The sequence below is a fragment of the Archangium sp. genome (assembly GCF_057119385.1).
Genome location: NZ_DBNGVP010000118.1, coordinates 1 through 113,046, shown reverse-complemented (window position 1 = coordinate 113,046; position 113,046 = coordinate 1). Strand labels below are relative to the sequence as shown.

Annotated in this window: 98 protein-coding genes and 2 pseudogenes (1 of these 100 only partly in view); 32 read left to right on the top strand and 68 right to left on the bottom strand. The window is 69.5% G+C overall.

The window, feature by feature from the left end:
* Positions 1 to 1,515 carry the 5' portion of an ABC-F family ATP-binding cassette domain-containing protein gene (locus tag AC16DP_RS28965; RefSeq protein WP_329726455.1) on the bottom strand. It extends 447 nt beyond the left edge of the window, so 1,515 of the gene's 1,962 nt are visible here — the first part of the coding sequence; its start codon is at positions 1,513 to 1,515; its stop codon lies off the left edge, out of view.
* A gap of 212 nt (positions 1,516 to 1,727) precedes the next feature.
* Here AC16DP_RS28965 and AC16DP_RS28960 point away from each other — a divergent pair, with 212 nt between their 5' ends.
* Both AC16DP_RS28960 and AC16DP_RS28955 read left to right on the top strand, forming a co-directional pair.
* Positions 1,728 to 3,407: a serine/threonine protein kinase gene (locus tag AC16DP_RS28960; protein WP_329726454.1), complete on the top strand. Its 1,680-nt coding sequence runs from the start codon at positions 1,728 to 1,730 to the stop codon at positions 3,405 to 3,407.
* A 117-nt stretch (positions 3,408 to 3,524) separates the two neighbouring features.
* Positions 3,525 to 4,016: a GAF domain-containing protein gene (locus AC16DP_RS28955; protein ID WP_329726453.1), complete on the top strand. Its 492-nt coding sequence runs from the start codon at positions 3,525 to 3,527 to the stop codon at positions 4,014 to 4,016.
* Positions 4,017 to 4,064: 48 nt separating this feature from the next.
* Here AC16DP_RS28955 and cmk read toward each other — a convergent pair whose 3' ends face one another.
* The 3 genes from cmk to AC16DP_RS28940 are packed head-to-tail and all read right to left on the bottom strand — an operon-like array spanning position 4,065 to position 6,844.
* Positions 4,065 to 4,754 (bottom strand): (d)CMP kinase, encoded by a 690-nt coding sequence (gene cmk / locus AC16DP_RS28950; protein ID WP_329726452.1) that lies wholly within the window; start codon positions 4,752 to 4,754, stop codon positions 4,065 to 4,067.
* A complete protein-coding gene (gene hisC / locus AC16DP_RS28945) occupies positions 4,751 to 5,845 on the bottom strand; it encodes a histidinol-phosphate transaminase (RefSeq protein WP_329726451.1) in 1,095 nt (364 codons plus the stop codon). Before hisC ends, cmk begins: the two co-directional genes overlap by 4 nt.
* Before the next feature lie 27 nt (positions 5,846 to 5,872).
* Positions 5,873 to 6,844 (bottom strand): acetyl-CoA carboxylase carboxyltransferase subunit alpha, encoded by a 972-nt coding sequence (locus tag AC16DP_RS28940; RefSeq protein ID WP_329726450.1) that lies wholly within the window; start codon positions 6,842 to 6,844, stop codon positions 5,873 to 5,875.
* A 97-nt stretch (positions 6,845 to 6,941) separates the two neighbouring features.
* Here AC16DP_RS28940 and AC16DP_RS28935 point away from each other — a divergent pair, with 97 nt between their 5' ends.
* Both AC16DP_RS28935 and AC16DP_RS28930 read left to right on the top strand, forming a co-directional pair.
* Positions 6,942 to 7,622 carry a tetratricopeptide repeat protein gene (locus AC16DP_RS28935; RefSeq protein ID WP_329726449.1) on the top strand — a complete coding sequence of 227 codons (681 nt, stop codon included), beginning with the start codon at positions 6,942 to 6,944 and terminating at the stop codon, positions 7,620 to 7,622.
* Between the two features lie 82 nt (positions 7,623 to 7,704).
* On the top strand, positions 7,705 to 8,166 hold the full coding sequence (locus tag AC16DP_RS28930; RefSeq protein WP_329726448.1) for a hypothetical protein: 462 nt from the start codon (positions 7,705 to 7,707) through the stop codon (positions 8,164 to 8,166).
* Positions 8,167 to 8,311: 145 nt separating this feature from the next.
* Here the strand turns inward: AC16DP_RS28930 and AC16DP_RS28925 are convergent, their stop codons facing one another.
* The 6 genes from AC16DP_RS28925 to AC16DP_RS28900 form a co-directional block, all read right to left on the bottom strand.
* Positions 8,312 to 10,333, bottom strand: coding sequence for an ArsA family ATPase (locus AC16DP_RS28925; protein ID WP_329726447.1), 2,022 nt, complete (start codon positions 10,331 to 10,333; stop codon positions 8,312 to 8,314).
* A 354-nt stretch (positions 10,334 to 10,687) separates the two neighbouring features.
* Positions 10,688 to 12,121 (bottom strand): enhancer binding protein Nla6, encoded by a 1,434-nt coding sequence (nla6, locus tag AC16DP_RS28920; protein WP_329726446.1) that lies wholly within the window; start codon positions 12,119 to 12,121, stop codon positions 10,688 to 10,690.
* Between the two features lie 66 nt (positions 12,122 to 12,187).
* The gene (locus AC16DP_RS28915; RefSeq protein ID WP_329726445.1) at positions 12,188 to 12,868 is read right to left on the bottom strand and encodes a histidine kinase dimerization/phospho-acceptor domain-containing protein; all 681 of its coding nucleotides are present in this window, start codon (positions 12,866 to 12,868) and stop codon (positions 12,188 to 12,190) included.
* 239 nt (positions 12,869 to 13,107) lie between these two features.
* Positions 13,108 to 13,575: a deoxycytidylate deaminase gene (locus tag AC16DP_RS28910; protein ID WP_329726444.1), complete on the bottom strand. Its 468-nt coding sequence runs from the start codon at positions 13,573 to 13,575 to the stop codon at positions 13,108 to 13,110.
* A gap of 73 nt (positions 13,576 to 13,648) precedes the next feature.
* On the bottom strand, positions 13,649 to 14,533 hold the full coding sequence (locus tag AC16DP_RS28905) for a S1C family serine protease (protein WP_329726443.1): 885 nt from the start codon (positions 14,531 to 14,533) through the stop codon (positions 13,649 to 13,651).
* A gap of 133 nt (positions 14,534 to 14,666) precedes the next feature.
* Positions 14,667 to 16,949, bottom strand: coding sequence for a PrkA family serine protein kinase (locus AC16DP_RS28900; RefSeq protein ID WP_329726442.1), 2,283 nt, complete (start codon positions 16,947 to 16,949; stop codon positions 14,667 to 14,669).
* Positions 16,950 to 17,364: 415 nt separating this feature from the next.
* Here AC16DP_RS28900 and AC16DP_RS28895 point away from each other — a divergent pair, with 415 nt between their 5' ends.
* Positions 17,365 to 19,776, top strand: coding sequence for a hypothetical protein (locus tag AC16DP_RS28895; protein ID WP_329726441.1), 2,412 nt, complete (start codon positions 17,365 to 17,367; stop codon positions 19,774 to 19,776).
* A 61-nt stretch (positions 19,777 to 19,837) separates the two neighbouring features.
* Complete coding sequence (locus AC16DP_RS28890) at positions 19,838 to 21,352, top strand: Hsp70 family protein (protein WP_329726440.1); 1,515 nt, start codon at positions 19,838 to 19,840, stop codon at positions 21,350 to 21,352.
* A 33-nt stretch (positions 21,353 to 21,385) separates the two neighbouring features.
* Here the strand turns inward: AC16DP_RS28890 and AC16DP_RS28885 are convergent, their stop codons facing one another.
* The 4 genes from AC16DP_RS28885 to AC16DP_RS28870 all read right to left on the bottom strand — a co-directional run bounded on the left by AC16DP_RS28885 (position 21,386) and on the right by AC16DP_RS28870 (position 25,064).
* Entirely contained in the window at positions 21,386 to 21,796 is a 411-nt protein-coding gene (locus tag AC16DP_RS28885; RefSeq protein WP_329726439.1) for an endonuclease domain-containing protein, read from the bottom strand.
* Positions 21,797 to 21,916: 120 nt separating this feature from the next.
* The gene (clpX, locus tag AC16DP_RS28880) at positions 21,917 to 23,194 is read right to left on the bottom strand and encodes an ATP-dependent Clp protease ATP-binding subunit ClpX (RefSeq protein ID WP_204219198.1); all 1,278 of its coding nucleotides are present in this window, start codon (positions 23,192 to 23,194) and stop codon (positions 21,917 to 21,919) included.
* A gap of 206 nt (positions 23,195 to 23,400) precedes the next feature.
* Positions 23,401 to 24,033: a hypothetical protein gene (locus tag AC16DP_RS28875; RefSeq protein WP_043395457.1), complete on the bottom strand. Its 633-nt coding sequence runs from the start codon at positions 24,031 to 24,033 to the stop codon at positions 23,401 to 23,403.
* Positions 24,034 to 24,101: 68 nt separating this feature from the next.
* On the bottom strand, positions 24,102 to 25,064 hold the full coding sequence (locus AC16DP_RS28870) for an AgmX/PglI C-terminal domain-containing protein (protein ID WP_329726438.1): 963 nt from the start codon (positions 25,062 to 25,064) through the stop codon (positions 24,102 to 24,104).
* A 79-nt stretch (positions 25,065 to 25,143) separates the two neighbouring features.
* On the opposite strand from AC16DP_RS28870, the gene AC16DP_RS28865 reads away from it, so the two are divergent.
* Positions 25,144 to 26,007: a tRNA pseudouridine synthase A gene (locus tag AC16DP_RS28865; RefSeq protein ID WP_329726437.1), complete on the top strand. Its 864-nt coding sequence runs from the start codon at positions 25,144 to 25,146 to the stop codon at positions 26,005 to 26,007.
* On the opposite strand, the gene AC16DP_RS28860 is transcribed toward AC16DP_RS28865, so the two are convergent.
* The 8 genes from AC16DP_RS28860 to AC16DP_RS28825 form a co-directional block, all read right to left on the bottom strand.
* Complete coding sequence (locus AC16DP_RS28860) at positions 26,004 to 26,168, bottom strand: ribbon-helix-helix domain-containing protein (RefSeq protein ID WP_073562486.1); 165 nt, start codon at positions 26,166 to 26,168, stop codon at positions 26,004 to 26,006. The two genes, AC16DP_RS28865 and AC16DP_RS28860, sit on opposite strands and share 4 nt — an antisense overlap.
* A gap of 333 nt (positions 26,169 to 26,501) precedes the next feature.
* Entirely contained in the window at positions 26,502 to 27,383 is an 882-nt protein-coding gene (gene larE / locus AC16DP_RS28855) for an ATP-dependent sacrificial sulfur transferase LarE (RefSeq protein ID WP_329726436.1), read from the bottom strand.
* Positions 27,384 to 27,493: 110 nt separating this feature from the next.
* Positions 27,494 to 28,270: an adenylyl-sulfate kinase gene (cysC, locus tag AC16DP_RS28850; protein WP_329726435.1), complete on the bottom strand. Its 777-nt coding sequence runs from the start codon at positions 28,268 to 28,270 to the stop codon at positions 27,494 to 27,496.
* Positions 28,271 to 28,433: 163 nt separating this feature from the next.
* Complete coding sequence (locus AC16DP_RS28845; protein WP_329726434.1) at positions 28,434 to 28,922, bottom strand: M67 family metallopeptidase; 489 nt, start codon at positions 28,920 to 28,922, stop codon at positions 28,434 to 28,436.
* A gap of 13 nt (positions 28,923 to 28,935) precedes the next feature.
* The gene (locus AC16DP_RS28840) at positions 28,936 to 29,547 is read right to left on the bottom strand and encodes a ThiF family adenylyltransferase (RefSeq protein WP_329726433.1); all 612 of its coding nucleotides are present in this window, start codon (positions 29,545 to 29,547) and stop codon (positions 28,936 to 28,938) included.
* A 4-nt stretch (positions 29,548 to 29,551) separates the two neighbouring features.
* Complete coding sequence (locus AC16DP_RS28835; RefSeq protein ID WP_329726432.1) at positions 29,552 to 29,824, bottom strand: ubiquitin-like small modifier protein 1; 273 nt, start codon at positions 29,822 to 29,824, stop codon at positions 29,552 to 29,554.
* A 3-nt stretch (positions 29,825 to 29,827) separates the two neighbouring features.
* On the bottom strand, positions 29,828 to 30,070 hold the full coding sequence (locus AC16DP_RS28830; RefSeq protein WP_047858212.1) for a sulfurtransferase TusA family protein: 243 nt from the start codon (positions 30,068 to 30,070) through the stop codon (positions 29,828 to 29,830).
* Positions 30,058 to 30,783 (bottom strand): HesA/MoeB/ThiF family protein, encoded by a 726-nt coding sequence (locus AC16DP_RS28825; protein WP_329726431.1) that lies wholly within the window; start codon positions 30,781 to 30,783, stop codon positions 30,058 to 30,060. Before AC16DP_RS28825 ends, AC16DP_RS28830 begins: the two co-directional genes overlap by 13 nt.
* Positions 30,784 to 30,921: 138 nt before the next feature.
* On the opposite strand from AC16DP_RS28825, the gene AC16DP_RS28820 reads away from it, so the two are divergent.
* From AC16DP_RS28820 to AC16DP_RS28810, 3 genes are all read left to right on the top strand, one after another.
* Complete coding sequence (locus AC16DP_RS28820; RefSeq protein WP_329726430.1) at positions 30,922 to 31,302, top strand: hypothetical protein; 381 nt, start codon at positions 30,922 to 30,924, stop codon at positions 31,300 to 31,302.
* A gap of 91 nt (positions 31,303 to 31,393) precedes the next feature.
* Positions 31,394 to 32,674, top strand: a complete 1,281-nt coding sequence (locus tag AC16DP_RS28815) for a sensor histidine kinase (protein WP_329726429.1) — start codon at positions 31,394 to 31,396, stop codon at positions 32,672 to 32,674.
* Complete coding sequence (locus tag AC16DP_RS28810) at positions 32,671 to 33,426, top strand: response regulator transcription factor (RefSeq protein ID WP_329726428.1); 756 nt, start codon at positions 32,671 to 32,673, stop codon at positions 33,424 to 33,426. The genes AC16DP_RS28815 and AC16DP_RS28810 overlap by 4 nt, the downstream gene beginning before the upstream one ends.
* 24 nt (positions 33,427 to 33,450) lie before the next feature.
* On the opposite strand, the gene AC16DP_RS28805 is transcribed toward AC16DP_RS28810, so the two are convergent.
* Positions 33,451 to 35,094 (bottom strand): hypothetical protein, encoded by a 1,644-nt coding sequence (locus AC16DP_RS28805; RefSeq protein WP_329726427.1) that lies wholly within the window; start codon positions 35,092 to 35,094, stop codon positions 33,451 to 33,453.
* A gap of 60 nt (positions 35,095 to 35,154) precedes the next feature.
* Positions 35,155 to 36,321 (bottom strand): AI-2E family transporter, encoded by a 1,167-nt coding sequence (locus AC16DP_RS28800; RefSeq protein ID WP_329726426.1) that lies wholly within the window; start codon positions 36,319 to 36,321, stop codon positions 35,155 to 35,157.
* A 113-nt stretch (positions 36,322 to 36,434) separates the two neighbouring features.
* Here AC16DP_RS28800 and AC16DP_RS28795 point away from each other — a divergent pair, with 113 nt between their 5' ends.
* The gene (locus tag AC16DP_RS28795) at positions 36,435 to 36,929 is read left to right on the top strand and encodes a hypothetical protein (RefSeq protein ID WP_329726425.1); all 495 of its coding nucleotides are present in this window, start codon (positions 36,435 to 36,437) and stop codon (positions 36,927 to 36,929) included.
* A gap of 48 nt (positions 36,930 to 36,977) precedes the next feature.
* Here the strand turns inward: AC16DP_RS28795 and AC16DP_RS28790 are convergent, their stop codons facing one another.
* Genes AC16DP_RS28790 through AC16DP_RS28775 form a run of 4 tightly spaced genes read right to left on the bottom strand, consistent with a single transcriptional unit; the run spans position 36,978 to position 40,331 of the window.
* A complete protein-coding gene (locus tag AC16DP_RS28790; RefSeq protein ID WP_047858218.1) occupies positions 36,978 to 37,088 on the bottom strand; it encodes a hypothetical protein in 111 nt (36 codons plus the stop codon).
* Positions 37,089 to 37,128: 40 nt separating this feature from the next.
* Positions 37,129 to 38,463, bottom strand: a complete 1,335-nt coding sequence (locus AC16DP_RS28785) for a DmpA family aminopeptidase (protein WP_329726424.1) — start codon at positions 38,461 to 38,463, stop codon at positions 37,129 to 37,131.
* A gap of 32 nt (positions 38,464 to 38,495) precedes the next feature.
* Positions 38,496 to 39,143 (bottom strand): TetR/AcrR family transcriptional regulator, encoded by a 648-nt coding sequence (locus AC16DP_RS28780; RefSeq protein ID WP_329726423.1) that lies wholly within the window; start codon positions 39,141 to 39,143, stop codon positions 38,496 to 38,498.
* A 57-nt stretch (positions 39,144 to 39,200) separates the two neighbouring features.
* Positions 39,201 to 40,331, bottom strand: coding sequence for a LamG domain-containing protein (locus AC16DP_RS28775; RefSeq protein ID WP_329726422.1), 1,131 nt, complete (start codon positions 40,329 to 40,331; stop codon positions 39,201 to 39,203).
* A gap of 162 nt (positions 40,332 to 40,493) precedes the next feature.
* On the opposite strand from AC16DP_RS28775, the gene AC16DP_RS28770 reads away from it, so the two are divergent.
* From AC16DP_RS28770 to AC16DP_RS28760, 3 genes are read left to right on the top strand one after another with little or no spacing between them, the layout of a single operon-like run.
* Complete coding sequence (locus AC16DP_RS28770; RefSeq protein WP_329726421.1) at positions 40,494 to 41,933, top strand: carotenoid oxygenase family protein; 1,440 nt, start codon at positions 40,494 to 40,496, stop codon at positions 41,931 to 41,933.
* A gap of 55 nt (positions 41,934 to 41,988) precedes the next feature.
* Positions 41,989 to 43,170 (top strand): acyl-CoA dehydrogenase family protein, encoded by a 1,182-nt coding sequence (locus AC16DP_RS28765; protein ID WP_329726420.1) that lies wholly within the window; start codon positions 41,989 to 41,991, stop codon positions 43,168 to 43,170.
* Between the two features lie 11 nt (positions 43,171 to 43,181).
* Positions 43,182 to 43,364 (top strand): GNAT family N-acetyltransferase, encoded by a 183-nt coding sequence (locus tag AC16DP_RS28760; RefSeq protein ID WP_329726419.1) that lies wholly within the window; start codon positions 43,182 to 43,184, stop codon positions 43,362 to 43,364.
* 24 nt (positions 43,365 to 43,388) lie between these two features.
* Here the strand turns inward: AC16DP_RS28760 and AC16DP_RS28755 are convergent, their stop codons facing one another.
* From AC16DP_RS28755 to AC16DP_RS28735, 5 genes are read right to left on the bottom strand one after another with little or no spacing between them, the layout of a single operon-like run.
* The gene (locus AC16DP_RS28755; RefSeq protein WP_329726418.1) at positions 43,389 to 45,584 is read right to left on the bottom strand and encodes a D-alanine--D-alanine ligase family protein; all 2,196 of its coding nucleotides are present in this window, start codon (positions 45,582 to 45,584) and stop codon (positions 43,389 to 43,391) included.
* Positions 45,569 to 46,159 carry an RDD family protein gene (locus AC16DP_RS28750; RefSeq protein ID WP_414640673.1) on the bottom strand — a complete coding sequence of 197 codons (591 nt, stop codon included), beginning with the start codon at positions 46,157 to 46,159 and terminating at the stop codon, positions 45,569 to 45,571. The genes AC16DP_RS28755 and AC16DP_RS28750 overlap by 16 nt, the downstream gene beginning before the upstream one ends.
* A 41-nt stretch (positions 46,160 to 46,200) precedes the next feature.
* Complete coding sequence (locus AC16DP_RS28745) at positions 46,201 to 46,746, bottom strand: hypothetical protein (RefSeq protein ID WP_329726416.1); 546 nt, start codon at positions 46,744 to 46,746, stop codon at positions 46,201 to 46,203.
* A gap of 33 nt (positions 46,747 to 46,779) precedes the next feature.
* Complete coding sequence (gene hemB / locus AC16DP_RS28740) at positions 46,780 to 47,751, bottom strand: porphobilinogen synthase (RefSeq protein WP_329726415.1); 972 nt, start codon at positions 47,749 to 47,751, stop codon at positions 46,780 to 46,782.
* A gap of 58 nt (positions 47,752 to 47,809) precedes the next feature.
* Positions 47,810 to 48,019 carry a hypothetical protein gene (locus AC16DP_RS28735; protein ID WP_329726414.1) on the bottom strand — a complete coding sequence of 70 codons (210 nt, stop codon included), beginning with the start codon at positions 48,017 to 48,019 and terminating at the stop codon, positions 47,810 to 47,812.
* A 242-nt stretch (positions 48,020 to 48,261) separates the two neighbouring features.
* Between AC16DP_RS28735 and AC16DP_RS28730 the strand changes: the two genes are divergently transcribed.
* Genes AC16DP_RS28730 through AC16DP_RS28720 form a run of 3 tightly spaced genes read left to right on the top strand, consistent with a single transcriptional unit; the run spans position 48,262 to position 51,139 of the window.
* Positions 48,262 to 49,170 carry an ABC transporter ATP-binding protein gene (locus tag AC16DP_RS28730; protein WP_329726413.1) on the top strand — a complete coding sequence of 303 codons (909 nt, stop codon included), beginning with the start codon at positions 48,262 to 48,264 and terminating at the stop codon, positions 49,168 to 49,170.
* Positions 49,167 to 50,003, top strand: a complete 837-nt coding sequence (locus AC16DP_RS28725) for a hypothetical protein (protein ID WP_329726412.1) — start codon at positions 49,167 to 49,169, stop codon at positions 50,001 to 50,003. Before AC16DP_RS28730 ends, AC16DP_RS28725 begins: the two co-directional genes overlap by 4 nt.
* Positions 50,003 to 51,139, top strand: coding sequence for a hypothetical protein (locus tag AC16DP_RS28720; protein ID WP_329726411.1), 1,137 nt, complete (start codon positions 50,003 to 50,005; stop codon positions 51,137 to 51,139). The genes AC16DP_RS28725 and AC16DP_RS28720 overlap by 1 nt, the downstream gene beginning before the upstream one ends.
* Before the next feature lie 28 nt (positions 51,140 to 51,167).
* Here AC16DP_RS28720 and AC16DP_RS28715 read toward each other — a convergent pair whose 3' ends face one another.
* The 7 genes from AC16DP_RS28715 to AC16DP_RS28685 form a co-directional block, all read right to left on the bottom strand.
* Entirely contained in the window at positions 51,168 to 52,055 is an 888-nt protein-coding gene (locus AC16DP_RS28715; protein WP_329726410.1) for a DUF4123 domain-containing protein, read from the bottom strand.
* A gap of 36 nt (positions 52,056 to 52,091) precedes the next feature.
* On the bottom strand, positions 52,092 to 52,973 hold the full coding sequence (locus AC16DP_RS28710) for a hypothetical protein (protein ID WP_329726409.1): 882 nt from the start codon (positions 52,971 to 52,973) through the stop codon (positions 52,092 to 52,094).
* Between the two features lie 20 nt (positions 52,974 to 52,993).
* The gene (locus AC16DP_RS28705; RefSeq protein WP_329726408.1) at positions 52,994 to 55,957 is read right to left on the bottom strand and encodes an RHS repeat-associated core domain-containing protein; all 2,964 of its coding nucleotides are present in this window, start codon (positions 55,955 to 55,957) and stop codon (positions 52,994 to 52,996) included.
* 21 nt (positions 55,958 to 55,978) lie between these two features.
* Positions 55,979 to 56,311 (bottom strand): PAAR domain-containing protein, encoded by a 333-nt coding sequence (locus AC16DP_RS28700; RefSeq protein ID WP_329726407.1) that lies wholly within the window; start codon positions 56,309 to 56,311, stop codon positions 55,979 to 55,981.
* A gap of 261 nt (positions 56,312 to 56,572) precedes the next feature.
* The gene (locus AC16DP_RS28695) at positions 56,573 to 57,325 is read right to left on the bottom strand and encodes a tRNA1(Val) (adenine(37)-N6)-methyltransferase (protein ID WP_329726406.1); all 753 of its coding nucleotides are present in this window, start codon (positions 57,323 to 57,325) and stop codon (positions 56,573 to 56,575) included.
* A gap of 49 nt (positions 57,326 to 57,374) precedes the next feature.
* Positions 57,375 to 58,520: a DUF1015 family protein gene (locus AC16DP_RS28690; protein ID WP_329726405.1), complete on the bottom strand. Its 1,146-nt coding sequence runs from the start codon at positions 58,518 to 58,520 to the stop codon at positions 57,375 to 57,377.
* A 66-nt stretch (positions 58,521 to 58,586) separates the two neighbouring features.
* The gene (locus AC16DP_RS28685) at positions 58,587 to 59,618 is read right to left on the bottom strand and encodes a hypothetical protein (protein WP_329726404.1); all 1,032 of its coding nucleotides are present in this window, start codon (positions 59,616 to 59,618) and stop codon (positions 58,587 to 58,589) included.
* A gap of 207 nt (positions 59,619 to 59,825) precedes the next feature.
* Between AC16DP_RS28685 and AC16DP_RS28680 the strand changes: the two genes are divergently transcribed.
* Positions 59,826 to 60,146, top strand: coding sequence for a polyhydroxyalkanoic acid system family protein (locus tag AC16DP_RS28680; RefSeq protein WP_329726403.1), 321 nt, complete (start codon positions 59,826 to 59,828; stop codon positions 60,144 to 60,146).
* Positions 60,147 to 60,150: 4 nt separating this feature from the next.
* Here the strand turns inward: AC16DP_RS28680 and AC16DP_RS28675 are convergent, their stop codons facing one another.
* Genes AC16DP_RS28675 through AC16DP_RS28650 form a run of 6 tightly spaced genes read right to left on the bottom strand, consistent with a single transcriptional unit; the run spans position 60,151 to position 67,255 of the window.
* Positions 60,151 to 61,776, bottom strand: coding sequence for a CheR family methyltransferase (locus tag AC16DP_RS28675; protein WP_329726402.1), 1,626 nt, complete (start codon positions 61,774 to 61,776; stop codon positions 60,151 to 60,153).
* Positions 61,770 to 62,777, bottom strand: coding sequence for a chemotaxis protein CheB (locus tag AC16DP_RS28670; RefSeq protein WP_329726401.1), 1,008 nt, complete (start codon positions 62,775 to 62,777; stop codon positions 61,770 to 61,772). Before AC16DP_RS28670 ends, AC16DP_RS28675 begins: the two co-directional genes overlap by 7 nt.
* A 19-nt stretch (positions 62,778 to 62,796) precedes the next feature.
* Positions 62,797 to 65,073, bottom strand: coding sequence for a hybrid sensor histidine kinase/response regulator (locus AC16DP_RS28665; RefSeq protein ID WP_329726400.1), 2,277 nt, complete (start codon positions 65,071 to 65,073; stop codon positions 62,797 to 62,799).
* Positions 65,074 to 65,127: 54 nt separating this feature from the next.
* A complete protein-coding gene (locus tag AC16DP_RS28660; protein WP_329726399.1) occupies positions 65,128 to 66,354 on the bottom strand; it encodes a methyl-accepting chemotaxis protein in 1,227 nt (408 codons plus the stop codon).
* Positions 66,355 to 66,359: 5 nt separating this feature from the next.
* Positions 66,360 to 66,743 carry a Frizzy aggregation protein FrzB gene (locus AC16DP_RS28655; RefSeq protein WP_329726398.1) on the bottom strand — a complete coding sequence of 128 codons (384 nt, stop codon included), beginning with the start codon at positions 66,741 to 66,743 and terminating at the stop codon, positions 66,360 to 66,362.
* Complete coding sequence (locus tag AC16DP_RS28650; protein WP_329726397.1) at positions 66,740 to 67,255, bottom strand: chemotaxis protein CheW; 516 nt, start codon at positions 67,253 to 67,255, stop codon at positions 66,740 to 66,742. Before AC16DP_RS28650 ends, AC16DP_RS28655 begins: the two co-directional genes overlap by 4 nt.
* 109 nt (positions 67,256 to 67,364) lie before the next feature.
* Between AC16DP_RS28650 and AC16DP_RS28645 the strand changes: the two are divergent.
* Positions 67,365 to 67,877, top strand: a pseudogene (locus AC16DP_RS28645) (response regulator); the annotation flags it as partial.
* A 609-nt stretch (positions 67,878 to 68,486) separates the two neighbouring features.
* A pseudogene (locus AC16DP_RS28640) lies at positions 68,487 to 68,987 on the top strand (response regulator); the annotation flags it as partial.
* Between the two features lie 19 nt (positions 68,988 to 69,006).
* Here AC16DP_RS28640 and AC16DP_RS28635 read toward each other — a convergent pair.
* On the bottom strand, positions 69,007 to 70,311 hold the full coding sequence (locus tag AC16DP_RS28635; RefSeq protein WP_329726396.1) for a radical SAM family protein: 1,305 nt from the start codon (positions 70,309 to 70,311) through the stop codon (positions 69,007 to 69,009).
* A gap of 172 nt (positions 70,312 to 70,483) precedes the next feature.
* Here AC16DP_RS28635 and ald point away from each other — a divergent pair, with 172 nt between their 5' ends.
* The 4 genes from ald (at position 70,484) to AC16DP_RS28615 (ending at position 75,295) form a co-directional block, all read left to right on the top strand.
* Positions 70,484 to 71,614: an alanine dehydrogenase gene (gene ald, locus AC16DP_RS28630; protein ID WP_329726395.1), complete on the top strand. Its 1,131-nt coding sequence runs from the start codon at positions 70,484 to 70,486 to the stop codon at positions 71,612 to 71,614.
* A 216-nt stretch (positions 71,615 to 71,830) separates the two neighbouring features.
* A complete protein-coding gene (locus tag AC16DP_RS28625) occupies positions 71,831 to 72,502 on the top strand; it encodes a sigma-70 family RNA polymerase sigma factor (protein WP_329726394.1) in 672 nt (223 codons plus the stop codon).
* 79 nt (positions 72,503 to 72,581) lie between these two features.
* Positions 72,582 to 73,409: an anti-sigma factor family protein gene (locus AC16DP_RS28620; RefSeq protein ID WP_329726393.1), complete on the top strand. Its 828-nt coding sequence runs from the start codon at positions 72,582 to 72,584 to the stop codon at positions 73,407 to 73,409.
* Between the two features lie 182 nt (positions 73,410 to 73,591).
* On the top strand, positions 73,592 to 75,295 hold the full coding sequence (locus AC16DP_RS28615) for a response regulator (RefSeq protein ID WP_329726392.1): 1,704 nt from the start codon (positions 73,592 to 73,594) through the stop codon (positions 75,293 to 75,295).
* Between the two features lie 168 nt (positions 75,296 to 75,463).
* Here AC16DP_RS28615 and AC16DP_RS28610 read toward each other — a convergent pair whose 3' ends face one another.
* From AC16DP_RS28610 to AC16DP_RS28580, 7 genes are all read right to left on the bottom strand, one after another.
* The gene (locus AC16DP_RS28610; RefSeq protein ID WP_329726391.1) at positions 75,464 to 76,630 is read right to left on the bottom strand and encodes a hypothetical protein; all 1,167 of its coding nucleotides are present in this window, start codon (positions 76,628 to 76,630) and stop codon (positions 75,464 to 75,466) included.
* Positions 76,627 to 77,397, bottom strand: a complete 771-nt coding sequence (locus AC16DP_RS28605) for a type III pantothenate kinase (protein ID WP_329726390.1) — start codon at positions 77,395 to 77,397, stop codon at positions 76,627 to 76,629. Before AC16DP_RS28605 ends, AC16DP_RS28610 begins: the two co-directional genes overlap by 4 nt.
* Positions 77,398 to 77,412: 15 nt before the next feature.
* A complete protein-coding gene (locus tag AC16DP_RS28600; RefSeq protein WP_329726389.1) occupies positions 77,413 to 78,417 on the bottom strand; it encodes a biotin--[acetyl-CoA-carboxylase] ligase in 1,005 nt (334 codons plus the stop codon).
* Positions 78,418 to 78,524: 107 nt separating this feature from the next.
* Positions 78,525 to 79,850 (bottom strand): homoserine dehydrogenase, encoded by a 1,326-nt coding sequence (locus tag AC16DP_RS28595; protein ID WP_329726388.1) that lies wholly within the window; start codon positions 79,848 to 79,850, stop codon positions 78,525 to 78,527.
* Between the two features lie 22 nt (positions 79,851 to 79,872).
* On the bottom strand, positions 79,873 to 80,478 hold the full coding sequence (locus AC16DP_RS28590) for a hypothetical protein (protein ID WP_329726387.1): 606 nt from the start codon (positions 80,476 to 80,478) through the stop codon (positions 79,873 to 79,875).
* A gap of 5 nt (positions 80,479 to 80,483) precedes the next feature.
* Positions 80,484 to 81,416 carry a HEAT repeat domain-containing protein gene (locus AC16DP_RS28585; protein WP_329726386.1) on the bottom strand — a complete coding sequence of 311 codons (933 nt, stop codon included), beginning with the start codon at positions 81,414 to 81,416 and terminating at the stop codon, positions 80,484 to 80,486.
* A gap of 54 nt (positions 81,417 to 81,470) precedes the next feature.
* A complete protein-coding gene (locus AC16DP_RS28580) occupies positions 81,471 to 83,672 on the bottom strand; it encodes an HTH domain-containing protein (RefSeq protein WP_329726385.1) in 2,202 nt (733 codons plus the stop codon).
* A gap of 103 nt (positions 83,673 to 83,775) precedes the next feature.
* Between AC16DP_RS28580 and AC16DP_RS28575 the strand changes: the two genes are divergently transcribed.
* Positions 83,776 to 85,962, top strand: a complete 2,187-nt coding sequence (locus AC16DP_RS28575) for an outer membrane protein assembly factor BamB family protein (protein WP_329726384.1) — start codon at positions 83,776 to 83,778, stop codon at positions 85,960 to 85,962.
* Between the two features lie 17 nt (positions 85,963 to 85,979).
* Complete coding sequence (locus AC16DP_RS28570; RefSeq protein ID WP_329726383.1) at positions 85,980 to 87,038, top strand: NAD(P)H-dependent flavin oxidoreductase; 1,059 nt, start codon at positions 85,980 to 85,982, stop codon at positions 87,036 to 87,038.
* 21 nt (positions 87,039 to 87,059) lie between these two features.
* Here AC16DP_RS28570 and AC16DP_RS28565 read toward each other — a convergent pair whose 3' ends face one another.
* The 3 genes from AC16DP_RS28565 to AC16DP_RS28555 form a co-directional block, all read right to left on the bottom strand.
* Entirely contained in the window at positions 87,060 to 87,641 is a 582-nt protein-coding gene (locus AC16DP_RS28565) for an HNH endonuclease family protein (protein ID WP_329726382.1), read from the bottom strand.
* Positions 87,638 to 88,882 carry an AAA family ATPase gene (locus tag AC16DP_RS28560; protein ID WP_483956893.1) on the bottom strand — a complete coding sequence of 415 codons (1,245 nt, stop codon included), beginning with the start codon at positions 88,880 to 88,882 and terminating at the stop codon, positions 87,638 to 87,640. Before AC16DP_RS28560 ends, AC16DP_RS28565 begins: the two co-directional genes overlap by 4 nt.
* A gap of 114 nt (positions 88,883 to 88,996) precedes the next feature.
* On the bottom strand, positions 88,997 to 89,902 hold the full coding sequence (locus AC16DP_RS28555; RefSeq protein ID WP_329726380.1) for a hypothetical protein: 906 nt from the start codon (positions 89,900 to 89,902) through the stop codon (positions 88,997 to 88,999).
* Positions 89,903 to 89,959: 57 nt separating this feature from the next.
* Here AC16DP_RS28555 and AC16DP_RS28550 point away from each other — a divergent pair, with 57 nt between their 5' ends.
* Positions 89,960 to 90,961, top strand: a complete 1,002-nt coding sequence (locus tag AC16DP_RS28550; RefSeq protein WP_329726379.1) for an alpha/beta fold hydrolase — start codon at positions 89,960 to 89,962, stop codon at positions 90,959 to 90,961.
* 3 nt (positions 90,962 to 90,964) lie between these two features.
* On the opposite strand, the gene udk is transcribed toward AC16DP_RS28550, so the two are convergent.
* Positions 90,965 to 91,600: a uridine kinase gene (udk, locus tag AC16DP_RS28545; protein WP_329726378.1), complete on the bottom strand. Its 636-nt coding sequence runs from the start codon at positions 91,598 to 91,600 to the stop codon at positions 90,965 to 90,967.
* Between the two features lie 237 nt (positions 91,601 to 91,837).
* Between udk and AC16DP_RS28540 the strand changes: the two genes are divergently transcribed.
* On the top strand, positions 91,838 to 92,779 hold the full coding sequence (locus AC16DP_RS28540) for a hypothetical protein (RefSeq protein WP_329726377.1): 942 nt from the start codon (positions 91,838 to 91,840) through the stop codon (positions 92,777 to 92,779).
* A gap of 15 nt (positions 92,780 to 92,794) precedes the next feature.
* Here the strand turns inward: AC16DP_RS28540 and AC16DP_RS28535 are convergent, their stop codons facing one another.
* Positions 92,795 to 94,441, bottom strand: a complete 1,647-nt coding sequence (locus tag AC16DP_RS28535) for an MbnB/TglH/ChrH family RiPP precursor modification enzyme (RefSeq protein WP_329726376.1) — start codon at positions 94,439 to 94,441, stop codon at positions 92,795 to 92,797.
* Positions 94,442 to 94,708: 267 nt separating this feature from the next.
* On the opposite strand from AC16DP_RS28535, the gene AC16DP_RS28530 reads away from it, so the two are divergent.
* Together AC16DP_RS28530 and AC16DP_RS28525 are read left to right on the top strand one after the other, a co-directional pair.
* The gene (locus tag AC16DP_RS28530) at positions 94,709 to 95,185 is read left to right on the top strand and encodes a hypothetical protein (protein WP_329726375.1); all 477 of its coding nucleotides are present in this window, start codon (positions 94,709 to 94,711) and stop codon (positions 95,183 to 95,185) included.
* A 10-nt stretch (positions 95,186 to 95,195) separates the two neighbouring features.
* Complete coding sequence (locus AC16DP_RS28525) at positions 95,196 to 95,849, top strand: HAD hydrolase-like protein (RefSeq protein WP_329726374.1); 654 nt, start codon at positions 95,196 to 95,198, stop codon at positions 95,847 to 95,849.
* Here AC16DP_RS28525 and AC16DP_RS28520 read toward each other — a convergent pair.
* A complete protein-coding gene (locus tag AC16DP_RS28520; protein ID WP_329726373.1) occupies positions 95,837 to 95,965 on the bottom strand; it encodes a hypothetical protein in 129 nt (42 codons plus the stop codon). The genes AC16DP_RS28525 and AC16DP_RS28520 overlap by 13 nt on opposite strands.
* Before the next feature lie 56 nt (positions 95,966 to 96,021).
* Here AC16DP_RS28520 and AC16DP_RS28515 point away from each other — a divergent pair, with 56 nt between their 5' ends.
* Together AC16DP_RS28515 and AC16DP_RS28510 are read left to right on the top strand one after the other, a co-directional pair.
* Positions 96,022 to 96,249 (top strand): hypothetical protein, encoded by a 228-nt coding sequence (locus tag AC16DP_RS28515; RefSeq protein WP_329726372.1) that lies wholly within the window; start codon positions 96,022 to 96,024, stop codon positions 96,247 to 96,249.
* Positions 96,239 to 97,711: a hypothetical protein gene (locus AC16DP_RS28510; RefSeq protein WP_329726371.1), complete on the top strand. Its 1,473-nt coding sequence runs from the start codon at positions 96,239 to 96,241 to the stop codon at positions 97,709 to 97,711. Before AC16DP_RS28515 ends, AC16DP_RS28510 begins: the two co-directional genes overlap by 11 nt.
* Positions 97,712 to 98,219: 508 nt before the next feature.
* Here the strand turns inward: AC16DP_RS28510 and AC16DP_RS28505 are convergent.
* From AC16DP_RS28505 to AC16DP_RS28470, 8 genes are all read right to left on the bottom strand, one after another.
* A complete protein-coding gene (locus tag AC16DP_RS28505) occupies positions 98,220 to 100,433 on the bottom strand; it encodes a SpoIID/LytB domain-containing protein (protein WP_329726370.1) in 2,214 nt (737 codons plus the stop codon).
* Positions 100,434 to 100,440: 7 nt separating this feature from the next.
* Positions 100,441 to 105,159 (bottom strand): MG2 domain-containing protein, encoded by a 4,719-nt coding sequence (locus AC16DP_RS28500; protein WP_329726369.1) that lies wholly within the window; start codon positions 105,157 to 105,159, stop codon positions 100,441 to 100,443.
* Positions 105,156 to 106,766 carry a hypothetical protein gene (locus tag AC16DP_RS28495; RefSeq protein WP_329726368.1) on the bottom strand — a complete coding sequence of 537 codons (1,611 nt, stop codon included), beginning with the start codon at positions 106,764 to 106,766 and terminating at the stop codon, positions 105,156 to 105,158. Before AC16DP_RS28495 ends, AC16DP_RS28500 begins: the two co-directional genes overlap by 4 nt.
* A complete protein-coding gene (locus tag AC16DP_RS28490) occupies positions 106,763 to 107,341 on the bottom strand; it encodes a DUF1175 family protein (RefSeq protein ID WP_329726367.1) in 579 nt (192 codons plus the stop codon). The genes AC16DP_RS28495 and AC16DP_RS28490 overlap by 4 nt, the downstream gene beginning before the upstream one ends.
* A gap of 15 nt (positions 107,342 to 107,356) precedes the next feature.
* Entirely contained in the window at positions 107,357 to 108,262 is a 906-nt protein-coding gene (locus AC16DP_RS28485) for a DUF2135 domain-containing protein (RefSeq protein WP_329726366.1), read from the bottom strand.
* Between the two features lie 130 nt (positions 108,263 to 108,392).
* Complete coding sequence (locus AC16DP_RS28480) at positions 108,393 to 109,184, bottom strand: hypothetical protein (RefSeq protein WP_329726365.1); 792 nt, start codon at positions 109,182 to 109,184, stop codon at positions 108,393 to 108,395.
* A 137-nt stretch (positions 109,185 to 109,321) separates the two neighbouring features.
* The gene (locus tag AC16DP_RS28475) at positions 109,322 to 111,934 is read right to left on the bottom strand and encodes a N,N-dimethylformamidase beta subunit family domain-containing protein (protein ID WP_329726364.1); all 2,613 of its coding nucleotides are present in this window, start codon (positions 111,932 to 111,934) and stop codon (positions 109,322 to 109,324) included.
* A gap of 185 nt (positions 111,935 to 112,119) precedes the next feature.
* Positions 112,120 to 113,046, bottom strand: a 927-nt coding sequence (locus AC16DP_RS28470) for a right-handed parallel beta-helix repeat-containing protein (protein WP_483956892.1), incomplete at its 5' end; no start/stop codon positions are given.

Genomic DNA, 113,046 nt, shown 5'->3' with positions numbered 1-113,046 from the left:
GTTCACGAAGCTCCGGTTGTGCGACACGAACACCAGCGTCCCCCCGTACCCCTTCAGCGCCTCGATCAGCATCTCCGTCGAGTCCAGGTCCAGGTGGTTCGTCGGCTCGTCCATCAGCAGCAGGTTGGAGGGCACCAGCAGCAGCTTCGCCAGCGCCACACGCGCGCGCTCGCCACCGCTCAGCACGCCCACCGGCTTGTCCACGTCGTCCCCCGAGAACATGAACGCGCCGAGCACCCCGCGCACGAAGCTCTCCGGCTTGTCCGCCGCCAGCGGCCGCACCTCTTCGATGATGCTGTTGTGCTTGTTCAGCTTGTCGCCGTGGTGCTGCGCGTAATACCCCATCACCACGTTGTGCCCGAGCTTCACCGTGCCCCCATCCGGCACCAGCTCGCCCGCGATGATCTTCAGGAGCGTCGTCTTGCCCGCGCCGTTCGCGCCCACCACGGCGATGCGCTGCCCGCGCTCCACCCGCGCGTCCAGCCCCGAGTACACCACCGCCTCCCCGTAGCGCTTCTGGATGCCCTCCAGCGTCATCACGTCCCGCCCCGAGCGCTCCACCTCCGGGAAGCGGAAGCGCATGGTGGCCCGCTCCTCGAGCACCTGCACGTCTTCCATCTTCTCGAGCTGCTTCTCCTTGCTCTTCGCCTGCCGGGCCTTCGTGGCCTTCGCGCCGAAGCGGTCGATGAAGGCCTGCAGCTCCGCCTTGCGCGCCTCGACGCGCTCGGCCTGCGCCTTGAGCTGCTCCATCTCCTCGGCGCGCTGCCGCTTGTACGTGTCGTAGTTGCCCACGTACGAGCGCAGGCCCTCCAGCTCCAGCGAGAGGATGCGGTCCACCTGCCGGTTGAGGAAGTCGCGGTCGTGCGAGATGAGCACCACCGCCTTGTTCGAGCGCTTCAGGAAGCCGTCGAACCACGCCAGCGTCGGCACGTCCAGGTGGTTGGTGGGCTCGTCCATCAACAGCAGGTCCGGGTCCTGGAGCAGCAGTCCCGCCAGGGCCGCGCGCATGCGCCAGCCACCGCTCAGCGCCCCCGTGGGCTTGGCCAGGTCCGCCTCGCGGAAGCCCAGGCCCTTGAGGATGCGCTCGGCATGGTGCCGGCCGTAGTGCTCCTCGAAGTGGTCCAGCTCCGTGTGCAGGTCCGCCAGCGTCTGGGCCAGCTCGAGCTGCTCCTCCTCGTTGGCCGCCTTGCCGAGCGCCTCCTCGGTCTCCCGCAGGCGCGCCTCCAGGGCGTCGCGGCCCGGCACCGTGCTCATCACCGCGTCCACCACCGAGCCCTCGGGCAGGCCCGCCAGCTCCTGGGGCAGGTAACCAATTCGTGACTTGCGCCGGTAGGTGAGTGTCCCCGAGTCAGGGTTCTGGACCCCGGCGAGGATCTTCATCAGCGAGCTCTTCCCCGTTCCGTTGGCCCCGACCAGGCCGATGCGGTCCTTGGGGCTGAGGGCGAAGCTTTCGTTGTCGAAGAGAACCTTCTTCCCGTAGGAGAGGCAGATGTCCTGGGCGATGACGAGGCTCATGGCGGATTCGGGGGTGTAACAGCCTGGCCGCCTTCCGGGAACGGCCGAGATGCCCGTCCGCTCCCTCCCCCGCCCCCGGCCCGGGGCGGCCCCCCGTCAGGACCCCTGCCCGGAGCTCCCCGGGTCTGTCTATACTCGGCCTCCTGATGGCTTCTCCCTGCCCGCACTGCGGTAGCACCGACGGCTCCGACCACCTGTGCAGCGCCTCCCAGATGGCCCTCATCGGCCAGGTGCTCGATGGCCGTTACAAGATCGAAGACGTGCTCGGCCAGGGAGGCATGGGCATGGTCTTCAGCGCCACCCAGACGTCCGTCCACCGTCCGGTGGCCGTCAAGACGCTCAACCCCTCGCTGGCGGCCGCGCCCCAGTTCTTCGAGCGTTTCCGGCGCGAGGCGGAGATCGCCAGCCGCCTGCGCCACCCCAACGTCATCACCATCTACGACTTCGGCCGCGCCCCGGACGGCACCTGCTACTACGTCATGGAGCTGCTCGAGGGCGAGAGCCTGCGCGAGCTCGTCAAGCGCGACGGCCCCATGTCCCTGCGCCGCGCCGTGGACGTCATCGAGCAGGCCTGCCGCGGCCTCGCCCACGCCCACGAGCAGGGCGCCGTCCACCGCGACATCAAGCCGCACAACATCATGGTGCAGCAGCTGGACAAGCGGGACTTCGTCAAGGTGCTGGACTTCGGCCTGGTGAAGGCGCTCGAGGCCGAGGACGAGCATCAGCTCACCTCCACCGGCCAGGTGCTCGGCACGCCCCAGTACATGCCCCCCGAGCAGGCCGGCGGCGAGCACGTGGATCACCGCTCCGACCTCTACTCGATGGGCGGCGTCTTCTACTACTGCCTCACGGGCACCTCGCCGTATGGCGCCAACACGGTGCGCAAGGCGCTCACCGCCGCCCTGACGCAGCCCGTGCCCACCGTGGCCGCCAAGCGCCAGGGCGCCCCCGTGCCCCAGTCCCTCGAGGAGTTCTTCGCGAAGGCGCTCGCCCGCGAGAAGGAAGACCGCTTCCAGAACGCCCAGGAGTTCATCGACGCCATGCTGGACGCGGTGGCGGACCTGTCTCCCGAGGAGCTGGATGCGCTCCCCGCCAACTCGGTCCCCGAGGCGGGCAGCAGCAGCCGGAGCAGCAGGGCCGGCAGCAGCAGCAAGGTGGGCCAGCGCAGCGTGTCGAAGCCGGGCCGCTCGTCTCCGAGTGACTCGCGCTCCCGTCCCGGTGCTCCGGCGGCGCGTCCGGGTTCGCAGCCCTCCGCGGCCCGGGCCGCACAGCCCTCGTCCCGGGGCTCGCAGCCGTCCAGCGCGGCTCCCGCCCGGGCGGGCAGTGGCTCCGCCTCGGCCGCCCGTCCGCGCCCTCCGCGCCCCGAGGCCGCCGCTCCGGCGCCCCACCACACCCACTCGCTCCCCGAGGACACGCAGCGCGGCTCCATGGGGAGGAAGATCGCGTTCGTGGTACTGCCGCTGCTGCTCATCGCCACGGGAGGCGCGGTCGTGGCGCTGCGCCCCTCCACCCCGGCCGAGCCGCCTCCCCCCGTCGCCGAGGTGAAGCCGGCGCCGAAGCCCGCGGCCCCCGCCGTGGACAGCATGATCCTGGTGCGCATCCGCTCCACCCCCGAGGGCGCCACCGTCTTCGCGGGGGATGTGCAGATCGGCACCGCTCCGCTGGAGCGCCGGCTGCGCCGGGACCAGGTGCACGAGCTGACCTTCCAGCTCGCCGGGCACCAGGAGGTGAAGCGCAAGCTGGACTTCAATGGCGTGGTGGCGGACGCGGAGACCGTGAGCGTCACGCTGGAGCCCGTGAAGGCCGAGCCCGTGGCGGAGCCCTCCCGTCCTTCACGCCCCGCGAAACAGAACCGGGACACCAAGGACGACTCCGTCCCCATCTTCGAGTAGTCCCGGGGTTCTCCCGGGGGGCGCGAGGGGTTCTATCGCGGCGCGATCCGGATCAGGTTAAACATGCGCCCCGCGCCGGCGCGACACCCCGCCGGCCCCCGTCTCGAGGACCACACCATGGCTGAAGTCACCCTGGATCTGCGCGGCACGCCCAAGGCCGAGGCCTACGCCGAGCTCAAGAAGCACATCGAGTCCGTCCTGGAGGGCATCAACGACGACGTGGCCGCCATGGCCACCATGAGCTGCCTGCTCCACAACGCCTTCGGCCACCTGTGGACCGGCTTCTACCGCGTCGTGGAGCCCGGCAAGCTGCTGCGCGTCGGACCCTACCAGGGAATCCTCGGCTGCCTGGAGATCCGCTTCGGCAAGGGCGTCTGCGGCACCTCCGCCGCCAAGGGCGAGACCCTCGTCGTCGCCGACGTGCACGCCTTCCCGGGTCACATCACGTGTGATGGGCGCTCGGCCTCGGAGATCGTCGTCCCCGTCTTCGGGCCCAACCGCGAGCTGATCGCCGTGCTCGACATCGACTCCGAGCACAAGGCCACCTTCGACGACGTGGACCGCCGCGCCCTCGAGGAGATCATGGCCTGGTTCTCGCGCCGGAAGTAGGGGCACTCGGGTGGGGGCGGGGGTTGGAACCCGAGGGGAGAGGGGAAATCAACGCTTGGACATCCGGTCCACGATCGTCTGCTCCAGGATCCGCACCACCTCGGACAGCGGCATGCTCGTCGAGTCCAGCCGCACCGCGTCCTCCGCCGGCTTCAACGGCGCCACCGCTCGCGACGCGTCGTCCTGGTCCCGCTTGATCTGATCCGCCAGCACCTCTTCCAGCGAGCGCTCCACGCCCTTCTGGAAGAGCTCCTCGAAACGGCGCCTCGCCCGGGTGCTCGGATCCGCCTCCAGGAAGAACTTCGCGTCCGCGTCCGGGAACACCACCGTCCCGATGTCGCGTCCCTCCAGGATCGCTCCCTTCGGAGCGCCCAGCGCCAGCCGCCGCTGCAAGGACAGCAGCCCCGCGCGCACCACCGGCCGGCTCGACACCTGCGAGGCCGCCATCGAGTTCTCCGGCGTCCGGATCTCCCCCGACACGTCCTCGCCATCCAGGAACACGTGGTTGTCCTCGCCCACCACCTGGAAGGCGATGTGCACCCGGCTCAGCAACTCGCCCAGCTTCGTGTCGTCGTCGAAGGCGAGCCCCTCGCGCCGCGCCTTCAGCGCCACGCAGCGGTAGATGGCTCCCGTGTCCACCAGCGCGAAGCCCAGCCGCCGCGCCAGCACCTTCGACACCGTCGACTTGCCCGCGCCCGCCGGGCCGTCGATCGCCACGATGAAGGGGCGTGCGCTCATGAGGCGAGCACCTCGCGCAGGGCCGTCACGCAGCGCACGTTCTCCTCGCGCGTCCCCACCGAGATGCGCAGCGACGTCGGGTACCCGTTGCCCGCCATGGGCCGCACGATGACGCCCTTGCGCAGCAGCTTCTCGTACACCTCCATCGCCGGCCGCCCGAAGTCCGCCAGCACGAAGTTCGCGTGGCTCTCCGCCAGCTTCGCCCCCAGCTTGGGCAGCTCCGTCTGGTAGTAGCGCAGCCCCTCGCTGTTGAGCTCGCGCGTGCGCCGCACGTGCTCCACGTCCTCCAGCGCCGCCAGCCCGCCCATCTGCGCCGGAATCGTCAGGTTGAAGGGCATCCGCGTGCGCTGCAGGTACGCCACCAGCCGCGCGTCCATCACCCCGTACCCCAGCCGCAGCCCCGCCAGCCCGTAGATCTTGCTGAACGTGCGCAGCGCCACCACGTTCGGGTGCTTGCGGAAGTACTCCACCGCGCTGAAGTACTCCGGCCAGTCCACGAACTCGAAGTAGGCCTCGTCGTGGACCACCAGCACGTGCTCCGGCACCTTCGCCAGGAAGCGCTCCCACTCCTGGCGGCCGAACGTCGTCCCCGTGGGGTTGTCCGGGTTGGCGATGAAGATCATCCGCGTGCGCGGGTTGATCGCCTTCGCCATCGTCTCCAGGTCATACCGGTACCCCTCGCGCATGGGCACTTCCGCGAAGGGCCGGCCATGTGCCTGCACCGAAATCCGGTATGCCGGGAACGAGCCCTTGCACAGCAGGACCTCGTCCTCGGGCGTGGTGAAGGTGCGGATGAGCAGCTCGATGATCTCGTTCGAGCCGCACCCCAGCACCACCTCTTCCGGCTTCACGCCCAGGTGCTCGGCCAGCCGGCGCACCAGCGAGTAGCTGCTCGCGTCCGGGTACAGGTGCACCTTCTGCGACGCCACCCGCATGGCCTCGATGGCCTTGGGCGAGGGCCCCAGCGGGTTCTCGTTGGAGGCCAGCTTGATGACGCCCGTGAGCCCGTACTCGCGCTCCGTCTCCTCGATGGGTTTGCCCGGGACATAGGGCTTGAGCGTCTCGATGTACGGCGGGACGAGCGGTCTCATGGGAGTCTGGATTCCTCGTGGGTACGGCTAGCGCCCCTCGGAGAACACACCGAGCGCGCGGAATTTCTGGTAGCGGTCCTGGATCAGCTCGTCGCCCGACAGCTGCGCCAGCTCGTCCAGGTTCTTGCGGAGCACCTTGGCCAGGTTCTCCGCGGCCTTGGCGTGGTCACGGTGCGCGCCGCCGGCCGGCTCGGGGACGAGCTCGTCGATGACGTTCATCCCCTTGAGGTCCTTGGCCGTCAGCTTCAGCGCGTCCGCCGCCTTGTCCGCCTTGGTGGCGTCACGGAAGAGGATGGAGGCGCAGCCCTCGGGGGAGATCACCGAGTAGACGCTGTTCTCCAGCATCAGCACGCGGTTGCCCACGCCGATGGCCAGCGCGCCGCCGGAGCCGCCCTCGCCGATGACCGTGGCGATGATGGGCACCGTCAGCCGGCTCATCACCTCCAGGTTCACCGCGATGGCCTCGGCCTGGCCGCGCTCCTCGGCGCCGATGCCCGGGTAGGCGCCCGGCGTGTCCACGAAGGTGAGGATGGGCTTGCCGAAGCGCTCGGCCATCTCCATCAGCCGCCGCGCCTTGCGGTAGCCCTCGGGGCGCGGCATGCCGAAGTTGCGCGCCATGTTCTCCTTCGTGTTGCGCCCCTTCTGGTGGCCGATCAGCATCACCGTCCGGCCATCGAAGCGCGCGAAGCCGCCCACGATGGACGGGTCCTCCCCGAAGCGGCGATCCCCCGCCAGCTCGGTGAAGTCCGGGAACAGGTACTGCACGTAGTCGAGGAAGTACGGACGCGAGCTGTGGCGCGACAGTTGCACCACCTGCCAGCGCGAGAGATCACTGAAGATCTCCGTCTGCAGCTTCTTGGCCTTCTTCTCCAGCTTGGAGATTTCCGAGGTGAAATCCACCGAGCCGCTCGCCGAGAGGGCCTTGAGCTCGTCGATCTTCTTCTCCAGCTCGATGAGCGGGCGCTCGAAATCGAGTGGATAGTTGATGCCGTTTGCCATGGCGCCGGACCCCTATCACCTGCCCGTGGGCCTTTACAACGCGCAACCCGTTACGCGGTGCGTAGAATCCCCCCTCCCTTCCGCCCGTCGGAGTGTCATGTACCGCCTGCTGCTCCTGCTCGCCCTCGTCCTCGCCACCCCCTCGGCCGCCCAGTCGGCCCGCGCCCTCAACACCGAGGGTTTCCGCCTCTACCAGGCCGGCAAGTACCCCGAAGCCCTCGAGAAGTTCGAGGCCGCCGCCCAGGCCGATCCCAAGCTCGCCCTCGCCCACTACAACGTCGCCGCCACCCTGGGCGTGCTGCGCAAGCAGGGGCAGATCTGCCCCTACTCCGCCCACCGGCAGACGATCCTCGAGCGGCTCAACACCTCCATCCAGTTGGATCCCCGCCGGCTCGCCCGCGCCAGGCAGGACGCGGACCTGGATCCCATCCGCGACACCCTCGGTTGGCAGAAGCTGCTGGGCCGCTCGCCCTCGCGCCAGGCCGATGTCCCCGAGCTCCTCCGCCGCGTCACCTGGTTCTCCCCCGGTGAGGGCGTCTACGGCTCCACCCGCCGGCTCACCTTCCCCGATGGCAAGCGCGTCGTGCTCTGGCGCCGCATCGTCGAGGACCCCACCCGCACCGAGGAGCAGGCCGGCACGTACACCGTGAAGGGACGCTCCATCACGCTGACCTTCCCGGGACGCAAGCCCCTCAAGGGGCAGATGAGCACGCGTGGAGTGCTGGAGTTCGAGGAGTTGGGAGCGTTCCAGGACTCTCCGTCCGAGTGCGAAGCCTAGGACGGATTGCCCTCGGAGCCACCCCCGGGGACTTGGCGGTCGAGCGCCCCCTGCTCACCCTCCCTCCAGGAGGTGACGGGGAATGGTGCGACTCGCGGGGCATCAGTGGGGATTGGTGGCTGTCGTGGCGAGCACCCCGTTCCTGTTCGCCCTCCTGCTCGCGGCTTCGTCCCCGGGGCTCGTCGAGCCCGTGCTCGGCACGGTGCTCGGTGGCGCCAGCTGGGGGCTGGCCGTGATTCTCGGGCTCCTGGGTGGGGCCGTGTTCGCGGGTTGTCTGGGCGCGCTCTCGCGCTCGCCCGCGATGGCCGCTTCGCCGGTTCGCCGTGTGTTCGGATTGGTGCTCGCGACGTTCGTGCCGCTCGGGCTGTGCATCGTCCCCGCGCTGTGTCTGATGCTCGCGGGGCCCGCCCTCGCCGTGCGCCTCGAGCGCGGCGTGGGGGTGGCTCGTACGGAGCGGTTCGTGCCCGCTCGGGAGCTCGCGGAACGGCTCAGGTATCAGTTGCCTCGGGTGCTTCCGCGTCTGCCACGGTTGGGCGCGTGGTGACCCTCACCCCAACCCTCTCCCAGAGGGAGAGGGAGTAGGCAGGGGTACAACCTGGGGTCCTGATACCCTCACCCCGACCCTCTCCCGGAGGGCGAGGCAGGGGGTGCACAGCGGAGAGGATGGTTCCTCCGTCAGCCTCTTGCTCTCAGGCCGCCTTCGTCTTCGCCGTGGCGCTCAGGGCGTACCAGGCCGTCCGGAAGGCCTTCAGCTCGCGCAGACCCGCCGGATGACGGCCCAGCGCGGGCGCCACCGTCACGGGCAGGCCGATCTTCTTCTCGATCACCTTCGCCGCGTTGAGCTCGTTCTTCCGCCGGTTCTCGCACTTCGGGCAGTCCGCCTTCGGACCCACCCGGTTCACCAGCACGCGCTCCACCTGCAGCTTGCGCTCCTTCAGGTACTCCACCAGCCGCTCGCTGCGCGCCGCCGCCAGCTCCTCACCCCGCGTCACCACCACGAAGCGCGACTCGTTCGGCGAGGCCAGCGCGTCCTCGAAGCGCTTGATGTGCTTGAGGAACGCCGCCATGTCGTCGGCCAGCTCGCCCAGGCCCTTGGACTTGTACTTGGACAGCACCCCGTGCAGCGCCGTGAACCAGGCCTTCGCCGTGTCCGCCAGCTCCACCACGCGCATGGAGCTCACCATGGGCGCCCCGTCCACCACGATCCGCTTGAAGCGCTCCTGCACCAGCGCGTCCGTCAGGCACGACATCGCCGCCAGCTCGTCGATGCCCGGAGGCGCCGCGTCCAGCAGGTTGCGGAACAGCAGCAGATCCGTCGGCACCTCGTTGCCCGTCTTCGGCGCGCCCTCGAAGGCCTTCTCCGCCTTCTCCTTCCAGCGCTTGCGCAGGTTGCCGAACCAACCCGCCATGTCCAGCTCGCGCGCGTACAGGCCCTTGGTGCCCTTGACCTGCGTCTCCACGTCCGTCAGCCGGCTCTGCAGCACGTCCGACAGCGAGTGCGCCGGATCCGTCGAGATGAGGAGCACCGGCCCCTCCTTCTCCGTCAGCGTCACCGCCGCGGCCGCCGCGCACGAGCTCTTCCCCACCCCGCCCTGACCCACGAAGAAGATCAACCGCGTGGGAGGCAGCGGCGGCGCCGCGATCGGCGGCATCGACGGAGCGCGCACCAGGGCCGGAGGACCCTCGGACGCGGCGAACTCCATCGTCTTCGTCTCCTTGCCGCTCGCCCACTCCTTGGCGAAGGGCTTGAGCAGCTCCAGGCCTCGTGGCGCCACCTCGCGCTTGAGCACCAGGTGCACCGGGACGTTCTTGTCCAGCGCCTGGTACTTGCGCACATGAGGCGCTTGTAGCCCGCGGCGGCCCAGGCAGGCCGTACAGCCTTCCTTGTCCTCCACCTGGTTGACCACCACCTCCACCACCGGAATGCCCCGCTCACGCAGCTGCGTGAAGTACATGCGCGTCTGCGCCTCGGGCACCGGCTCGGCCAGCGTCACCAGATGGAAGGCCGAGCGCGCCGGATCCTTCAGATGCGCCAGCAGCTTCTCCGCCTTGGCCGCGAACTCCTCGAGGAACAGCTGCTCCTCGGACGGGGCCGCCGCCTTCTTGCCCTTGCCCGCGGCCCGCTCCGCCCCCGCCTTCACGATGCCCAGGAACTTGCGCAGCCCCACCGGCATGTCGAGCAGACGCAGCGTGTGGCTCGTGGGCGCCGTGTCCACCACCACCCGATCGAACTCGCCGCTCTCGGCCAGCTCCACCACGTGCAGCAGGCCCAGCAGCTCCTCCAGCCCCGGGGTGGCCTGGCCGTACAGCTTGCCCAGATCCTCCTCCGTCAGGTGCTGGCCCTTCACCGCCGCCTTCTGCAGCGCCGGCACGTACTTCGCCAGGAATCCCTTGGCCAGCGCGGCGGGCTCCACCTCCATCGCCCACACGCCCCCGTCCGCCTTGGTGGCCTTCGCCGCCTTGCCCTTGCCCTTGGGCTCCGGCTTCGCTTCCTTCGCGGCCGCGGCCTCGTCCTCCTCCACCTTCACCGGCTTCGCCGACAGCTTCTTCTGCAGCAGATCCGACAGCGACCTCACCGGATCCAACGAGACGAGCAGCACCTTCTCCTTGGGCGCTTCATCCGCGAGCCGCAGCGCGTACGCCGCCGCGAGTGTGGTCTTGCCCACCCCGCCCTTGCCCCCGAAGAAGTGAAGAACTCGCGCGTCGCTCATGAAAACGTGGCCTTCCTTGACGCCCACGGGCGTGGCCGGTCTCCGTCCTATTCTGGACAACCGCGGAGAGGGCACACCGGAGGTGCTCCTGAGTAGGGAGCTGTGGCACCGGTTACCCCGTGGGTGTGTGTACCAGAAGGATCGCCCGCAGTGACCCTGTGAGTCAAGCGAAGACGGGGTATCCCACCCTGTGCTTCGCGCACCGCGTCAGGCCTCGTTCTCATACGGAACATGCGCCCTGGCGCCCGCTCTCCCGGTCTCTGGACGTGGACCGGGAGTGCAGCCCAGGCCAACCGCAAAGGTCGGCTCCGGGCCGGGTTCCGCCGGAGTAGGTAGGCGGCGGTGGGACGGCGATCAGCGGATTTCCGGAGTGCTGCCCAGCGACGGGCCGCCATGGCCGGACAGGGTGTTGCCCTGCTCCTTGCCGCCCTGCTGACGGGCCTCGGCCGCGTACCGGTTGAGCTTGTTGTAGAGCGTCTTCTCGCTCACCCCGAGCACCTCGGCCGTCCGGGCCTTGTTGTTCCCGTTGCGCTGGAGGCTGCCGAGGATGTACTCGCGCTCCACCGCGTCGAGCGACAGGCCGTAGGGCAGGCGGAAGGTGTGGCGCTCCGGGCTCTTGCCCGCCATGTCGGGAGGCAGGTGCTCGCGCATGATGAGCTCGCCGTCGCAGAGGATGACGGCGCGCTCCACGGCGTTGCGCAGCTCGCGGATGTTGCCCGGCCACTCGTGGTTCTTGAGCGTCTCCATGGCGTCCGGGTGCACGCCCGTCACGCGCTTGGCCGAGTCCCCGCGGAACTTCTCCACGAAGTGCTGCACCAGGATGGGCACGTCGTCGCGGCGCTCGCGCAGGGGCGGCAGCTGGATCTGGAAGACGTTGAGGCGGAAGTAGAGATCCTCGCGGAAGCGCTTGGCCTCGATCTCCTTCTTGAGATCGCGGTTGGTGGCGCACAGCACACGCACGTCCACCTCGAGCTCCACCTTGCCGCCCAGCCGCCGCAGCTTCCCTTCCTCGAGCACGCGCAGCAGCTTGGCCTGCAGCTCGATGGGAATCTCACCGAGCTCGTCCAGGAAGAGCGTGCCGCCGTGGGCCAGCTCGAAGACGCCGGGCCGGCGCTGATCCGCGCCCGTGAAGGCGCCCTTCTCGTGGCCGAAGATTTCGGACTCGATCAGGGTGGCGGGGATGGAGGCGCAGTTGATGGCGACGAAGGGCTTGTCGCGGCGCTGGGACAGGTTGTGGATGGAGCGCGCCACCACCTCCTTGCCCGTACCGGACTCGCCGGAGATGGCCACGCTCGCCTTGGAGGGGGCCACCTTTTCGATCAGCTCGAACACCTTGCGCATGTTCGCCGACTGGCCGATGAAGTCCGAGGAGCCGAGCTGCTTGAGGCGCCGGCGCAGGCCCTGCACCTCGCGCATGGTCTCCTTCTTCTCCAGCGCCCGGTCGATGCAGACCTTCAGCCGCGCGGTGTCGAGCGGCTTGACGATGAAGTCATAGGCACCCTCGCGGATGGCCTCCACCGCGGCGGTGATGGTGCCATGGCCGGTGAGGAGCACCACCGGGCAGTCCGGCAGCTCATCGCGCAGGGCGCGCAACAAGCCGAGACCGTCGGTTTCCGGCATGGCCAGGTCGGACAGGACCACGTCCGGGCGGAACTCGCCCGCCTTGCGCAGAGCGTCGTGTGCGTCGAACGCGGTCTCGACCTTGTGGCCCCAGGCGGTCAACATCTCCGCCAGCGCCTCGCACGTATCGCGCTCGTCGTCCACGGCCAGAATTCGCGCGCTGCCCACGTGAGTACCTCCAGACATCAGAACAACTCGTGTAAAGGAAAGGTTGCCGCGACCGCCCGGTCTGGATCAGACGAGCGGGAAGGAAAGCCGGCACGTCCCCGCGCGAAGCTGCAGCTCCACGCCGAGCTGCGCACACCGCAGCTCCAGGGCGGCGGCCGCCTCCGGGGCGGTCTCCGCGGGGGAAGACGTGGCATCCACCACCTCGAGCACGGCCCGGGACTCCTCGGTGCGCACCGCCACCAGGACGTCCGCGCCCTGCTCCGAGCGGCCATAGGCCCTCATCAGCGCCTGCACCACCAGGAAGCCCAGCTCGCCGGTGTCCGACAGCCGCGCCCGCACCCCGGTGGAGATGTTCTGCCGCACCTGGAGGCGCCGCTTGCGGCTCTCGTGCGCCAACACCTCCAGGGCGCGCGTCACCGTCTCCGACAGGTCCGCGTCACCGGGCGCACCCGGGCGGTTCACGATGAACTCGGCGAAGCGCCGGAGAATCCCATCCACGCGCTGGATCTGATCGCGCATGGCCTTGAGGTTCTTCTCCTGCGAGGGCGGGACCTGGCCCGTCTCCCCCTTCAACTTCTCGGACAGCACCTCCAAGTGGATGGAGAGTGCATTCAAGGGGTTGCGCACATCATGCAAGAGGCTGTCCATCAGCGAGGGCACCGCACCGTACCGTGCGGCATCCACCACCGGGTCCGCCCCTTCGCGCACCGAGGGCGCACTGCTGCTCGCAGCCGTGGAGGTAATCACGAAAGCTCCTAGAGATTGACCGGCGCCCTTCATTCCCGCCGCCCTGTCGCTGCGAGGATTTAGGGAGCCGCCCAAGTACCGTCAACCCTGGGGCGGTAATTCTTGCTGGCTGCGAGGAATTCCCACAACGAACCGTCGGCCACTCGGCTGTCTGGATGTCCCGAACAAGACGCTTCACTCGTACTGGAGTTCGAGTCCACGCTCCGTTCGTGTACCGGCCAACAGTGTGCGGGGAATGATCAGCGCCCGCTCGGCTGCTGCTCCGCGGGGCCCGGCCCCACGAGTTCGATGTTCAGCCGGCCCGCGTACTCGAAGATGCGCGGATCACGGTAGAACTCGCCGTAGACGATGCGCTGCACGCCCGCGTTCGCGATCAGCTTGAAGCACGGCCAGCACGGGCTGGCGGTGGTGTAGAGCGTGGTGGGCTTGTCCCGCTCGCTGTCGATGCGAACGCCATTCTTGGCCGCCTGGATGATGGCGTTGGCCTCGGCGTGGACGGTGGCCACACAGTGTCCGTTTTCCATCATATGGCCCACGTCGCTGCAGTGGGGCAGGCCACGGATGGAGCCGTTGTAGCCGGTGGAGAGGATGGTCCTGTCGCGCACCAGGAGCGCCCCCACGTGCTTGCGATCGCAGGTGGCGCGGCTGGCCACCTGACGCGCGATGTCCATGAAGTACTGATCCCACGAGCTCCGGTCGTTGCCCATGCGAGCCTCCCCTCCTCCGGCGGATGTACCGTGGTGGGGCCCGCAGTCGAATTTCCGGCCGGAGGCGCGAGGCTCAGCGGCTGGCCGTCTGCGAGCCGCCTGTACCCGAGCCCGCCGCGTTGTCGGCGAGCAACCGGCCAAAGCCCTTCTGCTGGAGGAAGAGGCGCACCTTGGCGCTGGGGGCGGCGAAGGTCTCGCCGGGCATGGGGACGTCGAAGCTGAAGTTCTGCTCGGCCACGGCGAAGCCCACCTTGGCGGTGCGGTAGCCCTCGACGATGGCGAGCAGCTTGCCGGACTCGAGGCTGAAGATGCCGCCGCCGGAAGCGCCATAGCCGATGGCCGCGTCCGTCTTCACCATGCGCGGCGTCTTGCTCTCCTTGTCCCACTCCACCTGGGACACCATGCCGCCGGAGAGCGACAGGGCCCGGCCGAAGGGCGAGGCGGCCACCACCACGTCATCGCCCAGCTCCAGCTCCGAGTCCGTGGCGAGCCGCGCGGGCCGCAGCGACAGGCCCGGCACCTTGAGCAGCGCCAGGTCCATGTCCGGCACCACGCCCGTGGCCACCACGTGCGCCGTGTACTCGGTGGAGTTGGCGCGATCGTCCACGATGGCGACGAGGTGCGGGTTCTTCAGATCGTCCATCTCCACCGCGTGCGCGTTGGTGATGACGTAGCTGACGAGCCCCTCGGGCGTCTGCTCGTTGCCGATGATCACGCCCGAGGCGGTGCGCCGGGCCTTGCCGTCCTCGAGGATGGAGAGCCGGACGTTGTGGGGGAGGATCCGCTTCACCTGCTCCTTGCGCGTGGGCCGGGGAGTCAAGGCGCCCACCTGATTCATCACCACCGGCGAGCCACCCGCCCCGCCCGTGCCCGCCATCTGGGGGAGCGGGGGAGTCGGGGCGGCGGCGCAGGAGAGCACGGCGAAGAGGGCGGGCAGGCCCAGGGAGAAACGGTTCATCGACGCTCCGAGCAGGGAGGTGGAGGGAACAAAACCCCTCAACCTTTAAAGAGTCCCCATCATCCCCGCTGTCACGCGATTTCTGGAAGCATCGCGGCGGCCGGGCGCCCGCTCCCCCGGCTGCTTCCGAGCATCAGCCGTAGCGCTTCTTCATGAGGAAGAGGATGGCGTCCTTGGCGCAGTGCTCGCAGTAGCCGTAGCGCTCGTGCATTGTCTTGAGGGTGCTCTCCACCTGGGCCTGCTCGCGCGAGGACAGGCTGCCGCGCTCCTCGGAGAGGTACTTGAGGACGTTCTCCTTGTTGCGGCGCAGCACGCGCTTGCGCTCCTCGAAGTAGTGGTCGCGCAGGCGGCGGAACATGTCCGGGAAGATGCGCGGGTAGTCCATCTCCGCCTCCGGATTGTCCAGCTTGTGCGCGCCGATCTGCGAGATGAGCCCGCGGCGGTACTCGCCCGGATCCTCGCCCCTCGGCATGACGATGGCTTCCAGTTCCGCCATGCGCTGCTCGTCCGGACGCTCCATGGAACCGGTGATGCGGTTGCGGACCTTCTCGTTCTTCACCCAGTGGCTCACGTTGTAGACGTAGCGCTCCACCAGCTCGCGGTACTGGCCCTCGGAGACGAGCCCCATGGACTCGCGCACCTCCTCGTCCACCCGGTCGAGGTACTCGGCCTCCACCGCGCGCACGAACTCCTCGTGGTCGTGGTAGCCGTCCACCACCTCCTGCAGGAGGAACTCGTAGACGCTCTTGTCCTTGCAGATGGCCTCGAGCTCCTCGAGCACCGCCAGCGCGTTGAGGCACTTGTAGTCGGGGTTCTGCGCGGCGTTGAAGAGCGCCGTCTTGATCTCCCGGGCGCTGCCGCCGCTGCGGCCCTCGTAGTTGGGGTAGGCGTCGGACTCCTCGTACATGTCCGTGCGCAGCTTGCGCAGCTCCTTGCCGTGCGAGAGGCTGAGCCTGTCCGGCACCACGCCCTCCTCGTACAGGTGCATCTTCTCCACCGGCGTCACCTGATCCACCAGCTCCTTCACCTCGGGCGGGTAGCGATCGGGAATCGGCTTCTTGAGGCGCGTGAGCACGGCCCACATGGCGGCCACCTCGGTGGCGTGCGGGGCCACGTGCTTGCCCACGGTGGTCGGAGTGATTTGAGCGTCGTAGACCTGCTGCTCCTGCTTGAAGCGGCGCAGGTAGGGCACGCGCACCAGCTCGATGCGGCCCTTGAAGGAGGCGAAGTCCGGCAGCTCCTTGAAGGCGCCCAGGTGCTTCTCGTTGGACGAGGCGATGAGCACCTCGTCGAGCTGCAACACGAAGTGCTCCAGGGGCACCTGGGACGTCTCGCTGAAGCCCAGCAGGTACTTGAAGGCCTCCAGCGGGCGCTTGAGCAGATCCGAGTACTCGATGAGGCCCCGGTTGGCGTGCACCAGCGGGCCGTGGGGCTCGAAGAGGGCCACGTTGTGGAGCGCGGGCGGGACGTTGAGCTGCGTGCGGTCCGCCGTCACCTGCTGGTACATGGCGTCCACGCTCATCTGCGGCTCCACCGTCACCGTGCCCACCTGGTAGCGGCGCGAGATGTAGAAGCGCTCGACGCGCACGTGGCGCAGCACCTGGAGGTAGTCGCCCTTGTAGTTGGCCAGCAGCGCCGTGTAGATGCTGCGACACTTGTGGCACAGCTCCCCGTGCACCATGTAGTCGGAAAGCACGAAGTCGCTGTCACCCTGCCCGTCTCCGTTGCCCAGGCCCTTCTTCTTCAGCGCGCCCTCGAGCAGGCGCTGGCGCTCGGAGGGCGGGACGACGAAGAGCGGGTGGTCGCGCAGCTCGCAGGGGATGCGTACGTCGATGGACTCGGCGTCCAGATGCGCGTAGGTGGACAGGTCTCCACCCGCGGCCGCCGCCGCGGCCGTGGCCGCCGCGCGCTGCTCACCGCCGAAGCCGATGGAGCCCTTGACGAGCTTCTCCGAGGGGAAGATCCAGCTGATGCGGTAGAGGGCCCCCTGGGGCTGGCGCGAGTAGTCCTCCATGCCGGCCTTGAGCGCGTTGACGAGCGTGGACTTCGCGCTGCCGTTGGGGCCGTGCAGCATGATCAGCTTGTTGATGCGGCCGGCGCGCGTGAAGTTGCCGAGCAGCCGGTAGATGGCGTTCTGCACCTCCTCCTGGCCTGCGACACCGACCCGGCCATCCCGGTCGCTGGCGGGCACGTCGAAGACCTTGAAGCGGCGGATCTTCCCCGTGGGGTGCGACACCGTCTCCGTGCCGTAATGGTCCATCACGTCGCGCAGGTATTGGGCGGCATTGCGCGACTGTCCCCGTGGGTCGCTCATGAAGAGCGTGACGTACTCCTCGAAGGACAGGATGGAGCGGTTCTTCACGAAGTCGTCGGACACCTGGGCGCCCACTTCCTGCAGGTATCGCTTGGCTTCCACGGGATGACTCCTCTGTGCTGTAGTTCAGGAACCCACTAACCACACCGGACGGTCGCCGCCATGTCGCGCGGAACCCCCGGGAACTTTCCCCTCGGAGAGCGGGATGTCCAGGGCTGTTCTTTCCGTTGTGTTGTTGGCAGTGCTCTCCGCCTGCTCACCTACCTCGACGACGCCGTGCGACACGGACTCGGATTGTCCCGCCGGCCGGTGCCGCCTGGGCGGTTGTGGTCCGATCTGCCTTGACGACACCGAATGTGGCAGCCGGCAGGTCTGCGCGGGGGGCTCGTGCGCTCCCCGTCCCGAGTGCACCCAGGCCACGGACTGCGCCGAGGGCTTCGCCTGCACGGAGGGCCGTTGCCAGTGTGGCTCGGACGCGGCCTGTGCCGCCAACCAGTCCTGCCGGGAGGGCCGGTGTGTGACGGCCGCCGCGTGTACCTCGGCCGCCGACTGCCCGGCCGGACAGCGCTGCGAGGTGGTCCAGGGCGTGTGTCAGGCCCCCTGCGTCCAGGCCACGGATTGTGCTCCCGGGGTGGATCCGCGCGTGGCCTCGCTGCTGTACGTCTGCCGGGCGGGCGACTGTCTGCGCCAGTGCCTGAATGATCAGCTCTGCGGCGCGGGCTTCATCTGCGAGGCCGGGACGTGTGCCCGTGCCGGATGCACCACTCAGGCCGACTGCCCCTCGGGCCAGTACTGCACCAGCGCCACCGCGGGCCGCTGCCTCGAGTACCAGGCCTGTGGCTCCACCGCGGAATGTGGCCCCAACACCGAGTGCCGGGCGTTTACTTCGTCCACCTGTCCCCCGGGCTTCGACTGCGCGACGAAGATCTGCCAGGAGCTGCCGCGCTGCCTGTTGGACACGGACTGCTCCGGCGCCGCGTACTGCCGGGACTCGCACTGCCAGCCGGGCTCCGTGTGCACGGACGGCAGTGAGTGCGCCCCGGGCTTCACCTGTGTGGCGAGCCGGTGCGTTCCGGGCGGCTGCCGGGGACATGCGGACTGTGCCTCGGGCCAGGCCTGCACGGATGGCACCTGCCGCTCCCCGCCCCCGGTGGCCAATATCGTCTCCATCGCCCTGAGCCCCCGCGTGCTCACGCTCGTGGTGGGGGATACCGCACAGCTCTCGCTGGTGGCCTTCACACTGGACGGTGCCAGCTTCCCGCTCTCGACGGGCAGCTTCTCCGCGGTGGACGCGAGCGGCTCGCCGAGCAGCGCGGTGACGGTGTCGTCCTCGGGCCTGGTGACGGCCGTGTCCGCTGGAACGGTGCGCGTGCAGGCCAGGCCCGTGGGCGCGGCGGTGTCTCCCCAGGAGGCCACCCTCACCGTGCTGCCCGTCCTGGAGAGCGGCCGGCGGCTCATCGTGGTGGACGCGGCCTCCCGGCGCCCGCTCGCTGGGGCCGAGGTGCTCGGCTGTGACGCGCCTCCCGCTTCCGGTCCCTGCCCCGCTCCCGTCACGGTGACGACGGATGCGGCCGGCGTGGCCCTCTTCCCTGGTTTCACGGGCGCCACCGCCAGCTTCTCCGCCGCCTCGGGCGAGCTGCGAGCGGACGGGCGCCCCCGGTATGACCGCGTCTCCGTGGTCGCCACGCCCGCGCGCGACGTGCTGTTGCCGCTCGGGGAGAACCCCGTCCATGGCGCCGCCGGCTTCAACGCGGGCATCAGCTTCAACGAGGTGCATTCCTCCGGCGAGCTCTCGCTCGGTGTCTCGGTGCTGTCCGCCGGGGATCCGACGGCGGTGGACCTCTCCAACCTCTTCGGGGAGACCTTCCTCGTTCCCCTCCCCGGCCTCACCCAGCGCGTCCCCGTTCCCGGTAGCGTGGTGGCGTACGCGTCCCTCGGGCTGGCGGGGAACACGGAGCTCAAGGCGCGCTCGTACGGACTGGGACAGGCCGGACGACGCACCGCGGTGGCCTTCGCCGGCAAGCTGCCGCTCTCCCGGGCCACGAACCTCCGCGCCACGGACCTGCTCGCCTACACCGGCGCGATGGACTACGCCCTCCAGGCCTTCACCCCCATCACCCACCTGTCCTACGCGCCGGACGACACGGATCTCGATGGGGATGGTCTGTGCTCGGACACCACGCGCTGCACGGGCAGCGAGGATCTCCCGGCCTACAGCCGCTTCACCGGCCTCACCCACCGCCCCCGCCGCGAGCAGCTCCGCCGCACGGAGGTGGTGATCCCCCACCTGCCCTCCGGGTTCGACACGGCCGTGGTCGCCGCCGTGGAGATGTCCTCCGAGGCGGGGCTCATGCCCGTGGGGCTCGCCTCCCAGACGGCCGGAGCGGCCCAGCCGGATGGGACCCGGCCCGTCCCGCCGGTACTGCTGCGCAGTGGTGCCCCGTACGGCGGGGCGGAGGCGGGCTCACCCGGAGTGTGGGTGTTCGCGACGTCCGCTACCTCGGGGGCCTCCGTCAGCGGGAGCATCGTCCGCGCGGCGTCGCTCCCCACCCGCGTCTCCGTGCCCGCCTTCCTGCCCGTGCCCACCGCCGCCTACACCCCCGCGAGCCGCACCCTCACCCCCTCGGCGACGAGCTGGAATGCCCTGGCCGGAGCGGGCGCGGGGCTCGCCCGGGTGACGCTCACCGGCGCCCAGGGGCGGCACGTGGTGTTCTTCGCGCTGGTCGCGGGCGGAGGAGCCCTCCAGGTGCCGGACTCGCCCGCCGGGGCCGGTGCGGATCCCGCGGCGGAGAGCGGGGTGTCCCTGGAGGTGACGGCACTGCGCCTGGCCGCGGGGGTGTCGGCCGAGGGTCTCCTGGATGCTCCGGGGGCGAATCTGCTCCAGCTTCCCGTCGTGCTGGACGCCTACTCCCGCTCGCGAGCACCGTGAAGTTGCACTAACCTCGCGAGTTGATAAGCCGAGCCCCCCTTTTCTTCGGAGTTCACGCGAGATGCACAAGGATCCCATCATCGGCATCGACCTCGGCACGACCAACTCGTGCGCCGCGATCGTCGAGGACGGTGGGAACGTGAAGCTCATCCCCTACAAGGGCGGCGAGTACACCATCCCCTCCATCTTCGCGATCGACGACAAGGGCAACGAGTTGATCGGCTACGAGGCCAAGCGCCAGTGGCAGCTCAACCCGAAGAACACCATCTACGGCTCCAAGCGCCTCGTCGGCCGCACCTACAAGAGCGACATCGTCGACGCGATGAAGAAGGTCGTGGCGTACTCGGTGCGCCCCGGCAAGAAGAACGACGTCGTCCTGGACGTGGGCAAGAAGGAGTTCTCCCTCCAGGAGATCAGCGCCAAGATCCTCAACAAGATCCGTGACGTCGCCGCCAACTACCTCAAGACGCCCATCAAGCGCGCGGTCGTCACGGTGCCGGCCTACTTCAACGACCGGCAGCGCCAGACGGTGAAGGAGGCGGGCAAGCTCATCGACCTCGAGGTGGTGCGCATCATCAACGAGCCCACCGCCGCGGCCCTGGCCTACGGCGCCGGCAAGGGCGTGAACAAGAAGGTGCTCGTCTACGACCTGGGCGGCGGCACCTTCGACGTGTCGATCATCGAGATCCGCGATCGCGTCTTCGAGGTGAAGGCCACCGGCGGTGATGTGTTCCTCGGCGGCATCGACTTCGACAACGCCATCATCCACCATGTGCTGACGGACTTCGCGTCGAAGACGGGCATTGATCTGGCCACGGATCCGGTGGCCATGCAGCGCATCAAGGACCTCGCCGAGCGCACGAAGATCGATCTGTCGGCGCGCGATGACGTGCAGTTCAACATCCCCTTCATCACGATGACGGCGCAGGGCCAGCCGCTGAACATCGAGATGAAGTTCACGCGCAAGATGCTGGAGAAGCTGACGAACCACCTGGTGGATCGCACGCTCCAGATGGTGGCGCGGGTGCTGGTGGACTCGGGGCTGAGCACCAAGGACATCGACGAGGTGCTGCTGGTGGGTGGGCAGACGCGCATGCCCATCGTGCAGGACCGGCTGACGAAGTTCTTCGGCAAGACGCCGAGCAAGGGCGTCCACCCGGACGAGGCCGTGGCCGTGGGCGCGGCGCTGTACGCCAAGTCGCTGGAGGACAACTCGAGCATGAAGCTGCAGCTGCTCGATGTGATTCCGATGGCGATCGGCCTGGAGCGCGCGGGCGGGGCGTTCCACACGGTGTTCCCACGCAACGCGCCGATTCCGAACGCCAAGCAGGTGGTGGCCACCACGAGCATGGACAACCAGACCGAGCTGGCCATGCGCATCTTCCAGGGCGATCACGAGATGGTCGCGAAGAACGACATGCTGGGAGAGTTCACCTTCTCAGGGATCCGCCCGGCGCGGGCGGGCACGGTGCAGGTGGAGATCACCTTCGACGTGAACGTGGAAGGCATCCTCACCATGCGCGCCAGGGATCCCGCCACCGGCCGCGAGATGAAGACCACGGTGCGGGTGAGCTGATCGGGTTCTGGCGCGCCTGTGTTCCCTCCGCGCCTATTTCCCCTCGCCCTCCGGGAGAGGGACGGGGTGAGGGTGCGTGCTCATCTGGTTCCAGATCCGTGTGAGCACGGCCTCCGTCTCCTGCAGCACCTCCCGATTCGAGAACCGCAGCACCGTCAGCCCGTGAGACGCCAGGAACGCCGTGCGCTCCGCGTCTCGGGCCCGCTGTTCCGGCTGCGCATGGTCATCCCCGTCCAGTTCGAGCACCAGCTTCGCCTCGTGTGAATAGAAGTCGAGGATGTACGGGCCGAACTGGTGCTGACGCCGGAACTTCACTCCCACCAGCCGACGTGCCCGCAGCAGTCGCCACAGCAGGGACTCGGCATCCGTGGTGTCCGCTCGGAGCCGCCGGCACAGCGTGAGCAACCCGAGTCGATCCAGTTCACCGTGGGACGATCTGTACACGCACCCTCACCCCGTCCCTCTCCCGAGGGGAGAGGGGAAATTGGCTCCAGCCCATCCAAATGAAAAACCCCCGTGCCTCGGTGGGCAACGGGGGCTCTTCTCCGCCGGGAGAAGCATCGGCTATGCCGACTTCTTTTCCTTCTCCATCACCAGCTGGGGCGGCTCGTGCTTGGTCACCACCGTCTCGGTGATCTTGCACTCCTTCACCCCATCCCGGTACGGGACGTCGTACATGATGTCCAGCATCGCGTCCTCGAGGATGGCTCGCAGGCCACGCGCTCCGGAGTTGCGCCGCATCGCTTCCTTCGCGATCGCCTTCAGCGCCTCCTTCGTGAAGGTCAGCTTCACCTTCTCCATCTCGAAGAGCTTCTGGTACTGCTTGATCAGCGCGTTCTTCGGCTGCGTGAGGATCGTGATCAGATCCTCTTCCTTCAGGTCGTTCAGCGTCGCCACCACCGGCAGACGGCCGATGAACTCGGGAATCATCCCGAACTTCATCAGATCCTCCGGCTCGACCATCGCCAGCAGCTCGCCCACGCTGCGCTCTTCCCGGTGGGTGATCTTCGCCCCGAACCCCAGGCCCTTCTCGCCCACACGGCGCTTGATCACTCCGTCAATCCCGTGGAACGCGCCGCCGCAGATGAACAGGATGTTCGTCGTATCAACCTGCACGTACTCCTGCTGGTTGTACTTCTTCCCACCCCGCGGCGTCACATTCGCCCGCGTGCCCTCGATGATCTTCAGGAGCGCCTGCTGCACGCCCTCGCCGCCCACGTCGCGCGTGGCGCTCGGCGTGTCACCCTTGCGCGCGATCTTGTCGATCTCGTCGATGTAGACGATGCCCCGCGCCGCCTTCTCCACGTCGTAATCCGCGTTGTGGAGCAGGTTCTGGATGATGTTCTCGACGTCCTCACCCACGTAGCCGGCCTCGGTGAGGCTGGTGGCGTCCGCGATGGTGAAGGGCACGTTGAGGAAGCGCGCCAGCGACTGCGCCAGCAGCGTCTTGCCGCTGCCCGTGGGGCCCACCAGCAGGATGTTGCTCTTGCTGAGCTCCACATCCTCCGAACCCGAGGGCTTCATCCCCGGTCGAGGCCGTGCCGCCGGCTTCTTCTGGTAGATGCGCTTGTAGTGGTTGTAGACGGCAACGGAGAGGACCTTCTTCGCCTGGTCCTGACCGATGACGTAATCGTCGAGGAACGCCTTGATCTCCATCGGCGTCGGCAAGCTGACCTGCGGCTTGCCTTCCTCGCGCTCGTTCTCGTCCGCGATGATGTCGTTACACAGCTTGATGCACTCGTCGCAGATGTAGACCGTCGGGCCCGCGATGAGTTTGCGGACCTCGCGCTGCGACTTGCCGCAGAACGAGCAGGACAGGTTGACGTGGTGCTCCTTCTTCACTGCCGCCTCCGAGTTCACCGACCCCGGTTCCCCGGAGCCTACCTAGCCGACCACCCTCACCACACCCAAGTTGCCTGGCTGCCCACGTCTCGAACAGCCGTCCGACAAAATATAGGCTCCGGTTGAATCCGCAGGAAGCCCATCTCGGATGTGTCGACCGGCGGGCTGTGCACCGCCGGACGAGGTCAGCGTTGAGTAACACTCGTTCAGGCGTCATTCACGCCCGAAGCGAGCTCCTCCAGGTCCTCGGCCAGGGTGCCCGCCCGCTCAGCGATGGCGTGGGGTACCCGGCGACACCCGGACACCTCGGCGGCCAGCTTCCGCGCCATCTGCGCCAGCTTCCTCACCTGCTGGCTCTCCGGGGGCGGCTCCGGGGGCGGCTTCGGGAAGCGCTCCACGAACTCCTTCTTCAGCTCGTTGGCCGGCTTCTCCGCGTTCCAGATACTGTCACGCAGTGAACGATACTCCTGCGGCGAGAGCTGTCCACGCTCCTCCGCGTCCGCCAGGACCTCGATGACCTCGAAGGGGGGCGCCTTCTCGGGGAAGTCCGGCTGGGACACCTCCTCGGGGGCCTCGTGCTTGGCCAGGAAGCTGAACGAGCGCGTGAGCTTGAGCACCGTCTGCTTCTTGATGTGCAGCTCCTTCAGGGCGTACGCCTCGAAGGAGTTGTACCCCCAGGCCTCCCACAGGTTCTCGTCCCGCACCTGCACCAGGAGCTTGCCCAGCTCGGCCCAGGTGGACTTGAAGCGCTTGGCCGCCACCAGCACGGTGTGGCGGAAGGTGCCCGGGGGCACGGAGGCGGCCTTCTTCTCGATGTCGATTTCTGCGGCGGTCACCATGCCCACCTGTATCGGGCAGGAAAACCGGGGGGGCAAAAAACCAGCCTGCTACATCCTACATCCGCCCCTCATTTCTTACCGATGGTGAACGCCAGGTTCACCGTCGCCCGCTCCCCCTTGTAGGGCTTGAAGGGCCACTTCTTCATCTCGGTCAGCAGGCAGTCGAAGAGCGGGCCCTTCTTCAGCTGTGGATGGTCCACCCACAGCTGCGCCACCCGGCCGTCGTTGCCGATGGTGAACTCGAGCGGCACCTTGGCGGCGAAGCCCGGACGGCGCTCGGCCTCCTCCTTGAAGCACCGGTACAGCGTGCTCTGGCTCTGCTTCACCACCTTGTTGATGGCCGCCTGGTCGTAGTTGACCTCCGTGGACATGCCATCCGCGTCCGTGATCACCTTGCCCGCCGGGCGCCCACCCGTCGGAGGACGGCGATCCGGCTTCGACACCGCCGCCGACGCCACCTTCTCCGGCTTGCTGTCCGGTCTGGTGGCCTCCGGCTTCTCCGGCGCCGTCTCGGTGGGCTTGCTGGGAGGCCGCTCCGCCGTCTGCTGCTTCGGCTCGCCGGGGTACTCGAACAGCTCCTCGGGCCTGGAGCGCTTCGCCACGGTGATGACCGGCGTGGACACCTCGATGGAGAGCTCGTCCCGCTCGACGCCCGGCAGGTACACCGACGAGTAGCGGGCGATCTGCCACGCCCCCGCCCCGAGCCCGCCGAGCACCACCGCCGCCACGGCCGCCGCGAACAGCCGCTGGCGCATCCGCCGCGCGCGCAACGCCCGGGCCTCCGCCTCCACGCGCTGCTTCGCCGCCGCCTTGGACACGTGCAGCTTGAAGGCGTCCAACTCCTCGAGCTTGCGGAAGCCGCTCGGGCCGGTGGCGGACACCTCCGTCTTCCCGGTCACCGCGCCCGCGTACAGCTTCTCCACCAGTTGGTGGCCAGTCAGGGGACCGAGGACGAGGTCTCCCTGGCGGTAGAGCCATTGGGAATCGAGCTGTTCACGCTCGAGATCATGGAGGTCTTGTGCGGCCGACATGGGCCGGGAAGTATCCCAGGCCGCACGGGACACCACAACGCCCCTTCCACTCCCTCCCGCTCGCTCCCCCCTACCCTCCGTGAAAAGAACCCCCGCCGCTCTGTGGATCTGGTACCGCGGCACCCACTTCCGTGGCTACCAGCGTCAGCCCGAAGGCCCCACCGTCCAGGAGACCCTCGAGGCCTCGCTCCGCAAGGCCGGGGTCCCCTACCCCGTCATGGGCGCCGGCCGCACCGATCGCGGCGTCCACGCCCGCATGCAGGTCGTCAGTGTCCGGCTGCCTCCCTGCTACACCTCGGAGATGCTGTCCGAGCGGCTCCCGCCCCATGTCCCGCCGGATCTCGGCCTGTGTGTCGCCCGGCGTCCGCCCGACGGCTTCCATGCCCAGTGGAGCGCCGTGGGCAAGGAGTACCGCTACCGCATCCAGCTCGGTGGCACCCCTTCCGAGCCCTGGCGGCCCTTCGTCATGGAGCCCTCCGCCGAGCCCCGCCTCCTGGAGGGCCGTGCGCTGAAGCCCGAGCGCGTCGCGGAGTTGCTCGGCGCCGCCGTGGGCTGCCGCGACTTCCGCGCCTTCCACGAGAACTCCAGCCTGTGCAAGCCCCGCACCCTCGAGTCCGCCACCTTCCACGAGCTCGGCAACGGCCTCTTCGAGGCCCGGCTCCGGGGTGATGGTTTCGGGCGCTACCAGGTGCGCTACCTCGTGGGCTCCACCCTGCTCACCGCAGCCGGCGTCCTCTCCGAGGAGCTCTTCCGCTCCGCACTCGACAGGGGCACCTCCATCCCCGGCCTCAAGGCCCCGGCTCAGGGACTCCTGCTCTGGGAGGTGCTCTACCCGCCCGCCGTGGATCCGTTCCCCGCCGAGGAGCGGGCCCGCGCCCCGGGTCTCCCCCTGGCGCCTCCCTTCTCCCTCTCGGCTGACTCGGACTCCGCGGCCGCCGCCTAGTCCACCAGGCGATCCTCGTACTTCGTCAGCAGATCCGAGATCGCCTCCCGCAGGTACTCGCTCTGGCGGATCCTCGTCGAGCGCGACAGCTCCTTCAGTGCATCGAGCTTCTCGCGGTTGAGACGGAACACCACCGAGGTCAGGCGAGGATTCATGTCCATGTGCGTTGTCTCCTACAGGTGCGCACAAAGTCTCACAGACGCATCGGATCGCAAGAAAATCCCCGTACCCGTTGGATCATGTGGGGATCGCCCGGGATCAGAAGCCGATCACGGGCGCTCCCGCGCACGCCGCGCTCTGCTGTAGATCCGATCCGCGCACGGATCCAAATACCGGCCTGTGATCACAGAGGGGAAGCCGGGGTGCGAGATACCCTCACCCCGTCCCTCTCCCGGGGGGCGAGGGGAGGTTTCCGCGGATCAGGAACGGATCAACAGACGGATCAATGGGGGATCAGGGCCGGATCAGCGCGGGATCACCTGGTGGATCAGGTTTCAGCTCACCACGGGCAGCGGGTGGGCGTCCGCGGGCCTCTGGATGCCCGCCGCCTCGTTCATCCGCCCCGAGCGGAACGGCTCGAGGTCCAACGCCACGAACTTGAACCCCAGCGCCTTCAGCGCCTTGTCCACCTCGCGCCGCAGCTCCGCCGACAGGAAGCGCTCGTACTCCTCCGCCGCCAGCTCGATGCGCGCGATCTCGTCGTGGTAGCGCACCCGGAACTGCCGGAAGCCCCGCTTGCGCAGCTCCGACTCCGCCCCGGCGATCTGGAACAGCCGCTCCCGCGTCACCGACGTGCCATACGGAATCCGCGACGCCAGGCACGCCATCTGCGGCTTGTCCCACGTGGGCAGCCCCAGCGCGTGGCTCCACGCCCGGATCTCCTCCTTCGTCAGCCCCGCCTTCGCCAACGGCGACTGCACCGCGTGCTCCTTCGCCGCCTGGTGCCCCGGCCGGTGATCCTTGAAGTCGTCCGCGTTGAAGCCGTCCAGCACCACCTCCAGCCCCAGCTCCTTCCGCTTCGCCTCGCAGAGATCGTACAGCTCCGTCTTGCAGAAGTAGCAGCGGTTCGTCGGGTTGGCCGCGTAGCTCGGGTTGGCCAGCTCGTCGCTCGACACCACCACGTGCCGCGCCCCCAGCTTCGCCGCCAGCTCCCGCGCCTCCCGCTCCTCCTCCGGTGCCACCGAGGCCGACAGCGCCGTCAGCGCCAGCGCCCGCTCCCCCAGCTCCTCCACCGCGATCCTCAGCACGAACGTGGAGTCCACCCCTCCCGAGAACGCCACCAGCGCCGAACCGTGCGCGCGCAACGCGGCACGCATCGCGTCCAGCTTGGGGCGGGAGGAGTCACACAGGGCCTGGATGCGCTCGGGGGTCAGCATGGGGGCACCTCTATAAACGAAGAACCCCCGGGTTGCCCGCGCAACCTGGGGGTCCTCGATGCTCCCGGGCCCGTGCCCCTCCCTCGCCAGGAGGGAGATGGGCCGCCCGGCTAGCGGGCCTTGCGCTTGGGAGCCGCCGCCTTCTTGGCCGCCGGCTTGGCCACCCGGGCCGCCCGGGCCGCCGGACGCGCCTTGGCGCCCTTGCCCGCCGCCGCCTTCGGCGCGGGAGCCGCCGCCTTGGCCGCCGGCGCCGCCTTGCCCGCCTTCGCCGGAGCCGACGACACGCGCGTCACCTCCGTCTTCGTCGGCGGCTGCGCCTTCATCTTCTTGCCCGTGATGATCTTCAGCTCCTCGACCGTCACGTACCCGAGGTCCAGCAGCGACTGGAAGATCTTCCCCGCGCCGTCCTCCACGCTCTCCACGTCCGAGTGGATCACCACCTCGGCCGAGGCCGGCGGCTCATACGGCTCGGTGATGCCGATGAAGTTGGGGATCTCCCCACTCAGCGCCTTCTTGTACCGGCCCGTGCTGTCGCGCTCGATCAGCTTCTCGGTCGGGCAGTCCACGTACACTTCGATGTAACGGCCGATCGTCCGGCGGTTGTCCTCGCGCCCCGCCTTGTACGGGCTCACGCACGGCACCAGCACCGCCACGTTGTTGCGGGTGAGCAGCCCGGCCACATACCCCAGCCGGCGGACGATGGTGTTGCGCTCGTCCTTGCTGTCTCCCAGTCCCTGCCAGAGATCGTCCCGGAGCTCGTTCTCGTCGAGTATCTCCACGTTGCGATCCACCTGCCTGAGCCGGGCCGCGATGTAGGCAGCCATCGTACTCTTGCCGGTCCCGGACATGCCGGTCAGCCAAACGGTAAAACCAGTCGTCTGCGCCATAACGGGTCCCAAACTCCCTGCGCCTCCAGGAGGTTACATCCGTGCCCCCCAAGAGCGCGGCAGATCAAAAGTCGGGGGCGTTATAGACGAAGATCCGGTGCTTTGACAATTCGCACCCACCTTTCCGCAGGTAGGGGGGGCAGACGGCCAAGTGCCCGCCTTCTCAAGGGATTTCCAAGGGTTGATCCGTCTCGAAGTCAAGTAAAAGCGGACGACCTTGAAAAAATCCGCACTCCCACCAGAAAATTTTCACATCCCTGACGGACGCGGAGTGGAGAGCCATGACGAGGTAGGAAACCCCCGGGAGCAGAGGTGCTCCGTCCGGAGCGGCCTGGCGTCGGTCCTCGTCGGAGAACTCCGCACCTGTGTCCACATGGGAGTGGAACACACAGGCCACGTGCTCGCCCCGGGCCTCCGCTTCCATGAGGACGCCGAGCCACTCGCGGGGCTCGAACGCGTAGGCCGTCCGGGAGGTGCGAGGAAAACGCACAGGATCCTGGGCGTGGAGGTCGTCCTGGGCGTTGCGCAGGGGGCGGACCCGCCAGGGCCCCGACTCCCCGGCCCGTAGCAGCACCCCACAGCCCTCCCGCGGGTAGCAGGACGCCAGGTGTCGGATGACGTCCGACAAGTCTTCCGGCAGCGGGGGGCTCACGCGGGCTCCTGGATCAGCCACACCGGCCACAGCGCCGCACCGGCAGGTCCGTCAGCAGGCCCGGTGCCTCCCATCCGCGGGCGCCCAGCACCGGCTCCATCCCGAGCAGCAGCCGCTGGAGGATCAGCGCGCCCAAGGCACCCAGCCCCACCCCGAGCGCTCCCGAGGGCGGAGCCCCCAGCCCGGCCGTGGTGGCCTCGAAGCATCCGGGACACCCCGAGGCGCCCCGGAAGACGGCCACGCCCCGTGTCCCATCACCGCCCAGCGCCACCCAGGGGCCCTCGCCGTCCCATACCGCGGGCAATTCGGCCAGCCGCCCCGTCCCGCGCGCGGGCAGCGCGTCCGCGTTCACGTCCGGCAGCACCCGCGTGAGGACCTCAGCACCCGGCCGGCCCACCTCGTCCGCCCGCACGAGGAAGCCCTCGGCACCGGGCAGCAGGGGCTCGGGGCCTGGCTCCACCGCCGTGCCCCCGGCCGCCACGTACGCCGCGGCCGTGAGCCCCGCCACATCCGCCGCCTTCAGCCGCACGCCTCCCGCCAGCAGCTTCTCCTGCCCTCGCCCCCCCACCTCGCGCAGGAGGATCTGCCTCGAGTAGCGGAGGATCTGCTCCTCGCGCAGCGCCATCGCCCTACCCTCCCGCGATCGCCGGAATGAGCGTGATGCGGTCCCCGTCCGCCACCGGCGTGGACAGCTCCTGCAGGAAGCGGATGTCCTCGTCGTTGAGGAACACGTTCACGTAGCGCCGCACCGCGCCCTTGTCGTCGAACACCCGCGCGCCAATCCCCGGGTGCGCCTTCTCCAGGTTGTTCAGCACCTCGCCCACCGTGGCGCCCGCGACGCGCACCTCGCCCTTGTTGCCCGTGAGGCTCCGCATCGTGGTGGGAATCCGGATCGTGGCCATCTCTCAGGCTCCTCCCTGCTTGCGCAGCAGCAGGCGGTGGGTTCCATCGCCCCGAGGCTCCAGCACGAGCACCTCGTGGCCCTCCTCGCGCGCGTTGCGCGGGACGTTCTTCAGCGGCTCGTCTCCCCGCAGCACCACCTCCAGCACCGCGCCGTCGTCGAGCGCCTCCAGCGCGAGCTTGGTGCGTACGTAGGTCATCGGGCAGACCTCGCGGGTGATGTCCAGCGTCCGGGTCACCTCGTGCATCGGGCACTCTCCTCGGTGAAGACGGGTGGGCGCGGTCGGGAGCAGCCCTCGCAATCGGGAGCCCGGCGCACGCGCACCTGACGGCCCCGCAGCGTGGCGCCATCGAGCACGTGCAGGGTGGCCGTTCCGTCCGCCACCGGAGCCGATCCCGTCAGCCGCTCCAGCACCAGCATGGCCTGCAGCGCCCCCACCAGCCCCGCCATCGAGCCGAGCACCCCCGCCTGGGCACACGTGGGCACCGCGTCCGGCGAAGGAGGCTCCTCGTAGAGACAGCGCAGGCACGGCCCGCCGGGCTCCACGCGCATCGCCTGCCCCTGCATCCGCAGCACCCCGCCGTAGACGAGCGGCACTCCCGCGGCCACCGCCACATCCGACAGGAAGAGCTTCGTGGACGTGCCATCGGTGGCATCCACCACCGCGTCATGGGCCCGGAACAGAGAGGCGGCGTTGCGATCGTCCACCCGCTCGGCGAGTGCCTCCACCCTCAGGGCCGGGAAGGCCCGCCTCAGTCCCTCCGCCGCCGACTCCACCTTGTGCCGGCCCACGTCCGGTGTGCGGTGCCAGAGCTGCCGGTGGAGGTTCGTCACGTCCACCCGGTCCGGGTCCACCAGCGTCAGGTGCCCCACCCCCGCGCGCGCGAGCGCCAGCGAGGCCGGACAGCCCAATCCGCCCGCGCCCACCACCAGCACCCGTGCCGAAGCCACTCGTTCCACGCGCGCGACCCTCGCCGAGCCCCTGTCCGCCGTCAACCCCGCTGGCGAAAAGCCGCCCCGGCCCGCACCCGAACGAATATCGTCCCGCCCCGCTCCGTCGCCATCCCGAGCACCTCCACCCGCCTTTCCTGAGGACCCATGAGACACGCGCTCGCCCTCCTCGCCGTCGCCCTGCTCGCCACCGGCTGCCCCAAGAAGACCGGGGAGAACCAGCCCGCCGACAACCCCTCCGCCAACGATGCCGGCCCGCAGACCGGCTCCACCGGGGCCACCCTCACCGCCCCCACCAACGCCGGCCCCAAGGGCCAGGGAGACACCCAGGCCACCACCGAGGCCTGCGTGGACCGCTGGCTCCAGGAGCACAAGCTGGATCGCTACGGCAACGCCGAGGGCACCATGTACGCGGGCGGAACCCCGCTCTTCAACGAGGCCACCGGCGAGTCCCGGGACCGGCTCGAGTACGTCTTCGCGCGCCAGCCCGAGGCGCGCAAGGCCTGCGCCACCCCGTCCGCGCAGTAGCCCCCGCCGCCTCCCGGCACCAGGGAGGCAGGCATCCGCTGAAGTGGTGGTATTCCCGAGAACCCGGCAGGTCCCTTAAGCTGCCGGTCCGATGGAACCCGCTCTCGCGCTCGACGACCACAACCCCGACTCGCACCGGCGTGCTCGCGTGCGGGCGGTGCTCGATCGGCGCAAGCTCACCGACAACATCTCCGCCGAGCAGGCCGCCGCTTCCTGGGAGCAGGATCGCTTCGTGGCCCGGGCCCGCGCCCTCTTCTTCGCGCGCCTCTGCTTCCTCACCCTGGGCCTGGCCATCCTCGCCGTGCCCGCGTGGTCCCGCTACTTCAACTTCCAGGGCAACTTCGCCTTCGCCGGCTACTTCGCCATGCTGCTCTACAGCGTCGCGAACTACACGGTCATCGACCACCCCAAGGCCGGCCGCTGGGTGACGTACATCACCCTGTGCTTCGATCTGCTCATCGTCGTGGTGCTCATCAACAAGCCCCAGGTCGGTGGCGGTCTGCAGAGCCCCCTGCTCGGCACGCAGCTGCTCTTCACCACCCTCTTCGCCATCCTCTTCCCCAAGCCCATCGCGATCCTCCCCTCCATGCTGGCGCTGCCCATCACCGCCCGCCTGGATCTGCTCCTCAATCGCGAGGTCACCGCCGTCGAGGTCCTCACCCTCCTGTGGTACTCGGCGCTCAACTTCACCATCGTCTACGTGCTCGTGTACCTCAGCGAGCGCGAGGCCGCCTCCCACCGCGAAGTGGTGGAGCTCCAGGGCGATCTCAAGGAGCTGGCCGTGGTGGAGGAGCGCAGCCGCCTGGCCCGCGAAATCCACGACGGCCTGGGCGCCTCGCTCTCCTCGATGATCATCCAGGCCGAGTTCATCCTCGGCATGGCGAAGGACGACTCGCTGCGCTCCGAGATCCAGGAGCTCAAGAGCACCGCCGAGGAGTCCATCGAGGAGCTGCGCCGCAACCTGCAGATGATGCGCGAGGACTTCGAGCTGACCCAGGGGCTCGAGGACTACGTGAAGACGTTCGGCGATCGCACCCAGGTGGACCTGCGCTTCGAGCGCACCGGCCTGCCGCGCAAGCTGTCCCCGGATGCCCAGCTCGCCCTCTTCCGCATCCTCCAGGAGTGCCTGTCCAACGCCGTCAAGCACGCCCAGCCCAGGCAGGTACAGGTGAAGCTCGACTACGACCTGGACACGGTGCACCTCTCCGTCCGCGACGACGGCAAGGGCTTCGATCCCAAGCAGACGCCTCGCGGCCACTACGGCCTGCTCAACATGCGCGAGCGGGCCATGAAGCTCGGCGGTACCCTCATCGTGGACTCGGCGCCAGGTAACGGCACCCGCGTATCCTTCTCCCTCCCCTCCAGCCCATGACCGACGCCACCGCGCCCTCCCCCATCCGCGTCTTCGTCGTCGAGGATCAGACGAAGATCCTCAAGAACCAGCTCCGCCTGCTCGAGAGCAACCAGGACATCACCATCGTGGGCACCGCCCTGTCCGGCGAGGCCGCGCTCGAGGAGGTGCCCCGCGTCACCCCGGACGTCCTCCTGCTGGACCTGGGCCTGCCCCGCATGAGCGGCATCGACGTCACCCGCGAGGTCAAGGCGCGCTGGCCCCAGGTGGAGATCCTCATCTTCACCATCTTCGACGAGGAGGACAAAGTCCTCGAGGCCGTGAAGGCCGGCGCCTCGGGCTACCTGCTCAAGGGCACGCCCGCGGACAAGATCATCGAGGCCATCAAGGAAGTGCGCGCCGGTGGCACCGTCATCCAGCCGAGCCTGGCGCGCCGGCTGCTGCGCCACTTCCGCGTGGAGCCGGACTCCAGCCCCGTGCCCACCGAGCCCGTGGCCCCGCCCGCTCCCGCCGCGCCCGAGACTCCCGAGCCGCCCGCCGCGGCCGCCGCCTCCGAGGCCAGCGAGCCCCTGCTCAAGCCGCTCTCCAATCGCGAGACGGAGCTGCTCCAGCTCATCGCCAAGGGCGTGTCCAACAGCGAGGCGGCCCGGCTGCTCAACCTCTCCAAGGCCACCATCCGCACCCACCTCGAGCACATCTACCGCAAGCTCGAGGTCACCAACCGCGTGGAGGCCGTCACCGAGGGCATCCGCAAGGGCCTCATCTCCGTGTGACGGGCCCAGGCCTTCCCCGGAGTCTCACCAGGCGGCGGTGATGCCCGCGATGATGCTCGAGTAGGACTCCTCGGCCACGCCGTTGTCCGTCCAGCCGCGCCGGGAGCCCTGCCCCGTGAAGCGATCCTTGTAGGACTCCAGCCGGAAGCGCGCGGAGTAGCCGAACGGGCCCCACAGGTCTCCCGCCACGCCCAGCTCCGCCGCCCAGCCCAGGCTCGACACCGCGTCGCCGTAGTCACGCACCTCGGCCACCCGCGAGCCATCCGTGTCCGCCCAGAGCGACTGCCCGGGGTTGGGCCGCAAGAAGAGCTGGCCCGCGCCCTCGATGCGCACCGCGCGCATCAACGGCACCGACACGTCCAGCCCCACCGCCGGGTAGAAGCGGTGAACCACCGGCAGCGGCGTCTCCAGCCGCTCGCCCACGTCGAACTCCCGGCCGAGCGCCCCCAGCCGCACCCCGGCATGGCCCCACAGCGGCGTCGCCTGCGTCCCCAGGTCGAAGAAGTAGCGGTACGCCAGCATGGCCCCATAAGCCGTGTCCGTCGCGTACACCTCGCGCTCGGGCGTCTCGCCAATGGGCGTCGACACCTGCACCGTCGTCCGCGCGAAGCTGCGCTGGAAGCCCAGCGTGAGCCCCACGCCCCGCAGCAGCGTCGGCCAGTGCGCCAGCGGGAACACCTCCGCCTCCGCGGCGAGCCCCGCGTACGGCGCGTTCGAGGTGAAGTCCGCGATGTCCCCCAACTGCTGCTCCGGAGGCAGGGCGTCGTACTCGCTGCACGCCATCACGCCCGGCCGCGCGCAGTACCGGCGCCACGTCACCGCCGCCCCGAGCAACACCTTCACCCGCGGCGGCAACCGGCCCGCGTCCGATGCGGTGCCCCCCTCCTCGGGGAAGCCTCCGCCACTGCCCTCGAGCTCCGTGAGGTACGTGTGCGACTCCTCGTCCAGCTCCTCCCAGGCGGGCACCGGGGCGGACTTCGCCTCCGGAACGAGCACCGGCTTCGGCGCGGGGGGCGTGGCCTCGGCCCTCGGCGCGGACTCCATCGGACGGGCCGGCTCCACCGCTTCCGGCTCGGCCTGACCCGCCGCATGGGGCTCGGACGCGGGCGGCTCCACCGCGGGCGCCGGCTGGGGCGCGGGCGTGGGGCTCGCCACGGATTCGGACGGCTCGGGTGCCTGGGTCTCGGACGGCTCGGGGGCGGGCGGGTTCGAGACCAGCACCACCTCGAGCACCGCCCGGGTGAACTTCTGGGCCTCGTACTTCGGCAGCAGCCCGCGCTGCAGCACGAACTCCCCGGTCCACACCTCGTGGCCTTCCGCGTCGAGCAGCCGGGCGTTGAAGGTGCTGTAGGTCCGCCCCGCCGAGCCCGTGAGCACGGCGTCCACCTCGAGCTTCGGCGCCAGACGCGCCACCACCCGGGGATCCACCGAGGCGGGGCCTCGCATCTTCAGCTTCGCGGCGGCCATCGCCCAGACCGCGGGCGGCAACACCTTCACCTTGCGCGTCTTGCGCAACAACCCCGTCACCTGGGCGCGCAGCTTGTTGTTCTTGTCTCCTTCGAGCGCGGAGACGGCCACGCGCTCGGCGCGCGCGGCCTGCGAGGTGAGCATCAGGGCCAGGGCCAGCACCACGCCCCAGCGAGACAACCAGCGTCCAGAGGCCATCATGGATGGCCAGCAGACTCACCCACCGTATGGGCCGTTGTCCAGGCTCGTGGCGCCCGGGCGTCAGACCTCGGCGACCGTTGGTCCAGGAGCGATCACTGGCTGCGGCGCCGGAACCGGCTGGGACACCGCCACGGGCACCGCCACCGGCACGGGCACGGGAGCGGACACCGCCGGCAGCACGGGCGGCAGGATGCCCAGGAAGTCACGCCGGTAGATGCGCACCATGGCCATGAAGAGCGAGGCGATGAGCGGCCCCACCAGCAGCCCCATCATCCCGAACACCGCCAGCCCGCCGAACATGGACAGGAAGACCAGCAGCGGGTGGAGCGCCATGCGCGAGCCGCACAGCTTCGGCCGGATGACGTTGTCGATGCTGCCCACCACGAAGGCGCCCCAGGCCAGCAGGAAGACGCCCTCGTTCACCTTGCCCGTCATCAGCAGCACCCCCCCGATGGGGCCCCAGACGAGCGCCGTGCCCCCCACCGGAACCAGCGACACCAGCACCATGGCCGCGCCCCACACCCCCGCGTGCGGCACCTTCACCAGCAACAGCCCCACCAGCCCCATCGCCCCCTGCACGAAGGCGGTGATGGTGTTGCCGTAGACGATGGCGTGCGCCACGTCGGTGAACTCCTGCGCGAACGCCTGGATGTAGCGCTTGTCCAGCGGCACCAGCTGCGTGGACTCGGCCCACAGGCGGCGGCCATCCAGGAAGAAGTAGTACATGGCCACCGTCATCAGGAACAGATCGATGATCAGCTCCGTGCCGGCCCCCAGCAGATCCTTGAGCACCGAGGCCCCGCTGGTCATCGCCCCCATCAGCGCCTCCTCCGTCCGCGAGCCGTGCAGGTTCGCCGGCACGTAGCGCCGCAGACCCCTCGGCAGGCTCGCGGCGAGCTCGCCCTGCTCCATGCGGTCCACGAGCACCTGCGCGTGCTCCATCAGCCCGAGCATCTCGCGCGCCACCAGCCAGCCCACCACCGCCAGCGGCACCAGGATGAGCAGGAAGACGGCCACCGTGGACAGGCCGGCGCACAGCGAGGGGTACGCCCTCAGCCGCGTGCGGAACAGGACATCCTGCAGCGGCCGGAACAGCACCACCAGGAAGCCCCCCAACAGCACCGGCATCAGGAAAGGAATCAGGATTCTCGAGAAGAGAATCAGCGCCAGGGCGAACAGCCCGGCGAAGATAAGATTGGACCACCGCTTCGTGTCGAGCCCAGTCACGCCCACCCCTCCCCCACGACACACCCCACGACATCCCGCCCAGGACGCGACAGAACGTAGGAACGTCGCTTCTCAGCGGGAAGCCGGGGGTCCCTACCCGAGGTAGACGATCCATGACTTCTGGACGCTTCCGCTTCCCCACCTTGACCCTCACGTTCGCCGGAGCGCTCCTGCTCGCCTCCGGGTGTGGGGGCACCTCCCAGGGCTGCATCGACTGCCCGCCCATGGAGGGCCGCTACGGCCTGGCCCTGGACCCGGGGACACTCCCCTCCGCCTGCGAGGGCGTGCCGGTGGATCTGCCCGTGGGTCCCATCGACGTGAGCCGCCAGGGCAGCGACGTCACCGCGAACCTGGATCGCATGACGCTGCGCGGCACGCTCTACGCGACGTACGACTTCAGCCTGGTGGGCAACAGCCTGGGGCAGGACATGGATGGGGGGACCCGGGGGCCCGACTCGGCCATCCTCTCCGGGCGCTACATCCCCGCGATCGGGGATGGCGGCGTGCCCAGACTGGTGGGGGACTGGCAGGGCAACTACTCGAGCACCACGGCCGGCAATACCCGGCGATGCTCGGTGACCCGCTCCTTCACGGCGACCCGCCAGTAGGCAGGCGAGCGTGCTCGCGTGGAGCGGGTCCGAGGCAACCGAGCGAGATTACTTCTTCTCGCCCTCGGCCGCCTTGGCCGCCTTGCGCTTGAACTGGCGCTTCCACTTCTGCTTGATCTTGTTCTGAACGCGGCGGTGCTTGCTCTTGCTGCGGGCCATGTAGGCGTCTCCTGAGAGAGGTAGGACAAACGAGGGGCGCCTAACTACCAGAAGATCCACCGGATGAGGAGTCCTCGATATCGTCCGGTGCCGGACGGGTGGGATACGGGATGCCCTCGGCCCCCCGGACCTCGGTGGGGAGCACCGCTCCGGCCGTCACCTCCCCCTCCTTGTCCACGTCCGCCGGCTTGTCCCGGCCCACGGGGGCGCTCGTCTGCTGGGGGCGCTTCTTCACCGAGGCGAAGATGGGCCGGCAGGCCTGCACGAAGCGGCGCACCTCGTCCAGGGGCAGCGCCGGGACGTAGTTGTCGTTCACCCCCTTCATGGAGGTGGCCATGCACATGGCGTTGAGGATGGCCTCCTCGGTGGCCTCCATGACGGCCTCGTAGAGGGGGTCCAGGCGCTGATCCAGGAGGATCTTCAGCTTGTAGACCATCTTCTGGGTGCGCCGGGGGATGATGTTGGCGGTGGAGAAGCCGACGACGATCTCCCCCGAGCCGTGCGCCGCGTAGCTGCCCACCCGGCCGATGCCCAGCGACACGCGCTTGCACAGGCGGTTGATCTGATGGCTGAGCAGCGGGGCGTCCGTGGCCACCACCGCGATGATGGAGCCGTACGTCTGCCCGCGCCGGGGCGTGTCCTTGAACTTCTCGGCGAGCACCTCGCCCACGGGCAGGCCGCCCACCCGCAGGTTGTGCATCTTGCCGAAGTTGGACATGACGAGGACGCCCAGGGTGTAGCCGCCCAGGGCCTCGGGGAGCTTGCGCGAGGCGGTGCCGATACCGCCCTTGAAGTCGCACGTCACCATGCCGGTGCCACCGCCCACGTTGCCCTCGGGGACGGGGCCTTCCGAGGCATTGCGGATGGCCTCGAAGACGTGCTCGGCCCGGACGTGCCGGCCGGAGATGTCGTTGAGGTAGCTGTCGTCGCACTCGCCGACGATGGGGATGATGACGTCGTGCTCGTCACCGATGCCCGGGTACTGCTCCACCATGTGGCGGGCCAGGGCGTCGGACGCGGCGCCCACGGACATGGTGTTGGTGAGGAGCATGGGCGTCTCCACCAGGCCCCACTCCAGGAGCTGCGTCATGCCGGCCACCTCACCGGCGCCGTTGAGCACGAAGCCGCCCCCGTTCATCCGCTCCATGAAGATGTTGCCGCGGTTGGGGAGGATGGCGGTGACGCCCGTGCGCACGGGGCCATGGCCCGGCCGCAGCGGCCCCTCGCCCCGGATGATGGTGCTGTGCCCGACGAGCACGCCCTCCACGTCGGTGATGGCGTTGTGCCGGCCCGTCTTGAAACGGCCCAACGGGATGCCCAGCTCCCGGGCTCGGACGCGCTTCTCGGTGGGCTCGCTCTCGGGTGGGTTGGCCATGGGGCGCCAACCTAGCCGAGGCGCTCTCCCGGTCAATTGCTCGTTGCGCGCATCAGCCCTCGTAGCAACAGACGCGTCTGCTCCAGGGCCAGTGTCTCGGCCTGCGCGACGGTGATGACCCCCGACATCTCCAGCTTCCGGTCCACCAGCAACGAGCTCAGCCCGTGCACCAGCGACCAGCACGTCAGCGCGAGCGGCAGGGGCTCGCCCTCGCGGAACACGCCGGCCCGCTGACCCTGGGTGATGGAGTCCACCAGCAGACCGAACGAATCCGTGTCCCCGCCGGGCGGGCCCAGCTTGGGAGGCTGCGTGAAGTGCGGCCCGAACATCACCCGGAAGTGCGCGGGGTGCTCCACGGCGAAGAGCACGTAGGCCACGCCGCACTCCGCCAGACGGCCCTCGGGCGACGTCTCCCGGGCCATGCGCTCCTTCATCCGGGCCGTCATGACGCGGAAGCCCTCCTCGGCCACCGCCACCAGCAGCGCTTCCTTGTCCTCGAAATGACGGTAGGGCGCCGCGTGCGTCACCCCCGCCCGCCGGGCCACCTCCCGGAGCGACAGCGCCCCGAAGCCCTCCTCGGAGATGAGCGCCAGCGACGCGTCCAACAGCGCCCGGCGCAGATCTCCATGGTGGTAGTGGGGCTTCTCCGCCGTCTTCTTCCGGGTACCACGCATGGCCATGGCACGAAATGTAACCACCGTTCACGTCCCATGTGAACGGTGGAAACTTCTTCCCCTCTACTCCGAACCCCAGGTGGCATCGCGGATGAGACCATCGATCTTGCTGGGCGAGAGATCCCGGGCCACGACGTCCTGCCCCTCGTTCAACGGCCAGTAGCCGACGAGCCCCTGCTCGTTGCCCGTGAAGGTCCGATCCTTGTCCGCGCGGACCTCCTGCTGGCCACGGGGCAGGTTCCAGATGCGCACGTCGCGGATGTCTCCCTGGAAGAAGCGCTCGCGCCCACCGCCCCGGGCGCCAATGGCCCAGGAGCCATCCACGAAGAAGGCGCCGAGCGGCTGGGGCGCGGACGCCACCAGCTCGCCATCCCGGTAGAGCACCCAGCGGGCACCGTCGTAGACGCCAGCCAGATAGACCCACCGGCCCACGTCCGAGGGGGGAACGTCGGCGCTCGTGGAGAAGTCCTGCCCGTTGAAGGAGCCGACCTGGTACTTCCCGCCGTTGATGCGGAGATAGACCTCGGCGGGAGGCGAGTTGGTGTGGCCGTGGACCACGATGTTGCGGATGCCATTGAGGGACCGCGGACGGATCCACGCCTCGATGGTGATGGGGCCGAAGAAGATCAGCTCCCTCGGGTTGCCCAGCTCGATATAGGACTCCTTTCCATCGAGGGTCAGGAACACCTGCTTCGCCGGGGCCTGTCCCGCCTCGCCCGCGCCGCCCACGCCCTTGTCTTCGTCACCCCGGCCGCGCAGCGCGAGGAAGGTGCCCAGGGCGATGACGAGGATGCCGGCGGCTAGCGCGATCCACGCGAGGGGCCACTTCCTCTTGGGCGCGGGAGCCTGGGGAAGTGGGACCTGGAAGCTCGCCGAGGGCCCGACGGTAAACTCCTCGTCGGGATTGGCCACGTTCACCATGGAGAGATGGAAGGCGTGCTGCCCCTGGGGCGTGCCGGGAGGAACGTTCACCTTCACGGTGTACTGGTGGGTGCCATCGGGAGGGAAATCGCGCTCCGCCTCCCCGTCGAGCGCCAACCAGTCCCGCGAGGTCGTTCCCTCGGGCTCGACGACGGCCCGGCCCCGGACCGGCCGCCCCAGCGCATTGGAGACCGTGAAGGTGAGCTCTCCCCGGCCCGAGCCGTCCAACCGGATCGAGGAAGTGGACGTGGTAATGGCGAATCCGCGGACCATGCGCGCCTCCCTTGAAGACGAGTGCCTGTCTTCCACTTCAAGGGTGGAGATGGGCCGGAAAGGACGTGATGCCCTGGAGGGCAGGATGCGGCTCCCTCCACGGACGAGGAGACGGGCCCTCGGCTCCTTGTCGAACCCGGGGTGGGAAGCCATCATCCGCCCATGATGCCGATTGCCGCCGCCGCGCCCCCGCCCTCCCCTGGAAAGCCGTCCTGGCTCAACGCCTACCGCGACTTCACGAGGGACCATGGCTTCCAGCCGATGAGGCTCGAGGGCCGGCTCCCCGAGGACTTGAAGGGCACGCTGGTGCGCGTGGGCCCGGTGAGCTTCGGCGTGGGCGAGCAGCGCTATGGCCACTGGTTCGACGGGGATGGCGGCGCGCTGGCGGTGCGCTTCGCGGAGGGTGGTGCCTGGGGAGCGGCCCGGGCGATCGACACCCCGAGCATCCGGGCCGAGCGCACGGCGGGCAAGGTGCTCTACAGCAACTATGGGACGGCGGCGCCCTCGCTGTGGCGCCGGATGTTCGGCGGGACGAAGAACGCGGCCAACACCTCGGCGATGACGTGGAACGGGCGGCTCTTCGCGCTGGTGGAGTCCACCATCCCCACGGAGCTGTCCCTGGAGGACCTGCGCACCCTCGGAGAGACGACGTTCGAGGGCGTGGTGGGCCCGGCCTTCTCCGCGCACCCGCACCGGGTGGGCTCGCGGCGGGCGGCGTACAACTTCGGCGTGCACTACGGGCGCGTTCCCCTGCTGGACCTGTACGAGCTGCCCGACTCGGGCCCCATCCGCCGGATGGGCAGCGTGCCCCTGCCCGGGATGGTGATGATCCACGACTTCATCGCCACCGAGCGGCACCTGCTCTTCTTCGTGGCCCCGATGCGCATCCGCATCTTCCGGGTGCTGCTGGGCCTGGGCAGCTTCTCGGACAACTTCGATTGGCGGCCGGAGCTGGGAACGGAGGTGCTCGTCATCCCCATCGACGAGCCCTCGAAGGTGATGCGCTTCCAGGCGGAGCCCTTCTACACGTGGCACTTCGGCAACGCGTTCGAGCAGGACGGGCGCATCGTGGTGGACTCCGTGCGCTACCCGGACTTCGGCACCAACCAGTGGCTGGCCGAGCAGATCCACGGGTGGGCCTCCACGGACGCGCAGGGCCGGCTGCACCGGACGACGATCGACCCGAAGGCGGGCACGCTGCGCACCGAGCAGATCTCGGATCGGCGCTGCGAGTTCCCCGGGGCCACGCCGTTGCTCTCGGGGGCGCGCCACCGCTACGTGTACCTGGCGGCGCACTCGGGGCAGAAGGCGTGGCGGGGGCCGCAGGACGCGCTGGTGAAGGTGGACATGGAGACGGGCCGGGAGACGGTGGTGACGCTGGGGCGCGAGCACTACGCCTCCGAGCCCGTGTTCATCCCGCGCCCGGGCGGCTCGGCCGAGGACGATGGCTGGCTGCTCGCCCAGACCTACGACGCGACGAGCGACCAGACGTACCTGGCGGTGCTGGACGCGAGGACGCCGGAGGCGGGCCCGGTGGCGCGAGCCTGGCTGGACCACGGCTTCCCGTTCACCTTCCACGGCACCTGGGTACCGGCGGCGTAGCGTAACCCGATGGCGTCACTGGCCAGCCGGGCCGGGCTCCTCGTACGATTCCGGCATGACGACCTCCGCCGCCGTGAAGTCCGCTGGAGAGCACCCGCTGCTCGCCACCCTCCGCCAACTCGCGCCCAGGGTTGCCGCCCGCTCCGAGGAGATTGAAACAGCCCGCCGGCTGCCAGCCGATCTCGCCCAGGAGCTGGCCCAGGCCGGGCTCTTCCGCATGGTGGTGCCCGAGGCCTACGGAGGCCTCGAGCTGCACCCGGCCGTTATCATCGAGGCCGTCGAGATGCTCTCACGGGCGGACGGCTCGGCGGGCTGGTGCGTCATGATCGGCGCGTGCACCGCCATGTGCTCGGCGTGGCTGCCCGAGCCGCAGGCCCGCGTCATCTATGGAGCGCCGGACGTCATCACCGGCGGAGTGGCCGCCCCCATGGGCCGTGCCGAGCTCGTCGAGGGAGGCTACCGGGTCACCGGGCGTTGGCCCTGGGCCAGTGGGAGCCAGAACTGCCGCTGGCTCGTGAGTGGCGCGGTGGTGACGAAGGACGGTGCCCCCCAGATGCGTGGGCCCGTGCCCGAGGTGCGCCTGTTCTTCTTCCCCAGCTCGGACGTGACGCTGCACGACACCTGGCACGCCTCGGGCCTGTGCGGCACGGGCAGCGGCGACATGGAGGTACGGGACGTCTTCGTGCCCGCCGATCGGAGCATGTCGCTCGTCACCGAGCGCCCGCGTGTCGCTCGGCCGCTCTACGCCTTCCCCGCCTTCGGACTGCTGGGGGTGGGCATCCCGGCCGTCGCGCTCGGAATCGCCCGCCGCGCCATCGACGAGCTGACGGCCCTGGCGAGCCAGAAGAAGCTCATGGCGCACGGTGGCCAGTTGCTGGCCAGGAGGGCCGCGGTGCAGGAGGCGGTGGCCGAGGCCGAGGCCACGCTGCGTGCCGCGCGCGCCTTCCTGCTCGAGACGGTGCACACCACCTTCGAGGCCGCCACGCGCGGCGAGGTGACGGTGAAGCACCGGGCGGAGCTGCGGCTGTCCTATACGCACGCCATGCGGAGTTGCGCGCGCGTGGTGGACCGGATGTACGACGCGGCGGGAGGCACGGCCGTCTACCGCGCCAGTCCGTTGCAGCGCTGCCTGCGCGACATCCACGTGGCCACGCAGCACGCCATGGTGGCCCCGGCCACGCTGGAGCTCATCGGCAGCGTGCTGCTCGGAGTGGAAGCCAACACGGTCATGCTCTGAGCGGGCCGTTCGTGCTGCCCGCCTTCCGTGGGCGAGGGCTGTACCGGGCGCTCGTGACCGCGCGGCTGGGCTATGCCGCCGGACGGGGCATTCCCCTCGCCACCGTCCACTCCCGCGCGAGCACCTCCGGGCCCCTGCTGGAGCGCCTCGGCTTCGAGACGCTCTGCCGGTTTCCGATCTTCACCAACGACTGACGTCCGCCAGGTCCCAGCCCTGTCTCAGTGAGCCTTCATGTCCATGCGGACCGGCCCCTCGCCCGAGGAGGACGACGACCCGGAGCCCGAGCCCGTCACGGCCTTGTTGTCCTCGGCCATGGCGGCCTTCTCGAGGGCGGCCTTCTCCATGGCCAGCTTCATCAGCGCGCTCTCATCCGCCGCGCGGCGGGCCTCGCGCTCCTTGTAGCGGCGGATGGCCGGGGCCATGATCTCGCCAATCAGGCCCCGGTAGTCCATGCCGGCGCCCTGCGCGATGAGCACCAGGTCGCTCCACCCCGGAGTCAGACCCGGCAGCGGGTTGCACTCGATGAAGTAGATGCGGCCCTTGTCGTCCATGCGGAAGTCGATGCGCGCCACGTCCCGGCATCCCAGCGCCATGAACGAGCCACGCGCCGCCGCCCTCAGCTTCTCCAGCAGCGCGGGCTCCAGCTTCGCGGGCGCGTCGTAGCGGATGCGATCCGTCCAATCCAGCTTGTGCTCGAAGCTGTAGATGGGCGTCTTGTCCGCCTTGTCCAGGAAGACGATCTCCATGGGCGGCAGCACGCGCGGGCGGCGCTCGCCCAGCAGGCCCACCGTGAACTCACGCCCGCCGATGTACTCCTCGATGAGCGCCGGCTGCTGGTACTTGGTGACGATCTCCTTCACCACCTCGCGCAGCTCCGCCTCGTTGTGGCAGACGCTCTTGCTCACCACGCCCTTGGAGGAGCCCTCGGCCACCGGCTTCACCATCAGCGGGAAGCTGGTGAACTCCTTGTTGAGCCGCTCCTTGCCCGTGTGCATCAGCTGGAAGTTGGGCGTGTGGATGCCCGCCTGGCGGACGATCTTCTTCGCCAGCGCCTTGTCCAGCGCGATGGAGAGCGTGGCCGGATCCGAGCCCGTGTACGGGATGTCCAGCAGCTCCAACATGGCCGGCACCTGGCTCTCGCGGTTGCGGCCCTTGAAGCCCTCGGCGATGTTGAACACGATGTCCAGCGGCGTGCTGGCCAGCACGCTGGGCAGCTCCGCCGTGGCCTCCAGGTCCACCACCTCGTGGCCCCACGAGGCGATGGCCTCGCGGATGGCCTGCAGCGTGGTGGGCGAGTCGTACTCGGCCTCGCTGTCCTCCACCGCCTGGCCGTCCAACGCCGGCTTCACGCGCTTGACGTTGTAGGTGAAGCCCACGCGCAGCGGACCCGACTTGCGCGCCGGCTTGCCCTGGCGCTTGCCGTCCTTGATCTTGTTGCGCCGCGCCGCGCTCTGGATGATGGCGCCCACCACCCCGTCCAGGTGCATGCCCTCCATGGCCGCGGCGGCGTAGATGCCCGCGCCCGGCTCCAGGCTCGGCAGCGCGTTGATCTCCAGGAAATACGGCACGCCCGCGTCGCTGAGCCGGAAGTCGATCCGTCCCAAGTCCCGGCAGTCGAGCGCCTGGAAGATCTTCTTCGACATGGTGCGCATCTCCTCGGCCACCTTCGGAGGGATGTTGGCCGGGGCGCGCACCTTGACGGCGTTCTCCTTCTTCGTCTTCAGCTCGTAGTCGTAGATGGCGTACTTGCGGCCGGCGATGGCGGCCGGATCGATGTCGTACTCCGTCGGGCTGAGCACGCCGTCATGGTCGTTCTGCACCGCCGCCAGGTACGGGACGGTGATGTCCGTGCCACTGATGAACTCCTCCACGAGGACGCCGGCCGGGTAGCGCGCCAGGGCCTGGGACACCTTCTCGCGGGCCTGCTCCAACGTCTCGGCCACCGAGTCCTGGGTGATGCCCTTGGACGAGCCCTCGAAGTTGGGCTTGATGATGACGGGGAAGCGCAGATCCTCCGCCTTGAGCTCGGTGAGCTTCTCGACGAACTGCCAGCCCGGGGTGCGGATGCCGTGCTTGGAGAGCACCAGCTTGGTGAGCTGCTTGTCCAGCGTCACCGCCAGCGCGTACGCGTCCGAGCCGGTGTACGCGAAGCCCAGCTCCTCGAAGAGCGCCGGGTAGAAGGCCTCGCGGAAGCGGCCGCGGCGGCCCTCGGCGATGTTGAAGATGAGGTCCGGGCTGTACGCCTCGAGCCGCGCGACGGTGCGGGAAGCCGGGCCGCTCACCTCGAAACGCTCGAGCCGGTGGCCGAGCCGCTCGATGGCCGAGGCCAGCGTGTTCACCGTCTCTTGAGTGTCGAACTCCGCCTCGTCTTCCGAGTCGGACAACCGGAGGTTGTACGTCAGCGCGATGCGCAAGGCTTTCCCCTTCTGGACTTCTTGAAATGGCGGATCCGGCGGAGCCGGGCCGCGGACAAGAATCTGCCTGGGACGCGAGCGGCCGTCACAGGTGTGCGTGCTGCAACCGTTGCTCCGGCGACGACCTTCCCGTCCACCACCTGCGTCTGGGCCCAGGTATCCCCCAGCCGCCAGCCGAGCGGATCCCTCACCACGCGCAGGGCCTCCACGCCGCCGATCACCACGAGCCCCGCGAGGCCCACCACCAGCCCGAGGGGCTTCGGCATCATCCCCAGCAGGACGATGAGGGCCAGCGGGGCGTTGCGCAGGGTGCTGTCGCGGTGTCGCGCGGCGGACTGCGTGGGCAGGTGCATCACCTTCACGCCGAAGATGCGCTTGCCCACGCTCTGGCCCTGGAGCATGCCGTCGGCCAGCAGCAGGAAGAGCAGCGCCACCACCTCGCCGGCGGCGCCGCAGACGACGCAGAGACCCCAGGCCACCGCGACGTCCACGATGCGCGCGCCCGCCCGCATCCACAGCGAGGCCTTGGGATAGGGTGAGCCCGGAAGCTCGTCGCCGTCGTGGACCACGCGCAGGCCGGGCCGGCGGTGGGTGGAGAAGACAGGATGGGAGGGGCTCACTCTTCGGGCTCCAGGATGAGGCCCCGCTCGGGGCGCTCGGGCTCGTCCAGGCCCGCGAGCTGCGCGAGCCGCTCATGGGCGCTCACCATGCCCGGAGGCCGCTGGTACGGCGAGGACGAGGCGGCGGCGTTGCCGGTGAAGTCCGGCGAGGCCACCAGTTGGGCCGTGGGCGAGCCCGTCTCGGACATCTGCCGCAGCCGGCCGCGCGCGCCCTCCACGTCCTGGGCGGCGGGCTCTCCCTCGCGGGTGAAGAAGACGAAGGCCATGGCGGGCCGCTTGGAGGACTCGCGCATGGCGAACTGCACCCCGTCCAGGGTCCACCCCCGGAGGCTCCACTCATTCACGGTGCGCTCGAGCGTCCCCTCGTCCACGGTGGACAGCTCGACGACCTTGTACTGGAGGGGCCCCGCGGGCCGCACGGCGGAGGCGGGGATGGCGGTGCGGGCGGCACCCGGGCGCTTGCCGGCACGGGGGGTGCGCCGGGTCGCCGCCGGGGGTGCCGCCTTGCGATGGGGGGGCCGTTTCTTCTTGCGGGTGGCCATGTGCCGATTCTGTAGAGACGCCGTGCCCGACCGTCAACCGAGCAGCTTCGCGGCTTCCAGCGCGTGATAGGTAATGATGAGATCCGAACCCGCGCGCTTGATGGAGGTGAGAATCTCCAGCATCAGCCGATCTCCGTCGATCCACCCGTTCTGCGCGGCGGCCTTCACCATGGAGTACTCGGCGGACACGTTGTAGGCCACCACCGGCACGTTCACGCGCTCGCGCACCCGGTGGATGACGTCCAGGTAGGACAGCGCGGGCTTGACCATGATCATGTCCGCGCCCTCCTCGATGTCCAGGTCCGTCTCCTTGAGGGCCTCGCGCACGTTGCCCGGGTCCATCTGGTGGGTGCGCCGGTCTCCGAACTGGGGCGTGCTCTGGGCGGCCTCGCGGAAGGGCCCGTAGAAGGCCGAGGCGTACTTGACGGCGTAGGAGAGGATGGGGACCTCGGTGAGCTTCACCTCGTCCAGCGCCGAGCGGATGGAGGCCACGCGCCCGTCCATCATGTCCGAGGGGGCGATGATGTCCGCGCCGGCCTGGGCGCACGTCACGGCCATCCGCGAGAGCAGCGGCAGCGTGGCGTCGTTGGCGACATGGCCGCCCTCGATGATGCCGCAGTGGCCGTGGTCGGTGTACTCGCACAGGCACACGTCGGCGATGACGAGCATGTCCGGCAGCGCGTTCTTGATCTCCCGGATGGCGCGCTGGACGATGCCCTCGCGCGCGTAGGCCTGGGAGCCCTGGGCGTCCTTGTGATTCGGGATGCCGAAGAGGAGCACCGCGGGCACGCCGAGCGCGTGGGCCTGCTTCGCCTCGGCGACGGCATGCTCCACCGAGAGGTTGGAGATGCCGGGCATGGAGCCGATGGGGCGGCGGATGTCGCGGCCCTCGACGACGAAGAGCGGATAGATGAAGTCCGAGGGCGCGAGCGTGGTCTCGCGCACCATCTCACGGAGGGCCGGGCTGCGGCGCAGCCGGCGGGGTCGGTGGATCGGATGAGCCATGTGCCGACGGTATAAACCGTTGGCGGCCACCGGAAAGGAAATCTCCTGATGGGGCTGCTCAGACAGCAGCCAGGCGCCAGCTCTCGTCGAGCCAGCTGCGCTGCCTGGACATGCGAGCGGCCATGCGTTCGGCGAGCTCGGCCTCGTGGACGGCGCGGGCATAGCGGGTCCGGGCCGCCTCGGTGTTCTCGCGCAGACCGCGCTCCGCCTCCGCCAGCTCCCGGCGCGCCGCGTACAGCTCCTGCTCCATCAGCTTGATCGTGGACATGGGGTGTTGCCTCCTGTGCTTCGCGGCTTGTGCACACGCCGGGCCATGCAGGGGCGCCCCGCAAGGGCGCGAAACCACGAAGGCCGGAAAAGTTGGGACCTCCAAGCACCCGGAAAAAAGGTGCGAACCGCATTTCCCGGGTGCGCAAAGGGGCTCGCGAGCGGCCGGGACACGGGCTCGGGTGCTGGCTCGTGTGGCATGCAGGGCAATCGCGGGCCGGGCTCCGTCGTAGAGTGCGCATCGTGCCAGCCATCGAAGTGATCGGACTCCGTAAGACCTACCGGCGAGCGTTCCGCGCCGGACACGAGGCGCTGCGGGGTGTGGACCTCTCCGTACCAGAAGGCAGCGCGTTCGGGCTGATCGGCCCCAACGGCGCGGGGAAGACGACGTTCATCAAGAGCATGCTGGGAATCGTGCAGCCCACGGAGGGGACGGTGCGGGTGCTCGGTGGCTCGCCGGAGGATCCGCGAATCCGGGCGCGCATCGGCTACCTGCCCGAGCGGCTGCACCTGCCGGGCGCGTGGCTGGCGCCGGCCTTCCTGGGGACGGTGGCGGGCCTGAAAGGACTGAAGCCGGACAAGGCCGCGAACCTGCGCCTGCTGGAGCGGGTGGGACTGGGGGACGCGCTGGGCCGGCGCATCGGCGGGTACTCGAAGGGCATGCGGCAGCGGCTGGGGCTGGCGGCGGCGATGCTGGGCAGCCCGGATCTGCTGATCCTCGACGAGCCCACGGACGGCATCGATCCGATGGGACGGGTGGAAGTGCGGCGGATCCTCCAGGAGGAGGTGCAGCGCGGCACGACCCTGTTCCTCAACTCGCACCTGCTGGCGGAGACCGAGCGGCTGTGCGACCGGGTGGCGATCCTCGGCAACGGCAAGGTGCTGCGCGAGGGGCGGCTGGAGGAGCTGGCCCGGAGCGGTGCGCGGTGGGTGGTGCGCTTCGCGCCGGGAGCGGACGCGGGGGCGCTGGGCGCGGCGGGCTTCACGGCGGCGGGCACCGAGGGCCAGTACCACGTGGAAGCGGCGGACGCGGCGGGGCTGAACGCGGCGCTGGACAAGGCGCGGGCGGCGGGAGCGCTGCTGGTGGAGCTCAAGCGGGACGGGCAGGATCTGGAGAGCGTGCTGGCCTCGGCCATGGGGGTGGCGGCATGAACGGCGTGTTGGGAATCGCGGGGTACGTGTTGCGCGAGGCGGTCTCGCGCAAGTTCATCCTGGCCTTCCTGCTGGGCGTCACGGGCGTGCTGGTGACGCTGTCGCTGAGCCTGAAGATCGAAGTGGTGGACGGGGCGCTGGCGGCCTCGCGGCTGTTCGGCGAGGTGATGGACATCAACATCCGCGCGGTGGACGTGGCGCTCAAGCCGGTGTTCATGGCGGCGGCGGCCCTGGTCTTCTACGGGGGCATCCTGTTCGGCATCGTCTCGTGCTGTGACTTCGCGCCGAGCCTGCTGTCGCCGGGGCGCATCGAGCACCTGCTCGCCCTGCCCTTGCGCCGCTGGCACATCCTGGCGGGCACGTTCGTGGGGGTGATGACGCTGGCGCTGCTCGGGTCGCTGTACGGCTCGGTGGGGCTGGTGCTCATCTTCGGGGTGAAGACGGGGTACTGGACGGTGGGGCCGGTGATTTCGGCGCTGCTGGCGTGCGTGAGCTTCGCGGCGGTGTACGCGGTGATGCTGACGACGGCGACGCTGATCCGCAGCTCGGCCCTGTGCGCGGCGCTGGGAGGCATCACGCTGGTGGCGGGCGTCATCGCGGGCTTCCGGACGAAGATCGCCCCCTTCCTCGAGGAGGGCGTGAGCCGCGAGCTGTTCAAGGGCGTGACGCTGGTGCTGCCGCGGCTGTCCGCGCTGGCGAAGGCGGGAATGGACCTGGCGGCCTCGACGCCACTGGGGGTGCAGTCGCTGACGATGCTGTTGGCGGGAGTGTTCGTGTTCGGCCTGGGCGTGCTGGCGCTGGGCTTCTGGTGGTTCGAGGGGAGGGATTACTGATGCAGCAGCGGCGTCGTGGACTGTGGCTGGTGTTCGCGGTGGTGCTCTTCGGCCTGGCCGCGTGGCTGATGCTGTCGGGACAGGGCGAGGAGGAGGCCCCTCCCCCGCCGAAGGTGGCGTTCCCGAACCGGCTGCGGCCGGCGGAGCGCGAGCGCATGGAGAAGCGGCGCACGTACGTGATGCCCGCGGTGATGGACGCGGGGACGGTGGCGGAGCAGAAGCCGATACGGCCGAGCGATCCGGTGCTGGCGGCGCTGCCCCGGGGCAAGGGGAAGACGGCGGTGGTCATCGAGGCCAACGCCATCCGTCACTCGCCCATCGGGGAGATGCTGCTGGAGTGCCTGATGAACCGGGAGGGCGCGGAGCTGGAGCGGTTCAAGAAGGAGACGGGCGTGGACCCGTTCCAGGACCTGGACCGGATGGTGCTCACGGATGATGGGGTCATCCTCTCGGGCAACTTCGGGGACGAGCGCCTGAAGAACCTGCTGAGCAGCCGGGGGGCGACGCACTACGACTACGGAGACGAGGCGCGGCTCTTCGAGCGGCAGTACGAGCGCAAGATGCCGGACGGGAGCGTGGTGCGGCGGGACGGGCCGCAGATGGGCCTGTGGAACAACCAGATGCTGGTGTTCGGCCGGTCGGCGGACGGGGTGAAGCAGGTGATCGACCGGGTCGAGGGCCGCGGGCCGGACGAGCCGCCCGTCATCTCCGAGAGCAGCACGTACGGAGAGATGTATGGGGTGATCTCGACGGAGCAGCTCAAGAAGCTGTTCCCGCAGGAGCAGCAGGAGCTGGCGGCACGGCTGGCCGAGGTGGCGGAGAACGTGGAGCTGCACGTGGACGCGAGCTCGGACTTCGCGATGACGGCGCAGGTGAAGGGGCCGGACGCGGACAAGGTGACAGACCTGGGCAAGTCGCTCGGAGGCGCGCTGTCGCTGGCGCGGATGAAGGCGCAGACCGAGGGCGAGAAGGAACTGGCGCAGCTGCTGGACTTCGCGAAGGTGCGGCCGGACGGCAACGAGTTCAAGCTGGAGCTGGCCGTGCCGCTCGAGACCATCAAGCAGCAGCTCGCCTTCTGCCGCGAGCAGCAGGGCGCCCAGAACGAGAAGCCGCAGGAGGCCAGCCCCACGCCGTGAATTCCGGGGTCGAGCCGAGGGGCCCGGTCTATGCCGGGCTCTCGGCGAGCGGAATGATCTCCCGGTGGAGCGCCTGCTCCTTCAAGGCGAAGCGGAGCAGGCTCGTGCCATCGTCCCCCTCCGCCCAGTAGGCCCCGATTCCCTCGAAGAGCGCCTGGTTCTGCTCGGGCCAGCTCGTGGGGAGGAAGACCCGGAGGACGCGCGGATCGTAGAAGCGGAAGTAGAGTTCCCGGTTCGCGGAGTCCTTCACCATGAGGAACTTGCGGAGGTGGCGCCGCACGTCCCTGAAGGGCCGCTGGCTGGACAGGAAGATCCCCCAGTTCCTCCCCCACCCCTCCTGAACCAGCGACCGCAGCAGCCGCGAGTCCCTGGGCAGATGGACCACGTAGGGCGCGATCTCCGCCATCGCCTCGCCCTGGGCTCCCTCATAGAGGGAGCGATACGCCTCTACCGATTCGCGCAGCAGGACGAGGATCCGCTCATCCCGCGCCGCATCCAGCACCGCGAAGAGAGGTCCGGTCAGCCCGGAGAGCACATCCAACGCGCGTGCCTTGCGCTCGGCGGATTCGGGGTCAGCGGGCGAAGGCGGAGGGGTATTGCCTTCGAAATAAACGGAGAAATCGGTCTGGCCCGCGCGCACCCAGGCTCCGTGGGAGACCTCTGATTCATCCACGAGTTGCCCGTTCAGCAGCGTGCCCGCTCCACTTGCCAGGTTCTTCAACTGGCACGTCGCTCCATCCCAAGCCAGCTCGAAGTGCAGAGCGGACACTCCGGTGTCGCCGACAACCACGAACTCCGCCGGCTCCGCCCTGCCAACACGCAGCACCCGCCCTGGCTCGACCACCGCCTTGTGGCCCGCGTTCGCGCCCCAGCGCACCTCGACGATGAGTCTCTTGTCTGTGCCAGCAGCCGTCACTCCACTCTTCCCTCCCGCCATAGACCGAGTGCCTGCCTATCCGGGTCGCGGTGCGAGGGCCTCGAGTTCCATGAACTCATAGACTCGTGCTGGAGACTTCTGTACCAGGCCAACCTGTAGAGGAACGAATGTGGATACGCCCACCTCGACCCTGCGCTCCCACTCCTCGTAGAGCATTCTGTCGGCAAGCTTCTCGTTCTCTTTGCTCTCCCTCAGCGCAAACTCGTCATCGGGCTCCTTTTCCAGCGTGTCTTGCCCGGTCGCGATGCGTACGAATTGAGAGTCCACGAACTCCGTTTCACTCCAGAACCGGACCCCCTTGGGCAGCACAGAGTCGAAGCACTCCCGAGGCAGGAATTCTTTCGCCAGTTGAAGGACATGTTGGCTACACAGGAATTTGCCAAACCAACGAGCGTAGGCAACCGCTTCCTCGTGATACACGTCGGAAACAAATTCTGTCTCCTGCACGGAAGCGAAGCGCGCATCCGTCGACATGAGATCCTTGGCCTTCAAGAAATGTTGCTGGCGCAGCCTCCACCGCGACAGGGCCGCGAAGCCTTTGAACTGCCACAGATACGCAGGATGCGTACTCAGCCAGAACCATTTCTTGGGATCGGCTTTGTTGTTCCCAGGCACCAACACCATCATCGCCATCTCAACGATGTCGAACCACAAATCTCCGGGCTTGGCAGTGCCCGGCAACACGGCTCCCACAAAACACTTGCGCCCAAGCCAGGGTGTTTTCTGCGCGGTATATATCACACCGGGCCCACCCTCGAAGTACGCCTTCAAGGCTTTCGCCTCATCGGTCAAATCCGCTTGATGAAGCACTCCAATCAGCGAAGCTACGGCCCCAGGAGCAAACCTGGTTTCGAGGTACTGCCGATACATAGAATCGATACTATTGACCTTGGACACTTGCCAGAACCTCGCCAATATCAATTACCCGAACCAGAAAGCTTGGGCGGCTCTACGCTGCCTCTCAATGGGAAGCTCGACCCCTGCTTGGCAGCGCGCCCCATCGCTGCTTCTCCCCAGGTCGTTGGCAAATCTCCCTTATTGTATTTCACTCCAGTCACTGGATCCGTGAATGTCTTTTGGAATTCGAAGCGTTGCGCAACATCAGGGGGAAGTGGATCGCTGGCTGCGTGAATGTTGGCGGGAATCTCCTCCAGACCGGCCTCTCGGGCCGCCATGATCCGGCGATGATCCAACGTTTGGTATTGCCCATCGCCCCAATCCACCATGTCAGGGGGATCGCTCTTCGTATTCCAGCCATTATTTCGCATGTCATTCGCCACATCGCTGATAGAAGCCTTGTCCCCCGAACTGCCCCTCATTTCCGGGTTGACCGTTTTCTGACTATAACGAACCTGATCGAGACGTACGGTGGTGCCCTTCGAATGGCCTACTGGTGCCTCTGGCTGCGGCACCGGCGGTTCCGGAGTCTCCGCGGGCGGAGCCTCACGAGGAGCGTTCCGGCTCTGCTTCCACTTCATGTATTTAGCCCCAACGCCCGCGGTGACAGCCCCCAATCCCACGGATATGCTGAAGCCCAACCAACTCCACTCTGCTCCCGGGCTGGCGAGCCAGTCGCCAATGTACCCGATGGCTCCGCTCGCAGCGCCTGCGCCCATGAAGGCCAGCGCCCCCGCCGCCGCAGGCAGGAACACGAAAGGCAACGAAGCAACGGCACCAACTAGCGCGCCTTTGCCCATCGCCTTGAGGATACATAGGAAGCAGAAGTCCGTCTGATTGAGCGCCTCGTTCAAGCCGAAGCCCACGGCGCCTGCGGCGGCGCCTCCCAATACGACCGCAGCTGCCGTCACCGCCAGGGCTGGCAGCGCCAACGGAGCCAGCAGGGCACCAACGGCAACTGTGACGGCGATGCCAACTACGGCGCTGGCCGCTATTGAGGCGACTGCACTCCAACTCCAGCTCCAGAGTCCCTGCGGATCCGCCGAGTTGATCGGATCATTGCTGGCATAGCTGTAGAAATGGAGCCCATTCAAGTACGTGGTGGGATCCTGGGTGAGGTAGCGCCCCAGCAGCGGCGAGTAGTACCGGAAGCGGTTGTACTGCAGCCCCGTCTCCTCATCGTGATACTGGCCAGGAAGACGGAGGGGGTTGGAAATCCGCTCCACCAGGACCGACGCTTGGCCATAGGCGCTGTAATCCGCGGCCCAGACGACGGAGCCGACCTCGTTCGTGAGACGGATCGGGACACCCCGGTGATCCGTGTGGTAGGAGTAGATTCGGCCATCCACACGCATGGCCAATGGCGTGTATGTCCCCGGGATGTAGAGGAAATCACGGGTGATAGTCCGGCTACCGGAGCGCTCCACCTCACCGATGAGCGTCTCACCCGCCCAGACGTAGCGTACCTCCGCCGCCGCCGTGCGCTTCCAGATGCGGCGTCCGAGCGCATCGTACCCGTAGGAAACTCTCTGCCCACCGGGCCCGTGCGCCTCCACGAGCAGGTTGCGGAAGTTATAGCGATAGATCCACTCGCCCGCGGAAGAACGCAGGGACACGAGGTTTCCGCGTGCATCGTAGCCACACCAAGTGTCCCCCTGTTGAATCAGCCGGTTGACGGAATCAAAGGTGGCGCGCTGCTCGTTCCAGCGCACACGGTTGCCCGCGAGATCATACGCGAAGCGCTCTCTCAGGCCGGGGTTCTCGGAATCGACCTCGAGAATCTGCCCCTCGGAATCGTAGGTGAACCGTCGACTCCCGAAGGCGGAGTCTTTGCAGGACCGCAGCCGGGCCTCGGCGTCATACTCGCATGTATACGAGAAGAGATCCCGAGCAGTGGCGAAGTTAGATCGCCGGGTCACTACCGAGACAGGCAGCCCGAGCTGTGATTGCCGGATGACGGTGGTCAGGTCATTGGGACCGGATAGTTCTATCGTCCGATCATCCGCGCCATATCCGAAGCGGTAGAAATCCCCCGTCCAGAGCCGAATGCTCGATGGACGCTGGTCCGCGTCCAGGGCGAACTCGACCCGCTCGCCGGAGGGATACACCAAACCCGTCAGCGCCCCTGACTCGTCATAGTCATACCGGACGACGAGGTCATCCTGGTGCTCCTCAAGGACGTGGCCCTTGTCGTCATACACATACTTGACGGTGGAACCCTCGGTGGATGTCTCAACGAGCCTGCCACCCTCATAGACCCGCGAGAGCCTCTCTCCACCACCGTAGGTAATGACGACGGGCTGATCCTGGTCGTCGTATTCGATGTAGGCCAGCAGTTCGGAGCCAGTGAAGATCCGCTCGACGAGCCCACGGGAGTTGTACACATACGACTCGTACGAGCCATCCGCGCGGATGGCTCGATCAGGACGGCTCCACCGGCCATACTCGAACTGTGTCCGATGGCCATTCCCATCACGGATGGATTCGAGCAATCCCCCGGAGTCGTACTTGTATTCAACCCCGGCACCCAGCCGGTTGCCCACGGCCGATATCAACTGCGGCGTCTTGTATTCGTAAGTGCGTCGGGTCCCATCGGGGTAGATGATTTCGTTGAGCAGTCCCTGCTTGTCGTAGCCTACGTCGAAGAGCTTGTGAGAGCCCTGCGATGTGCTGGTGAGCAAGCCTCGCGAGTCATAGGACAAACCAAGGCGCAGGCCCTTGGGGTCGGATAGAGCGAGCAGCTTTCCCTGGGAGTCATTCTCCAGCCGCCAACGGCGACCCAGGGGGCTCGTCACACCATTGACGAATCCATGCCCGTCCAACGTGTACCGGGCTTGGTTGCCTTTGGGATCCGCCACCAGCACATCGCCGGTCGCAGACTCCACGGAGGAACTCAGCGAGGACGACTGGAACGACCGGGCCAGCGACTCAGCCAGGAAGTGCTTGCGCAGCGTGGACAACTGCGTGTCATGAATTTTCAGCATGCCGATGGTCCTGGTGGACGCTTACGACCCGGCCTTGGTCACGAAGGGCGCGCCACCCGCCGACGCATCCGCCATGCACTTGGACTGAGCTGCAACGCCGATGAGCACCGTCGGACAGCCCGCGACCACCACTCCACCATGCGAGGTCGGATCCCCCAACCGCGCCGCGGGCTTGCCTCCGATGATCACCGTTGACTCACCCTGGGAGATGGAGTCCGGAGGCCCCACGCACACGGCCATGTCACCCACTCGTGCCGCGGGCATGTAACCGATGAGCACCGTTGACTCACCCGCCGATACGGGCCCTCCCACATGGGGGACCGGGCCCGGCTCCGACTTCGGGCAGGTATGCATGTCACTGATTCGAGCAGCTGGAGGCATGGAGCGCTCTCTCCTCTGAAGCAGTTGTCACTGGACTGAGTCCACAGGGTTGGGTTTCACCTCGGCGGCTTCCTCTGATGTCGCGAGTGCTGCACCGCTGTCGGAGAACACCACCCCCCCCTGTGAATCCCGGCAAACGCCACGTTCAGTGTAGCACTCGATACCAGCGATTCTCAGAGTGAAGGCGGAATTTCGACCCGAGTCCCAAACGACTTTATGGCCAGAGTGAAAAGTTCACTCCACCATCGCGCTGACCTCGCGCGAGAAGGCCTGCTCGTCATCGGCGTGGATGACGAGCGGGGGCAGCACGGTGAGCCCGGTGGGCGCGCCCTTCACGGCGTGCATCAACACCAGCTTCGCGGGGCGCCCCGCGCGCGAGTGCACCATGCGCATGGTCCTCGGCTCCAGCTTCGCCGCGTGCAGCACGGCCATCAGCTCGGACAGCCGCGAGGCCGGGTACACCCCGCAGAAGCTCCCGCGGCTCCTCAGCAGATACGCCGCCGAGCGCGCCACGTCCCGCAGCTCGCAGGAGATCTCGTGCCGCGCCAGCGCCTTCTCCATGTCCGTGCTGATCCTCCCCTGCTCCCGCGCCCGGTACGGCGGGTTGCACAGCACGTAGGAGAAGCTGGCCTTCGGGAACAGCCGGTCCACGCAGCGCAGATCTCCCCGCACCAGCGACACCTCCCGCTCGCAGCGGTTCAGGTGCACGTTGCGCTCGGCCAGGGAGAACAGACGCGGCTGGAGCTCCAGCCCGGTGATGCTCTCGCAGCCCAACCGCCGCGCGAGGATGAGCGGGATGATGCCGCAGCCGGTGCCCAGGTCCATCAGCCGGCCCCGCACCGCTCCGGCCTCGTAGACGGCGAAGTGCGCGAGCAGCACTGGATCCAACGTGAAGCGGTAGCCCCGGCGGCGCTGGAGCACCCTCACCTCTCCCCCGCAGACGGAATCGAGCGTCTCCCCGGCCCCGGGCCGGAGCTCGAGCGGCATGCGCTGGGGCCACGCCAACGCTTCTGTCAGCAGGGCACCCACCCCGCTCCTAGGCCTCCGGATCCAGGAACAGGAGCCCCGCGGGCGGCGCGGGCTCCACCCGCAGCGTCTTGGGTGGCAGCGACTGCGCCGCCTCCATCACCGCGCGCACCTCCCACAGGGGCGGCGGGTTGAGCGCGAAGCCCACCTGGAACGTCCCCGCGTGGACGCCGCGCACCAGCGAGTCCAGCCCCTGCACCGCGAACACCTGCGGGTGTCCCGGATCCTCGGGGTCCTTGATGCCCAGCACCGTGCGCAGCACCAGCGCGTTGAGCAGCGCCAGGTCCAGGCTGCGCAGCGTCGGATTGCGCGGCGCGGCCTTCAGGTGCGCCAGATCCAACCCCTGCCGGAAGCGCAGGATCTTCCCCCGCCCTCCGGGCAGCACCATCAGCACCGCGTGGTGTCCGCGCACCAGCGTCGCCAGCCGCTCGTTCGCCAGGGCCACGCCCCGAGGCGTCGTCAGCGGCTCGTCCAGGTCATGGATGCGCGCGTACGCCGTCACGAGCGCGAGGAAGGTCTCCTCCTCGAAGGTCTCCAGGCCCTGGATGGCGCGGTGCACCGGCTCGAAGTGCAGCCCGGGATCCGACAGCGGCACGATGGCCGCCAGACTCGGCCTGCGCTCATCCAGCTCGGCCAGGGGGCGCAGGGGCGCCTCGTCGAGCACCGCCTGGATGCGCCGGGCCACGGGCGAGGGCTCGATGCGCCGCAGGGACACCGGGGCGTCCTCGAAGGTGCCCTGCCACACGGTGCTGCTCAACTCGGCGGCCTCGGCCAGCAGGGCCCGGAGCACTCCATGGTCGTCCGCCGCCAGGGTGACGGTGGGCTCCACCTGGGCCGAGCGGGGCCGGTAGGGCTCGTGCTCCAGCGGCTCGGCCGCGTCCGGCGCCAGGCCACACAGGAGGAAGCGGACCGGAGGCCCTCCGAGCCGGCCCGCGGAGCTGTACACCTCCGCCAGGTACAGGGCCGGGCGGGAGTCGCGCAGGACGGAGCCCGCCTGCCTCAGCCGTCCCAGCTCCGCCGTGGGGTCCACCCTGTCGAGCAGCGGGCGGATGAAGGCGGAGCGGGGCGGAGCGTTGAAGGGAGAACCCTCGTCATCGGCCGCCAGGTGCGATTCGAGCGAAGGAAGCAGGGCTGAGAACGGGAGGACGCGCGCCATATGGGAAAAAATGGGGCCCCGCTTCCCCGCCCGCCACGACGCCCTCTCGGGCGCCCGGCAGCCGAGCTACCACCACACGCAGCGGTAGGGCTTGGAGCGCGCCGGGCCGAGACCCAGCGGGCCCGGACGCTCGGCGGCCTCCTCCCACAGGAGGCTCACGGTGGCGATGGCGCCCGCCGAGCCGAGGAAGGACAGCACGTACGGGGTGGGCTGATCGAACCCGCCGAGCACCAGTCCGGACAGCAGCAGCACCACCGCGCCCACGCCCACGCCGAAGATGTCCGCCCTCAGGATCTGCCCGGGGCTGGGGTCGTATTTCATCGTGGCCAGCGCGAGCGCCGTCGCGCCGATGCCCGGGGTGATCAGCAGGGTGTCCGCCCACGCCTTCCCGGAGATCTTCGTGCCGGAGAAGTGAACGACAGCCAGCAGCAGCGCGCCGTAGATGAGGCCCCACCCTCCTCCCGAGGCCACCAGCATGCCGTCATCGAGCGGCAACTGGCTGCCGGCAACGGTCGCGGTGAGCCACGCACCGAGCTCGGCCCCCACGAAGGAGGCCCAGGCCAGCGCGGTCACATCGCGCGTGAGCATGTCCACGAAGCCCGCGGCGAACATGCCTCCGATGAGGGAGTTGCCGATGCCGAAGTAGCCCATCGGCTTGTCGATCCAGTTGTAGAACTGCCACCACGCCGACGCGCCGAACCCGAGCCCCGCGCCGAGGAGCGTGCCCGCCAGCATGGCCTCGCGGGAGCTGCGCTCGAAGCTGAAGCCGTTGGCGATGCCCTGGGTGAAGAAGCCGCCCAGTGCCCCCATGACGGAGTGGTGCAGGATGAAGGAGAGGCTGCCCGGCCCGGAGAGGAACGCGCCGTAGCGCAGGTGGCCATCGAGGATGGCCCCGTTGGCCTCGGGCTCATCGGAGGCCCGGGGCGCCGCGGGCGGCAACTGTCCTTCCTGGGTGAGAGGTGCCTGGGGCGCGGTGCGCAGCGAGGCCGTGTCCGGCGGCTGCACCGGCGCATCGGAGGCGTACTGCGCGCGGGCCGTCCCCGGCATGGCGAGCAGGAGGACAGCGGCGAGGGACAACCAACGGGTCAACGGGGACACGCGAACCACTCCTTGTCCGGACTCGGCGGCATCAAACCCCAATGCACGGCCGATGCAGCGGGAATCTCACCTTCTCCCAGAGGGAGAGGGTGGACAGAGCGTCATCGGAATGTTGACTTCCGCGCGCCCGGCGGCGAGACCCGGGTTCCCCTCCCGCTCCGGCATCCCTGGACCGGGCGGGTCCATTCACGAACCCAGGAGCGCCATATGGGCACGATGAAGTTCGAGGTCCCCCACTCCCTCCCGAAGGACGAGGCCAGGAAGCGCGTCGAGCAGCTCCTCGAGTACTGGACGGAGAAGTACGGCGTGAAGGCCAACTGGGCCGGGGACGGCGCGAAGGTGATTGGCAAGGTGATGGGCATCAACCTCGATGCCAGCTTCACCATCACCGACGGCGCCATCCAGGGCGAGGGCACCGACCCCGGCATGCTGCTGCGCAGCCAGGCCAGGTCCTACCTGCAGAAGAAGTTCACGGCCGCGCTCGACCCGAGCAAGGGCGGCCTCGACGACGACAAGGGCCTGGCGTAGCCGGCTACAGCAGCGGTCCCTCCTCCAGCGCGGCGAGCGCGTAACGCGCCGCGCGGGAGATGGACTCGGCCGAGTCCGGCAGCTCCGGATAGTGGCCGGCCAGCTGGCGCTGGGGGAAGCGCAGCTGCGAGATGGCGTTGCGGTAGTGCCGCCGCGCCGCCTCGTGATCCTTCAGCCGCTCGTGCACCTGCGCCATCAGGTAGTGACCGATGGCCAGCGAGGGCTCCAGGAAGAGCGCCTTGCCCAGCTCCGCACGGGCCTCGGCGAGCTCTCCGGCCTGCAGCTCCGCCAGTCCGCCGAACACCCGCGCTTCCACGCACAGCGGCTCGCGGTTGATGGCCTGCGCGAAGGCATCCCGCGCGTCCACGACACGTCCGCTCAGCGAGTAGATGTTGCCCAGGGTGAGCAACGCGTCCAGGTGGCCCGGCTCGTCCGATAGGAGCTGCTCCACGGTGGCCACCGCGGACACGAAGTCACCGCGCTCGATCATCCGCACGGCGGCGTTGAGCCGCTCGCCCGGCGCCAGCATCAGCGACCACGCGGGCATCTCCCCGGTGCGCGTGCGGCCCGCCTCGGCGCCTCCGGTGGAGGCCTCGAGCAACTTCCGGGGCGGCTCCTGGGGGCCCGGGGGGAGCGCCGGAAGAGGCGCCTCGGGAGCCTTGGACGCGGGCACCTCCACCGTCTTGCGCGCTACCGAAGGCACCTTGGCGGACGTGTCGAGCGTCGTCTTGAGGGCCCGGGTCGACGGGAGCAGCGCGGAGTGGGACTTCGTGTTCCCGATGCCGATGGGCGTGCGCGGCGCCAGCGGCTTCACGGGCCGCCGGTAGACGAACGCCCCTTCCATCTCCACCATCTCGAAGCGATCGTAGACCTTGAAGAGGCTCTCCGAGTAGCCCAGCAGCAGCAGGGCCCCGGGCCGCAGCGCCGCGAGGAAGCGATCCATCAGCGCGCGGATGGTGGGCAGATCGAAGTAGATGATGACGTTGCGGCAGAGGATGAGATCCAGCGACTCCGGCTTCACCTTCTCGAAGACGGGGACGGCGAGGTTCTGCCCGTCGAAGCGCACGTAGTCCTTGAGCGAGGAGACGATCTCGTACCCGTCCTCTACCGGCCGGAAGAAGCGCGTGCGGCGATCGCCGTGCATGCCGGCCACGCGGCGGGCCGAGAAGCGCCCCTGCTTCGCGGCCTCCACCGCGGCGAGGTTCAGGTCCGTGGCCCACAGGTCCACCTCGATGGGGAGCGCGCCCTGCTCGGCCAGCACCATGGCCAGGCTGTAGGGCTCCTCGCCGGTGGCGCAGCCCGCGGACCAGATGGACACCCGGCGGTTCTCCCGCCGCGCCTTCCACAGGGCGTCCGGGAGGATGCGGCTCTCCAGCGCCCGGAACTGCTTGGGATCGCGGAAGAACTCGGTGTGCCCCACCGTGACGAGCGGCAGCAGCGCGCGCAGCTCGTCCTCCGCGGAGCGCAGCAGCTTCACGTACTCCTCGGCGTTGACGATGCCCACCACGGGCATGCGCGTGGACAACGCCAGCCGGAGGCTGTGGTAGCCGTCCGGAGTGATCTTCAGCCCCGCCCGCTCCAACAGCAGGGACGAGAGCTGCTGCAGGGCCTTGGAGGTCACCGTCAGCATGACTGTACCCACTGAACGAGGGTTGGACCGATCTGCTCGAGCGGCAGCACTTCCTCGGCGGCCCCGAGGCGCACGGCCTCCTTGGGCATGCCGTACACGGCACAGCTCGCCTTGTCCTGGGCGATGGTCCGCCCGCCGCGCTCGCGGATCTCCTTGAGTCCGCGGGCACCGTCGCGGCCCATTCCGGTGAGGATGACGCCCAGCACGCGCGTCCCGAAGGACTCCGCCGCGGACGTCAGCAGCACGTCACACGAGGGCCGGAAGCCTCGCACCGGGGGACTGGGATCCAACACCAGCCGTCCCTTGGGACGCACCACCAGGTGCGAGCCCGAGCGCGCGATGTAGACACAGCCGGGCACCATCTCCTCGCCGTCGGTGGCCTCCACCACCTTCAACGGCGATTCGGAGCCGAGCCACTGGGCCAGGCCCTCGGTGAACCCGTGGCTGATGTGCTGGCAGATGCACACCGGCGCGGGGAAGTCCTTGGGAAGCATCTTGAGCACCACGGAGAGGGCCTTGGGCCCTCCGAGGGAGGAGGCAATGACCACCAGGGGGTACGGCGCCTCGGTGGCCGCGGGACGGACGTTCTGCTTCTGGACCTGCACGGGGCGCGACACGCGCACCTCGGCGAGCAACATCAACTTGCGGCCCACCGCCTGCCAGAAGTCGATGCCGGGCTCGTGTGGCCGATCCACCACGTCCACGGCCCCGAAGGCGAGCGCCTGGAAGGCCTCGGCGCCGGAGAGCGTGCCCGGGTGGAGCGCGAGCACCGGCACGGGCCGCTCCGCCATCACCCGTTGAATGGCCTTGAGGGCATCCGGGCCGGACAGGTCCACCACGACCACGTCCGGGTGCAGACGCTGCACGACCTCGAGGGCCTCGGAGAACTCGCAGACGTTGCCGGCCGGGGCGAGCACCACCCCGTCGAACAACCCCCGCGAGGCGCTCCGAAGCACCTCGCCCACCAGCAACACTCGGTATGCGGACGCACCGACGTCCAAGCTTCCCCCTCGCCTCGCTTCAGGTCAGACGATCGATGGTCTGCGCCAGGCTCTCCACGCCCAGTTCGCCCTTCACCAGGTACGCATCCGCGCCCGCCTCGGCCCCGCGCCGCCTGTCCTCCGGCGACGCGAGCGAGGACAGGATGATGACCGGGATGCGGGACAGCCCCACGGTGGACTTGAGCCGCCGCGTGAGGGAGAAGCCGTCCAGCCGGGGCATCTGCACGTCCGAGAGGATGAGGTCGTACTGCTGCGACTGGGCCTTGAGGTAGCCCTCCTCGCCGTCCTGGGCCTCGTCCACGGTGTGCCCCAGCGCCTTGACGAGCGCCGACTCGGTGGCGCGCGCGATGGGCGAGTCGTCCACCAGCAGCACCCGGAGGCGCTTGGCGGCCTGACCCTGGGTGACGGGCCGCGCCATGCGGCGCACCTCCGTCATGATGTCCGGCACGTGCAGGAGCACGGCGATGCGGCCGTCCTCCAGCGCGGCGGTGCCGGCGATGAAGGCGGCGCCCTTGAGGAACTCGCCTCCGCAGGGCTTCACCGCCACCTCGCGCTCGTCCACGAAGCCGTCCACCACGAGGGCGGCCAGGTCATCGCCGTGACGCACCACCACGGCGGGCGGCTTGTCGAAGCGGTTGCCTCCGTTGACGCCCAGCAGCGGCCCCAGGCCCACCAGCGCGGTGGGCTTGCCGCGGTGCTTCACCGCGAGGGTGCCGAAGACCTCCATCCGGTCCTCGGGCTTCACGCGCATCACCGCCACCACGTCCGCGGCGGGCATGCCGTAGACGTCGTCGCCCAGGCGCACCAGCAGCACCTTCATGAGGGCCAGCGACTGCGGCAGGCGCAGGGTGAAGGCGCTGCCACGGCCCAGGCGGCTGACGATGCCCACCGAGCCGCCCAGCGACTCCACCTTCTTCTTCACCACGTCCATGCCCACGCCGCGGCCGGAGATGTCGGTGATCTCATGGCGGGTGGAGAAGCCGGCGCGGAAGATGAGCTCCATGGCCTCGCGCTCGGAGAGGGCGGCGGCCTGGGACTCGGTCAGCAGGCCCTTGCGCACGGCCGCTTCCCGCAGCTTCTGCGGATCCATGCCGCGGCCGTCGTCGTCCACCTCGATGCTGAGCATGTCGCCGTCGGCGCGCACGCGGATGCGCAGGCGGCCCGCGGCGGGCTTGCCGAGCATGCGGCGCTCGTCGGGCGTCTCCAGGCCGTGGTCCACGCCGTTGCGCAGCAGGTGCACCAGGGCGTCGCGCACGTCGGCCAGCATCGAGCGATCCACGCCGAGGTCGGCGTTCTCGATGACGAGGTCCACGTCCTTGCTCTGGGCGCGGGCGATGTCGCGCACGGCGCGCGGGAAGGCGTCGAAGACGGTGGACAGCGGCACGAGGCGGGCCTCGGCCACGTGGTCCGCCATCATCGACAGGTTGCCGTGCAGCGTCTCGATGCCGTCCCCGTTGCGGCGCACGAAGCGGAACGCGTCGTCGCGCAGCATGTGCAGATCGCCCTCGATGCGCTCGAGGTCGTTGCGCAGCGAGTTGGGGACAGCCAGATGCTCGGCCAGCTTGAGGAAGCGGTCGCCCAGGCGCGAGAAGCGCTGCAGCAGCGCCTCGGCCTCGGACGCGCGCAGCCGGCCACGCGCGCTCTCCACCAGGAGATCTCCCGCGAGCAGCCCGAGCGAGTCGAGCACCTCGACATTCACGCGGATGCTGCGATCGGCGAGCGCCTTGGGGGAGTGACCCTCCTCGTGGGCGTGCTCGGCCCTGGCGCGGGGCGGAGGTGACACCGCCGCGGCGGGCGGAGGCACGTAGACGGGCTCCGCGGGCTCCTCGAGGGTGGCTTCCACCACGGGGACCGCGGGCACCACCGCAATGGCCGTCTGCGAGGGCCGGGCGCCGCCGATGGCCGGAGGCGCGTGGCCGGAGGCCGCGGTGAGCGCCTCGACCATCTCCTGCGAGGCCGGGGTGCCCGACTGGGCGCCCTCGGTGTCCTCCAGGAGGTCCGAAATGGTGTCGCACGCACGCAGCAGGAGGTCCGTCGCCACCTCGGTGGCGGCCCTCCCGTCTCGCTCGGCGCGCAACACGTCCTCGGCCGCGTGCGCGAGCTGGCCGATGGCGGCCAGGCCCAGCATGCGGGCCTCGCCCTTCATCGTGTGCAGCTCGCGCGCGACCTCGTCCGCCGCCTGATCCGCGGTGGGCTTCTCGAGATCGAGAATGCCCAGCTGGATCTTCTGCAGACGGTCGGCGCTGACCTCCTGGAACTTCGACAGGAGGGATTTCTTGAGGGACTCGGTGTCCATGACCAGAGGGCGTCAGGACGGAAATCCGCCCCGAGTTGCCTCTCCCGCTCCTGACTAGTCGGCCTTGAAACGCTTGATGAGCTCCGCCAGACGGCCGGCGAGCTGCGTGAGCTCGGCGGCGGCACCCGTGGCCTGCTTGGAGGCCTGGGTGGTCTGACGCGTCACGTCCTCGATCTCCGCCATGGAGGCCACCACCTGCTCGGTGGCGGTGCGCTGCTGCTGCGTGGCGAGGTTGATGACGCGGGCGGCGTCACTCGTCTCCTGCACACCGGCGAGGATGCCCTCGACGGCCTGCGCGGCCACCGCGCCCAGCTTCTCACCGGACTCCGTGGCCTCCTTGGAGGCATCCGCGGCGCTGCCGGCGGCGGCCGTGGCCTCGCGGATCTCGGTGATCAGGTTCTTGATCTCCTTGGTGGACTCCATGACGTTCTCCGCCAGGCGGCGCATCTCGGCCGCGACGATGGAGAAGCCCTTGCCCGCCTCACCGGCGCGGCTGCCCTCGAGGGCCGCGTTGAGCGCGAGCAGGTCCGAGCGGTCGGCGATCTCGTCGATGACCTCGACGACGGTGCCGATGCGCTCCACGCGCTTGGACAGCTTGGTGATGGAGTCGGCCACGGCGACGCCGTCGCTGCGGATCTGCTGCATGGCCTGGATGAACTCGCCGATGGCGCCCCGGCCCGCGCGAGCGGCACCCAGGGTCTCCTCGGCCACGCGCGCCACGCTGCCGGCGTTCTCGGCGATCTGCGCCGAGGCGTGCTTGAGCTCTTCCATCGTGGCCGTGGTCTCGTGGATGGCCGCGGCCTGCTCGGTGCTGCTCGTCTCGTGCTGCGTGGAGGCGGCGAGCACCTGGTTGGCGGACGAGGACAGGCGCAGGGCCGCCTCGTTGATCTCGCGAACGAAGGTGCGCAGCGTCTCGATCACCTTGCCGAAGCCCTCGAGCAGGGGCCCGAGCTGGGCGTCCTCGGTGGAGGTGTTCCACTGGGCCAGGTCACCCTCGCGCACCAGGGTGATGAGGGCGTCGATGGCCTGATCGATCTCCTGGGCGGCCACCTGCTTGCGGCGCTCGGAGGAGGCGTGCCGGTCCAGCAGCTGGTTGAAGAGCTGGGCCAGGTCGGCGGCATCGTCCTCCAGGGCGTTCTTGGGAACGCGTGCCTCGAGGTTGCCCGCCAGCACCGCGATGACGGTGTCGGTGAGGGGCTTGAGCGAGCCGGCCTTCTTGGTACGAGGGGCAGCCGCGCCCTCCGTCGGGACAACTTCGTTCTTCGTGTCAGCGGGGGACATTGCCTTCAGTGCCTTCCTTGAGCATTCAAGGTTTCAACGAGATCGATGAGCATCACGGGGCGTTCCTGGTCGAGGAACACACCGACCGCATACGGTGCCGCACCAGCCACGACCGGCAGGCGCCGCAGGTCCAGGATGGGGACGGGCCGCACGCCGCGGATGGCGTCCACCTTCAGGTGGCCCTCCCCTTCAGGAGTGTCGAAGACGAGCGCGCGGCCGCCACGCTTGAGCGGACCGAGCCCCGGCACTTCCAGATCGTCCGGGTGCGAGCGATCGATGCGCAGCACCTGCTGGGCATCGGTGCCGTAGACGACGCCGCCGACCTCGAAGAAGAGGAGGTCGACCTCGTTCTGCTCGGACGGGTCGGGCGAGTGATCGTCGTAGATCATCGCACCACCGCCCGCTGCCGGGCGCTCTGGAGCAGCTTGGTGAAGTTGATGAGGGCGATGGCATCCTGGGGCGTGGCGCCCCCATGGACGCCGAGCAGGTGCTCGACGGCCGCATCCCCGCCCAGGGGAGGAGGAAGGATGTCGGCCACGGGGATGCGCCGCAGGCCGAGCACCGCATCCGCCACCACACCGACGCGGTAGTTGCCGCTGGTGCCGATGAAGAGCCGGGTCCTGGCCCCGACGCGGGCCTCCCCCTTGCCAAGGAAGCGCAGGAGATCCATCACGGGGAGTACCTCGCCGCGATGGCCGGTAACACCCAGGAGGAAGGATGGAGTTCGCGGAAGGGGCGTGAGGAGCCCGGTGCGAATGACCTCGAGGACATTCTCACTGGGGACCGCGAGGCGAAGCTCACCCACGCGGAAGCAGAAGAATTCCTGCTCCGGCCGGGCCTGGCCCGTGATGGCTCGGTCGGGAGCCTTCCGAAGCGCACGCTGAAGGGGAGTATTGGTCAAGGCGCCAAAGTATCCGGAGGCTAGCGAAGTGGGTCAAGAGAGGACCGAATCACATGGTCCGGGCCCACTCAACGGTGTAGGGTAACAGCAGTATTCCTTGAGGAGGCAGATGTCTCGCGTACTGGTCATCGATGATAGCCCGATGCTGGTGGAACTCACGGTCCGGGCCCTCTCCGCTGCCGGCTACCACGCCACCGGAGCGACCGACCTGGCGAGCCTCGACCAGAAGCTCGCCGAGGGACCGTTCGCGCTCATCCTCATGGACGTGAACATGCCGGAGATGTTCGGCGATGACGTCGTCGAGTACCTCCGCACCCAGAAGAAGGTCACCTCCAAGCTGGTCCTCTACTCGGACATCTCCGAGGAGGAACTGGCGGCCAAGACCCGGAACTCGGGCGCGGACGCCTACATCCTCAAGGGGGGCGGCATCGAGGCGGTGATCGGCGGCATCATGCGCATCCTGAGGGCCCCCACGGCCAGTGCGGCCGCACCCGCACGTCCAGCGGCAGCGCCCGCCGCCCCGGCCGCCCGCCCTGCGGGGACCACGGCGGCCCCCCGCCCGCCCGCGGTGGCACCGGCAACCCGTCCCCCCGCCGCCGCGCCCGGTCCCCGCCCCACCGGACCTGGAGTTCCCCAGGCGAATGTCGCCGCGCCGCCTCGCGTCGCCCCCGCGGCGGCTCCGGGACAGGCGATTCCCGGCCCACGTGCCCCCGTCGCGGGACAGGTGGCCCAGCCTCGTCCGGTAGCGCAGGCTCCGGCGGGCGCCCATCCGACACCGGCCGCGGCAGCCCATCCCGCTCCAGCGGCGGGAGCCCATGCGGCACCGGCCGCTCCTCGCGCGCCCGTCGCGGGACAGGTGGCCCAGCCTCGTCCAGTAGCGCAGGCTCCGGCGGGTGCGCACCCCGCTCCGGCGGCGGGCGCCCATGCGGCACCGGCCGCTCCTCGCGCGCCCGTCCCGGGACAGGTGGCCCAGCCTCGTCCGGTGGCGCAGGCCCCGGCGGGTGCGCACTCCGCTCCGGCGGCGGGCGCCCCCCCCGCTCCGACGGCTCCGCGCACCACGGCTCCGGCGCATGCCGCTCCTCCGGCGACGGCGCCCGCGAGGCCCGCGGCTCCCGTCGCGGCGCATCCCACGGCTCCGGCGGCCCACGCGGCGACGGCCCAGCCGGCTCCCGCCGCGCATGGCCCGGCTCCGGTCCCCGTGGCGCCTCAGGCGGCCGCGCCCGCCCACACTCCGGCGGCGTCCCCTGCCCCGGCGGCCGCACCCGCTGCGGCGGCCACTCCGGCTCCGGCCGCGCCTGCCGCCGCGCCCGCTCCGGCCGCGACGGGTGGATTCCCCTCGGCCGCGAAGATGGCGGCGGCGGCCGGAAGGAAACCCCGCATCCTCATCGTCGATGACAGTGAGATGACGGCGCGCATCATCGAAGCGGACCTGGTGAGCAAGGGCTTCGAGGTGCACATCGCCGACTCCGCGGACAAGGCGACGAAGATCATCCTGAAGAAGCAGACGCGCCCGGACCTGGTGCTGTTGGACGTGCGCATGCCCAACGTGAACGGCGAGCAGTTCTGCCGGTTCATCAAGAGCAACAGCCTCTTCAAGGGCATCAAGGTGCTGCTGTGCTCCGGCGAGAACATCGAGGAGCTGCAGCGCATCTGCCGCGAGGCCGGCGCCGACGGCTACGTGCCGAAGGACGCCGTGCTGGGCCACCTGGTGGCGAAGGAGCTGCAGGAGTAACCCGCGCTCGAGCCCTGCTTCAACGCGCGTTGGCCGCGTTCTCCCGCTCGTCGAGCCCGCGCGCGAAGTTGCCGATGATCAACCCCGGCCGGGCCGCCTTGAGCCGGCGCAGCAGCGTGCGGATGCCCACGGGCTCGCCGCCCGCGCCCTTGTCTCGCGCCACCTCCAGGTACTGGATGGGATCGATGCACAGCGAGCGCGTCTGCACCTGGTCCACCTTGTACTTCTTCACCAGCCGCTCCAGGGCCTTCACCTCGCCCTCGCGATCGGTGACGCCCGGGAAGAGCAGCAGGTTGAGCGCGAGGTACGCCCCCCGCTCGCGCGCCAGGGCGATGGACGCCTCCACGTCCTCCCAGCCGTACTTCACCGGCTTGTAGTAGGCCTCGTAGAGCTCCTTCGACGCCGAGTTGAGCGACACGCGGATGGCGTCCAGCCCCGCGTCGAAGAGCGCCTCGAGTCCCTTGGTGAGGCTCGCGTTGGTGTTGATGTTGATGGAGCCGCGCGAGGTGCGCTCGCGCATGTAGCGGATGGCCTCGGCGATGAACTTCCACCGGGTGAGCGGCTCGCCCTCGCAGCCCTGGCCGAAGCTGACCATGGTGCGGCCCGGCGCATGCTCCAGGTGGTACAGGCCGATCCGTCCCATCTCCTCGCCGGTGGGCCCGTCATTCATGCGCTCGTGCGAGGCGGGAGGCCCATCCGCGGGCTGATCCGAGATGCACCCCACGCAGCGCGCGTTGCACATCACCGAGGCGGGGATGGCGCCCTCGTCGCGCACGTAGAAGATGTTCTGCGAGGTGAAGCACCGGTACAGCATCGCGCACGTGGTGAGCTGCTTGAGCACGCGGTTGCCGGGGAAGCGCGCCAGGTGCGCGTCGACGATCTTCTTCAGCTCGGGGGTGGAGTACTTCTCCGGATCCCAGTGCGAGCGCTTGTCGGTGTGGATGGCCCAGGCCACCGGACCGTCCTCGCCCCAGGCGGCGGCGGTATAGGCCCACTGCGGAAGCACGGGACCGTCCGCCTTCACCTCGCCGGGCAGGAACGTCCGCGTGTAGCCCGGAGGCAGCAGCGCGCCCACCGCGTTGGGCACGAAGGTCTTCCCGTTCATCTTGATCTCGCGGACGAGCTCCAGCTCCCCCGTCTCGGGATCGATGCCCACGGGCAGCCGGCCCGGCAGGTGGACGAGCCGGCCAGCGGACGGCAGCGGAATGGGCTTGTCCTGCGGGGGAACGAGCTCCTCCCCGCTGCGCAGGGTGGCCAGCAGATAAGGGTGCTCCATCACGCGCCCCTTCGGATCCGCGAACAACAGCTTCGGTGCCAAAGTCATGACCTCGTTAACTATCACTGGCGGGCGAAGCTTTCGACGCGCCGCGCATTCACGAGCCGTATGGCTCTCCGGATGGCCCCATGCCGGAGCGCGTCTTGACTCCCCCAGGGCCCCTGCCTAGGGTCCGCCCGCTTTTGCGTCCCTTATCGCGGACATTTCGGAGGCAGCTCAAGTGATTGTCGGAGTCCCCAAGGAGATCAAGACCCGCGAGTACCGTGTCGGCATGGTTCCGGCGGGCGTTCGCGCCCTGACCAGCGCGGGCCACACGGTTCTGGTCGAGACGAACGCCGGCGTCGGCTCCGGCATCCCCGACTCGGAATACCAGCGCGTTGGCGCGCAGATCGTCCAGAGCGCGGACGAGGTGTGGAAGCGCGCCGAGATGATCGTCAAGGTGAAGGAGCCCATCGCGCCCGAGTACGAGCGCATCCAGAACGGGCAGATCATCTACACCTACTTCCACCTGTCCGGCGTGGACCCCGAGCTCACGCGCACCCTGGTGAAGAAGAAGGCCTCCGCGGTGGCGTACGAGACCATCCAGCTGGATGACGGCTCGCTGCCCCTGCTCAAGCCGATGTCCGAGGTGGCCGGCAAGATGGCCATCCAGGTCGGCGCCGCGTGCCTGGAGAAGGCGCACGGGGGCAAGGGAATCCTCCTGGGCGGCGTGCCCGGCGTGCGCCGCGGCCGCGTCACCATCATCGGTGGCGGCGTGGTGGGCACCTGCGCGGCCAAGGTCGCCGTGGGCATGGGCGCCGAGGTCACCATCCTCGACGTCAACCTCGAGCGCCTCACCTACCTGGATGACGTGTTCCTCGGCCGCGTGGCCACGCTGGCCTCGGACACCGAGAGCATCGCCAAGAGCGTGCGCGAGGCGGACATCGTCGTCGGCGGCGTGCTCATCCCCGGCGCCGCGGCGCCCAAGCTCGTCTCCGAGGCCCTCGTGGCCGAGATGAGCCCCGGCTCCGTGGTGGTGGACGTGGCGGTGGACCAGGGCGGCTGCATCGAGACCTGCGTCCCCACCACCCACGACAACCCCACCTTCGTGAAGCACGGCGTGGTGCACTACTGCGTGGCCAACATGCCCGGCGCGGTGCCCCAGACCTCCACCTTCGCCCTCACCAACACCACCCGGCCCTACGCCCGGAAGATCGCCGACATGGGCCTCGTCGAGGCCATCAAGGCCGACAAGGCCCTGGCCCGCGGCCTCAACACCTACAACGGCCAGGTCACCTACGAGGCCGTCGCCAAGGACCTCGGCTACAACTACATGTCCATCTTCGACGCCATCGGCGCCAAGGGCCGGTAGTAGTTTCCGGTCATCCACAGTGCGACACCCCGGCGGAGGGGTTGCTCCCGAAATCAGGGAATAATTCTCCCCGCCGGTTGTCTCCCGCCCGCTGGGGCAGCCGTGCAAACGGCGCCAGCGGGCTTTGTGTTGTTGCCCAGTCTGTTCCCGTGCATACATTGCCGGGTAGGTAACGACTCAATTGCCTGTAATTTCGGGCCTCTGGAAGGCGGGAGCATGCTGGACTTCAGGCAGAACAACCGGACGAAGCAGGAATTCGAGGAACTGGCCCTGGCCCACCTCGACCCGCTATACTCCGCGGCCCTGAGGCTGACGAAGAATGAGCGGGACGCCGAGGACCTGGTGCAGGACACCTGCATGCGGGCCTACCGCTTCTTCGACAAGTTCGAACGCGGCACCAACATCAAGGCCTGGCTCTTCAAGATCCTCACCAACACCTTCATCAACCGCTACCGGCGCAAGGTGAAGGAGCGCAGTGTGGTGGAAGGTGTGGAGCGCGAGGCGGTGCACGAGCGCTTCGTGAGCCGGGACGCGACGGACTTCGCGGCCAACCCCGAGCAGTACTTCTTCGATCGCCTCCTGTCGGATGATGTGTTGCGCGCCATCGACGCGCTGCCCATCGACTTCCGGCTGGTGGTCATCCTCGCGGACCTGCAGGAGTTCTCCTACAAGGAGATCGCGGAGATCCTCGAGTGCCCCGTGGGTACTGTGATGAGCCGCCTGTTCCGCGGACGCAAGCTGCTGCAGAAGACGCTGCGCGAGTACGCGCAGGGCTCTGGCGTGCTGCGTCAGGACGGGGGCGAGGCGGCGAATGGGGACAGCACGGCCGCCGCCGCGGGATCACCGACGAACCTCGAAGATTACCGACGCAGGAAGAAGGTGGGGTAGATCGAGGTTGATGGCCCCGGAAATATTTCTTCACGATATTTCCGAACGGGACCCCAACCATCTCCCGCCCTGAGCGCTCATGACCTGCCAGGAACTCGATTCCATCCTCTACCCGTTCCTCGACGGCGAGTTTCAGCCCGAGGAGCGGCTGGACGTTGAAGCGCACCTCACCGGCTGTGCCGAGTGCGCGCAGCGGGTGAACATGGAAGTCCGGATGCAGCAGTCGCTGCGCCGGGCCGCGCGTCACGCGGTGGAGACCACCCGCGCTCCGGATGCGCTGAGGGCGCGGATCCAGCTGGGCATCCGCCAGGAGCAGCGCCGCGACACGCAGATGTGGTGGTTGCGCGCGAGCGCCGCGGCCGTGGTGGTGCTGATGGCCGGCGGCGCGTGGATGGTGCTGCGGCCCGAGCAGCGGCAGCGCTTCGTGGAGGACGCCGCGCGCTGGCACGCCCGGCAGTTGCCGGTGGAGGTCGCGGGCCACTCGCACGAGCACGTGGAGGCCTGGTTCGACGGCAAGTTGGACCACCGGGTCTCCGTGCCCCGGCTGCCCAACGTGCAGCTGGCCGGAGCGCGCATCTCCAACGTGGAGAAGTACCCCGCCGCGTACATCAGCTACGAGCGCAACGCGGACAAGCAGGGCGCGCCGGCCCGGCGCATCGGCCTGTTCGTCTTCGACGACGCCAAGCGCGAGGTGGAGGCCCCTCCCCTGCCCTCCGTGCAGGTGGGCTCCAGCCACGGGTACAACGTGGCGGTGTGGCGGGACGAGGAGATCGTCTACGAGTTGGTGAGTGACCTGGACGAATCGGACATCCGCCGCATGGTGGCCGAGCAGGCGGCGATGAAGAGCCGGCCGTCGCATCCGGTCTCGCCGGACGTGGCCGCGCGGCCCGTGTCGCTACAGCGCTGAAGCACCCGTGCGGCGCGGGCTGCCCGCCTGCCCCACGAGCTGGACTGCCTGGAACTCCGACTGGACCGAAGATTGACGGTCCCGGTAGGCACCGATAGCCTCCCCGAGCGAGTTTTCCAGCGTGGCCGTCTCCCGTCTCCGACGCGCGACGCGCACGCCCCAACAGGTCCGGCATCCCTTCCATGTCCAAGAACATCCTGATCGTCGAAAGTGACACCGCCCTCTCCGCGAATCTGCGGCAGGCCCTGGAGGCCCGCGGCTTCGCGGTGCAGGAGACCACCGACGGCAAGGGCAGCGTGGAGCAGATCCGCCGTGATCGGCCCGAGCTGGTGGTGCTCGCGGTGGATCTCTCGGCCGGACAGAACGGCTATCTGATCTGCGGCAAGCTGAAGAAGGACGATGAGCTCAAGACGATTCCGATCATCATCATCGGCAACCCGGATGGTTTCGCTCAGCACCGCAAGCTGAAGGCGCACGCGGACGACTACGTGGCCAAGCCGGTGAACGCCGACGAGCTGGTGGATCGCGCCGGTGCGCTGATCGGCTTCCCGGAGCTGCCCGCGGGCGAGGTCGTCGATGACGGCCTGAGCCTGGGCGGACTGGACGGACTGGGCGACGAGCCGGTGCAGGGCGAGGAGCTGGCCATCGAGGGCGAGCCGCTGGAGAGCCACGGCGAGGAGCTGGCGCTGCTCGACAACCCGTTCGGCGACAGCGTGGATGATCCGCCGGTGACGGGCAGCATCGAGGAGCCGGTGGAGGCCCCGCCGGAGCTGAGCTCGCCCGAGGACGACTTCTCCGGGCTGGACGGCCTGGGCGGTGGCGAGGACGACAACGCGCTCGACTCGCTGGGCATGGACAGCGACAAGACGGTGGTGGGCTTCATGCCGCCGGAGCCCCCGCCGGCCCCGGCTCCGAAGCCGGCCCCTGCTCCGGTGGCGCGCCCCACTCCGGCTCCGGTGGCCAGGCCGGCTCCGGCGCCCGTGACGCCCGCGCCCCGCGCTACGCCGCCGGCCCCCACGCCCCGGGCGGCTCCGGTGAGCACGCCCGCGGCTCCGGCCATGTCGGCGGCGGACGCGGCCGAGCTGCGCAACCTGCGCGCCAAGGTGCTCGAGATGGAAGGCGCGCTGGAGGATGCGCGCAGCCAGGCCAGCAGCGCGGAGACGCGGGTGCAGGAGCTCGAGGCCGAGCTGGAGACGAAGAACACCGAGCTGGAGACGGCGAAGGCCTCGGTGGGCAAGAACGACTCGGCCACGCTGGCGCTGCGTGAGGCGTCCAACCGGAAGGATCGGGAGATCCTCCGCCTCAAGAGCGAGCTGAACCAGAAGGAGCAGGAGATCGTCGAGCAGCAGGATCGGCTGCTGGCGCTGGAGCAGCAGGCCAACGGGACGACGGACGAGATCGCGCGGCGGGACGCGGAGCTGAAGACGCTGAAGACGAAGGCGGATCAGCTGATGGCGGAGCGGCGCCGGGTGGAGCAGCAGCTGAATGCGGCGAAGGAGGAGGCGCGAGGGGCCACGGCGCGGGCGGCGGCGCTGCAGGCGGAGGTGGAGCAGTACCAGGCGCAGTCGGGCGAGGTGGAGGAGCTGAGGGCGAGGGCGGAGCAGCTGGAGGCGGAGCTGGCGGCGGCGAGGAGCGAGGGCGACAGCTGGCGCGAGGAGCTGGAGGCGGTGAAGGCGCAGGCGGGCCAGGAGACGGACGAGCTGCGCAAGCGCATCACCGAGATGGAGGAGCAGGTGGCGCGCAACGAGGACCGCGTGGCGCGGCTGTACACGCGCATCAAGTCGGACGAGAAGCTGCGCGAGAAGACGAAGAAGGCGCTGGCGATCGCCACGCAGCTCCTGGAGGAGCAGCCGGCAGTCGAGGACGACGAAGAAGCCGTCGCCTGAAGCAGAGCCGTCGTCGAGGAGTCCCCTCGAGACAGTCGTCTCGGGGACCCTCCCAGGGAGTCCCCTGCCCCACCGAGTCACATCCCCTCTCCCATCGGGAGAGGGACGGGGTGAGGGTATCGAGGGCCCCGGGTTCGAACCCGAGCGGGCCCCTCCCCCACCCGAGCCCTACTTCTCTTCCTTCTTGGGCTCGTTCTTCTTGTCCACCATCTTCTTGGCCACGCTCTGAAGGCCTGATGGGACGTTCTTGTCCCGGCTGAGATCCTTGAGGTCGTTCTCGCGCAGGGTGCTGAGGAACTTCATGCCCACGGCGAGCGGAAGCTTGGGGTTCTTCAACAGCGCCATCTTGATCTTGTAGTTCTTCGTGAACTCACGGCTGTTGTAGATGATGCGCAACACCTCCTCGTTGACGGCCTTGTTGGTGGCGCAGCTGAGGACCTCGCCGTCGGTGATGCGGGGGCTGCGGATCACGGCGGTGCAGACGAGCTTGTTGGTGTCGCGGATGAGGAAGCTGCGCGCCTCCTTGTTGCCCAGCGTCGCCAGCTTGATCTTCTGGGCGATGCTCATCTTCATGATGCGCTGGGTGAGGCTGAGCTTCTTGGCCTCGGGAATGGCGGCGGTGGGATCCTCCCCCTCCTTCGCCTCCGCCGGAGCCGCGGCGGCGGCCTTGGGCGTGGCGTCCTCGAGCTCCTTGAGGATCTCCTCGGCGGTGGGACCGGCCTCGGGGGGCGCGGCGGAGGGCCCGAAGACGCGGACGCGAGCCGCCTGCATCTGGGGCACATCCGCGACGGCCATGCCGCTGCGCACCGCGAAGTCGCACACGTTGTCGATCAGCGCCGGGGTGGCATGGGGGTTGGCGCACAGGCCGCGGATGATGTTCTCGGAGCGCAGCACGCGCAGCTGGTTCTGACCGATGATCTCCGCGATCTTCGCGCTGCAGGTGCGCGCCACCTCGGCCACGGCGTCATCCGGCGTGGACGGGTTGAGCACGAGCATCTCCGCCAGGGCGTCCTTGCCGCCCAGCAGCGAGAGGAACCAGCCCAGCACCGGGGGCGCGACGGCCTCGTCGCGCAGGCCCGTGGAGAAGCGATCCGGCAGCGCCGCGGCCGACCTGGCGGCCGTCTCCCGCACCGCCGCGTCCGCGTCGAACGTGAGCATGAAGAGCGCGCCGAGCATGTCCGCGGGCGCCAGCGGCACCAGCGCCTTGGCGGCCATCATCCGCAGGGGCACGGGCGCGGCCGGATCCACATGCTTGCGCATGTTGGGCGGGAGGAACTCGGCGGTGATGGGACAACCGGCGGGGGCCGCGGGGATCGGCTGGGCAGCGGTGCTCATGAGGCGTGATTCCTTCCGTAGATGATGCGGAGCCCCTCGAGCGTGAGGAACTCGTCGACTTCGTGAATGAGCTTGGACTCGCTGGCCACCAGGGGCGCCAGGCCACCGGTGGCCACCACCCGCGTCTCGAAGCCGATCTCCGACTGGAGGCGGGCGCAGATGCCGTCCACCATGCCCACGTAGCCGTAGAACAGGCCGGACTGGATGGAGTGCACCGTGTTGCGGCCCACCACGTGCGGAGGCCGGGCGAGCTCCACGCGCGGCAGCTTCGAGGCGTTCTGGAAGAGCGCCTCCATGGAGATGTTGATGCCGGGGCAGATGGCCCCGCCGAGGTACTCGCCCTTCGGCGTCACCGCGTCGAGCGTGGTGGCCGTGCCGAAGTCCACCACGATGAGGCCCTGGTGGTGCTTGTCGTAGGCGGCCACCGCGTTGACGATGCGGTCCGCGCCCACCTCGCGCGGGTTGTCGTAGAGGATGGGCATGCCCGTCTTCACCCCGGGCCCGACGAACATGGGGCGCGTCTTGAAGTAGCGCTCGCTCATCCGCTCCAGGTTGAACTGCAGCGGCGGCACCACGCTGGACACCGCCACCGCGCGCACCTTGTCCGGATCGATCCCGCTCGACTGGAAGAGCTGGCGCAGCAGGATGCCGTACTCATCCGACGTGCGGCGGGCACTCGTCTCCAGACGCCAGTGGTCCAGGAGGCGCTTGCCTTCGTACACCCCAATCACCGTGTTGGTGTTGCCGACGTCGATGGCGAGAAGCATGGCTCGCCGCGCAGTCTAGCGGGGCCGCAGTTGCTCCACATCCCCGGCGAGCACCCTTTCCAGCGAGCCCCCGGCCGTCCGCACCAGCAGTGCACCCGACGTGTCGATGTCTTCAGCCACACCGCGCAATTCCGACCCGCCGGTACGCACCAGCACCTCCTGGCGCAGCGTGGCGGACAGCTCCTTCCAGCGCGCGCGCACCGGCTCGAAGCCCACCTCGTGGTGCAGATCCAACCACTCCTCCAGGCGGCCCCAGAGGGACGCGGTGAAGAGGGCCCGGTTGACGCGCCGGCCCAGCGCCTGGGAGAGCGACGTGGCGGTGCTGGCCACCTCGGGCGGGAAGTGCTCGGGGCCCGCGTTGAGGTTCACGCCGATGCCCAGCACCACGAAGTGCACCCGCTCCGGCTCCGCGGACAGCTCCGTGAGGATGCCCGCCACCTTGCGGCCGCCGATCTGCACGTCGTTGGGCCACTTGATGAGGGCGTCGGCATCCGCCTCGCGCAGCGCCTCGGCGAGCGCCACCGCGGCCACCAGGGTGAGCTCGGGGGCGCGCTGGGGCGGCAGCTCCGGCCGGAGGATGGCGGAGAAGTACAGGTTCAACCCGGCCGGCGACACCCACGTGCGGCCCCGGCGGCCCTTGCCCGCAGTCTGTTGATCGGTGATGACCACCTCGCCGTGCTCGGCACCGTCCGCCGCCAGCCGGAAGGCGGCCTCGTTGGTGGACGGCAGCGACTCGTGGAAGTGGATGCTCTGGCCCAGGTCGTGAGTGGACAGCAGCGGCGCCAGCTCCAGCGGCGAGAGCCGATCCGGCACGTCCACCAGCCGGTAGCCCCGCGCGGGCACGGCGTCGATGCGGTAGCCCTTCTCGCGCAGCGACTGCACGTGCTTCCACACCGCGGTCCGGGACAGGCCCAGCTTGGCGGAGAGCGCCTCGCCCGAGAGGAACTCCTCCCGCCCGTCCGCGAGGAAGCCGAGGATGATCTCCTGCTGCGTCTGCTCGGCGTTCTCCGTGACACCCATGCCGCGAACCTCCCTGGAAAAAGGGCTCCCAGGGTAGGGATCGGCGGCCCCGCTTTCAACAGGCCCCGCCGGGTGGTGAACCTTCGCTCGGATGCCCGCCTGCCCTCCTAACGGCTGGCGAGCAACACTCCCGGGCCTTCCTCGATGCGGATGACCTGGGTAGGTGCACGTGTGCTGCGCAGTGAGTCGATCCACTGCACGGCGGCCGAGACGTCCGCCTCGCGGGTGTCGTGGGTGAAGACGACGATGGTGGCGTGCGCGTCCGCGGGACGAGGCGGGCGCTGGAGCACCGAGTTGATGCTCACCCCCTTCTCGCCCAGCACGCTGGCGATGCGCCCCAGCACACCGGGCTCGTCGCTCACGGAGAAGCGCAGGTAGACGGGCCCGCGGCGCTCCCCGGAGGACAGCAGGGGCACGTCGTGGATGTGGGGCGGGCACGGCAGGGGCAGCCGCCCGGAGACGCCGGCCAGGAGGTTGCGGCAGGTGTCGATGATGTCGGACACCACCGCGCTGCCCGTGGGCAGGTCTCCGGCGCCCCGGCCCGAGTAGAGCGAGGCCCCCAGCGCCGCGGACTGGAGAAGCACCGCGTTGAAGGCGCTGCTCACGTCCGACAGGGGGCTGGCCGAGGGGATGAAGGCCGGGTGCACGCGCACGTCCAGTCCCTCGGGGGCCCGGCGCGCCGTGGCGAGCAGCTTGAGCACGTACCCCGCCTCGCGCCCGTAGGCGATGTCCGTGGGGGTGAGGCTCGTAATCCCCTCCACGAGGATGGACTCGGGGGACACGCGCGCGGAGAAGGCCAGCGAGGCCAGCAGGCACAGCTTCTGCGCCGCGTCCATGCCGCTCACGTCCAGCGTGGGATCCGCCTCCGCGTAGCCGAGCTCCTGCGCGCGCCGGAGCGCGTCCGCGTAGCTGGCCCCCTCGTTGGCCATGGCCGAGAGGATGAAGTTGGTGGTGCCGTTGACGATGCCGGTGAGCGACTCCACCCGGTCCGACGCGAGCGCCTCGCGCAGCGTGCGGATGATGGGGATGCCGCCGCAGACGGCGCCCTCGAAGTGCACGTCCACCCCGCGCGCCAGGGCCTTCGAGTAGAGCGCCTCTCCGTACGCCGACAGCAGCGCCTTGTTCGCCGTCACCACGTTGCGGCCCGAGGCAATGGCCTGCTCGAGGTACTCGCGCGAGGGGCTCAGCCCTCCCATCACCTCCACCACGACGGAGACGTCCTTGTCCTCGAGGATCGTCTTCATGTCATGGGTGATGAGCGAGGCGGGCACGTCCTCGGGCCGCGCCTTGCCCGCGTTGCGCACCAGCACGTGGCGCACGCGCACCCGGGCTCCCAGGCGGCGCTCGATGTCCTTCGCGTGGTTGGCGAGGATGCGGTACGTCCCCAGTCCCACGTTGCCCAGTCCCAGCAGGGCGATGCCGATCTCTTTCACGTGACTCCCTCCCCTGCGTTGTTCAGCGGCCCGATTCCTGGAGCTTGTAGGACGCCAGCTCCAACCACGTCTGCGGCAGGCGCTCGCCGTTGCTCTTCTCGGCGGACACGTCGATGCGCACCAGTCCCACGCCCTCGGCGAAGGTGAGCGCGTTCACCAGCGTCGTCTCCGCATCCACGCGGTTGCGCGCCTCCACCCGCACACAGTGCTGGAAGGAGCCCGCGGGCGCCTCGCAGGGCACTCCCGCCTGGAGGATGCGGTAGCGCTCGGTGGAGGACACGGACACCACGTTGGTCCACTGGGTGCCCTCGGTGAGCGGTCCGCGCAGCAGGTAGCGCTTGCGATCCCTCACGCCGAAGCCGTCCACCGAGAGCTGCCCGCCCTGGTTGTCGTGGAAGTACCCGTCCTCCTCCTTGAGCACCTCCACGTCCACCGTCCGGTCCGCGCGGCCGTTGACCCGGTACGTCCAACGGTTGCCCACGGCCAGCGGGTAGTACGCGGCCAGGGAATTGGCGGCGGGACGGGTCTCCCGCTCGGCCACCTGCTGCCGGCTCGAGGAGCATGCGCCAGCACCCACCACCAGCAGCGAGGCCCCGAGGCCCCACCGTACGACAGACGAAAGCTTCATAGGTGTCAGTGTTCCGCGCGGTCCGTGCCGCGCGCCTCCGGAGCAGAGAGCTTGCGTGATGCCAGGAGTGTATCCAGTGCCTGCTGGGCCGCGGCCTGCACATCCGGCTGATCGTGGCCCTGGGCCACGGTGAAGAGGTATGCCTCGGCCTCGGGTCCGCCGATCTCCCCGATGGCGAAGACCACCTCCTGCACGAAGCCGATCTCCCGATCCTTCACCAGGTCGATGAGCGCGGGCACCGCATCCCGCGCCTTCATCTCCGCCAGCGCGCCGATGGCCTGACGCACCGTCTGCGGATCGTCTTCCTCCTGGAGCTGGCTGATCAGCAGCGGCGCCGCCGCGGGGTTGCGCCGGTCCGCGAGCACGCGCAGCGCGAACTGGCGGATGCGGTCATCCTGGGACCGCAGATCCTGAAGCAGCGCCGCGTCCGGGCGATCCACCGCCGCCAGCTGGAGCGCGGCCGCCTGCGTCACCTGGCTGAGCGCACGGCGAAGGGCCTCGCGCAGGGCCTCGCGCCGGGCCTCGGCGTCCTTGCGCTCCACGCGCACCTCGCCCAGCCCCACCACCTCGTAGCGCTGATCGGTCTCCTCGCCCCGGCGCTCCATGGACAGGGTGACGCCCACCTCGGCGAAGGAGTACGCGCTGCCGTCCTTGAGCGCCTCACGGGTGAAGGGCAGCTCGAGCGTCAGCGTCCAGGCGCCCTGGGCACGCTTGTCCTTCCCGCCCTTGTCGCCCTCTCCGAGCAGCTCGAAGCGGCGGCTGTCGCGCAGCGTGCGGGCGAAGAGGTCGTGGACGTCCGTCGAGGCCCAACCGAGCAGGCCGTTGTCGACCAACGTCGCGCCCTGGATCGAGATGCGCGCGACCGGAAAGCTCGGCTCCCGCGAACGGCAGGCGCCGAGCATCAGGGCCATCAACACCATGAGCAGGCCGGGCTTCATACCGGCCTACCCTAACGCACTCCCGCGCGCCTCTCACGCGGGAGCGCGAGAACCTCAGGCGTTTCCACCCTCCGGCGAGCCGCTCCCCGAGGAAGCAGGCCCGTTGGCGGGGCTCGCGGGCTCCGGCTCCGAGGGCGCACGGGCCCCCTCGGCGACGGACTCGGCCTTCTCGGCGGCCACCCGGGCGTACTCCTCCGCGGCGGTGCGCTGGGCCTCGGCCGTGGCGGCGCTCTCCACACTCGGGAAGGGCGACTGCCACTCGGCGGCCGTCCTCGTGGCCTCACCCGGAGCCGCGAGGCCCTCGGCGCCCTCGGCGGACGTGGCCCCGGCGGCGGCGGCGGCACCCTCGGCGGGAGCGGCACCCTCGGCGGGAGCGGCACCCTCGGTGGACGTCACCCCAGCGGCGGCACCCTCGGCGGGCGTCGCACCCGCGGCACCGGCCTCACCCGGCGCGCCCTCTGGACCCCGGCCACCCCGGCCGCGACGGCCCCGGCGGCGGCGGCGGCGGCGCTTGCGCTCACCCGCGGCGGCGCCCTCTCCCGGCGCACCCTCGGGCTGTCCACCCCCGGCCACGAAGGCGCTCGCGGCCTCCAGATCCTCGTCCTCGCCCTCCTCGTCCCCCTCCTCGCCCTCCTGCTCCTCGGAGAGACCGGCGGGCGCGGTGGCCTCGGTGGGCGCGACGGCGGCGGCACCAGCACCAGCACCAGCGGCTCCGGCGGCCTCGGCCTGCTCTGCCTGGGCGGCGGCCTGACGCTCGCGGCGGCGCTCCTCGCGGCGCTCCTCCCGCTCACGCTTGCGCTCCTCCCGCTCCCGCTGACGCTCCTCGCGGCGCGACGGCGCGGCCGGCTCGGCGGTGCCAGCCTCGCGCGGAGTCTCGGACTCCTCGGCGCCCTCCTCGCCCTCGTCGGCGCGGGCCTGCTTCTCGCGCTGGCGCTCCTCGCGGCGCTTCTGGGCCTCGTCGGCCTCGAGCTTCGCCACCTCGAAGAAGCGCTCGTCCACGTCGTACAGCTCCACCGTGGTGACGGTCACCGCGGCCTTGGCCTCGAGGAACTTCTCGCCGAGCGCGTCCCCGCACCAGAGCATCACCAGCGAGCCGCTCGCCTGGGCCTCGGTGCGCGCATCGCCCCGCACGTCCCCGGCGCTCGCCAGCAGGCCCACCTGCGCCGAGTAGTGGCCCAGGTCCTTGCGCAGCTCCTGCACCGCCTTACGATCCAACGACGGCGTGCCCTTGAGCATGCGGATGGCGTAGCGCAGATCCACGCTGCCCTCGCGCTTGCGCGCGGTGAGCAGCGGGCCTTCCTTGGAGCGCTTGGCCACCTTCAGCTCGCGGAAGCCCAGCGCGTGCATCATCTTCACGACGGACTTCTCGAAGGCGCCCACCTCCAGTTCGCCCAGGCGCTTGCGCAGCACCCGCGCCACGGCCTTGCGCGCGTCCTTCACCGCGGCACGCGCCGTGGTCAGCAGCGCGGCGTCGGCCTGGGCCTCGGGCGTCGCGGCGGCGGCGGCACTTGCCCTCGGCAGCACCGGACGGCCGTCCTCGAGCGGAATGCCCAGCGCGGCGGCGAAGGCGGCCTGCAGCTCCAGCGGCGGAGCCTCGCTCGGCGCACCGGCACGCTCCAGCGCCACCGCTCCCGTCTCCTTCGAGAAGGAGAACTGGGGCCGGCGGCCCGCGTCGATGCGGCGCTGGTTGTCCTCCAGCAGCGCGGTGAGCAGCGCCTCCACCGTGGCGTCCTCGGCGGCCAGCTCCTTGGTCCGCGCCTGCTCCAGGATCTGGTCCGGGCGCAGGGCCTGGTCGGCCTCGCTGAGGATCTCGAACACCACCTCCGGAATGGGCGGGAAGCGGCGGCGGCGGCCACCCCGTCCCTCCTCCTCCTCCTCCCGGCGGCGCTTGCGCTCGCTGCCACGGCCGGCCACCCGCACGTTGTCCGTGCGCGGCTCCGGGTGACGCTCGACCGGCCGCAGGGGCGGCAGGCTCTCTTCAGGATGGGCTTCCATCACCCCCGTCAGCGCCAGCGCCTCGGCATCCTCCGGCAACGCCCAATCGGCGAGCGCGAAGGTGTCCTTGGCGGTGACGACCACCTTGCGATCGCGCGTCCTGCGGGCCATCGCCGCGAGCCGCGACAACATCGTCAGCTCGGGCGTCTTGCCCACGTGGGACAGCAGGTTCTGGGCGATCGACTTCTCGGTGATCTCGAGGAAGGTGAGGGGACGTCCTTCGCTCTCCAGCACGCGGAGAGCGGCCTCATAAAAAGTCATCGGCTAATTCCCCAACAAAATCGAACGGTTACAAAAATGTAGGTCCGTATAGGCGGCGGATGCTAGCCATCGCTATTCTGGGTTGTCAACGAATGGGGAAGGGATGATCCGCTTTCGCATCGGACATCGGTGGAAGCGCGAACCCGCGGAGGCGCCGCACGATTCCGTTTCGCTGGAGCTGGACGGGGTCAATCTGCTGCCCGGAGCGGTGGAGGAACCGCTCGTGGAGGCGGTGCCGGCGCTCGTGGAAGCCGTGACGGGGCTGCACGCGGGAGGGCGCCGGCTGGCGCAGGTGTCGCTGACGGAGGCGCACCTGGAGCTGGTGCTGCGCCGTTCAGGAACGGACATCGAGCTGCAGGTGGCGAGCCTGTCGCGGCCGGCCCGGCTGCTGCGCCCACCGCTGAGGCTGGACGCGGAGGAACTGGCGGAGGCGGTGCGGGTGGGAGGACAGGGGTTCCTGGACGACATCCGGAAGGTGGCCCCCCGGAGACTGGCGGGGGCGGCCGAGCAGGCCCTCGAGCGGGCGCTGAAGCAGCTGGAGGAGCCGGTCCACTTCCGGGAGGAGCGGCGTCCCGAGCCCTTCACACGGCGGGTGGCGCCACCGGGGGTGCCCGGCTTCGGCTTCGCGCTGGACGACGCGGATGACGTGCTGCGGCGCTCGGCGAAGGAGAAGGGCCCGGCGTTGGCGTCGCTGCTGTGCCCGGGAGAGGTGTGGCTGTCGCTGCCGGAGCGGCCGGTGGCCTGGCGCGCGCCGGGGCCGCCCTTCCTGACGGCGCTGGAGCTGGCGCGGCAGGCGGCGGACCTGGCGCGGGCGGTGGAGCTGGGCGAGCCGCGCTTCGGCCTGGAGCCCGCGGGGGTGCGTCCGGAGCTGACGCTGGACCTGAAGGCGGGCGAGGCGCGGCTGGGCGGGGCCACCGTCCCGCTGACGGGCCAGGCGCTGGTGGAGGCCATGTACCACCTGGGGCAGGCGCTGGGGGTGGCCATGTCCGAGCGCGAGCGGGCCCTGGCGGGCAACCCGTACCTGGTGGAGCTGGCCGAGCGCTGCCGGGAGGGGCTCTCGCACCTGCGCGGGCCGGTGCAGCCTCCCGAGGAGAGTGGGATGGCGATGGCCCGGACGGCCCTGTCCACGGCCGCCTCGCGCCCGTTGAAGGTGCCGGGACGCCTGCGCCGTCTGCGCTTCGATGACTTGTGGGTGCAGCGCAAGCTGGCGGACGCGGACCAGGGGCGGCTGATGCTGGGACGCCAGGGGCCGGTGTACTCGGCGCCGCAAATGGCGTGCGCCTTCGAGCGCAAGTCGGGCAAGCAGATCTGGCGGCGGGCGGCGACGCACGGCGTGGCGGCCTCGACGGACGGCTACAGCCTGGCGGCGAGCGCCGTGCGCGTCTGCGGCTTCCTGGGCCGGGGCGCGGGCGCACGCTGGCTGCATGATCACGATGGGCTGCGCATCGGCCCCCAGTTGCTGCGGCAGGACGGGCTGCTGCTCACGCTGTCGGATGATCGGATCGCCCTGGCCTACAACGAGGTGACGGGCCGGGAGATGTGGCGCCTGACGCCTCCGCGCACGCGGCGCAGCCACCTGAGCCTCCACGCCCACCGGGCGCTGCTGGCGACGGACTCGGGGTACCTGTACGGGTTGGATCTCTCGGATGGCCAGGTGCGCTTCCGGGTGAGCGCTTCCCTGCCCTTCCTGGGCGCCCCGGTGCCCTGGGGACGGCGCTTCGTGGCCACCCTGGGACAGGGCTCGCACTTCGCGCTGCTGCTCTCGGACGCGCACACGGGCGAGGCGGCGTGGACGTACGAGATGTCACTCGCCCTGCCCTCGGCGCCGCTGCCGAGCGGGAAGCGGCTGTACGTGGCCGGGGAGCTGGAGGGCGAAGGCGTGCTGCTGTGCCTGGATGCGAACGGCCAGACACGGTGGCAACGGACCCTGCACCTGGGGCCGGGGCCCTTCGCGCTGGCGAGGCTGCCGGGCGGAGTGCTGGTGACGTCGGCGTTGGGCGCGGCCACGCGGGTGAACGACGAGGGCGAGGTGGACTGGCGCGTGGGCGCGGCGGGCGAGCAACTCACCAAGGCGCTGCAGCCCATCATCTCGCGGGGGGTGGTGCTGGTGCCGGGCGAGCGCGTGCGCGCGGTGGATCCGGACAGCGGCAACGTGCTCGCGGAGGTGCGGGCCGGCGCGGGCCTGATGGCGCTCCAGGCCGATGCCCAGCTCAACCTCTACTTCCTGGACGAGCTCGGCACGATCTCGGCCTACCGGCTCGTCTCCCACTTCGCGGTCGTGAGTAGTTGAGAGTCTGGAGGCAGGTCATGAGCGTCACCCACGCATGGCGCCAGTTCGCGGCGCGGCTCGGGATCGAGCACCCCCTCATCCAGGCGCCGATGGCGGGCGTCACGACGCCGGAGCTGGTCGCCGCCGTGTCGAACGCGGGCGGGCTGGGCTCCATCGGCGCGCCCTACATGAAGCCCGCGGACATCGTGCGGCTCGCGCGGCGGGTGCGCGAGCTGACCGATCGGCCCTACCAGATCAACCTCTTCGCGCCCCAACCCGCGCCCGCCCCGGCGGACCCGAGCCGGATGCTGGCCGAGCTGGCGCGCTACCACCAGGAGCTCGGGCTCGAGCCGCCGCGGCCCCCCACCTCGCCGTTCCCGCCCTTCGAGGAGCAGGTGGACGCCGTGGTGGAGAGCGGAGCGCCGATCTTCAGCTTCACGCTGGGGATTCCACCGCACGCGGCACTCGATCGGCTGAAGGCGCGAGGCGTGGTGCTCCTCGGGACGGCGACGAACGTGCGGGAGGCGAAGCTGCTGGAGGCGGCGGGAGTCGACGCCGTGGTCGCGCAGGGCAGCGAGGCGGGCGGACACCGGGGCACGTTCGCGGAGCCCTTCGAGGCGGGGATGGTGGGCACCATGGCCCTGGTGCCCCAGGTCGCCGATGCCGTGCGCCTCCCGGTCATCGCGAGCGGAGGCATCATGGACGGGAGGGGGATCGCCGCCGCGCGCGTGCTCGGGGCGAGCGGCGTGCAGCTGGGCACGGCGTTCCTCACCTGCCCCGAATCGGGCGCCACGGCCGCCTACAAGGCCGCGCTCCGGGAGGCCCGGGATGACTCGACGGTCATCACCCGCTCCCTGTCCGGCCGTCCGGCCCGGGGCCTCGCCAACGCGCTGTCGGAGGCATTCCGGGAAGAGGGCACCCTCCTCCCCTTCCCGCTCCAGCACGCGGCCACGGGAGCACTGCGAAGCGCCGCGGCGGCCCGGGGGGACCCCCGCTTCATGACGCTCTGGTCGGGTCAGGCCGCCGCGCTCTCCCGCGGCCTTCCGGCGGCGGAGCTGGTGCGGCAGCTCATCGCGGAGTCCGAGCGGCTGGGATGACGCAGCGCCGAGATGTCCGGCTCAGGTGCTCTCGCGCACGATGCCCTGCCGGATGAGCTCCCTGGCCAGGAAAGGGAAGTGTCTCTGGATGTAGCTGAACTGCACCTCGCGGCTCTGGAAGAGCTCGTAGTAGGCGGCCCGGGCCTGGATGAATTCGTCGTCATTCAGGTCCAACAGCTCAATGGTCTCCTCGACGCGCTGATGCAGGTCTTCAGGTAGCCCTTCCGCCGGAATGACCTGAAGCGTGGAGAGCTCGAGCGCAAACCAACCATCCTGGACCTCGAACGGATCGAGCACGCGCTCCAGTGCGTTCTTGCGTGCATTCATCCGGAGGCAGGCGAGCCGGTAGTTGGACCACTCGTACGTCAGATCGCGATGCTTCGACTTCGGCAGGAGATGATCGACGGAGCGCGCGCCCGTCCCTCGCGGGATGTAGAGACTCGAGTAGGCACAGACGCCACGATAGGCGTGCCAGAGCTGCAGTGCGCAGTGTTGCCAATGCGGACGCAGTTCACCGTCCGGTGAAGCGAGATCGGACTGGCCCGGCTGACGGACCTTGGAGTCGAAATCCGGCGGCTCGGGCTGGGGCTCGACGTGGATCACGGCTCGATCCCCGCGGCCTCCGCACGGGCCAGCCAGCGAGGCCAGAAGGGATCCGTGTCCTTGAGCAGCCGGTAGAGCTCGTTGTGGATCTCCCGCACCTTCTCGATGGGCAGCTGCGGGTCCTTGAGGGCGGCCTTCGCGCGGGTGATGGCTTCCTCAGCCTCCACGGAGCGGGGTTCCTTGAGGTCGAAGACTTCCGACGTGAGCCAGGCGTTGGCATCGCCCCGAGGCCGCCAGTCGGCGCGCGTGACCTTCACCTCGCCTCCGACGAGGTCGAACATGAAGAGCGCGTCCTGCTCCGGGTCGAAGTGGGGCTCGACGGAGGCCAGCAACATCGGCGCGTGGGTGACCGCGAGGATCTGCACCTTGACGTCGGGACGCAGCTCACCGGCCACGGACAGCAGGGACGGCAGGATGAGCCGCTGCCAACGGGGGTGAAGGTGTGCCTCCACTTCGTCCACGAGCAGCACGAGGGATTTGGACGTCTCCTCCCGAAAAAGCTCGGCGGCTCGTTGGTGTTCCTCCCAGGCCCAGACGAGCAGGTAGGCCAGCCCCACGATCCGTTTGACCGCGGCGGATGCGTGGGTGAGCGGAACGGTGCCGTAGGGCAGTTCCAGCGTGGGAATATCCCGCACGTCGTCGATGCCGATGCGCGTGGGTTCTCCCGGAGTCAGAGGCTCCTGATCATCCGAGGAGAGCACCCGTAGGACACGTCGCAGACGATCGAAGGACTCCGACCTCTTGAGCTGCCAAGACACCCAATCGCGGATGAGCCCGTTACACACGACGCGGCCATTCCGCTCCAGGCCGTCCCAGAGTTCCTCGCGTGAGAACGCATATTCCGGCAATGGCGTCTGCACGCGCGACTGCCAGTGTGGGTTGTTCCGGATGGGATCCCACACGGAGAAACTTCCATCCACACGCGCGTAGAGGGTCAATGCCTGATGGGCTGCGAAGCCACCCGGATCGATCGGATAAGGCGGAATGGTTTGAGAGAAGCGATGACGAACGCCGTCATCCCTGACGATCGAGGCCTCGACCCTGGGCTTTCCCGGCCAGTCCTTCCTGGGCAAGGCGGTAAGCGACTCCCATTTTTGAGAAGTCAGCGCCCACCACGCCAGATCGAGCACGAACGTCTTGCCGAGGCCATTGTCCCCGGTCAGCAGGTTGAGACGCGGGGCGAACGAGAACGACATCCGAGGGCTCGGCCCCACTCCCTCCAGCTTCAGCCCTTCGAGCATGCCGCGTCCTCCTCACGCGAGGAGTAGCACCGTAGCGCGCTGAATCAAGAGCGGAGGCGGCGAGTGGCACCCCGAACAAGCCGCGGTGCCACCCGCCCGAGCGTCCCAGCCGGGCTACTTCTTCTGCGCCTTCGAGGGATCGATCTCCTCCTCGGAGCGCTCGGTGACCTCGGCGCCCTCCCACTTCTCACCCGCGCCCAGCCGCCACTCGGAGGGCACGTCCAGCTTCCACACGTAGGTGGCCGTGACATCGCCGCCCGACGCCGCGCGCGAGCCCACGTTGAAGGTGATCTCCATCTTCTTCACCTCGCTGGGCACCAGATCCATGTCGTAGTGGCCCAGCACCATCTGCGGCGGGAACTCGGCGATGAAGCGCTCGGGGTAGTCGATCTTCATGGACGGGTCATCGCCCGTCATCTCGCCGATGAGCTTCCCCCGCTCGTCGGTGAGCTTCCACTGCGTCTTGAACGAGGCGCTGGTGACCATCTTCTTCACCTTGCCGTCCGTGCGCTCCTCGCGGTGCGCGCCCCAGAGCGCCAGCTTCAGCCGCACCTGCGGCCTGTTGAGCACCGTCACCCGCTCCGAGCCGATCACGTCCAGGCGCATGCCCTTGTCCGTGGCCGTCCACTCCGGCTTGTAGCGGCCCTCGCGCATCTGATCGAACACCTTGCGCGTGTACTCGTAGTAGGCCTTGCGGTCCGCGGCGCGATCCTCCTTCTCGCCGCGCTTCTCGAGCTCGACGAGGTACGAGTCGAAGTCCTTGCTCAGCTTGAAGCGGTTCTGGTGCGCGCTGATCTGCTCGAAGTACGTCTTGAAGAAGGGCGCGAGCTCCTGCCGGTACGCGGCCTCGTCCGGGTTGGTGCGCATCCAGCCCACGCGCTCCAGGTAGGCACTCTGGATGCGGGCGAACTCCGCCTCACGCTGGGCCTGCAGCGCCTTGGCACTCGAGGCGCGGTACGTCATCAGCGCACCGATGAGGACACCGGCGATGATGACGATGACTCCGAAATAACGCTTCACGCGGAGATGCTCCTGTCTCTGGAAATGACGGCCGTAGTGATATGAGACCTCCTTCGCGTGTACCAGACCACCGGCAGCGTGGCGTTACCGGTTGCTCTTCCTCTAGAGGAGGGCGGCCTTCTGGGCGGGGCCCAGCTCGCCTGGTCCGCCTACGGTGAGCGCTCCGGCGACAATGTTGCGGTGCTGCTGCACGACCTCACCCACTCGCACCGGGCCCTGGAGCCCGTGGAGCAGGCGGCCTTCCGGCCCTCGGGCTGGGGCACGGAGCTCGCCGGCGAGGGTCGGCCGCTGGACACGTGCACGCAGCACGTGGTGGTGCCCAACCTGCTCGGCAGCCCCTTTGGCTCGACCTCGCCGGTGACGGTGGACGCGCGGGCGGGAGTGCCCTACGGCGCGGCGCTGCCCACGGTGACGGTGACGGACATGGCGCGCGCGGTGGCGGCCATGCTCCGCGGCATGAAGGTGGAGCACGTGCGGGCCCTGGTGGGCGTGGGGCTCGGAGGGATGGTGGCCCTGCGGCTCGCGGCGCTCTTCCCGGAGCTGCCGGCGGCGGTGGTGGTGCTGGGCGCCGCGCGCACCCTGCCCGAGGCCCTGCGCGAGCGGCTCGGCCTCACGCGCCACCTGCTGCGGTTGGATCCGGACTTCCACGAGGGCCAGTACGCGCCGGGCCACGGGCCGAAGCGGACGCTGCGCAAGCAGTACCTGGAGTACCTGCGCCTGGTGCACGGGCCCTCCGCCGAGCAGGCGCTGGAGGCCGAGGCGGACGCCTTCGCGGAGGGCTTCGACGCGAACACGTGGGCGCTGCTGTGCACGGCCTACGCGGGAGGAGACGTCTCCGAGAGCCTGGCGCGGGTGCGGGCGCCGGTGCTGCTGGTGGCGGCGGCGGAGGACGCGCTGGCACCGCCATCCCGGGTGCGCGACACGTACCACCTGCTCAGCGCGGCGGGCGTGCGGGCGCACTACCACGAGTTGCCCGCGCCGAGCACCCACGCGAGCCTGCTCACCCAGGCCCGGCGGCTGCACGGCCCCATGCGGGACTTCCTGCGCCGCCGGAGCTGAGCGCTACCGCTGCACGGGGGGATGGACCAGCCGGCCGCGCAGCGCGCCCACGAGCATCCCGATGGCGATGTCGTTGTTGCCACCGTGGGGGACGATGATGTCCGCGTGGTGCTTGGAGGGCTCGACGAAGCCCATGTGCATGGGGCGCACGTGGCGCAGGTACTGGCTCACCACGTGATCGAAGTCGCGCCCGCGCTCGTGGATGTCGCGCTCGAGCCGGCGCAGGATGCGCAGATCATCGTCGGTGTCCACGTAGATGCGCACGTTCATCTCGTCGCGCACCGGCTTCATGTGCAGCACGAGGATGCCCTCGATGAGGATCATGTCCCCCGGATCCACGCGCACGGTGTGCTTCTGCCGGGTGGAGGTCACGAAGTCGTAGACCGGCTTCTGGATGGGCCGGCCCGCCTTCAGCTCGCGCAGGTGCTCGACGAGCAGGTCCGTGTCGAAGGCGTCCGGGTGGTCGAAGTTGACCTCCCGGCGCTCGGCCAGCGTCAGGTCCGACAGGTCCCGGTAATACGAGTCCTGATCGATGAAGGCCACGCGGCAGTCGGCGAGTGCATCGCGGACCTTCCGGGCGACCGTCGTCTTGCCGGAAGCGGTACCACCGGCGATGCCAACGACGAGGGGTGACGACATGAGCCGCAACTACCGCAGCAAGGTGGGCACGCGCAAGACTGCGTCTGAAACCGGACAAATCCGGCCTCGGGCCTTGTGTCGGACCCCCGACACCTCTCCCTCGAACTCGAATCCATCACCTTTACTGATTCCAACCATAAGCCCATTCTCCAATCGGAGCGCACCTTCCTCGCGACCACGCCTTCGAGGCTCCCCGGGCCCAGGCCCGGACCCATCGCAACCGTTGGGGGGAAGCCCATGCCAACCGGTGACTTCGTCGCAGGTGTCCGTCGACTGGGGCTCGTGGTGGTGCTGCTGGCCGCGAGCGGCTGTGAACCGATGGAAACGGAACCCGGGCCCGAGCCGCTCGCCTGGCGGGCCCACGCGGTCAAGGACCTGAACACCACCAATGGCCTGTCGCTCAACGGCCTGTCCCTCAATGGGCTGTCGCTCAACGGGCTCCCGCTCAACGGCCTGTCCCTCGACGGACTGGCCACGGCCCGGTTCGACGCCTGGTTCCAGACGAACCCGGAGCTGCACGACACGGTGATGAAGTACGTGGTCCGCTGCGCCGTGCCGGCCGGAGTGAGCCGCACCTATACGTCCGCCACCACGGGCCGGAGCTGGAGCTGGACGGGGACACTGGGCCTCGCGCCGGACTGGAGCAACGGCGCGCCCGTCACGCTGACCGAGCAACGCATCATCTCGGCGTGTCTGGCGGCCCACGTGGACAAGTACGAGCTCCACATCCGCATCTCCGTGCAGGGCCTGAGCGCCACGGGCGTGGCCATCCCCACCTCGGACGGGGAGCTGTCGCTGTTCTCGGAGAAGGAGGCCTGCTTCTTCGGCAACGTCTTCAACGCCGAGGGCGTCTACGCCGGCAACGACGGGCGCCCGCTCAACGAGCGGGAGAGCACCGCACGCGCCTGCGCCCTCTCCAGCAGGAGCGACACGGAGGCGCAGCCGTGTGCTCCCCTCCTGCGCGTCGAACTGGACTGCGCGAGGTTCTGCACCCTGGATGCCTCGCGGCGCTTCTACGTGTCCTGCACCTACGACGGCATCACCTACCCGGCCATCACCACGCGGCTGCTCCGCTCGGACATCTACACGTGCGGGGATGGCGTCTGTCAGGTGACGGAGAAGTGCGGCACGGGCGAGACGTTCGACAACTGCGGCAAGGACTGCGGCCCCTGCCCCTGAGCCAACCCGCGCGGCTCAGCCCCGGCGCAACACGCCCAGGGCCCTGCCCTCCGCCAGCACCGCGGCGGGAAGCTCCTCCACCGCCCGGGGCGCCTGCGCGAGCGAGCGCACCGCCTGCAACAGCGAGGGCGCCACCGGGAGCACCTCCAGTCCCCTGCCCCTGCGCCGTACGACGAAGGTCCACGGGCCCGGAGCCGGACGCCGCGCCACCTGCGCGAGCGACTCGAGGCCACTCACGTCCAGCACCTCGCACGCCCACGCCCGCCCCGTGAGGTGACGGCGCAGGGACTTCGCGGCGAAGACGAGCTCCGTGAGCTCCACCGGGAAGGAGCCCACGCGCACGTCCTCGGCCAGCCCCACCTGCCCCGGGCCGGGCGCCGGTGCGGGCCGCGTCATGAAGGCGTTGGGCAGGAAGGTCTCGAACGTGACCGCCGCCGCGGCGCCCTCGTCCGGATGCTCGCGCAACTGGCGCCGCGCCCAGGACGCGAAGGCATGCCCCGGCGAGCGGCCCAGGCCCTCGAAGAGCTCGCGGAACTCCTTGGAGGCGGTGAAGGCGCGCAACCCCTCCCGCGTGCCCGCGAGCAACAGCCGCGATACCGGCCAGTCCCGGTCCAGCGTCTCCGCCACCACCGCGAGGCGGAAGTCCGTCTCCGCCCGGGCGCCCTCCCCGTCGCTCCCCGTCTCCACCTTCACGCCGTAGCCGATGTCGTAGAGGGACCACGGCTCGCTCTCGCGGGTGAGGGCCGGCGCGGGCTCCTTCACCGGCGTGAGCGCGAGCGGTGGCTTCCGCGCGGCGGGCACCAGCTTGCGCAGGCGGCGCAGCGTGAGGGCGGCCACCTCGGAGGGGTGTCCGTCTCCCTCGAAGGTGACGGCGCGCAGCGAGGGGCAGCGCGGCAACAGCGACTCCAGCAGGCCGAAGAGCTCCTCGCGCACGGGCTGGGTGTGGTCATCCACGTAGTAGCCCCGCCCGTTGCGCCGCGTGATGACACCGCCCGCGAGGTGGATTTCGATCACCTTGTCCAACGGGAAGCCGTCGAGCCCCGTCTCCAACGGCAGCCCGGCGGCGAGCTGGTAGCTGAGCAGGTGTCCCAGATCGATCAGCAGCGGCAGACCGGTGCGCGCGTGCACGCGGGCCATGAAGTCCAGCACGTGCAGCTCGCCGCGCTTCGCGAAGGCGGCGGGGTTCTCCAGCGCGAGCGGCACGGACAGGTGCGACTGGACGTGGAGCGCGTGGGCCACGCTGTCGCGGACGCCGGCCTCGGTGAAGGGAGGCGTGAAGTAGAGGTAGCCCGGGAAGGGCTGCCCGCCCGCGTGCCACCAGCCGATGTCGTTGCCCACCCAGGCGCTGCCCACGGCTCGCGCGTGCGCGTCCAGGTCCGCGAGTGCCTTCACGGGCTCCAGCTCGGGGCCGTAGAGGTTGAGGTGCACGGGGTGGAAGAGCACCGGCACGTCGGCGCGGCGCTCCCACATCTCGGGGAAGAGCGAGGCGTGCCGACGCGTCTCGTCGAGCGACAGGGGGGCGCTGTACTCGACGTAGTCGAAGAGGCCGGGCGACTCGGCGAGCAGCCGGTAGGGGTGCGGCTGGTCCGCCGCGTCGAGGTTGCTGCTGAGGCCCAGCCCGCGCCAGGGGAGCTGCCAGGCAGCCGCGTCAGAGTGGCTCATGGAGCGTCAACCCTACAGGGGGCAGCACCCATTCACAGCACTCCCGACATCCCCTCTCCCTCTGAGAGGGCCAGGGTGAGGGTCTTCCCCTCCGCGCACCGGGGAGCTGCCCGCCTTGTTCGCCGCCTGGGAGGCTCCGCTCGGAGCCTCTCCGTGCCACGAGACGACCTCTTCCTCGAGAGGGGGAGCACTCCGCGCGCCAATGACCTATGCTCGACGTTGGACCCCCTACCCCAGCACACATCGGCGGCTGGGAAGCGTCAGTCCTTGCTTCCGGCCGTCGGCTGCCGTAACTCGCCCCGCATGCTCGCGCACTCGGTCGTGAATGGAACCAAGACCTGGACCACCCCGAACGGGGAGCTGCGGCTATGGCAGCCCGCCCCCCACGTCATCGTGACGCGGTTCCAGGGAGCGATGTACGACGCCCACCTGGCCCACCTCGCCATGATGAGCATCGAGGGAATCGTCTCCACCCAGACGAAGACGGACGTCTTCCACGACTGGGAGGAGATGGAGCTCTACGCCACCGAGGCGCGGACCATCATGACGGAGCGCGCCATCCCGCTCGCGCCGAAGCTCAACTCGCTGAGCGTGCTGTTCGGCTCGAAGGTGGTGCTGATGGGCGTGTCGCTGGCCAGCCTCAAGCTGGGCGGCATCAACACGTACACCAGCCGGGAAGACTTCGAGCAGGCCGTGCAGCAGGCCGCGGCGTCCCGGCCCGGGACGTTCAAGCCGCCGCACTGAGGCCCGCGTCGTGATCACCCACGTGGTGTTCGACTTCGACGGCACCATCGCCAACTCGAGGTCCGTGGTCATCGCCGCGTACAACCAGGTGGCGCAGAAGCATCGGTTCCACCCGATGGTCGAAGCGGACATCCCCGTCTTGAGCAGGCTCTCCATCCCGGAGAGGTGCCGCAAGATGGGCGTCCCGCTCTACAAGCTGCCCTCGGTGATGGTGGAGGTCGCCCGGAGCTACAAGAACGTCATGGGCTCGTTGGTGGCCTTCGACGGCATGCTCCCCGTGCTCCAGACGCTCCACCGCCACGGCCTCGCGGTCGGCATCATCTCGACGAACGATGCCGAGAACATCCAGCGGTTCCTGGCCAGGAACGGCATGGAGGCTGTTGTCCAGCGCGTGCACTGCTCCAGCAACCTGTTCGGCAAGGACAAGGTCATCTCCCGGTACCTGAAGACGTACGGGCTGACTCCCGAGCAGGTGCTGTACGTCGGGGATGAGGAGCGGGACGTGGTGGCCTGCAGGAAGACGAAGCTGCGCGTGCTGTCCGTGTCGTGGGGGTTCGAGGCCCTCGACGTCCTCACGCGCGCGGGCCCGGACTCCATCGCCCACCAGCCCGCGGACATCCTCCAGTGGGTGGCGCAGCTGAACGGGTTGCCTCACCTGGCGTAGGCGCGCTCGAGGATCCGCCCGGCATCGAGGCCGCTCGCCTTCGCCACCTCCACGTCCAGGCCCTCGCCGTGTCCCTGGCCCCGCTCCTCGAACGAGACCTCCCGGTTCACAAGCAAGTACCAGGGCGCGTCTTCCAAGTGCGTATCATGGGATGTCTCCACCGGAGGCCCTCATGACGCCAACACTGCTGGTGTTGCTGCTGCCCTCCCAGGCGGAACGGCCTGATGACCCGCCTGCCGGTGCGATGAAGCCACCGCTCCCTGCCTCACTGGCGGGGAGATGGCACTACCTCACGCGCGTGGAGGCCTCCGGACTGGTGCTGTTACCGGGCGGCGGGGCGGAAGGGCCGGGCCCGGGCGCCTTCGCTTCCGTGAACCTGGGAGTGGACCATGCCCGCTGAGACGGCGCGCAACCGGGCGGCCTTGCTATTTTGCGGCGTCCTGCTGGCCACGGGCTGCGCCACGGTGACATCTCCCGTGGGGCGCGGCGCATTCCTGGAGAACACCCCCCTTGGTGTGCACGGCCCCTCATTGGCAGGTGAGCTGCGGGGTGACCACACTCGGGGCACGGAGGTGGCCATGGTGAGCCCGGCGGAGATGGCCGTGCGCGCGGTGGCCAGCGGTGCGGTGCGGGTGGACGCCTTCGAGGAACTGCTGCTGCTCTCGGGTCTGGACAACTTCAACGACTTACCCCCGCGAGGCGTGCCCCTCACGCCCCAGGAGGCGGCCCGGGTGCTGACGGTGCTGATGAACAAGCCCGTGACGCCAGGCTCGTTCCCGCCACGAATGGCCGTCTGTCACCTGCTGCGTGAGGTGCTGGAGGAAGGGGATGTCTCCCGCGAGAAGCTGCTGCGCCGCGTGGAGCGCTTCAAGAGCGTGGCCGTGCTGCGGCCGGATGGCTACCTGGCCTGGACGCTCAACGGACGCACGCAGCAGAAGGTGGGGCCGGTGGAGTGGAAGGAGGAAGCCTTTCGCGCTGGCTCCTTCGAGCTGGGCCGCTTCTACACCGCCAGCGGGTGGGTCTTCCGGCAGGCGGATGCGCAACTGCGCCCCGACATGGAAGGACCCGGGCTGGCCGAGGTGTACGACGACGCCGACTACATCGGCCGCTCGCTGGATGGCGCGGAGGAGGCTTTCGTCGATCTGTACCACGCCATGGGCCAACTGCTCTCCCACCCGTCGGACAGCATCGCTTCGCTGCGACACCTCCCGGCGGGAGTCGCGGCCCTCATCGCCTCCTCGCCCGAGTACCTCGAGCGTTTCCGGTACATGACTCGAGGCGAGCAGGTGAAGGCGACATCCAAGCTGCTGACCAATCTCATTGTCACGTTTGGCACGGCTGGGGGCACCACCAGCACGTTGACGCGGACGTTGGGCGGGCTGGAGGCCACCGTGCCGGTGCTGTCCCTCTCGGCCGAGGGCCTGCTGATGGTGGAACGCGTGGTGGTGCCCGTCGGCAAGGTGGCCACTGTTCTGCGGGGTGGGCCGGGGACGGCCATCATCCTCCAGAAAGTCGGCGAGACCTCGGCGAAGAACTCGAGGTCACCCCAGAGAACGCCCCCCCGGATTGAGGATGGAAATTTGAAGGAGGGCTGGCAGCATATTGAGGCCAGGCACATTTCAGGCAATCACCCGAAGGGCCCGGGTGATCTCTTTGCGCCGGGAACAACCCGCCAGCAACTGGCGAAGGCAGCCGAGGAGATTGTCGAACATGGAACTCGCATCTCACGGCCCGGCGACCGTATCCAATCCTTCCAGATGAAGATAAAAATCAATGGGAGGAGAGAGCTGGTTCAAGTTGTGGTGGACTCGGATGATGCGAATCGGGTCATCACCATGTTTCCTATCAAGGGAGGCGGATGAAATGGTCGCATTCCAGTGTGAATGGGTCGACGAGCAGATGACCTCAGAGCGATCAGGATTTGATCTTGGTCACATGACTTTCACGGGAGAAAAAGGAACCTGCACGTCGCGTGGGAAGACCCCAGATCAGGCAATGATGCTGGCCGTCGCCATCAAGGAACTTCTCTATGGATTGGAGACGCTATTGAACGGAGCTCAGTCTGAGTACAAGTTCGTCGGAGCGGACTCCTCTTTCTCCGTTTGGTTCAAGAAGTCCAAGCGTGGGCATCTCTCAGTTCGTTGCGGAACGACAGAACTTAGCGAAGCCGGGTCCACAGAACTCTGCAAATCCATTCTACAGAGCGCTGAGACATTCTTTGCCCAACCCGGAAATGAGCTTCCTATAAACGACCCTGTCCGAGAGGATCTCTTGTACTCTATTCAGAGTCTCAAACGTTGTCTCCACGAGGGATGAAAACGGCCTGTGAGCCTGCCCCGGTTCCGTGGCTCGCCCGCCGAACGGGTTGCCTCACCTGGCGTAGGCGCGCTCGAGGATTCGCCCGGCATCGAGGCCGCTCGCCTTCGCTGCCTCCACGTCGAGCCCCTCTCCGTGACCCTGGCCCCGTCCCTCGAAATAGACCTCCCTGTCTCCGAAGTGCGCGGTGCGCGGACAGGCGGGGAGCTTCAGCGCGGAACGCAGAAGCTCGCACGGCTGCGATTCAGCGACGTCGAACATCGCGCCCCCCTCCCGTCCCGTGCGCAGGTAGTGCACGCGTCCTTCCGCGAAGCGCACCGCCGTCACTCCCTGGCCCAGGAGCGATTCCACCTGCCCGCGTGGACGTGTCTCACTCCACGGCTCCTGGCCTCCTTGTGAGAACGGCAGCCACTCGCGCCAACGCAAAGGCTGTGCCGCGAGCGCTCGCTCCTCCTCCGGCTGCACGCGCACGGTCCCGAGGAACGTCTGGCAGTGCGTGGTGTCGCAGACCGGCCGGCTCGGGTGGCGGCTGTGGGCGTATCGCTCGTTGTGCGCCACCACTCGCGCCAGTGCCACCCTCGCCTCGCCCTTCAACGATGCGTCCTCCGCTGCCACCACTCCCGCCGTGTATTGCAGCCGTGTGGTGCGGAACAGGAAGTCCGAGCCCCTCCGCGCCTTGAGGGCATTCGGGTTGATGGGCACTCCAGCGGGCGGCTTGTAGGGCGGCGGCGGAGATTTCGTGAAGATACCAGCGTAGTCGCGGCCGGTGGGCGCGTCCGGGAAACGCACGCGCCACGGGCTCCCGAGGCACACCGCCGCCCCCTTCGCCGCGAGCGGCTCCAGCTTCGTGAAGCCCTCGGGGACCGCTCTCGGCGTGCCCTGCTCCAGGAAGAAACCGGCGCCCTGGCACCGGGCCTCGATGACTTCCGGCTGCACCAGTCCCAGCACCTGCACCCGCGCGGCCTCCAGCCCGCTCCGCTTCTTGCGCACCTTCGCCAGTACCTCGGGCACCTCGTCCGCGAAGGCGCGCGGCATCTTCCCCGGCCGCGCCACCACCGCCACCAGGTCCTCGTCCACCGCGACGATCCACCCGAGCAGCGGCCGGCTCCGCGCGTCCCGCACCGTCCCCGTCTTCGCCGCCACGCCCGCGTAGGCCTTCGATGCCGGCAGCTCGGACAGCGTCCCACGTGCCGCGCTGCCCGCGAGCACCTCCATCAGATCCGGCCGCGCTTCGGCCAGCAGCCGGTACGCCTGGGCCAGCCCCCACGGAGAGAGGCGCAGCGTCGCGCGCAGTCCGATGGCGTCCGCCATGTCCAGGGGCTCGCCCGACAGGCCCACCGCGGTCAGCACCGCGCCCCAGGGACCGAAGGCCCTCGGCGCGCTCCCCTGCCCCTCCCAGTCCAGGAAGTACCCGTTACACGAGCGCACCAGCGCCGTCTTCGCATCCACCTTCCCGGGCAGCCGCTCGCCGCACACCCACTCGGGTACCTCCGCTCGCGGAGACAGCACCGGCGGCGGTGCCGCGCTCCCAGCCACAACGAAGGGCTTCAGCGTCGAGCCGAAGGGCATCGCCGTACGGATGTCCCCCTCGGAGAACAGCAGCTCTCCCGAGTGGCGGCTGAGCACCACCGTGGCCGAGGCCGCTGCCTGCACCGCCACCCCGGCCAGCTCGTCCACCGACAGCGGCACCGCCCAGCGGGCCCCGTCCTGGCATTGCCGCAACCGGCGCGTCAGGGCCTTCGGAAAGCCCGTGTCCTCGTTCAGCACGCGCGCCAGGGCCCGCCGGGCTCGCGGCGTGTCCACGTCCGGGTTGCGCGCCAGCTCCGCCGAGGCGCTCGCCAGCGACTGGTAGGGCGCCTCCCGCCACTCGGCCAGCTCTCCGCTCACCGCCAGCGCGAAGGCCTCGTGGAACAGCCGGTCCTCCGCCGAGGCCGGGCACGCCCACCACAGCAGTTGGTGCGCCAGCTCGTGCCGCAGCGCCACGCGCAACCGCTCGTCCAGCACCCCGGGCGTGCCCTGCCGCAGCTCCACCATTCCCGGCCGCCCCTGCCCGTTGCGCGAGGGCAACATCCCCTCGCCCCGGCGCAGCCAGATGTTCACCGGCGCCCGACCCGGAGTGCCCCCGGCCTCGGCCACGTAGCGCGCCTCCAGCGCCTTCCACGTGGACTCGGCCTCGGCGCGCAGCTCCGCCTCGGGCGTCACGTCTCCCCTCGTGAGGAAGACAGGGGTGGCCGCCAGCACGGCGACCGTCACGGCGGCCCACCCCATCACCGCTTCACCACCCGCCCGGGCCCACGTCGCCCGTGCTGCTCTGCGACGGCGCCACCTTCAGCACGTCCGCTCCCGTGCGTCCGCGGATGCTCGTCACGTACATGTCCTCGATGAAGGCCGGCGGCGCGGAGAACGTGCCCGCGAACTGCGCCCGCATCACGTACCCCACCGTGCGCGGACTGTCGCTCCACCACGCCGGCTCCTCGAAGAAGAACGTGGCCCGCTCGGGGCTCAGCGAGCGGCGCTTGAGGGCCTCGGGCGCCAACGGCAGCGCGTGCGGCGGACCGCGGAACTCCTTGTCCTCCACCAGCGGCACGAAGCCCGCCGGCACCGCGTCCTCCACCACGTAGTACGCCGAGCGGTTCCGGTTCTCACCGCGCGCATCCAGCGTCAGCTCCACGTACACCTCTTCGCCCTGGCTGACGCTGACGCCCGGCTCGAGCTTCACCCGCCCGCCCTCGCGCAGCACGTAGTAGGCGCGCTGGAGGCTCATGCCCTCGGCCACCGGCTTCACCTCCGCCAGTGGCGTGGCCGCCGTGGCCCGCAGCGTCGCCACGCCCGCGAAGTCCGCCACGTCCACCGAGCGCGTCCCCGGCTCCAGCGTCGCCACCAGCCCCATGCCTCGTGGCGTGAAGCGCACCGGGCCCTTCGCTCCCTTCACCTCCGGCGGCGCCAGCTTGCGGAACTCCTTCGCGTCGCGCTCGATCAGCCACATCGAGTGCAGCAGCGCCGTGCTCCGGTCGAACGTGGACAGCCCCGGCTCCGTCAGCGCCTCCAGCAGCCTCCGGCGCGCCTTGTCCACGTCCATCTTCCCGAAGGACGCCGCGTGCCCGAGCACGGCGGTGAGGCCCACCCGGCGCAGCGGATAGCGCCACAGGGCCTCGCTCGGCGCGGGCAGGTTCGCCAGCGAGACGAAGCCCTCGTTGCTCCGGGCCACCAGCTCGTCGATGCGGTCCTTCAACGCGGGCTCCTTCATCACGCCCGACTTCTCCGCGGCCAGCACCGCCAGCGCCAGCGGGTACAGGTCTCCCGGCTGCGCGGCCTGCACCAGCGCGCGCACCCGGGCCGCCTGCCGCTCCCCGTCCAGCCGCGCCAGCACCCAGGCCCGCGTGGCGTCCCACTCGAAGGGCAGCCCCTCCTGGGCCTCCAGCCAGCGCATGCTCTCGGTGATGCGCGGATCATTCCGGTCCACCAGCCCCGCCTCCACCGCGTACGCCAGCCCGTCCAGGGCGATGAGCGTCATGGGCACATCCGGCGTGCTGTAGCCGCTGAACCAGGTGAAGCCGCCCCCGCGCACGGACATCTCCAGGATGCGCGCCGTCCCCTGCACCGAGCGGCTGCGCGCCTCGGCCAGCAGCGACTGGCTGTCCGTGTCGAGCGACTCCAGCGCGCCCGCCTTCTTCAACGTCTGGTACAGCGCCACGTTGGGCACCGTGGTGGACACCAGCTGCTCCAGGCACCCGTACGGGTACGTGAGCAGCTCGCGCACGTTGGACAGCGCCGCGTCCACCAGCGAGGGCTGCAACACCAGCTGCACCTCGGACAGCGTCGCGCTCCGCGCCGCGGGCAGGGCCAGCGAGCCGCCGCCCCACTGAGACACCTTCACCGGCTCCTCCAGCACCGCCGGCCGCACCGCCACCGTGCGCCTGTCTCGCAGCGGCTCCTTGCCTCCCGTCACCTCCACCGCCAGCTCGGCCAAGCCCGGGCCCTTCGTCTTCAGCGTGATGGGCAGCACCTGCTCGCCGCCCTGGCCCAGCTCCACCTTCTGCGTCGCCTCGGAGGACTCGAGCACCCCCGCCGCCGCGAGCCGCACGTCCAGCAACTGGCTGCCCTTGGACAGCTCGCCTGCGGACAGGCGCACCGACGCGAGGGCCTCATCGCCCTGGCGGAGGAACTGCGGCAGCGCGGCGTACAGGTTGAGCCCTCCGCGCGTGGCGAACTCGGCCGTGGACTCGCCGAAGCGGCCCGCGGTGTCCGCCGCCACGCCCGTCACCACCCACAGCGTCTGGTTGGACGGCAGCTTGAAGCGCAGCGTCGCCCGCCCGTCCCGGTCCGTGACCACCGTGGGGCTCCAGTACGCCGTGTCCCGATCCAGGTCCTTCGCCTGCCGCGTGGGCGGCTTGATGGAGGCGAAGGCATGGTCCGGCAGCCCCGCCATCTTCCGCGCCAGGGCCTCGCCATAGCCGTAGCCCTGGAACTCGGCCGAGAAGAAGGTGGCCACGTTGTTGCGGCCCACCGGGTAGAAGAAGTCCAGCACCTTCGGGCGGAACTCGTTCTGGATGGCGTAGACGGCCTTGTCCACCACGCCCACCGACAGCTGCGCCACCACGCCCTGGCCCTCGTGGTCCACCACCCGCACGTCGATGACCTGCTCGGTGAGCGGCGTGGCCTCGGCCCGCCGGGGCTGCAACGAGACGGAGAGCGTCCGCTCCGAGGGGATGACACGGAAGCCCACCGTGCGCTCCTCCCAGCGGCCCGAGGCCGTCGGGTACGCCACCGAGGCATACACCGCGCTGCCGAAGCGCTTCTCCACCTCGAAGGCGTGCACCAGCGTGCGGCCCTTCTGCTGCACCAGCTGCGTGCCGTACACCCCCGAGCCCGTGAGCGTCACCCACACCGGGCCCTCGTCCGAGCCCCCCGGGCCCCAGCTGTCCGGCAGCAGCGCCACGAGCTGCGCCGTGTCTCCCGGCTCCAGCGTCCCCGAGAGCGACGCCAGCGTCAGGTTGGGCACCTGCGCCACCGGCTCCGAGGCCTCGCCAATGACGAGCAGCTGATCCTCCCCCGTCCAGGCCTCGCCGCCCTTGTCCTTCACCGTGACGCGCGCCACCACCGCGCCCGCGTCCGAGGTGGGCACCTTCTCGCGGTACGTGCCATCCGCCGCCGTGGTGAAGCCCTTCTTGCCGAGGCTCTTCTCGCCGCCATCCGCCTTGCGCAGCACGAACTCCACCTCGCCCGGCGTGGCGCCGTAGGGCTTGCCGGAGAGCGTGGTGGCGCGGATGCCCAGCGTGGCCTCGGTGCCCTTCTTCACCACCGCCGCCGAGTAGCGCGTGCTGCCCAGCACCTCCACCTTCGAGAGGAAGAAGGCGGCGCTCGCGTTGGCGAACGTCTGTTGATCATCCCGCGCGCGCACGGTGAGCGTGTAGCGGTACGGCAGCCGCTCCTCGCCCGGCTTGAGCGCGGGCACCGCGATCTCGATCTGCCCATCACCGTTGGCGTCGAACGTCGCGGCGCTCGCCCACGGGTCCTCTTCCGCGCCGCGCTCGGCCACCGTGGAGAACAGGCGCTCCGGGACGCTCAACCGGCCCTCCGACGTCGAGGCGCTCCCGTACGTCACCGCGCTCCCCTGCCCGCCCAGCCCCGCGTCATCCACCCAGGCCGGCGCATCCAGCAGCGAGCGGTAGAGGAACACCTCGTACTTCGCTCCCGGAGGCACTCCACCCGCGTACCGCCGCGCCCTCACGGTGGCCCGCAGCGTCTCGCCCGGCACCACCGTCTCCTTCTCCGGCTGCAGCTCCAGGTAGAAGGTGGGCTTCACGTAGTCCTGCACGCGCGCCTCGCCCTGGTACGGCTGCGTGTCCAGCTCGGCCATCACGCGCAGCACGCCCGTGCCCAGGTCCGCCGGTACCTTCAGCGTGCCGTTGAAGCCGCCGAACTCGTCCACCTTCGCGCTCGTGCGAATCTCGCGGCCCTCGGCCGACACGAGCTTCACCGCCACGTCGCGCCGGCGCGGCGTGAAGAGGCGCGCGAGGAAGCTGTCCGGCTGGCGCACCAGGCCGCGGAACCTCACCTCATCGCCCGGCTTGTAGATGGGCCGATCGCTGTAGATGAACACGTCCGGCGCCACCGCCAGCGACGAGTAGAAGTCCGTGTCCACGATGGCCGTGTCCCCACCCGCCGTCGCCGTGGCGATGAGGCGCGGCTCCTGCACGGCCAGCGTCACCTCGCCCTTGTCGTCCGTGGTGCCCGCGGGCCCCTTGCCCGAGCCCAGATACACCTGCACCTGCGCACCGGCGCGCGGCTTCTGATCCCTCCCCGCCACACGCACCAGCACCTGCCCGTCCGTCTGCTTGAGCTGCACGGTGAGATCCGTGACGACGAGCACCACCTGTCCCTCCACGCGGCCCTGGACGAGCTGGAGGATGTACGTGCCCACCGGCAGCGGCGGGAGCGTCACGCGGCGCTCCTCGAAGCCACCGCTGTAGTACGAGGTGTCGAAGCCCGGGACGCTGAACTCGCGCTCGGAGCCGCCGAGGTCCAGGTTCAACCACTGGCTGCGCACCACGGAGAAACCGGCGGGCACGCCCACGAGCTTCTCGGCACCCTCGGACACGCGGGCGAGCGGACGGCCCGGCGGCGGAGGCGGACGCGCGGGCAGGCCCGGCGCCACGGCCTTGCGGAAGTCCTCGTTCAGAGCGAACAGCAGGAACGAGCCCGGCGAGTGCGCCGCGTTGAGGCCGCGGCTGAGCGCGTTGCCGGGGTTCGCCGTGGTGGGCGGAGCCTGCCAGGCGCGCCGGAGGTCCCCCTGCGCGCGGATGAAGGCGTCCGTGTCCGCGGGCTTGAGCACCCGCAGCTCCACGGGCCCCTTGTTCTCGAAGGCCACATCCACGGCCACGGGCTCACTGCTGCCGTAGGCACGGGGAACGGTGATGTAGAGCGGCCTGGCCGCCGCCACGCCAGCGCACACCAGCGCGGCCAGCACCGCGATGCGAGCGGAGTACCTCATGAACCAAACCCTCCCGGAACCAGCCTGTTGCCATCCACCGTGCCGCGCAGCCCCACGTAGGGCAGCGTCTCCAGCTCACGCCGCGCCGCCTCGATCTCCGGAGGGGCCGCGCTCGGCCGCGGCTTGCTCGAATCCGCCTGCGTCACCTGCGACCAGTACCCATCCGCCATCAACATGCCGAGCAGCCGCCCGGTGTTGACGCCGAAGGACACCGAGCCCGGCGCGCGCAGCCCCTGCACCACCGGCGCCGCCGCGTTGAGCAGGTTGGGCCCCTTTCCCTCGCACGCCTTGCGCAGCCGCGCGAGCACGTCCGGCGTGGAGGCCAGCACGTGGTGTCCGCACAGCGTGGCGGACTCCATCGTGTTGGGCCCGGAGAAGAGCTGCCCCAGCGCGGCCGCGTCCTCGGGCCGGCCCCACAGCAGCGCCACCTCGGTGGGCAGCGAGGAATCTCCCCGAGGCGTCCACACCATCGCCACCTGACGCGTGCGCAGCGGCACCGCGGCGCCCTTGCCGGACCAGAAGGCCTTGAGCGTGTCCTTGTCCAACTGCTCGGGCAGCTTGAGCTGGAGCGCGAGCAGCACCGGCGTCTCCTCGGGGATGAGCTTCAGCAGCTCGTCCGAGAGCGGCGCGCTGTCCAGCCGGGGCTCGTCCGCCACGGGCCCGGAGATGCCCCGGCCCACGAGCCGCTTGCCGTCCACGGCGAACTGCAGCCGGATGCCGTTGGCCACGCCCATGATGTGCGTGAGCAGCTGCGCCTCGCGGCCGAGCGGCTCGGGAGCGAAGCCCAGCTCCACGTCCACGCCCTGGGGCGCCTCGAGGTCCAGGTGCCCCTCGCACAGGCCCTGGAGCACCACCGCCGGGTGCCGGCCGAACACCAGCTTGTCGTCCGTGCGCGCGGCCCACAGCGACTGCTCGGCGATGAGCCAGCGCTGCAACGTGAAGCCCTCCGAGGGCGCCTCGCCCTCCCCGCCCGGACACGCCGCGGCCACCAGTTCGTTGCGGCGCACCACCTGGCTCATCGAGTCGAAGGCCGCCATGGTGGCGTTGCCCGGCTCGGGGACGATGAGGGCGGGCGTGCCCGCGCGGTTCTCCCCGGAGAACCACACCATGCGGAACGGCGCGGCCAGGAGCTGTCCGGCCATGACGTCGAACACGGCGCCCTGGAAGCCGCCCCCCAGGTCCTCGCCCCGGGTGTCGAGGAACGCGGCCCACCCGCCCACGAAGCCCTTGCCGAGCGGCTTCTGGATCTGCTCCTTCACCCACGCGTTGCCCGCGAGCGCTTCACGCACCTTGCCCGGCGCATAGACGTCCACCCAGAAGGCCGGACGCACGGGCTCGGTGGGCACCTGCATCTGTCCCGGCTTGCCGGGCGCGGGAGGCAGGGCCTGCAGCACCGAGCCCTGGCCGGAGCCGGACGTGCCCGAGGGCCCGGAGGAGACCTGGCCATCCGGCCCCTTCGCCGGACCCCCCGAGGTGCCACGGCCGATGAAGAAGGCGGCCACGGCCACCACGACGAGCACGGCGACGCCGATGCCCACGAGGAGGGCCTTGGGAGGACCCGAGGGGGCCGGGGGCGGTGCACCCGGCGCGGGAGAGGGAGGGTTCATCGCATCCACTCCTTGAAGCGGAAGAAGCCGAGGAAGGCGGTGTTCTGGGGCACCGGGCGCCACTCCAGCGGAGCCTCGGTGACGAGCGACTGGAGGACGCCGGTGCGCACCGCGGCCCCCTTGTCGCCCGGGTGGTAGACGATGCGCGTGGGGGCGTGCGCCTTGTCCTCGGGGCGCACCACGAGCATCAGGTGGAAGAGGGGGCCGGCATCGCGCTCCTGGCGGAAGGCCAAGAGGTCGCCGGTGCGCAGCGACTCGCGCGTGGCCTCGTCGCGGCCGAGCGGCACGAAGCTGTGCGCCAGCAGCGTCTCGGCATCGGCGAAGTCACCGGGCCGGCCCTTGTCGTCGAGCCACAGGGGCGAGGCGAGCCGCTCGGGGCGGAAGCGCCGGTACGCGCCCCGGAAGGCGAAGCGCACCAGGCCGGCGCAGTCGCGCTGGTCGGGGTGCCAGGCCGGGTCCATGCGGCGCACCTGGGCGAGCGCCACCTGGGCCACCTCGCGCCGCAGCAGCGTCTCGAGGGCCTCGGCGGGAGCGGGCGTGGCCGCGAGCGTCAGGAGCAGGAACAGCGCACTCATGGCGAGCCGGGAGCCTCAGCCTTCCGAGTCCACGCCGCCACTGGTGAGCGTCTTGACGGCCGCGTCCAGGTTGCGAGGCCACGCGGGGCCCTTGGGAGCGGGGTCCTGCGAGGGCACGTACACCTCGGCCTTGCCGTCGCCGAGCACGTTGATCCAGGCGAGCACGCGCGTGGTGCCGGGGGTGGCGAGCGGGATGCGCACCATGCGGCGCAGCTCCTGGGGAGTGCCCTCGTAGAGGACGACGTTGAGGGTGGCCACGGTGTGGGCCTTGTCTCCGCCAGGCCAGTAGTTGGTGGCGATGAGGTAGAGGCCCTTGGGGGGCGCGCGGTGGACGTAGAGGTAGGGCCCGTAGGCGGGATCGTCGAAGGAGCCGCCCTGCTCGTTGAGGTAGAAGGTGCCGCCGCTGGGGCTGTCGGTGTCGGCCCAGTAGACGTGGGCCATCTTCTTCAAGTCGAGCACCGGGCCCTCGCCCGCCTTGGGGGTGGAGACGCTGTCCTGGGTGGGCTCGTAGATGTGGAGGTCCGTGTAGACGCCCTGGGTGTCGCTGGTGAGGATGGCCTTGAGCGGCACGGGGGGAATCTGCGCGTAGCTGGTGGCCTGGGCGCGCGCGGTGCCGGCCTGATTGGTGGCCATGAGGGTGACGACGTTCTTGCCGCTGGCGGCGGGGAACTTGCGCTTGAAGCGCCCGCTGAAGGTGCGCATCAGGTAGCGGTCGCCGTTGATGGAGATGACCACCGGGTCGATGGTGGTGTCGCTGACGGTGCCCTCGACGAGCAGCATGCGGTCCACGGTCCAGCCGCCGGAGGGGGCGGTGAGGCGCACGGTGGGCAGCGTCTTGCCCTGGCCGATGGGAACGCCCTGCTGACGGGAGGGCGTGGTCGGAGCCTGGGAGAGCAGCACGGCCAGGAGTACGGACAGCATCGCGGGCAGGTCCTGTCGAAGGGAAGAGCGGCGGACAGCCTGCGTCATGTGGCCGCTGCATTCAAGCAGCGAGAGCCCCTGGCACGGGGGCTCTCCCGACCCTCCGCGAGGACGGAGTTCCCGAGGCGGCTCACACGGTGACGGTGCGGAAGTAGTTCCTGCTCAACCACGCGACGTGCCCGTCATCCCACGAGTCCCTGTCCGTGAAGCCCGCGTCATCCATCACCTTGGTGTACGCCGCGAGCGTCCCGGACTTGTCGATGAGCTCGGCGGTGGAGACGTTGGGCGTCATCCCCGAGGAGGCATAGTCGACGTACAGGGCCATGTTGCAGCGCAGGGAGGCCACGGCCTGCTGGGCCGCCAGGGTGGAGTGGTAGTGATCCGAGTGATCGTTCGGATTCCTCGCCCTGTCCGTGTCCGCCGTGTTGAGCCAGAGGACGGAGATGCCGCCGAGCTCGAAACGGATGAGTTGATCCAGCGTCGTGACCAGGGATTGCCAGCCCTCGTAGGTAGCCGAACCGTCGAGCGCCGTGGTCCTCGGCACCCTCCGCTCGTAGAGTTGCTGCAGGCTGCCCGTGCGGCTGCCATCCGGGAAGCCATCCGGCAGGCGCAGGAAGTAGCTGACCGTGTTCTTGTACTGCCAGTAGGCGATGCTCCGGCCGTTGAAGGTCCGGGTGCCGGACACCGGCGTGGCGGGCGATGAAGACGCCGCGTCCGCCGCGAACTTGATGGAGCTCCGGGCGCCGTTCTCCCGGGCCTGGTAGTAGGTGTTTCCGCTAGTCGCATCCCCCGCGGTGGTGAAGATGAAGAGCACCTTCCCAGAAGAGTTGTGGATGTCGTTGTAGGCATTGACTCCCATGAAGAGTTGCCAGTCGTCCTCATGCGCGGCGATGTACATGGAGAACTCGGAGTATGATGGCATGACGCGCCTCCTTCCCGGAGAGATTGTCCAGCGCGCACCCGCCTGTCCACGAGCGGGAGAGACGCCGCCAGCCCGAGGGCTCATGGCCCCGCTCCCGGCCGGGCCCTCCCGAGGCCGCATGCCCTCGCGAGTGGCTGCTACGGGAGGATGACCCGGATGGCGTGGTTGTACGAGTCGCTCACGTAGATGCGCCCGCCGGCACCGGTGGCGAGCCCCGTGGGAGCGGCGAGCTCCGCCACGTCACCTGGACCGAGCCGCGTCCCCGCCAGGCCCGAGCCGGCGAGGGTGACGACCCGCCAGGAGTTGGCCTGGGCGCCGGGCAGCAGCTTGCGGATGCGGAAGTTCCCCGAATCCGCCACCACCACGCCCCCGTCGGCGGCCACCGTCATGCCCAGCTGCGCGCGGAACCGGGCGTCGCTCCCCGCGCCATCCGCGAAGCCAAACACCCCTCCGCGCTGTCTGCCGGCAAGGGTGTCCACCGCGTAGGGGGGCTTCAGGGAGATGCGGCGCACCAGCTGGCTGGCCGCATCCAGCATGTACAGGACGTCCTCCCCGGCCGCCAACGCCGTGGGATAGAAGAAGCTGGCCTCCTTGCCCAGCGCCGAGTCCTGCCTGCCCGCGCCACCACTGCCGGCGAGCGTCACCACCTCCTGCGTGCCGGCGCGGAGCATCCGCAGCCGGTTGTTCATCTCGTCCACGATGTAGAGGTTGCCCGCCGCGTCCGTGGCGAGCGCCAGCGGCCGGAAGAACTTCGCCTGCGAGCCCGCGCCGTCGGCGAAGCCTCCCTGCGAGGCCCGCCCCGCCACGGTGCTCACCGTCCAGCCGGTGGCGCCACGCTGGAGCTGGCGGATGACGTGGTTGTCGGAGTCCGCCACGTAGATCTCCCCCGCCGGCCCCACCGCCACCGACGTGGGAGAACGGAACATGGCCTGCTCCCCAGGGCCATCCCGGAAGCCGGGCTGCCCGTTGCCCGCCAGCGTGATGACCGTGTGTGCCGCATCCGCCTGGATGAGCCGGATGCGATGGTTCCCGGTGTCAGCCACCACCACCTCCCCCGCCGGGGTGACCGCCAGCCCGGTGGGCGCCTGGAAGCGGGCCTGCGCCGCGGGGCCATCCTGGAATCCCGGTGCACCGGCCTGCCCGGCGAAGGCCTCCACGCTTCGGGCCCACTGGCCGGCCGGTGGGTAGCTCACGGGCCCCGGCCCCGTCACCGCGGGCAGCGTGCGCGGGGGGCGCCGGTGGGCGAGCGCCCGCTCGAGTACGTTGAGCGTCATGCGCTCGACGCGGGCATCCCTCAGCTCCGGATCCGGGCTCATGGCGAGCCCCCAGTAGATGGTGCCCGCGGAGAAGACCAGCCGCCCCGAGGGCAGGGTGCGATCCACCGTCGTGCTGTAGGACGGGACGCCCTCCGCGCTCACCACCGGGCTCTTCATGCTGACGTTGAGCCCCGAGGGCGCGCCCGGCAGCTCGGGGAAATGCCTGTCGTACTCATACCCCACGAGCCCTGTCAGCGGCGTCCCCCGCCGCAGCCCCGTCCCCTCGAAGAGCCAGTGCGCGTCGTCCGCCACCACCAGGGGGAACATGACGATCTGCCAGCCCTCGTACATCACCCCGAAGAGCTGGCTCTCCGGGCGCTCGTTGGGGGGATCCCGGAAGCGCACCGTGGTGCCCGGCTGCGGGTCCAGCTTCTGCTCGTTCTTGTAGCAGGCCATGTTGCGCAGCGGACGTCCCTTCGAGTCTGGCTGGAAGCGGACGCGCCAGTACCCGCCATTCCCGCCGAAGTAGGCCAGGCTCATCTTCCCGCCCGCGAGCGCGGCGTCCAGCTGATCCCTCTCCTGCTCCGGCCAGTACTCGTCCTGGGCCGCGCCGATGAAGGCGCCAATCCCCTCCAGGAAGTTGGAGAAGCGCAAGAAGTCGAGCTGCGTCCCATACGTCACGTCATAGCCATGCTGCTCCAGGAGCTGGATGAAGCCGAGCTCGAGGAAGAACGTCTTCCCGGCGCCGTTGCCGGCATTGTAGGGGCGGTTGAAGGACACCTCGCGTGCACGGCCAAACGGTGTCGTCCCGGAGGCATCGTAGTAGAGGCTCGTGCCACCCCAGGTGTTGTACGCCTGATAGGTGGTGAAGTTCGGCGTGTAGAGGAGCTCCGCCGCGCGCTTGTCGCGGATGACGAAGGGCGTGTACCGCATGCCCCCATCCTCCCGGGTGAGCTTCAGCACGTAGAGGCCGGAGACCCACGAGGAATCGATGGGAATGGAGAAGGTGTCCTTCCAATCACATTCGATGCGCCCGCTCGCCACGTCGCGCGGGCACGCCGCCTGCGCCCCCGTCCGCCAGGGTCCCCCACTCCACACCTTTCGAGCCTTGGCCCCCCCGTAATATCCCATCCGGTACAGCGTGGCCGTGAGGGTGCGCTCCGTGGGGGTGGAGACCTTGACGCCGAGGCTCTCGCCCGCTTCCACGGACTCGGTGGAGGTGTAGAACTCGAGCTCCCCCTCGTCGGCGGCGAATCCACTCTGCCACTGGGGATCTCCCGGGAGCTGGTTCTCCGCCAGGATGGGGTTGGGCCGCGGCTGGCGATCGAGCGGCTGCGGGGGCGGGTTGCAGTTGGAAGTGCACTCCCCTCCAGGGGTCTCGGGGCGCGGCTCCTCCGACTTCGGGCGGGTGGGAGTGTCACGGCATCCCCACCAGAGCAGCGCGGCCAACAGCAACACCCCTCCCCTGAAGACTCCACCACGCTCCGCGTGCATACCGCTCTCCTCGTTGGGAGCTGGGACTCGAAGCCCAGCAGGCGGGGAAGAGGGTAGGGCCGTATGCCCCACGAGGAATCACCGCCGCCAGGACGAGGAGAGCGTCATGTGATGAACGAGCACCCGCCCCCCTTCGTGGGGAGCGGGTGCCCGATTTCAGCGGGGAACCGCCGTTTCAGCGGGGACTAGCAGCCCGTCTCCACGGCGCCGATGTCCGGCCCGGCCCCGCAGAACTTGAGACCCAGGTTCTCACCCCGGTCCACGGCCAACGGCCCGGGCACCAGCGTGGTGGGGTCGAGCTGGGCATTGCCCTCGAGCGAGTTGCCGTCGAAGCCCTGGCCGCGCCACTGCGCCAGCTTCAAGGCGGAGCCGCCCTTCAGGAAGGTAGCGCCCGGCCGGTAGAGGTTGGAGCTCATCTTCAGCCCCGGCGCCTGGCTGCCCAGCTTCACCGCGGAGGCCGCGTCGATGATGTTGTTCTTCACCACCAGGTCCTGCGTCGGGCCGCCATCCCCGCTGCCGAGGATGAGCGCCGCCGTCTGCAGCCGGGTGAAGGTGTTGTTGTACACCTGCGTCCCCTGGGAGTTGGCCAGCTGCAGCCCGCCCCCCGTCCCCCGGGCCGTGCTCATGTCCCGGATGAGGTTGCGGCGGATGACGATGCCCGAGGGCAGCGGACCGTAGCGGTTGCCGCCCACGCCGATGGCCAGACCCGATTCGTAGAAGTCATTCTCCTCGATGAGGATGTTCTTCGCCGACATGTGCACCACCATGGCGCCGTTGCCCTTGGAGTGGTGCATCTTGTTGCGGCGCACGGTGACGTTGGTGCACGTCTTGATGTCCAGCCCCTGCTCGAAGTTGCCGTACAGGTCATTGCCCTCGATGAGGATGCCATCCGCTGGCGCGCTGGGCATACTTCCATCCTCGCTGTAGCACTGGATGGAGTCCCCCGAGTTGTCGTGGATGACATTGTTGCGCACGGTGATGTTGCGCGCCGTGGGCTGGATCATCACCCCGTGGGAGTCCTCGCCCGCGAGGACGTGGTGGTGGATGTCATTGTTCTCGAGCGTGGCGCCATTGGCTCCATTGTGGAAGCTCACCCCCGCGCCATACTTCGC

What these genes read in the sequence shown, in the direction of transcription:
- AC16DP_RS28860 (WP_073562486.1), bottom strand. Translation starts at nt 26,168, where the DNA reads ATGGACATGAATCCTCGCCTGACCTCGGTGGTGTTCCGTCTCAACCGC.
- AC16DP_RS28930 (WP_329726448.1), top strand. Translation starts at nt 7,705, where the DNA reads ATGGTGCGACTCGCGGGGCATCAGTGGGGATTGGTGGCTGTCGTGGCG.
- AC16DP_RS28690 (WP_329726405.1), bottom strand. Translation starts at nt 58,520, where the DNA reads ATGGCGCGCGTCCTCCCGTTCTCAGCCCTGCTTCCTTCGCTCGAATCG.
- AC16DP_RS28495 (WP_329726368.1), bottom strand. Translation starts at nt 106,766, where the DNA reads ATGAACCCTCCCTCTCCCGCGCCGGGTGCACCGCCCCCGGCCCCCTCG.
- AC16DP_RS28600 (WP_329726389.1), bottom strand. Translation starts at nt 78,417, where the DNA reads ATGGGTGTCACGGAGAACGCCGAGCAGACGCAGCAGGAGATCATCCTC.
- AC16DP_RS28570 (WP_329726383.1), top strand. Translation starts at nt 85,980, where the DNA reads ATGAGCGTCACCCACGCATGGCGCCAGTTCGCGGCGCGGCTCGGGATC.
- AC16DP_RS28840 (WP_329726433.1), bottom strand. Translation starts at nt 29,547, where the DNA reads ATGGCGCTGCGCGAGGAGCAGATCCTCCGCTACTCGAGGCAGATCCTC.
- udk (WP_329726378.1), bottom strand. Translation starts at nt 91,600, where the DNA reads ATGTCGTCACCCCTCGTCGTTGGCATCGCCGGTGGTACCGCTTCCGGC.
- AC16DP_RS28660 (WP_329726399.1), bottom strand. Translation starts at nt 66,354, where the DNA reads ATGTCCCCCGCTGACACGAAGAACGAAGTTGTCCCGACGGAGGGCGCG.
- AC16DP_RS28835 (WP_329726432.1), bottom strand. Translation starts at nt 29,824, where the DNA reads ATGGCCACGATCCGGATTCCCACCACGATGCGGAGCCTCACGGGCAAC.
- AC16DP_RS28695 (WP_329726406.1), bottom strand. Translation starts at nt 57,325, where the DNA reads ATGCCGCTCGAGCTCCGGCCCGGGGCCGGGGAGACGCTCGATTCCGTC.
- AC16DP_RS28805 (WP_329726427.1), bottom strand. Translation starts at nt 35,094, where the DNA reads ATGATGGCCTCTGGACGCTGGTTGTCTCGCTGGGGCGTGGTGCTGGCC.
- AC16DP_RS28940 (WP_329726450.1), bottom strand. Translation starts at nt 6,844, where the DNA reads ATGGCAAACGGCATCAACTATCCACTCGATTTCGAGCGCCCGCTCATC.
- AC16DP_RS28875 (WP_043395457.1), bottom strand. Translation starts at nt 24,033, where the DNA reads ATGGTGACCGCCGCAGAAATCGACATCGAGAAGAAGGCCGCCTCCGTG.
- AC16DP_RS28675 (WP_329726402.1), bottom strand. Translation starts at nt 61,776, where the DNA reads ATGCTGACGGTGACCTCCAAGGCCCTGCAGCAGCTCTCGTCCCTGCTG.
- AC16DP_RS28585 (WP_329726386.1), bottom strand. Translation starts at nt 81,416, where the DNA reads ATGAAGCCCGGCCTGCTCATGGTGTTGATGGCCCTGATGCTCGGCGCC.
- AC16DP_RS28810 (WP_329726428.1), top strand. Translation starts at nt 32,671, where the DNA reads ATGACCGACGCCACCGCGCCCTCCCCCATCCGCGTCTTCGTCGTCGAG.
- AC16DP_RS28515 (WP_329726372.1), top strand. Translation starts at nt 96,022, where the DNA reads ATGACGCCAACACTGCTGGTGTTGCTGCTGCCCTCCCAGGCGGAACGG.
- AC16DP_RS28815 (WP_329726429.1), top strand. Translation starts at nt 31,394, where the DNA reads ATGGAACCCGCTCTCGCGCTCGACGACCACAACCCCGACTCGCACCGG.
- AC16DP_RS28620 (WP_329726393.1), top strand. Translation starts at nt 72,582, where the DNA reads ATGACCTGCCAGGAACTCGATTCCATCCTCTACCCGTTCCTCGACGGC.
- AC16DP_RS28725 (WP_329726412.1), top strand. Translation starts at nt 49,167, where the DNA reads ATGAACGGCGTGTTGGGAATCGCGGGGTACGTGTTGCGCGAGGCGGTC.
- AC16DP_RS28910 (WP_329726444.1), bottom strand. Translation starts at nt 13,575, where the DNA reads ATGGGCAACGACCGGAGCTCGTGGGATCAGTACTTCATGGACATCGCG.
- AC16DP_RS28615 (WP_329726392.1), top strand. Translation starts at nt 73,592, where the DNA reads ATGTCCAAGAACATCCTGATCGTCGAAAGTGACACCGCCCTCTCCGCG.
- AC16DP_RS28795 (WP_329726425.1), top strand. Translation starts at nt 36,435, where the DNA reads ATGACTTCTGGACGCTTCCGCTTCCCCACCTTGACCCTCACGTTCGCC.
- AC16DP_RS28700 (WP_329726407.1), bottom strand. Translation starts at nt 56,311, where the DNA reads ATGCATACCTGCCCGAAGTCGGAGCCGGGCCCGGTCCCCCATGTGGGA.
- AC16DP_RS28780 (WP_329726423.1), bottom strand. Translation starts at nt 39,143, where the DNA reads ATGGCCATGCGTGGTACCCGGAAGAAGACGGCGGAGAAGCCCCACTAC.
- AC16DP_RS28765 (WP_329726420.1), top strand. Translation starts at nt 41,989, where the DNA reads ATGACGACCTCCGCCGCCGTGAAGTCCGCTGGAGAGCACCCGCTGCTC.
- AC16DP_RS28935 (WP_329726449.1), top strand. Translation starts at nt 6,942, where the DNA reads ATGTACCGCCTGCTGCTCCTGCTCGCCCTCGTCCTCGCCACCCCCTCG.
- AC16DP_RS28680 (WP_329726403.1), top strand. Translation starts at nt 59,826, where the DNA reads ATGGGCACGATGAAGTTCGAGGTCCCCCACTCCCTCCCGAAGGACGAG.
- AC16DP_RS28510 (WP_329726371.1), top strand. Translation starts at nt 96,239, where the DNA reads ATGCCCGCTGAGACGGCGCGCAACCGGGCGGCCTTGCTATTTTGCGGC.
- AC16DP_RS28605 (WP_329726390.1), bottom strand. Translation starts at nt 77,397, where the DNA reads ATGCTTCTCGCCATCGACGTCGGCAACACCAACACGGTGATTGGGGTG.
- AC16DP_RS28770 (WP_329726421.1), top strand. Translation starts at nt 40,494, where the DNA reads ATGATGCCGATTGCCGCCGCCGCGCCCCCGCCCTCCCCTGGAAAGCCG.
- AC16DP_RS28720 (WP_329726411.1), top strand. Translation starts at nt 50,003, where the DNA reads ATGCAGCAGCGGCGTCGTGGACTGTGGCTGGTGTTCGCGGTGGTGCTC.
- AC16DP_RS28705 (WP_329726408.1), bottom strand. Translation starts at nt 55,957, where the DNA reads ATGCTGAAAATTCATGACACGCAGTTGTCCACGCTGCGCAAGCACTTC.
- AC16DP_RS28625 (WP_329726394.1), top strand. Translation starts at nt 71,831, where the DNA reads ATGCTGGACTTCAGGCAGAACAACCGGACGAAGCAGGAATTCGAGGAA.
- AC16DP_RS28485 (WP_329726366.1), bottom strand. Translation starts at nt 108,262, where the DNA reads ATGCTGTCCGTACTCCTGGCCGTGCTGCTCTCCCAGGCTCCGACCACG.
- AC16DP_RS28960 (WP_329726454.1), top strand. Translation starts at nt 1,728, where the DNA reads ATGGCCCTCATCGGCCAGGTGCTCGATGGCCGTTACAAGATCGAAGAC.
- AC16DP_RS28655 (WP_329726398.1), bottom strand. Translation starts at nt 66,743, where the DNA reads ATGATCTACGACGATCACTCGCCCGACCCGTCCGAGCAGAACGAGGTC.
- AC16DP_RS28575 (WP_329726384.1), top strand. Translation starts at nt 83,776, where the DNA reads ATGATCCGCTTTCGCATCGGACATCGGTGGAAGCGCGAACCCGCGGAG.
- hemB (WP_329726415.1), bottom strand. Translation starts at nt 47,751, where the DNA reads ATGGCTCATCCGATCCACCGACCCCGCCGGCTGCGCCGCAGCCCGGCC.
- hisC (WP_329726451.1), bottom strand. Translation starts at nt 5,845, where the DNA reads ATGAGACCGCTCGTCCCGCCGTACATCGAGACGCTCAAGCCCTATGTC.
- AC16DP_RS28790 (WP_047858218.1), bottom strand. Translation starts at nt 37,088, where the DNA reads ATGGCCCGCAGCAAGAGCAAGCACCGCCGCGTTCAGAACAAGATCAAG.
- AC16DP_RS28775 (WP_329726422.1), bottom strand. Translation starts at nt 40,331, where the DNA reads ATGGTCCGCGGATTCGCCATTACCACGTCCACTTCCTCGATCCGGTTG.
- AC16DP_RS28635 (WP_329726396.1), bottom strand. Translation starts at nt 70,311, where the DNA reads ATGACTTTGGCACCGAAGCTGTTGTTCGCGGATCCGAAGGGGCGCGTG.
- AC16DP_RS28490 (WP_329726367.1), bottom strand. Translation starts at nt 107,341, where the DNA reads ATGAGTGCGCTGTTCCTGCTCCTGACGCTCGCGGCCACGCCCGCTCCC.
- AC16DP_RS28580 (WP_329726385.1), bottom strand. Translation starts at nt 83,672, where the DNA reads ATGACTTTTTATGAGGCCGCTCTCCGCGTGCTGGAGAGCGAAGGACGT.
- AC16DP_RS28870 (WP_329726438.1), bottom strand. Translation starts at nt 25,064, where the DNA reads ATGTCGGCCGCACAAGACCTCCATGATCTCGAGCGTGAACAGCTCGAT.
- AC16DP_RS28560 (WP_483956893.1), bottom strand. Translation starts at nt 88,882, where the DNA reads ATGCTCGAAGGGCTGAAGCTGGAGGGAGTGGGGCCGAGCCCTCGGATG.
- AC16DP_RS28480 (WP_329726365.1), bottom strand. Translation starts at nt 109,184, where the DNA reads ATGCCATCATACTCCGAGTTCTCCATGTACATCGCCGCGCATGAGGAC.
- larE (WP_329726436.1), bottom strand. Translation starts at nt 27,383, where the DNA reads ATGCTGACCCCCGAGCGCATCCAGGCCCTGTGTGACTCCTCCCGCCCC.
- AC16DP_RS28735 (WP_329726414.1), bottom strand. Translation starts at nt 48,019, where the DNA reads ATGTCCACGATCAAGCTGATGGAGCAGGAGCTGTACGCGGCGCGCCGG.
- AC16DP_RS28745 (WP_329726416.1), bottom strand. Translation starts at nt 46,746, where the DNA reads ATGGCCACCCGCAAGAAGAAACGGCCCCCCCATCGCAAGGCGGCACCC.
- AC16DP_RS28610 (WP_329726391.1), bottom strand. Translation starts at nt 76,630, where the DNA reads ATGAGCACCGCTGCCCAGCCGATCCCCGCGGCCCCCGCCGGTTGTCCC.
- cysC (WP_329726435.1), bottom strand. Translation starts at nt 28,270, where the DNA reads ATGGCGCAGACGACTGGTTTTACCGTTTGGCTGACCGGCATGTCCGGG.
- cmk (WP_329726452.1), bottom strand. Translation starts at nt 4,754, where the DNA reads ATGAGCGCACGCCCCTTCATCGTGGCGATCGACGGCCCGGCGGGCGCG.
- AC16DP_RS28665 (WP_329726400.1), bottom strand. Translation starts at nt 65,073, where the DNA reads ATGGACACCGAGTCCCTCAAGAAATCCCTCCTGTCGAAGTTCCAGGAG.
- AC16DP_RS28505 (WP_329726370.1), bottom strand. Translation starts at nt 100,433, where the DNA reads ATGGGGTGGGCCGCCGTGACGGTCGCCGTGCTGGCGGCCACCCCTGTC.
- AC16DP_RS28955 (WP_329726453.1), top strand. Translation starts at nt 3,525, where the DNA reads ATGGCTGAAGTCACCCTGGATCTGCGCGGCACGCCCAAGGCCGAGGCC.
- AC16DP_RS28500 (WP_329726369.1), bottom strand. Translation starts at nt 105,159, where the DNA reads ATGAGGTACTCCGCTCGCATCGCGGTGCTGGCCGCGCTGGTGTGCGCT.
- AC16DP_RS28535 (WP_329726376.1), bottom strand. Translation starts at nt 94,441, where the DNA reads ATGAGCCACTCTGACGCGGCTGCCTGGCAGCTCCCCTGGCGCGGGCTG.
- AC16DP_RS28905 (WP_329726443.1), bottom strand. Translation starts at nt 14,533, where the DNA reads ATGAACCGTTTCTCCCTGGGCCTGCCCGCCCTCTTCGCCGTGCTCTCC.
- AC16DP_RS28830 (WP_047858212.1), bottom strand. Translation starts at nt 30,070, where the DNA reads ATGCACGAGGTGACCCGGACGCTGGACATCACCCGCGAGGTCTGCCCG.
- AC16DP_RS28540 (WP_329726377.1), top strand. Translation starts at nt 91,838, where the DNA reads ATGCCAACCGGTGACTTCGTCGCAGGTGTCCGTCGACTGGGGCTCGTG.
- AC16DP_RS28590 (WP_329726387.1), bottom strand. Translation starts at nt 80,478, where the DNA reads ATGAAGCTTTCGTCTGTCGTACGGTGGGGCCTCGGGGCCTCGCTGCTG.
- AC16DP_RS28820 (WP_329726430.1), top strand. Translation starts at nt 30,922, where the DNA reads ATGAGACACGCGCTCGCCCTCCTCGCCGTCGCCCTGCTCGCCACCGGC.
- AC16DP_RS28890 (WP_329726440.1), top strand. Translation starts at nt 19,838, where the DNA reads ATGCACAAGGATCCCATCATCGGCATCGACCTCGGCACGACCAACTCG.
- AC16DP_RS28925 (WP_329726447.1), bottom strand. Translation starts at nt 10,333, where the DNA reads ATGAGCGACGCGCGAGTTCTTCACTTCTTCGGGGGCAAGGGCGGGGTG.
- AC16DP_RS28785 (WP_329726424.1), bottom strand. Translation starts at nt 38,463, where the DNA reads ATGGCCAACCCACCCGAGAGCGAGCCCACCGAGAAGCGCGTCCGAGCC.
- AC16DP_RS28475 (WP_329726364.1), bottom strand. Translation starts at nt 111,934, where the DNA reads ATGCACGCGGAGCGTGGTGGAGTCTTCAGGGGAGGGGTGTTGCTGTTG.